This window comes from Secundilactobacillus silagincola, from assembly GCF_002583405.1.
Classification (GTDB): domain Bacteria; phylum Bacillota; class Bacilli; order Lactobacillales; family Lactobacillaceae; genus Secundilactobacillus; species Secundilactobacillus silagincola.
Map to the genome: position 1 here is coordinate 1 of NZ_BCMJ01000005.1, position 115,343 is coordinate 115,343.

109 protein-coding genes, 1 tRNA gene, 1 pseudogene, 1 riboswitch and 1 other annotated feature (1 of these 113 running past the window's edge) are annotated in these 115,343 nt (G+C 43.9%); of the genes and pseudogenes, 35 read left to right on the top strand and 76 right to left on the bottom strand.

The window, feature by feature from the left end; all coding sequences use genetic code 11:
• Nucleotides 1-103 precede the first annotated feature (103 nt).
• Nucleotides 104-250 (top strand): annotated as a pseudogene (locus CES82_RS06975) (SDR family oxidoreductase); the annotation flags it as partial.
• Nucleotides 251-305: 55 nt separating this feature from the next.
• Here the strand turns inward: CES82_RS06975 and recO are convergent.
• From recO to CES82_RS07000, 5 genes are read right to left on the bottom strand one after another with little or no spacing between them, the layout of a single operon-like run.
• On the bottom strand, nucleotides 306-1,085 hold the full coding sequence (recO, locus tag CES82_RS06980; protein ID WP_098824840.1) for a DNA repair protein RecO: 780 nt from the start codon (nucleotides 1,083-1,085) through the stop codon (nucleotides 306-308).
• 14 nt (nucleotides 1,086-1,099) lie between these two features.
• Nucleotides 1,100-2,005 (bottom strand): GTPase Era, encoded by a 906-nt coding sequence (era, locus tag CES82_RS06985; RefSeq protein WP_098824841.1) that lies wholly within the window; start codon nucleotides 2,003-2,005, stop codon nucleotides 1,100-1,102.
• 14 nt (nucleotides 2,006-2,019) lie between these two features.
• Nucleotides 2,020-2,421: a diacylglycerol kinase family protein gene (locus tag CES82_RS06990; RefSeq protein ID WP_098824844.1), complete on the bottom strand. Its 402-nt coding sequence runs from the start codon at nucleotides 2,419-2,421 to the stop codon at nucleotides 2,020-2,022.
• Nucleotides 2,405-2,890, bottom strand: a complete 486-nt coding sequence (gene ybeY, locus CES82_RS06995; RefSeq protein ID WP_098824846.1) for an rRNA maturation RNase YbeY — start codon at nucleotides 2,888-2,890, stop codon at nucleotides 2,405-2,407. Before ybeY ends, CES82_RS06990 begins: the two co-directional genes overlap by 17 nt.
• A 15-nt stretch (nucleotides 2,891-2,905) precedes the next feature.
• The gene (locus tag CES82_RS07000; RefSeq protein WP_098824848.1) at nucleotides 2,906-3,874 is read right to left on the bottom strand and encodes a PhoH family protein; all 969 of its coding nucleotides are present in this window, start codon (nucleotides 3,872-3,874) and stop codon (nucleotides 2,906-2,908) included.
• A 208-nt stretch (nucleotides 3,875-4,082) separates the two neighbouring features.
• On the opposite strand from CES82_RS07000, the gene CES82_RS07005 reads away from it, so the two are divergent.
• Nucleotides 4,083-4,844 (top strand): flavodoxin family protein, encoded by a 762-nt coding sequence (locus CES82_RS07005; RefSeq protein WP_098824850.1) that lies wholly within the window; start codon nucleotides 4,083-4,085, stop codon nucleotides 4,842-4,844.
• Between the two features lie 70 nt (nucleotides 4,845-4,914).
• On the opposite strand, the gene thiE is transcribed toward CES82_RS07005, so the two are convergent.
• On the bottom strand, nucleotides 4,915-5,547 hold the full coding sequence (gene thiE / locus CES82_RS07010; protein ID WP_098824852.1) for a thiamine phosphate synthase: 633 nt from the start codon (nucleotides 5,545-5,547) through the stop codon (nucleotides 4,915-4,917).
• Nucleotides 5,548-5,707: 160 nt separating this feature from the next.
• A riboswitch (TPP riboswitch) is annotated at nucleotides 5,708-5,797 on the top strand.
• A gap of 112 nt (nucleotides 5,798-5,909) precedes the next feature.
• On the opposite strand from thiE, the gene thiS reads away from it, so the two are divergent.
• From thiS to CES82_RS07030, 4 genes are read left to right on the top strand one after another with little or no spacing between them, the layout of a single operon-like run.
• Entirely contained in the window at nucleotides 5,910-6,110 is a 201-nt protein-coding gene (gene thiS, locus CES82_RS07015; RefSeq protein WP_098824854.1) for a sulfur carrier protein ThiS, read from the top strand.
• A gap of 13 nt (nucleotides 6,111-6,123) precedes the next feature.
• A complete protein-coding gene (thiF, locus tag CES82_RS07020) occupies nucleotides 6,124-6,765 on the top strand; it encodes a sulfur carrier protein ThiS adenylyltransferase ThiF (RefSeq protein WP_098824856.1) in 642 nt (213 codons plus the stop codon).
• A 13-nt stretch (nucleotides 6,766-6,778) separates the two neighbouring features.
• Entirely contained in the window at nucleotides 6,779-7,549 is a 771-nt protein-coding gene (locus CES82_RS07025; RefSeq protein ID WP_098824858.1) for a thiazole synthase, read from the top strand.
• The gene (locus CES82_RS07030) at nucleotides 7,546-8,769 is read left to right on the top strand and encodes a M20 family metallo-hydrolase (protein ID WP_098824860.1); all 1,224 of its coding nucleotides are present in this window, start codon (nucleotides 7,546-7,548) and stop codon (nucleotides 8,767-8,769) included. The genes CES82_RS07025 and CES82_RS07030 overlap by 4 nt, the downstream gene beginning before the upstream one ends.
• A gap of 81 nt (nucleotides 8,770-8,850) precedes the next feature.
• Here CES82_RS07030 and CES82_RS07035 read toward each other — a convergent pair whose 3' ends face one another.
• Nucleotides 8,851-9,297, bottom strand: coding sequence for a GatB/YqeY domain-containing protein (locus tag CES82_RS07035; protein ID WP_098824862.1), 447 nt, complete (start codon nucleotides 9,295-9,297; stop codon nucleotides 8,851-8,853).
• A gap of 79 nt (nucleotides 9,298-9,376) precedes the next feature.
• Entirely contained in the window at nucleotides 9,377-9,562 is a 186-nt protein-coding gene (gene rpsU / locus CES82_RS07040; RefSeq protein WP_054655423.1) for a 30S ribosomal protein S21, read from the bottom strand.
• A 207-nt stretch (nucleotides 9,563-9,769) separates the two neighbouring features.
• On the opposite strand from rpsU, the gene CES82_RS07045 reads away from it, so the two are divergent.
• Nucleotides 9,770-10,609 (top strand): pyruvate, water dikinase regulatory protein, encoded by an 840-nt coding sequence (locus tag CES82_RS07045; protein WP_098824864.1) that lies wholly within the window; start codon nucleotides 9,770-9,772, stop codon nucleotides 10,607-10,609.
• 232 nt (nucleotides 10,610-10,841) lie between these two features.
• On the opposite strand, the gene CES82_RS07050 is transcribed toward CES82_RS07045, so the two are convergent.
• The 6 genes from CES82_RS07050 to msrA all read right to left on the bottom strand — a co-directional run bounded on the left by CES82_RS07050 (nucleotide 10,842) and on the right by msrA (nucleotide 16,814).
• Entirely contained in the window at nucleotides 10,842-11,771 is a 930-nt protein-coding gene (locus CES82_RS07050) for a deoxyribonuclease IV (RefSeq protein ID WP_098824866.1), read from the bottom strand.
• Complete coding sequence (locus CES82_RS07055; protein WP_098825198.1) at nucleotides 11,768-12,988, bottom strand: CDP-glycerol glycerophosphotransferase family protein; 1,221 nt, start codon at nucleotides 12,986-12,988, stop codon at nucleotides 11,768-11,770. Before CES82_RS07055 ends, CES82_RS07050 begins: the two co-directional genes overlap by 4 nt.
• A gap of 29 nt (nucleotides 12,989-13,017) precedes the next feature.
• Nucleotides 13,018-13,824 carry an ABC transporter permease gene (locus CES82_RS07060; RefSeq protein WP_098824867.1) on the bottom strand — a complete coding sequence of 269 codons (807 nt, stop codon included), beginning with the start codon at nucleotides 13,822-13,824 and terminating at the stop codon, nucleotides 13,018-13,020.
• A gap of 23 nt (nucleotides 13,825-13,847) precedes the next feature.
• On the bottom strand, nucleotides 13,848-15,002 hold the full coding sequence (locus tag CES82_RS07065; RefSeq protein ID WP_225364867.1) for a CDP-glycerol glycerophosphotransferase family protein: 1,155 nt from the start codon (nucleotides 15,000-15,002) through the stop codon (nucleotides 13,848-13,850).
• Between the two features lie 289 nt (nucleotides 15,003-15,291).
• Nucleotides 15,292-16,167, bottom strand: a complete 876-nt coding sequence (locus CES82_RS07070) for a YitT family protein (RefSeq protein ID WP_098824869.1) — start codon at nucleotides 16,165-16,167, stop codon at nucleotides 15,292-15,294.
• A gap of 98 nt (nucleotides 16,168-16,265) precedes the next feature.
• The gene (msrA, locus tag CES82_RS07075) at nucleotides 16,266-16,814 is read right to left on the bottom strand and encodes a peptide-methionine (S)-S-oxide reductase MsrA (RefSeq protein ID WP_098824871.1); all 549 of its coding nucleotides are present in this window, start codon (nucleotides 16,812-16,814) and stop codon (nucleotides 16,266-16,268) included.
• 158 nt (nucleotides 16,815-16,972) lie between these two features.
• Nucleotides 16,973-17,205, top strand: a binding site (T-box leader).
• Between the two features lie 68 nt (nucleotides 17,206-17,273).
• Here msrA and CES82_RS07080 point away from each other — a divergent pair.
• The 3 genes from CES82_RS07080 to CES82_RS07090 are packed head-to-tail and all read left to right on the top strand — an operon-like array spanning nucleotide 17,274 to nucleotide 20,232.
• Complete coding sequence (locus CES82_RS07080) at nucleotides 17,274-18,017, top strand: isocitrate lyase/phosphoenolpyruvate mutase family protein (RefSeq protein ID WP_098824873.1); 744 nt, start codon at nucleotides 17,274-17,276, stop codon at nucleotides 18,015-18,017.
• Nucleotides 18,004-18,909: an isocitrate lyase/PEP mutase family protein gene (locus CES82_RS07085; RefSeq protein WP_180245691.1), complete on the top strand. Its 906-nt coding sequence runs from the start codon at nucleotides 18,004-18,006 to the stop codon at nucleotides 18,907-18,909. The genes CES82_RS07080 and CES82_RS07085 overlap by 14 nt, the downstream gene beginning before the upstream one ends.
• A 30-nt stretch (nucleotides 18,910-18,939) precedes the next feature.
• Entirely contained in the window at nucleotides 18,940-20,232 is a 1,293-nt protein-coding gene (locus CES82_RS07090) for an MFS transporter (RefSeq protein WP_098824875.1), read from the top strand.
• 71 nt (nucleotides 20,233-20,303) lie between these two features.
• On the opposite strand, the gene aspS is transcribed toward CES82_RS07090, so the two are convergent.
• Both aspS and hisS read right to left on the bottom strand, forming a co-directional pair.
• A complete protein-coding gene (gene aspS / locus CES82_RS07095; RefSeq protein ID WP_098824877.1) occupies nucleotides 20,304-22,103 on the bottom strand; it encodes an aspartate--tRNA ligase in 1,800 nt (599 codons plus the stop codon).
• Nucleotides 22,104-22,115: 12 nt separating this feature from the next.
• Nucleotides 22,116-23,402 carry a histidine--tRNA ligase gene (gene hisS / locus CES82_RS07100; RefSeq protein ID WP_098824879.1) on the bottom strand — a complete coding sequence of 429 codons (1,287 nt, stop codon included), beginning with the start codon at nucleotides 23,400-23,402 and terminating at the stop codon, nucleotides 22,116-22,118.
• 367 nt (nucleotides 23,403-23,769) lie between these two features.
• Here hisS and CES82_RS07105 point away from each other — a divergent pair, with 367 nt between their 5' ends.
• Nucleotides 23,770-24,618 (top strand): N-acetylmuramoyl-L-alanine amidase family protein, encoded by an 849-nt coding sequence (locus CES82_RS07105; protein ID WP_098824881.1) that lies wholly within the window; start codon nucleotides 23,770-23,772, stop codon nucleotides 24,616-24,618.
• Between the two features lie 21 nt (nucleotides 24,619-24,639).
• Nucleotides 24,640-25,473 (top strand): fructosamine kinase family protein, encoded by an 834-nt coding sequence (locus tag CES82_RS07110; protein WP_098824883.1) that lies wholly within the window; start codon nucleotides 24,640-24,642, stop codon nucleotides 25,471-25,473.
• Here CES82_RS07110 and CES82_RS07115 read toward each other — a convergent pair.
• From CES82_RS07115 to CES82_RS07145, 7 genes are all read right to left on the bottom strand, one after another.
• Nucleotides 25,467-26,111: an HAD-IA family hydrolase gene (locus CES82_RS07115; RefSeq protein WP_098824885.1), complete on the bottom strand. Its 645-nt coding sequence runs from the start codon at nucleotides 26,109-26,111 to the stop codon at nucleotides 25,467-25,469. The two genes, CES82_RS07110 and CES82_RS07115, sit on opposite strands and share 7 nt — an antisense overlap.
• 11 nt (nucleotides 26,112-26,122) lie before the next feature.
• The gene (gene dtd / locus CES82_RS07120) at nucleotides 26,123-26,569 is read right to left on the bottom strand and encodes a D-aminoacyl-tRNA deacylase (protein WP_098824887.1); all 447 of its coding nucleotides are present in this window, start codon (nucleotides 26,567-26,569) and stop codon (nucleotides 26,123-26,125) included.
• Nucleotides 26,570-26,712: 143 nt separating this feature from the next.
• Nucleotides 26,713-28,950, bottom strand: a complete 2,238-nt coding sequence (locus tag CES82_RS07125) for a RelA/SpoT family protein (RefSeq protein ID WP_098824889.1) — start codon at nucleotides 28,948-28,950, stop codon at nucleotides 26,713-26,715.
• Nucleotides 28,951-28,954: 4 nt separating this feature from the next.
• Entirely contained in the window at nucleotides 28,955-29,281 is a 327-nt protein-coding gene (locus tag CES82_RS07130; RefSeq protein ID WP_098824891.1) for a hypothetical protein, read from the bottom strand.
• 71 nt (nucleotides 29,282-29,352) lie between these two features.
• A complete protein-coding gene (locus tag CES82_RS07135) occupies nucleotides 29,353-30,087 on the bottom strand; it encodes a 16S rRNA (uracil(1498)-N(3))-methyltransferase (RefSeq protein WP_098824893.1) in 735 nt (244 codons plus the stop codon).
• Nucleotides 30,087-31,046 carry a 50S ribosomal protein L11 methyltransferase gene (gene prmA / locus CES82_RS07140; RefSeq protein WP_098824895.1) on the bottom strand — a complete coding sequence of 320 codons (960 nt, stop codon included), beginning with the start codon at nucleotides 31,044-31,046 and terminating at the stop codon, nucleotides 30,087-30,089. Before prmA ends, CES82_RS07135 begins: the two co-directional genes overlap by 1 nt.
• 55 nt (nucleotides 31,047-31,101) lie before the next feature.
• Nucleotides 31,102-31,434 (bottom strand): hypothetical protein, encoded by a 333-nt coding sequence (locus CES82_RS07145; RefSeq protein WP_098824897.1) that lies wholly within the window; start codon nucleotides 31,432-31,434, stop codon nucleotides 31,102-31,104.
• A 280-nt stretch (nucleotides 31,435-31,714) separates the two neighbouring features.
• Here CES82_RS07145 and CES82_RS07150 point away from each other — a divergent pair, with 280 nt between their 5' ends.
• The 3 genes from CES82_RS07150 to CES82_RS07160 all read left to right on the top strand — a co-directional run bounded on the left by CES82_RS07150 (nucleotide 31,715) and on the right by CES82_RS07160 (nucleotide 33,812).
• Complete coding sequence (locus tag CES82_RS07150) at nucleotides 31,715-32,626, top strand: magnesium transporter CorA family protein (protein WP_098824899.1); 912 nt, start codon at nucleotides 31,715-31,717, stop codon at nucleotides 32,624-32,626.
• 96 nt (nucleotides 32,627-32,722) lie between these two features.
• Nucleotides 32,723-33,604, top strand: coding sequence for a DegV family protein (locus tag CES82_RS07155; RefSeq protein WP_098824901.1), 882 nt, complete (start codon nucleotides 32,723-32,725; stop codon nucleotides 33,602-33,604).
• A 13-nt stretch (nucleotides 33,605-33,617) separates the two neighbouring features.
• On the top strand, nucleotides 33,618-33,812 hold the full coding sequence (locus CES82_RS07160) for a hypothetical protein (RefSeq protein ID WP_098824902.1): 195 nt from the start codon (nucleotides 33,618-33,620) through the stop codon (nucleotides 33,810-33,812).
• 194 nt (nucleotides 33,813-34,006) lie between these two features.
• Here the strand turns inward: CES82_RS07160 and CES82_RS07165 are convergent, their stop codons facing one another.
• Nucleotides 34,007-34,330 carry a thioredoxin family protein gene (locus CES82_RS07165; RefSeq protein WP_180245692.1) on the bottom strand — a complete coding sequence of 108 codons (324 nt, stop codon included), beginning with the start codon at nucleotides 34,328-34,330 and terminating at the stop codon, nucleotides 34,007-34,009.
• 249 nt (nucleotides 34,331-34,579) lie between these two features.
• Here CES82_RS07165 and CES82_RS07170 point away from each other — a divergent pair, with 249 nt between their 5' ends.
• Entirely contained in the window at nucleotides 34,580-35,794 is a 1,215-nt protein-coding gene (locus tag CES82_RS07170) for a DNA/RNA non-specific endonuclease (protein ID WP_098824906.1), read from the top strand.
• Between the two features lie 260 nt (nucleotides 35,795-36,054).
• On the opposite strand, the gene lepA is transcribed toward CES82_RS07170, so the two are convergent.
• The 23 genes from lepA to rpsB all read right to left on the bottom strand — a co-directional run bounded on the left by lepA (nucleotide 36,055) and on the right by rpsB (nucleotide 63,428).
• On the bottom strand, nucleotides 36,055-37,893 hold the full coding sequence (lepA, locus tag CES82_RS07175) for a translation elongation factor 4 (RefSeq protein ID WP_098824908.1): 1,839 nt from the start codon (nucleotides 37,891-37,893) through the stop codon (nucleotides 36,055-36,057).
• A gap of 174 nt (nucleotides 37,894-38,067) precedes the next feature.
• Nucleotides 38,068-39,225, bottom strand: coding sequence for a molecular chaperone DnaJ (gene dnaJ / locus CES82_RS07180; RefSeq protein WP_098824910.1), 1,158 nt, complete (start codon nucleotides 39,223-39,225; stop codon nucleotides 38,068-38,070).
• Between the two features lie 213 nt (nucleotides 39,226-39,438).
• The gene (gene dnaK / locus CES82_RS07185; RefSeq protein WP_098824911.1) at nucleotides 39,439-41,325 is read right to left on the bottom strand and encodes a molecular chaperone DnaK; all 1,887 of its coding nucleotides are present in this window, start codon (nucleotides 41,323-41,325) and stop codon (nucleotides 39,439-39,441) included.
• A 45-nt stretch (nucleotides 41,326-41,370) separates the two neighbouring features.
• The gene (grpE, locus tag CES82_RS07190; protein WP_098824913.1) at nucleotides 41,371-42,012 is read right to left on the bottom strand and encodes a nucleotide exchange factor GrpE; all 642 of its coding nucleotides are present in this window, start codon (nucleotides 42,010-42,012) and stop codon (nucleotides 41,371-41,373) included.
• Nucleotides 42,013-42,027: 15 nt separating this feature from the next.
• Complete coding sequence (hrcA, locus tag CES82_RS07195) at nucleotides 42,028-43,071, bottom strand: heat-inducible transcriptional repressor HrcA (protein ID WP_098824915.1); 1,044 nt, start codon at nucleotides 43,069-43,071, stop codon at nucleotides 42,028-42,030.
• Nucleotides 43,072-43,176: 105 nt separating this feature from the next.
• Nucleotides 43,177-44,142 carry a riboflavin biosynthesis protein RibF gene (ribF, locus tag CES82_RS07200; protein WP_098824917.1) on the bottom strand — a complete coding sequence of 322 codons (966 nt, stop codon included), beginning with the start codon at nucleotides 44,140-44,142 and terminating at the stop codon, nucleotides 43,177-43,179.
• A gap of 17 nt (nucleotides 44,143-44,159) precedes the next feature.
• A complete protein-coding gene (gene truB / locus CES82_RS07205) occupies nucleotides 44,160-45,059 on the bottom strand; it encodes a tRNA pseudouridine(55) synthase TruB (protein ID WP_098824919.1) in 900 nt (299 codons plus the stop codon).
• A gap of 112 nt (nucleotides 45,060-45,171) precedes the next feature.
• The gene (gene rbfA, locus CES82_RS07210; protein ID WP_098824921.1) at nucleotides 45,172-45,531 is read right to left on the bottom strand and encodes a 30S ribosome-binding factor RbfA; all 360 of its coding nucleotides are present in this window, start codon (nucleotides 45,529-45,531) and stop codon (nucleotides 45,172-45,174) included.
• Between the two features lie 23 nt (nucleotides 45,532-45,554).
• Nucleotides 45,555-48,080, bottom strand: a complete 2,526-nt coding sequence (infB, locus tag CES82_RS07215; protein ID WP_098824923.1) for a translation initiation factor IF-2 — start codon at nucleotides 48,078-48,080, stop codon at nucleotides 45,555-45,557.
• Nucleotides 48,081-48,084: 4 nt separating this feature from the next.
• Nucleotides 48,085-48,414 (bottom strand): L7Ae/L30e/S12e/Gadd45 family ribosomal protein, encoded by a 330-nt coding sequence (locus CES82_RS07220; protein WP_225364868.1) that lies wholly within the window; start codon nucleotides 48,412-48,414, stop codon nucleotides 48,085-48,087.
• Nucleotides 48,386-48,688: an RNase P modulator RnpM gene (rnpM, locus tag CES82_RS07225; RefSeq protein WP_089087962.1), complete on the bottom strand. Its 303-nt coding sequence runs from the start codon at nucleotides 48,686-48,688 to the stop codon at nucleotides 48,386-48,388. Before rnpM ends, CES82_RS07220 begins: the two co-directional genes overlap by 29 nt.
• A gap of 13 nt (nucleotides 48,689-48,701) precedes the next feature.
• Nucleotides 48,702-49,928 carry a transcription termination factor NusA gene (gene nusA / locus CES82_RS07230; protein WP_098824927.1) on the bottom strand — a complete coding sequence of 409 codons (1,227 nt, stop codon included), beginning with the start codon at nucleotides 49,926-49,928 and terminating at the stop codon, nucleotides 48,702-48,704.
• Between the two features lie 22 nt (nucleotides 49,929-49,950).
• Nucleotides 49,951-50,424: a ribosome maturation factor RimP gene (gene rimP, locus CES82_RS07235; protein ID WP_098824929.1), complete on the bottom strand. Its 474-nt coding sequence runs from the start codon at nucleotides 50,422-50,424 to the stop codon at nucleotides 49,951-49,953.
• A 149-nt stretch (nucleotides 50,425-50,573) separates the two neighbouring features.
• Nucleotides 50,574-54,902 carry a PolC-type DNA polymerase III gene (locus CES82_RS07240; RefSeq protein ID WP_098824931.1) on the bottom strand — a complete coding sequence of 1,443 codons (4,329 nt, stop codon included), beginning with the start codon at nucleotides 54,900-54,902 and terminating at the stop codon, nucleotides 50,574-50,576.
• Nucleotides 54,903-55,012: 110 nt separating this feature from the next.
• Nucleotides 55,013-56,749, bottom strand: a complete 1,737-nt coding sequence (locus CES82_RS07245; protein WP_098824933.1) for a proline--tRNA ligase — start codon at nucleotides 56,747-56,749, stop codon at nucleotides 55,013-55,015.
• Nucleotides 56,750-56,786: 37 nt separating this feature from the next.
• A complete protein-coding gene (gene rseP, locus CES82_RS07250) occupies nucleotides 56,787-58,061 on the bottom strand; it encodes an RIP metalloprotease RseP (RefSeq protein WP_098824935.1) in 1,275 nt (424 codons plus the stop codon).
• A 38-nt stretch (nucleotides 58,062-58,099) separates the two neighbouring features.
• A complete protein-coding gene (locus CES82_RS07255; RefSeq protein WP_098824937.1) occupies nucleotides 58,100-58,888 on the bottom strand; it encodes a phosphatidate cytidylyltransferase in 789 nt (262 codons plus the stop codon).
• A gap of 23 nt (nucleotides 58,889-58,911) precedes the next feature.
• Nucleotides 58,912-59,688 (bottom strand): undecaprenyl pyrophosphate synthase, encoded by a 777-nt coding sequence (gene uppS / locus CES82_RS07260; protein ID WP_305792669.1) that lies wholly within the window; start codon nucleotides 59,686-59,688, stop codon nucleotides 58,912-58,914.
• Between the two features lie 105 nt (nucleotides 59,689-59,793).
• Nucleotides 59,794-60,204, bottom strand: coding sequence for a hypothetical protein (locus CES82_RS07265; protein ID WP_098824939.1), 411 nt, complete (start codon nucleotides 60,202-60,204; stop codon nucleotides 59,794-59,796).
• A gap of 27 nt (nucleotides 60,205-60,231) precedes the next feature.
• The gene (frr, locus tag CES82_RS07270) at nucleotides 60,232-60,753 is read right to left on the bottom strand and encodes a ribosome recycling factor (RefSeq protein WP_439959055.1); all 522 of its coding nucleotides are present in this window, start codon (nucleotides 60,751-60,753) and stop codon (nucleotides 60,232-60,234) included.
• A gap of 38 nt (nucleotides 60,754-60,791) precedes the next feature.
• The gene (gene pyrH / locus CES82_RS07275; RefSeq protein WP_098824943.1) at nucleotides 60,792-61,514 is read right to left on the bottom strand and encodes a UMP kinase; all 723 of its coding nucleotides are present in this window, start codon (nucleotides 61,512-61,514) and stop codon (nucleotides 60,792-60,794) included.
• A 127-nt stretch (nucleotides 61,515-61,641) separates the two neighbouring features.
• The gene (gene tsf / locus CES82_RS07280; RefSeq protein ID WP_098824945.1) at nucleotides 61,642-62,523 is read right to left on the bottom strand and encodes a translation elongation factor Ts; all 882 of its coding nucleotides are present in this window, start codon (nucleotides 62,521-62,523) and stop codon (nucleotides 61,642-61,644) included.
• 146 nt (nucleotides 62,524-62,669) lie between these two features.
• Complete coding sequence (rpsB, locus tag CES82_RS07285; RefSeq protein ID WP_098824947.1) at nucleotides 62,670-63,428, bottom strand: 30S ribosomal protein S2; 759 nt, start codon at nucleotides 63,426-63,428, stop codon at nucleotides 62,670-62,672.
• A gap of 235 nt (nucleotides 63,429-63,663) precedes the next feature.
• Here rpsB and CES82_RS07290 point away from each other — a divergent pair, with 235 nt between their 5' ends.
• Nucleotides 63,664-64,374: an HAD family hydrolase gene (locus tag CES82_RS07290; protein ID WP_180245693.1), complete on the top strand. Its 711-nt coding sequence runs from the start codon at nucleotides 63,664-63,666 to the stop codon at nucleotides 64,372-64,374.
• A 64-nt stretch (nucleotides 64,375-64,438) separates the two neighbouring features.
• On the opposite strand, the gene CES82_RS12480 is transcribed toward CES82_RS07290, so the two are convergent.
• Nucleotides 64,439-64,600 (bottom strand): hypothetical protein, encoded by a 162-nt coding sequence (locus CES82_RS12480; RefSeq protein ID WP_098824951.1) that lies wholly within the window; start codon nucleotides 64,598-64,600, stop codon nucleotides 64,439-64,441.
• 133 nt (nucleotides 64,601-64,733) lie between these two features.
• Between CES82_RS12480 and CES82_RS07300 the strand changes: the two genes are divergently transcribed.
• On the top strand, nucleotides 64,734-66,272 hold the full coding sequence (locus tag CES82_RS07300) for a multicopper oxidase family protein (RefSeq protein ID WP_439959051.1): 1,539 nt from the start codon (nucleotides 64,734-64,736) through the stop codon (nucleotides 66,270-66,272).
• A 78-nt stretch (nucleotides 66,273-66,350) separates the two neighbouring features.
• Here CES82_RS07300 and CES82_RS07305 read toward each other — a convergent pair whose 3' ends face one another.
• Nucleotides 66,351-66,959, bottom strand: a complete 609-nt coding sequence (locus CES82_RS07305; protein ID WP_098824955.1) for a sugar O-acetyltransferase — start codon at nucleotides 66,957-66,959, stop codon at nucleotides 66,351-66,353.
• 255 nt (nucleotides 66,960-67,214) lie between these two features.
• On the opposite strand from CES82_RS07305, the gene CES82_RS07310 reads away from it, so the two are divergent.
• Nucleotides 67,215-74,642 carry a MucBP domain-containing protein gene (locus tag CES82_RS07310; RefSeq protein WP_143466296.1) on the top strand — a complete coding sequence of 2,476 codons (7,428 nt, stop codon included), beginning with the start codon at nucleotides 67,215-67,217 and terminating at the stop codon, nucleotides 74,640-74,642.
• A 57-nt stretch (nucleotides 74,643-74,699) separates the two neighbouring features.
• On the opposite strand, the gene CES82_RS07315 is transcribed toward CES82_RS07310, so the two are convergent.
• The 8 genes from CES82_RS07315 to sufC form a co-directional block, all read right to left on the bottom strand.
• Nucleotides 74,700-76,916 (bottom strand): amidase family protein, encoded by a 2,217-nt coding sequence (locus CES82_RS07315; protein WP_225364869.1) that lies wholly within the window; start codon nucleotides 76,914-76,916, stop codon nucleotides 74,700-74,702.
• 399 nt (nucleotides 76,917-77,315) lie between these two features.
• Entirely contained in the window at nucleotides 77,316-77,615 is a 300-nt protein-coding gene (locus CES82_RS07320) for a cupin domain-containing protein (protein ID WP_098824959.1), read from the bottom strand.
• 242 nt (nucleotides 77,616-77,857) lie between these two features.
• Complete coding sequence (sufB, locus tag CES82_RS07325; protein WP_098824961.1) at nucleotides 77,858-79,282, bottom strand: Fe-S cluster assembly protein SufB; 1,425 nt, start codon at nucleotides 79,280-79,282, stop codon at nucleotides 77,858-77,860.
• A gap of 153 nt (nucleotides 79,283-79,435) precedes the next feature.
• Nucleotides 79,436-80,614 (bottom strand): RNA-guided endonuclease InsQ/TnpB family protein, encoded by a 1,179-nt coding sequence (locus CES82_RS07330; RefSeq protein ID WP_225364870.1) that lies wholly within the window; start codon nucleotides 80,612-80,614, stop codon nucleotides 79,436-79,438.
• A 242-nt stretch (nucleotides 80,615-80,856) separates the two neighbouring features.
• On the bottom strand, nucleotides 80,857-81,333 hold the full coding sequence (gene sufU / locus CES82_RS07335; RefSeq protein WP_098824963.1) for a Fe-S cluster assembly sulfur transfer protein SufU: 477 nt from the start codon (nucleotides 81,331-81,333) through the stop codon (nucleotides 80,857-80,859).
• Entirely contained in the window at nucleotides 81,311-82,558 is a 1,248-nt protein-coding gene (locus CES82_RS07340; RefSeq protein WP_098824965.1) for a cysteine desulfurase, read from the bottom strand. The genes sufU and CES82_RS07340 overlap by 23 nt, the downstream gene beginning before the upstream one ends.
• Nucleotides 82,539-83,840, bottom strand: a complete 1,302-nt coding sequence (sufD, locus tag CES82_RS07345) for a Fe-S cluster assembly protein SufD (RefSeq protein ID WP_098825209.1) — start codon at nucleotides 83,838-83,840, stop codon at nucleotides 82,539-82,541. Before sufD ends, CES82_RS07340 begins: the two co-directional genes overlap by 20 nt.
• A 15-nt stretch (nucleotides 83,841-83,855) precedes the next feature.
• Nucleotides 83,856-84,650 (bottom strand): Fe-S cluster assembly ATPase SufC, encoded by a 795-nt coding sequence (gene sufC / locus CES82_RS07350; protein WP_098824967.1) that lies wholly within the window; start codon nucleotides 84,648-84,650, stop codon nucleotides 83,856-83,858.
• 257 nt (nucleotides 84,651-84,907) lie between these two features.
• On the opposite strand from sufC, the gene CES82_RS07355 reads away from it, so the two are divergent.
• From CES82_RS07355 to CES82_RS07365, 3 genes are read left to right on the top strand one after another with little or no spacing between them, the layout of a single operon-like run.
• Nucleotides 84,908-85,114, top strand: a complete 207-nt coding sequence (locus CES82_RS07355; protein WP_225364871.1) for a FeoA family protein — start codon at nucleotides 84,908-84,910, stop codon at nucleotides 85,112-85,114.
• Nucleotides 85,111-87,105: a ferrous iron transport protein B gene (gene feoB / locus CES82_RS07360; protein ID WP_098824970.1), complete on the top strand. Its 1,995-nt coding sequence runs from the start codon at nucleotides 85,111-85,113 to the stop codon at nucleotides 87,103-87,105. Before CES82_RS07355 ends, feoB begins: the two co-directional genes overlap by 4 nt.
• Before the next feature lie 16 nt (nucleotides 87,106-87,121).
• On the top strand, nucleotides 87,122-87,286 hold the full coding sequence (locus tag CES82_RS07365) for a FeoB-associated Cys-rich membrane protein (RefSeq protein WP_098824972.1): 165 nt from the start codon (nucleotides 87,122-87,124) through the stop codon (nucleotides 87,284-87,286).
• A 120-nt stretch (nucleotides 87,287-87,406) separates the two neighbouring features.
• On the opposite strand, the gene spxB is transcribed toward CES82_RS07365, so the two are convergent.
• Entirely contained in the window at nucleotides 87,407-89,161 is a 1,755-nt protein-coding gene (spxB, locus tag CES82_RS07370; RefSeq protein WP_098824974.1) for a pyruvate oxidase, read from the bottom strand.
• 284 nt (nucleotides 89,162-89,445) lie between these two features.
• Between spxB and CES82_RS07375 the strand changes: the two genes are divergently transcribed.
• Together CES82_RS07375 and CES82_RS07380 are read left to right on the top strand one after the other, a co-directional pair.
• The gene (locus tag CES82_RS07375) at nucleotides 89,446-89,979 is read left to right on the top strand and encodes a TetR/AcrR family transcriptional regulator (protein WP_098824976.1); all 534 of its coding nucleotides are present in this window, start codon (nucleotides 89,446-89,448) and stop codon (nucleotides 89,977-89,979) included.
• Nucleotides 89,980-90,068: 89 nt separating this feature from the next.
• Entirely contained in the window at nucleotides 90,069-91,097 is a 1,029-nt protein-coding gene (locus CES82_RS07380) for an amidohydrolase family protein (RefSeq protein ID WP_098824978.1), read from the top strand.
• A 64-nt stretch (nucleotides 91,098-91,161) separates the two neighbouring features.
• Here CES82_RS07380 and CES82_RS07385 read toward each other — a convergent pair whose 3' ends face one another.
• From CES82_RS07385 to CES82_RS07395, 3 genes are all read right to left on the bottom strand, one after another.
• On the bottom strand, nucleotides 91,162-92,157 hold the full coding sequence (locus CES82_RS07385) for a D-2-hydroxyacid dehydrogenase (protein WP_098824980.1): 996 nt from the start codon (nucleotides 92,155-92,157) through the stop codon (nucleotides 91,162-91,164).
• A 149-nt stretch (nucleotides 92,158-92,306) separates the two neighbouring features.
• A complete protein-coding gene (locus tag CES82_RS07390; RefSeq protein ID WP_098824982.1) occupies nucleotides 92,307-92,588 on the bottom strand; it encodes a GIY-YIG nuclease family protein in 282 nt (93 codons plus the stop codon).
• Nucleotides 92,581-93,345 carry a tRNA1(Val) (adenine(37)-N6)-methyltransferase gene (locus CES82_RS07395; RefSeq protein ID WP_098824984.1) on the bottom strand — a complete coding sequence of 255 codons (765 nt, stop codon included), beginning with the start codon at nucleotides 93,343-93,345 and terminating at the stop codon, nucleotides 92,581-92,583. The genes CES82_RS07390 and CES82_RS07395 overlap by 8 nt, the downstream gene beginning before the upstream one ends.
• Before the next feature lie 219 nt (nucleotides 93,346-93,564).
• Here CES82_RS07395 and CES82_RS07400 point away from each other — a divergent pair, with 219 nt between their 5' ends.
• Nucleotides 93,565-94,197, top strand: coding sequence for a lysophospholipid acyltransferase family protein (locus CES82_RS07400; protein WP_098824986.1), 633 nt, complete (start codon nucleotides 93,565-93,567; stop codon nucleotides 94,195-94,197).
• A gap of 293 nt (nucleotides 94,198-94,490) precedes the next feature.
• On the opposite strand, the gene CES82_RS07405 is transcribed toward CES82_RS07400, so the two are convergent.
• The 4 genes from CES82_RS07405 to CES82_RS07420 all read right to left on the bottom strand — a co-directional run bounded on the left by CES82_RS07405 (nucleotide 94,491) and on the right by CES82_RS07420 (nucleotide 98,670).
• Entirely contained in the window at nucleotides 94,491-96,287 is a 1,797-nt protein-coding gene (locus tag CES82_RS07405; RefSeq protein WP_098824988.1) for an ABC transporter ATP-binding protein, read from the bottom strand.
• On the bottom strand, nucleotides 96,274-98,031 hold the full coding sequence (locus tag CES82_RS07410; protein WP_098824990.1) for an ABC transporter ATP-binding protein: 1,758 nt from the start codon (nucleotides 98,029-98,031) through the stop codon (nucleotides 96,274-96,276). The genes CES82_RS07405 and CES82_RS07410 overlap by 14 nt, the downstream gene beginning before the upstream one ends.
• Before the next feature lie 75 nt (nucleotides 98,032-98,106).
• On the bottom strand, nucleotides 98,107-98,334 hold the full coding sequence (locus CES82_RS07415; RefSeq protein WP_098824992.1) for a YneF family protein: 228 nt from the start codon (nucleotides 98,332-98,334) through the stop codon (nucleotides 98,107-98,109).
• A gap of 93 nt (nucleotides 98,335-98,427) precedes the next feature.
• Nucleotides 98,428-98,670, bottom strand: coding sequence for a DUF896 domain-containing protein (locus CES82_RS07420; RefSeq protein ID WP_098824994.1), 243 nt, complete (start codon nucleotides 98,668-98,670; stop codon nucleotides 98,428-98,430).
• 218 nt (nucleotides 98,671-98,888) lie between these two features.
• Between CES82_RS07420 and lexA the strand changes: the two genes are divergently transcribed.
• Nucleotides 98,889-99,518 (top strand): transcriptional repressor LexA, encoded by a 630-nt coding sequence (gene lexA, locus CES82_RS07425; RefSeq protein ID WP_098824996.1) that lies wholly within the window; start codon nucleotides 98,889-98,891, stop codon nucleotides 99,516-99,518.
• A 61-nt stretch (nucleotides 99,519-99,579) separates the two neighbouring features.
• Here the strand turns inward: lexA and CES82_RS07430 are convergent, their stop codons facing one another.
• Together CES82_RS07430 and CES82_RS07435 are read right to left on the bottom strand one after the other, a co-directional pair.
• Nucleotides 99,580-100,743, bottom strand: a complete 1,164-nt coding sequence (locus tag CES82_RS07430) for a hydroxymethylglutaryl-CoA synthase (RefSeq protein ID WP_098825211.1) — start codon at nucleotides 100,741-100,743, stop codon at nucleotides 99,580-99,582.
• Between the two features lie 20 nt (nucleotides 100,744-100,763).
• Complete coding sequence (locus tag CES82_RS07435) at nucleotides 100,764-101,153, bottom strand: hypothetical protein (protein WP_098824998.1); 390 nt, start codon at nucleotides 101,151-101,153, stop codon at nucleotides 100,764-100,766.
• 188 nt (nucleotides 101,154-101,341) lie between these two features.
• Between CES82_RS07435 and CES82_RS07440 the strand changes: the two genes are divergently transcribed.
• The 4 genes from CES82_RS07440 (at nucleotide 101,342) to CES82_RS07455 (ending at nucleotide 103,476) form a co-directional block, all read left to right on the top strand.
• On the top strand, nucleotides 101,342-101,608 hold the full coding sequence (locus CES82_RS07440) for an HPr family phosphocarrier protein (RefSeq protein ID WP_098824999.1): 267 nt from the start codon (nucleotides 101,342-101,344) through the stop codon (nucleotides 101,606-101,608).
• An 80-nt stretch (nucleotides 101,609-101,688) separates the two neighbouring features.
• On the top strand, nucleotides 101,689-102,780 hold the full coding sequence (locus CES82_RS07445; RefSeq protein ID WP_098825001.1) for a GH25 family lysozyme: 1,092 nt from the start codon (nucleotides 101,689-101,691) through the stop codon (nucleotides 102,778-102,780).
• A gap of 129 nt (nucleotides 102,781-102,909) precedes the next feature.
• Nucleotides 102,910-103,071: a 50S ribosomal protein L4 gene (locus CES82_RS07450; RefSeq protein ID WP_098825003.1), complete on the top strand. Its 162-nt coding sequence runs from the start codon at nucleotides 102,910-102,912 to the stop codon at nucleotides 103,069-103,071.
• Nucleotides 103,072-103,089: 18 nt separating this feature from the next.
• Nucleotides 103,090-103,476 carry a DUF805 domain-containing protein gene (locus CES82_RS07455; protein WP_098825005.1) on the top strand — a complete coding sequence of 129 codons (387 nt, stop codon included), beginning with the start codon at nucleotides 103,090-103,092 and terminating at the stop codon, nucleotides 103,474-103,476.
• A 55-nt stretch (nucleotides 103,477-103,531) separates the two neighbouring features.
• Here CES82_RS07455 and CES82_RS07460 read toward each other — a convergent pair whose 3' ends face one another.
• Nucleotides 103,532-103,975: a universal stress protein gene (locus CES82_RS07460; RefSeq protein WP_180245694.1), complete on the bottom strand. Its 444-nt coding sequence runs from the start codon at nucleotides 103,973-103,975 to the stop codon at nucleotides 103,532-103,534.
• 117 nt (nucleotides 103,976-104,092) lie between these two features.
• Nucleotides 104,093-104,503: a hypothetical protein gene (locus CES82_RS07465; protein ID WP_098825008.1), complete on the bottom strand. Its 411-nt coding sequence runs from the start codon at nucleotides 104,501-104,503 to the stop codon at nucleotides 104,093-104,095.
• Nucleotides 104,504-104,692: 189 nt separating this feature from the next.
• On the opposite strand from CES82_RS07465, the gene CES82_RS07470 reads away from it, so the two are divergent.
• A complete protein-coding gene (locus tag CES82_RS07470) occupies nucleotides 104,693-105,244 on the top strand; it encodes a GNAT family N-acetyltransferase (protein WP_098825010.1) in 552 nt (183 codons plus the stop codon).
• A 231-nt stretch (nucleotides 105,245-105,475) separates the two neighbouring features.
• Here the strand turns inward: CES82_RS07470 and CES82_RS07475 are convergent, their stop codons facing one another.
• From CES82_RS07475 to CES82_RS07485, 3 genes are all read right to left on the bottom strand, one after another.
• On the bottom strand, nucleotides 105,476-105,817 hold the full coding sequence (locus CES82_RS07475) for an ArsR/SmtB family transcription factor (protein WP_098825012.1): 342 nt from the start codon (nucleotides 105,815-105,817) through the stop codon (nucleotides 105,476-105,478).
• 48 nt (nucleotides 105,818-105,865) lie between these two features.
• Nucleotides 105,866-106,432, bottom strand: a complete 567-nt coding sequence (locus CES82_RS07480) for a cadmium resistance transporter (RefSeq protein WP_098825014.1) — start codon at nucleotides 106,430-106,432, stop codon at nucleotides 105,866-105,868.
• A gap of 126 nt (nucleotides 106,433-106,558) precedes the next feature.
• Entirely contained in the window at nucleotides 106,559-107,743 is a 1,185-nt protein-coding gene (locus CES82_RS07485) for an MFS transporter (protein WP_098825016.1), read from the bottom strand.
• A 214-nt stretch (nucleotides 107,744-107,957) separates the two neighbouring features.
• Here CES82_RS07485 and CES82_RS07490 point away from each other — a divergent pair, with 214 nt between their 5' ends.
• Nucleotides 107,958-108,902 (top strand): aldo/keto reductase, encoded by a 945-nt coding sequence (locus tag CES82_RS07490; RefSeq protein WP_098825018.1) that lies wholly within the window; start codon nucleotides 107,958-107,960, stop codon nucleotides 108,900-108,902.
• A gap of 87 nt (nucleotides 108,903-108,989) precedes the next feature.
• Here the strand turns inward: CES82_RS07490 and CES82_RS07495 are convergent, their stop codons facing one another.
• Nucleotides 108,990-110,027 (bottom strand): zinc-binding dehydrogenase, encoded by a 1,038-nt coding sequence (locus CES82_RS07495; RefSeq protein ID WP_098825020.1) that lies wholly within the window; start codon nucleotides 110,025-110,027, stop codon nucleotides 108,990-108,992.
• Nucleotides 110,028-110,206: 179 nt separating this feature from the next.
• Between CES82_RS07495 and CES82_RS07500 the strand changes: the two genes are divergently transcribed.
• The 3 genes from CES82_RS07500 to CES82_RS07510 all read left to right on the top strand — a co-directional run bounded on the left by CES82_RS07500 (nucleotide 110,207) and on the right by CES82_RS07510 (nucleotide 112,935).
• Nucleotides 110,207-110,941 carry an SDR family oxidoreductase gene (locus CES82_RS07500; RefSeq protein WP_098825022.1) on the top strand — a complete coding sequence of 245 codons (735 nt, stop codon included), beginning with the start codon at nucleotides 110,207-110,209 and terminating at the stop codon, nucleotides 110,939-110,941.
• 722 nt (nucleotides 110,942-111,663) lie between these two features.
• Nucleotides 111,664-112,071, top strand: a complete 408-nt coding sequence (locus CES82_RS07505) for a type II toxin-antitoxin system death-on-curing family toxin (protein ID WP_098825023.1) — start codon at nucleotides 111,664-111,666, stop codon at nucleotides 112,069-112,071.
• Between the two features lie 246 nt (nucleotides 112,072-112,317).
• Complete coding sequence (locus tag CES82_RS07510) at nucleotides 112,318-112,935, top strand: DUF3862 domain-containing protein (RefSeq protein ID WP_098825025.1); 618 nt, start codon at nucleotides 112,318-112,320, stop codon at nucleotides 112,933-112,935.
• Between the two features lie 522 nt (nucleotides 112,936-113,457).
• On the opposite strand, the gene CES82_RS07515 is transcribed toward CES82_RS07510, so the two are convergent.
• The 3 genes from CES82_RS07515 to recJ all read right to left on the bottom strand — a co-directional run.
• Nucleotides 113,458-113,545 (bottom strand) — tRNA-Ser (locus tag CES82_RS07515).
• Between the two features lie 80 nt (nucleotides 113,546-113,625).
• Nucleotides 113,626-114,144, bottom strand: a complete 519-nt coding sequence (locus CES82_RS07520; protein ID WP_098825027.1) for an adenine phosphoribosyltransferase — start codon at nucleotides 114,142-114,144, stop codon at nucleotides 113,626-113,628.
• A gap of 17 nt (nucleotides 114,145-114,161) precedes the next feature.
• Nucleotides 114,162-115,343, bottom strand: the 3' portion of a protein-coding gene (recJ, locus tag CES82_RS07525) for a single-stranded-DNA-specific exonuclease RecJ (protein ID WP_098825213.1). The gene runs 1,149 nt beyond the window's last position; the window shows 1,182 of its 2,331 coding nt (coding positions 1,150-2,331); its start codon lies off the right edge, out of view; the stop codon is at nucleotides 114,162-114,164.

The following is a 115,343-nucleotide window of genomic DNA, read 5'->3' on the forward strand; positions in this document are numbered from 1 at the left end:
AAAAGCTTCCGTAAGTTTAGGGCAAGAGTACTTTATACCTTGCGTATTAAGACTAAAAAAGTCCTAATCACGAAATAGTGATTAGAACTGATTTAATAAATTTACCAACAACAGTTGTCAAAGAGCCCCGATTAAACGGATGGGCCAGCCTAAAGACATTGCTAATCTATTAGTCTACTTAGCAGCTGATGAATCAGAGTTTGCAACCGGGTCTGAATTCGTCATTGATGGCGGCTTTTTAGCCCAATAATTCAAAAGTGACATCAAAAAAACGCCCGCAATCACGTTAATTGCGGGCGTTTACTTTACTCATTTTTTGGTTTATCTAACGGTTGCCACTTCATCATCTGATCCAAGAAGCGTTTGGCCTTGGGATAAACCCCAATAGTATCTGAATAAATCATATCCAGCGCTCGACGTAAGTGCTGCTTCGTTTCTTCGTGGACACTAATGGTTTTGAGTTTGGTTAAATCTACGGCTGAAAACTGCCGCAAATAATAAATGGTTCGCTGATCTAAATCTAACCGGTTAGGGTCTAAATGCCAATGTGCTTGACACAACAGCCCACCATAAGATTCAGAATAATCAAAGGGCAGATCCGTGCGACCACAAATCACGCACTGCCTTAAGTTGGGTTCTACCCCAAACAAACTCATCATTTGGACTTCGAAGATGTTGGTAATGATGGCTTCATCCAGTCCATCATTAATTAAAGACAGACCGTGAAAAAGCCGTTGATACCAGCCACCAAGCGGTTGGTTATCAGGAATTGCCATATCTAATAACGACATCATATACGTGGCATAGGCATTCTTAGAAATATCCTGAGCGATATTAGTGAAGTTCTCGGTATCCTTGGCCGCATTAATAAACGACAGGCCCGGTTCCCGAATATCGCCAGCGTACACGCCGTAAGTAAATGGCAACAAGTCCGCCGTCATCTTAAAGCCACGTTTTTTGGCACCGCGAATGAAGAACATCCGCTTACCAGCTTCTTCAGTAAAAAATTTAATCAGCATATCTCGTTCACGATACGCCTTTTGATACATGACAATGCCATGAAAATTCATGAGTTGTCCGGCCATTGTATCACCACACTCTAATAATCGTCTTTACGGTACCCATATGATTGTAGCGCTGAAGACTTGTCACGCCAGCCCGGAACGACCTTCACCCAAAGCTCAAGGTAAACCTTATCACCCAACAGGTTCTCAATATCCTGGCGAGCCAGTGTCCCAATCTTCTTTAACATGGAGCCGCCCTTACCAATCAAAATGCCCTTTTGCGTTGGCCGGTCAACGATGATGGTTGCCTGAACATGGATTTTCTGTTCGTTTTGGCGACTCATTTTGTCAACGACCACTGCAACTGAATGGGGAATTTCCTGACGGGTCAACTGGAAGATTTTTTCACGGATCAGTTCAGAAACCACGAACCGTTCTGGGTGATCGGTCACCTGATCATCCGGGTAATACTGTGGCCCATGAGGTAACTTGCCAACTAACTCACTCAGCAGTTCTTCAACGTTGTTACCTTCCAAAGCAGAGATCGGCAGTACTTCTTGCCAGTCTAAAGCATCTTTGTACTGATCGATGACGACTAATAAATCGTCCGGGGTAATTTGATCAATCTTATTAACAACTAAATAAACCGGTTTTTTAACGGTTTTCAGACGGTCAATAATAAAGTTATCACCAGCGCCACGACGTTGTTCCGCATTGACCATCATGATTACAGCGTCTACTTCGTTAAGGGAAGACAAGGCTGACTTCATCATATAGTCCCCTAATTCACTCTTAGGTTTGTGAATCCCTGGTGTATCAATAAAAACGATCTGAGCATCATCCGTAGTGTAGATTCCCTGAATCTTGTTACGGGTGGTTTGCGGCTTATCAGACATGATTGCCACTTTTTGACCCACTACTCGGTTAAGCAAGGTTGATTTACCAACGTTTGGTCGACCAACAATGGCTACGAAACCACTTCGATAATTTGGGTTATCCAAAATAATTCTTCCTCCTATAAATGAACGTGAAATTCCTGCAACAGTTCTGGAATAAAAATCAAACAGCCAATCACCACCGCAAAAAAGGCCGCAATCAAAACGCCGCCGGCAGCAACGTCCTTCGCTTTTTTAGCCTCATCATGGTACTTACGACCAACGATTAAATCAACAATTGATTCCACGACGGTATTCAAGACTTCAGCCACGACCACCACGAAAATGGCTAAGGTGATCCAAAGCCACTCATAGGTCGTCAAATGTAACCAAATCCCCATGATAACAGCGATGACAGCAAAGCTAATGTGTTTACGAAAATTGCGCTCCGTGGACACCAGACTGTATATGCCATCCAAAGCGTGAATCAGCGACTGGAAAAAATTGCGATTTTTATTAACTTGTTTATCGTTTAAGCCCATAAGCGTCGAGTATATCCCTTTGCAGTTTAAACATCACTTTTTCGTCTTCCGGCTCCATGTGGTCGTAACCATTAAGATGGAGAAAACCATGAACAACTAAGAAGCCCAGCTCACGTTCGTAAGAGTGTTCCAGGTATTCGGCTTGCTCGCCCACTTTATCGACGGATACAAAAATATCGCCAATGTTTTCTGGAATCTCCTCTTCCAATTCTTCGTCCATCACGATTGGAAATTCATCATCTTCAGCACTGTCTTCAATGGCGAAGCTGATGACGTCCGTTGCCCGATCAACGCCACGATATTCGCGGTTGATTTCTTGAATCCGATCGTTATTCACAAACGTAACCGACATTTCGGTATTTTCTTTAAGCTTAATGTACTTGCCAGCGTATTCCAGCACATCCTTAACTAGCTGAACATGTTCTTCTGGAACACCGTTTTTAGTTTCATCGTAAATTTCTAAATCCATTTTTTATACTCGTCCTTATTTATTTTCAACTGCTTCATAGGCATTAATGATTGCCGCAACTACTGGGTGTCTGACCACATCATCGGCCGTGAATTGTACAAAATCAATATGGTTCACGTGCTTCAAAATACCGGTTGCCTGCACCAGTCCGCTTTGACTGTGGCGTGGTAAATCGATCTGAGTAATGTCACCATTAACGATCATCTTGGAGCCAAAGCCCAACCGGGTCAAGAACATCTTCATCTGCATGTTGGTGGTGTTTTGGGCTTCATCCAAAATCACAAAAGCGCCATCTAAGGTTCGGCCACGCATGTAGGCTAACGGTGCAATCTCAATCACACCGCGTTCCATTAATCGATTGGTATGCTCCGCGCCAAGAATGGCGTACAAAGCATCATAGATTGGCCGCAGATAAGGATCAACCTTATCCTTTAGGTCACCTGGCAAAAAGCCCAGACTCTCACCTGCTTCAACGGCAGGACGGGTCAAAATGATCTTCTCCACGTCGCCGCGCTTCAAAGCAGCAATCGCCATGACCACAGCCAAGTAGGTTTTACCCGTACCGGCAGGACCAACGCCAAAGGTGATATCGTTGTGTTTAATGGCATCAACGTACTGCCGTTGACCGTAGTTCTTAACCCGAACAGCACGGCCCTTAGCATCCTTGATCAAGGTTTCAGTGTACAGATCCAAGAAGTATTCCAAGGTACCCTTATCCGCCATCTTCATCGCACTGACCACATCAGCACTATTCAGCTGAATACCTTGTTGGATCAGCTTATCCATATTTTTCAAAATGTCCATGCCTTTTTGAACCTGAAACGGCTCACCGGCAACTTTAATGGAATTTCCAAATGGATGAATCGTCACGTTTAGCCCCTCTTCTAAGAGCGAAACGAACTGATCCTGCGCACCCAAAATAGCCACTCCCTGCTCCGGATTTGCTAAGATATATTCTTTTTCAGTTTGCGTATTGTCAGCCAAAAAATATTGACTCCTTTACATTAAAATAGATTTCTTAGACTATTATACGACAAAGCAAACAGAAAAGCTCGAACAAGTGTTACATAAGCGATTAGCCCATTGTTTTTAAATTAAAATGCAGTGTTTTATTTATCAGCTTATAACAAAATTACCACTCCAAATATAGCATCTTTGAGTTATGATATTGCTTAGAATAGGAGGGGATATTTTGAAAATACTTGGGATTCTTGGGGCTCACAAGCAAGATGGCTTGACCGCCACCATGCTGAACACCGTTTTAAACAGTGTACCAGCACCCCACGTCACGGAGACCATTTACTTGGAGGATTATGCATTCCACCCTGATCAAGGGGAACACCGCGACCCGGTCTTAGATCAGCTCACTGACAAACTGTTAGAAAGTGACGTCTGGGTACTCGCTGCACCAACATATTGGGGTGGCCTAGCCGGTAAATTGAAAGATTTTCTAGACTGTATGCGCGGTCGACTGGTGCGTTTTGATCACAAAGGGGGCACGCACCCAGACCGATTCAAAAACAAACATTATCTAAGCATCACCAGCTGTTATGCCGGAACAGTTGAAAACTTTGTCTCTGGTATTACAGATAACACTTTTCGTACCATTGATAAAATTATGTCTGCGGCAGGTCTCATTAAGATCAACGAATTAGTCCTGCCAGGCACCCTGTTTATGAAGCAGGTTCCGGCTGCCAAACTAGCAGCGTGCAAACGATTGGGCAGCAAATTAATCACTAAACCGAAACGAGATGACAATACATTGAAACGTTATATTGAACTATTCTGCATGGTTGCTGTTATGGCCTTTTTAACGATGGGTATCCAGTTTTTATTTCACTTGATTTCTGCTAGTGAATTTTGGCTGGTCTACGTCAGTTTCGTGGTGATTTTCTTTGTGTTGCTGGCCAGTATTTTACATTTCTTTACCGTTGTGAAACATCGGCGTCGCTAATAGATATTGTATACAGCAATAGTCAAAATTGTATATTACAAATAGGCACCTATTTTAGTATGGGTGCTTTTTAATTTGTCACTTCAATAACCTTTCGATGGAGTTCTTCAGTTGCCTTTAAAGGATCAGCAGCTTTCATAATTGCTGAGACAACTGCCACACCATCAACGCCAGCTGGTTTTACCGTTTCCACATTCTCGGCATTTAAGCCCCCAATCGCATACACCGGAATATCTACTGCTTGCTTGATAGCCTTCAACGTATCAACACTGGTTCGAACGGTTTCAACATGGGTAGTCGTAGGGAAAATTGCGCCCACTCCCAGATAATCAGCGCCCTGTTCAACCGCTAACTGAGCTTGATTCAGCGTTTTGGTGGTTGCGCCAATGATGGCATCCGGTCCTAATATCTGTCGTGCCACGTCAACGGGTAAATCTTTTTGACCTAGGTGCACCCCTGCCGCTTTCACTGCCTGTGCTATATCTAGGCGGTCATCAATCAACAGTGGAACGTGGTATTTATCCGTAATCTGTTTAACTGCATATGCCCGTTGGAAATACTGTAAACTAGTCAATTCTTTTTCACGTAATTGAACGAGGTCTACCCCACCCTGACATGCAGCGTCGATTCGGTTCAGAAACGCTTCTTCAGAATAATTTAACGCATCGGTAACTAAATACAGTGGTCGCTTACTGATCTTCATAATGGCCTCCAGATTAACCAAACTTTTAATTCTCGCCAACAGTCTACCGAAAATTTTCGCGGTTGTCACGTGAATATTCTTGCTTGACTTCCACAACGTTCTAGCTTATAAATATAACCAATGAGTCGTTTGACTGACTCAAACTAAAAATTAAATAACGTTAGTTCGTCTGGGGTGCCAATTGGCTGAGATTAAACCCATCGAACCTGATGTAGTTTGTACTACCGAAGGAAGACAACTTTTACTGAATTTATCAGTCCAAAGACCTTCCTGCATGAAAGGTCTTTTTTCGTGCAGGTGCGCCTTGATAAATCGACTTGATGTAACCCCTTCCTCGTAGACAAACGGAAAGGGGCTTTTTTATGGTTACTGTAAACGGCGAGCCATTAGCGGAAGCTGCTGGCAAAAACCTACTCACATTTTTACAACAACGTGAAGCACCCATCGACAACATTGTCGTGGAATTAAATGGGACGATCATCCACCGCCCCGAATACGAGCAGACGTTGATCAAACCAAATGACAAACTGGAACTGATTTCGTTTGTCGGCGGCGGACGCTAAAGGGGGATTGCATATGCCAACCATTCAAGAAATGGCCATTCAGGATGTTTACCAAGGAATGAAAGACCGTAACGTGGCCGATTCCACCGACCGTTTAACCGCGGCACACGTTACCATTGCTGGTGCTGGCGGTTTAGGCTCCAACATTGCCATTGCGTTAGCGCGAATCGGTGTCGGTCATTTAACGTTGATTGATTTCGACCAAGTTGAACTGAGTAATTTAAACCGGCAGCAGTTTAAACTCAGCCAAGTAGGTATGGATAAAGTGACCGCGCTCAAACAAAACTTGCAAGAATTCAACCCCTTCGTCACCATCGATACGCTGGTTCAAAAAGTGGACCATGACAACGTAGCTGAACTCTTTGCCGATGCTGACATTATCTGTGAAGCCTTTGATAATCCGAGCGCCAAAGCCATGTTATTAGACGCCGCCAGTGAATTTTTCCCCGATAAGCCCATGGTTATGGCTACCGGGATGGCTGGTACGCACAGTTCTAATTCCATCGTCACCAAACAAGTTCGCCCTAATCTCTACATCGCTGGTGATGGCACGACTGCTGGTGCAGAAGGCCTCATGGCACCGCGAGTCATGATTGCGGCGGGTCACGAAGCAAATATGATTACCCGTTTAATTTTAGGAGAAACCAATATTTAGGAGGAAATTCTTTATGGCAGAAGATGCAGATTTACTCACCATTGGTGGTCACACGTTCACCTCACGTTTTATTCTCGGATCCGGTAAATATTCTTACGATCTGATTGATTCAGCCATCAACCAGGCTAAGGCGCAAATCATCACCATGGCGTTACGCCGGACGGATTCAGCGGAAGAAAACATTCTCAACTACATTCCTGAAGGGATCACCATTTTACCAAACACTTCAGGCTCAACCAACGCTGAAGAAGCCATTCGTACCGCCCGTTTAGCCCGCGAACTTAGTGGCAGTAACTTTATTAAACTGGAAGTTGTTCCGGATAAAAAATACTTGATGCCAGACAACAACGAAACCGTCAAGGCCACGGAAGTACTTGCTAACGAAGGATTCATCGTCATGCCCTACGTTCTGCCCGATCTAAACGTTGCTCGCCAGTTAGTGGATGCCGGAGCTGCTACGGTGATGCCTTTAGCTGCCCCAATCGGCACCAACAAAGGCTTAGCAACCAAAGATCTGATTCAAATCTTGATCGATGAAATTGATGTTCCGGTGATTATTGATGCCGGGATTGGCCGTCCTAGCGAAGCAGCTGAAGCGATGGAAATGGGTGCCGACGCCATCATGGCTAATACGTCTATGGCCACTGCGCAAAACATTCCACTCATGGCAGAAGCCTTTCGTCTCGGTGTGGAAGCTGGCCGAAAAGCTTATCTAGCTGGTCCTGGCCGGATTATTGAACGCGGTGCCGTGGCGTCATCACCCCTCACTGGCTTAAGCAAATGATTCGTGAAACTAATGAGTGGCTGACTTTTGAACGCCGATTTCAGCAAATCATTCAGCTTTCGAATCACACGGTTGGCCAAAATCGTTTGGTCTATTCACCCAACTGGATAGCAGCACAGTCAGCCTTGATACGATTCGGTCAGCAAATTGGTCTCACCGTCATGGTGGATAACTACGGTAACGTTTATTTAGATTTACCTGGTAAAGATGATCAAGTGATTGCGACTGGTTCGCACATGGATACCGTCATTGATGGCGGTAAATACGATGGCTTATACGGCGTGCTCGGCGGTCTTCAAGCCATTAACGCACTGAAAAATCGTCTGGGAACACCGCAGCACACATTGCGCCTCATTTCCTTTAGCGAAGAAGAAGGTAGCCGTTTCAACATCACTTTCAGCGGTTCTAAATACTACGCCCTTCACCAATCAGTGACGGCCTTAACCGATGCTGACGGGATTAGTTTTGAACAAGCTCGCAGCCAAGCTGTCAAGCAACTGCAGTCACTGCCTAACGTTATTGCTAAACGACCAGCGATTCCAGCTAGCTTTACCGAATTGCATATTGAGCAGGGCCCCAGACTGATCACTAGTCACGACCAGATTGGCTTAGTTTCTGGCATCGTTGGTCAGCGTCGTTGGACGGTCACGGTTCAAGGCGAGTCAAATCACGCTGGAACTACCCCGATGAACGAGCGGCACGATGCACTTCAAGCCGCAGTGACTATGATCTCATCCTTAAATCAGCATGCTCACCAATTGAGCGACAATTTAACCTTTACCGTGGGTCAGCTAAACGTTTCCCCTAATACATCAAACGTGATTCCAGGCACCGTAACGTTTACAATCGATGCTCGTCACGCCGATGACCATGTCTTAGATGTATTTGAACAGTCTATCAATACCACCGAACATCAGTTAGCAGATTCACAAATCAAAGTTCACTTCAAACGTTACGTCAAAGATTCACCAGCAACGTTTGATACAACCCTGCTTTCACAAAATGAGTTGATTGCACAGCAATTAGGACTCACGTCACGGGTCATGACTTCCGGTGCTGGTCATGATAGTTACGTCGTGAATCAAGTGTCACCCACGACGATGATTTTTGTTCCCAGTGAAGGCGGGATCAGTCACGCACCCAATGAATTTACCCAGCCAGCTGATTTAAAGGCCGGCATTGCATTACTAATGGCTAGTCTGCAAGCCCAGGCATACTAGCGATTAAAACACTTTCCGATTAATTAAAAAAGGGACTGAGCAGCCGTCTACACAGCTACTCAGTCCCTTTTTGGAGTCAAATTATTTACTTAACAGTGATTTTACAGTCTTGTTAACAAGACTACCATCAGCTTTACCCTTAAGTTTAGGCATGACAGCGCCCATCACTTTACCGAAGTCAGCCATTGAACTGGCACCAACTTCACTAACCGTATCAGTGACGATTTGCTTAACTTCGTCATCGCTCAGTTGCTTTGGTGCATATTTCTCCACCAGCTTGATCTCAGCATCCAAACCGTCAACTAAATCCTGACGGCCTGCATCAGCAAATTCTTGGCGAGATTCCTTCCGTTGCTTAAGTTCACGGGAAAGTACCGTTAACTCCTCGTCATCGCTTAAATCATGGCCCAGCTTAACCCGTTCGTTGGTTAAAGCTGCTTTGATCATCCGAATAACACTCAAAGCAACTTTGTCACGAGCCTTCATAGCTGTTTTTAAATCTTCTGTAAGCGTGTCTGATAATGACATGTCAAAAAACCTCCTAATATTCATTAATTGGTTCAAATCTCAAAAAAAGACTCCTGTTAAACAGGAGCCCCGCTGCAACTTAGAAACGCTTCTTGTTCTTGCGTTTTCTTGCTGCTTCTGATTTTAATTTCTTTTTAACGCTTGGCTTTTCATAAAACTCACGTTTACGGTATTCTTGTAAAGTACCGCTTTTTGAAACGGTTCGTTTGAAGCGCCGAAGAGCATCGTCAAGAGACTCGTTTTTGCGAACGACTGTCTTTGTCATGTAAATCCCTCCCTCCGAGCTCTAATAGTAACCGATTGAAAATGAACAACAAAAGAAGCCCTTTCCAATAGTTCCTTTTAATTATACCTACCTAATGGCCGAACGTCAATCATTTCAATTAAGTTTTATCATAGAAATTCAAATATCATCTGCAAGTTCGCACCTGTGCTAAAATTAGACTAAATCGAAATTAACGGGGGCTTTATTATGGCTGAAAATTCAGATATCGATATCTTCATTATCTCAGATTCATCCGGTGAAACGGCGTTAACTGTTGCTCAAACTGCAGTAGCACAATTTCCCGACATCCAAGTTAAGTATCAGCGCTTTCCTTTCATTCAAACGGAGTCGATTCTAACTGGTATTTTAAAAATGGCTGCGCGTAAAAAAGCCGTCCTTTACTATACACTGGTTACCCCTACCTTAAGTGAACAGATTTCGCACTTTACGGAGGAGAATCACCTGCAAGCCTTTGATTGCCTTCAACCAGCCATCAAAGCTTTAACCGACAGAACCGGTGTTAAGCCTGCATCCATCCCAAGCATTAATCACAGTTTGACGGACACCTACTTTGATCGTATCGGTGCCATGGAATTCGCTGTGGCCTATGATGACGGTAAAGATCCCACAGGTCTGCTGAAAGCCGATATTGTCATTCTCGGCGTTTCGCGGACTTCCAAAACACCATTATCACTTTTCTTGGCAAATCGTGGGATTAAAGTGGCCAACTTACCGCTATCGCCAACCTCACAACTGCCTGACGAATTATGGAAAGTCGATCCTGCTAAGATTATTGGCTTAACTAACAGTCCCAAAGTTTTACGGCGGATTCGCCAGCAACGCATGATCTCGTATGGCTTACCAGCTGAAAGTGCCTATTCAGACACGGAAAAAATTAAGGCAGAGCTTAAATACGCTGACGAAATTTATAAGAAGATTGGTTGCCTAGTGATCAATGTGTCAAATAAGTCCATCGAGGAAACCGCGACGCTTATTCTGGAAAATTTGAATCTTGAACCTGCAGAAGTTGATACCATCAAAGATTAACTATTCTTCAATAAAGAAGTTGTGACATCAGTCTATATTGATAAAAATTTCATTTGGTTTCTTAACTTAAAGACAATTTAAAGTTTGCTTTTGTTCAATACTTTAATCTAGTCTGAACCTGCGCCACAACTCAGATTCCGGCCATTTAACACAAAACGTATTCCGACAAAGTTCGACGGAATACGTTTTTTTGCGTTAAATTCTGGAATCTATCGAGTTGTGTCACACTCTCTTAATCGTCAAAACTAAGACTGGTATCAAACGGTTTTTGAGCCAACACGTCCGCCTCAATATTTGGATTGAAGACCTGTCGCTTTAGCATCTCTACCTCGTAGCCATATGGCGCAAATTTATGCTTCTTGTCAACGGCCACCCATGGTGTTTCCATCACCTTGGGGACGTTTTCCAAGCTTGGGTGATGCGCAACAGCGTTCAAAGCATCAAAGCCAATGGTCCCGTTACCCAATAATTCATGACGGTCTTTGTGACTGCCTTGAGGATTCTTTGAATCATTCAAATGAATGACCTGCAAACGATCCAGGCCGATAACATCGTCAAACTGTTTCAGTACACCATCAAAGTCATTTTTAATGTCATATCCAGCATCACTGGTGTGACAGGTATCGAAACAAACGGAAAGCTTATCATTGTCGGTCACCTGATCGATAATTGACGCTAACTGTTCGAAGGTAATTCCCACTTCAGTCCCCTTGCCAGCCATGGTTTCCAGCGCGATTTTGACCTTTTGATCCGGTTCAATAATTTCGTTTAAGCCCTTGGCAATTTGTGCAATGGCCGCTTCCGGTCCCGCGCCAACGTGGGCACCCGGATGGAGGACAATCTGAGTTGCACCAATGGCTTCTGCCCGTTTAACCTCTTCTCGCAGAAATTGAACGGCAAAGGGATAATTTTCAGGTTTAACCGTGTTCCCTAAATTAACGACGTATGGCGCGTGAACTACGATTTGCTGTAGCCCGTGATCCTTCATAAAGGCGTGACCGGCCTCAATGTTCAGTTCATCAATGGGCTTGCGACGCGTATTTTGCGGTGCTCCGGTATAAACCATGAACACATTTTCACCATAACTTGCCGCTTCTTTGGCTGAACCAAGCAGCATCTCTTTGCCCTTCATACTTACGTGTGAACCAATTAATAACGTCATTTTTTAATTCCCCCTAAAATCACTTCGGCAACTTTCTGCGAAGCTGCCCCATCTTCCCACTCACAATATTTCGCGTTAAAGCCAGCCAATTGGGAACGGTAGTCAGGAAAGTCCCCCTGTTTAGCAAACTGAGCCACGTACGCATCAAAGTCCGCTTCAGTAGTGGCCAATGGTCCGGGAATCTCAGCTTGGTAATTAAAGTAAAACCCTCTCAGCTGATCGCGATAATGCTCTAAATCATAGGCATAAAACAACATTGGCCGGTTGAGGTTGGCGAAATCAAACATGACTGAGGAATAATCGGTAATCATCAAATCGGTAATCAAATAAAGATTAGCAATATCCTCATCCGCAATGATTTTTACCCGATCCTCAAACCCCTTAATATCAATGTGATCCTTCACCAAATAGTGTGGTCTCAACACCAACACAGTATTGTCCTCAACCTGTTCAAAAAAGCGTTGCAGGCTAAACGGCAGTTCAAAGTGATACTGGCCGGTTTGAATGGCATCATCATCCCGCCAAGTCGGTGCGTAAGTAATGACGGTTGCGTTGGCATCACCCACTAATCGCTGCTTCAACTGTTGAATCGCTGCTGGCGTATTTTGACGATACAGCACATCGTTTCTGGGATAACCAATATCCAAAAACTGATTGTGAAACTGAAAGGCCGACCGAAAAATTTGCTTAGAATAGTCATTTGGCGCAATCAGATAGTCCCAACGCGCAGCTTCACGAGTAAACTGACGATAGTAGTCCGCCGTTTTCGTCCCCGGAATCGCAACGTGCTCAATGTCCACACCTAAATGCTTCAATGGTGTACCATGCCAGGTTTGAATGTAAACCGTCCCTTTATTCTTGCACCACCAGTTTGGCAGTCTGGAATTCAAGACCCAAAAACCAGCATGAGCCATGAGCCAAACCCATTTAAACGAAAACCGTTTCACTAACTGAATATCTGGGTACTTCGCGTGCAACTCACGATAGCGACGTGGTTTAACCCCAAAATAAGCGGTCTTTTTTAACTCCGGACGATCAGCAACCAGCTGGTGATAAATTGCTGCCGGATTATCGTTAACATCGTTACCATTAAAACTTTCAAACATGATCAGATCTTTTTTTGCCGGGATACAAATAAACCCATCGTTTAAAACGATGAGTCCATAGCGAATCACGATTTTTAGACCTTTGACGACTTGATTTTTAAGTCCAGCCATTTTCACCGTAATTCCTCCTTGTTTATTTACTAAATTAAGTCAACGAAACGTGAACGGAACTTGTAGTGCAAGTGTGAGCCGACTAATAAGAAGAACAAAACAATTAGCCAGAACTCAATGGTCAACGTCGGCCGCTGCCAGAACCAGCCTTGCCCTAACATGGCTTCCCGGAAACCAGAAACCACGTAGAAGAACGGGTTCAACTGTAAAAGTCGGGTGACAACTGGTGGAAAACTGCCGGTTTCGAAGTTAAACAGCACACCAGAAATATAGAACAACATCCGCATTACTGACTGCAACAACACGTGATAGTCCCGAATCAAGATTGACACTGCTGAGTTAAAAATCCCAAAGGCAATCAAGAACATGATCATGCAGAAGAAGTAGTAGATCCATTCAATCCAGTAAATGCTTGGTCGGATACCGTAAATCAACCCAACCACGATTGACACCACTAACATCGTCCAAAACGAACTTAAATTCGACACGATCTTAATCGATGGCAAGGCAGAAACCGGAAACTTCATCTTAGAAACCATGCTGACACGTTGATAGATACTCTTAGACGCATCCAACGTCGCCCGGTTCATGAAGAACCAAGGAGTGATTCCGATAACCATCCATGGTAAGTAATCAACACCGCTGCTTTGACCGTGCTTAAGGCCAACACCGAACACTAGCCAGTAAATACAGATCTGAATCAGTGGGTATAAGTACTCCCAAACTAAGCCCAAATAATGGCTTTGATAACTGGCACGATCTTCGTATTTTGAAATCCGGAAAATCATACCTAAACTCTCAAATTGTTCCTTAAATAAGGTTACGACCTCTTTCAAAGGTTAACACTCCTTTACGCCACTTATTTTGCTAAATAGTGACAGTAATATTCCACAACCCGTTGGGTCGCATGACCATCATTATAGGTATTCCAATGATGGTTAAACCTGGTAAAATCAGTTTGACTATCAGCTAAAATAGCTGCCTTTAGTTCAGATGGCGTCCGCAAAGGTGCTGACGGTAACCACTTTAAAAAGTGGGGTTGAATGCCAGGGTTTTGCTGGTATTCTTCTAAATCAGACATATAGAAAAGCAGGCTATGAGCGTGTGGCAGCAAACTATAATCGAAAGCAATGGACGAATAGTCAGTGATCAACGTCTCCGTTACCATCAGCAGATCTGTGGTTGACAGCTGCGGATAAAAGCGGACTTGATGCGTCGTCGATTGACTGAAGCGCTGTTCGTACTTTTGCAGCAACGGGTGAAGCTTAATCACTACCACCGCGTTCGGATCTGCCACCAGTGCGTCTTTCAGTTCTGGCGTCAATTCAAACGTCATCGAATCCCGATACGTCGGTGCGTATAAAATCACCCGATGCTTGGTCAGCCCTGGAGCTAACCGGTTGATTCGATTCAGCGCGCCCTGTTGCCACTTAGTTGAAAAGAACCGGTCAGACCGCGGGTAACCCATGAGCTTCATCCGTGACCGCGGCACGCGATAACTGTCCTGAAAAACGGTGCCCATGGCGTCTGACGCCACTACGTAGTCATCAAACTGATCGTACACTCGCTGGAAACGACGCTGATCAGCTTTCGAGCGGTGACTGGTTTTGGGATCGCCCCAGCCAAAACGCTTGATAGCCCCATTAGCATGCCATAGCTGAACGATCTTGGCATGACGCGGATGCAATAACCCGCCTAAAAACGCATAATAATTATCGCAGAAAATCAGCCGTGAAGACATGATCACCGGAATCCCCGTAAAAACAAAATGCAAGTTATCACGAAACGGGATCACTTTCACACCGTAAGCTGCGAGTTGTGTTGCTTCTACCTCAACGTCAGGTCGATAAAACACGACCAACTGCTGATCTTCAGGTAATTTATCAGCCAGAGCTAGTATAAACTTCAAATTATTGCCGAAACTCATCAGGTAAATAACTGAATGAACCCTGCTTCGCTTAAAGAAGTTCAGCACAGATATCAACCGGACCAGCCAAATATAAATGACTTTCACAGCAGACCACCAATTCTATTTTTTCCTGTGTTACGCCACCGAACAACCGGCGTCGCAACGCACAACATGGTATTATACCACATTCATATTTTAAGTAACTGGCTTTTATGAGAATTTAAGAATTTGTCCAAGAACGGGCATGACATCAATCTACTTTGCCGTGATCTGCCACTGATTTCTTAAGTTCAAAACGGTTAAAAACGTAAATAATGCCTATTCCCGCAACGTTCACCGGAATAGGCATTATTCACGTTAGATCCTAGAATTCGCCGAGCTGTGTCACACTCTCTCACAACTTCGGTTCATAAAAATGACCCAAAACTTTATAAATTTCTGAAACACTGACAAAAGCACTAGAATCAGCTTCGTCCATAGCTTCCTCTAAATCGGACATTTCATAACGCGAGATAACGGTGAACAGGATGGTTTTCGTGTCGTGATGATACGCACCTTCCGCATCGTGGACAATCGTGATTCCACGCCGAATATGATTTTGAATAGAATCAATCACCGTTTTCGGCCGGTCCGTAATGATCATGACCTGCATTAACTGCTGACGAGTATACGTCATGTCCATGACTCTGGCGTTGACCACTAACCCAATAGCGGAATAAAACGCGTGAGGCCAGCCATACAGGAACCCGGCCGCTAAAATGATCAGTGAATTAAAGGCAATGTTAATGGTTCCAATAGAACGCCCTGTCTTACGGCGGATTACAATGCCTAAAATATCCAGCCCACCGGTTGAGATCCCGTTTTTCAGAGCTAAACCAGTCCCGAAGCCGTTCACAGCGCCACCAAATAACGCGCAAATAATCGGATCAGTAGTCAAATGAACCGGATGCAGCATTTTAATCATTAAACTGGCCAGAAAGACCGTGATCACCGTGTACATAGTGAAATTATGACTAATTTGCCGCCAAGCTAGCACGAACAATGGCACGTTCAGTAAAAACAGCCCCACTGCCGTGGAAATTACAAACGTCAGGTGCCGTTCGGTTAACGTGGTCACAATTTGGGCTAACCCGGTAATTCCAGAGGAATAAATGTGTCCCGGTGTCCAGAAGAAGTTCATGGCTATTGAAACCAAAATGCCGTATATAAATGCAGTAGAAATTTTCCCAATTGATTGATGGCGTTTGACTAAACGCTGTACATCATCCATAACAAACCCTCTTATCCAATCGTAGGTTACTATCAGTATCTTAGCATAGCATACCTTTTCCTACCGCACAGCATTCTTTTCATTTTCTAAGAACTAGTTCATTTAGTTTCTGATTTTTGCCAATGCTGATTAACAAATTTTTTCCGTCCTCCCGCTTCTTCCATGGCAAAACGTTCAGGATTCTTGCGGTAAAATTCTTGGTGTTCTTCTTCTGCTTCATAGAAAGGTTTCGCGTCCTCAATTTGAGTGACGATTGGGTCGTCAAACTGATTGCTGTCTATCAAAGCTTGACGAGACTTCTCAGCAATCTGCCGTTGATAGTCATCCTTAACAAAAATTACTGGCCGGTAATTATCCCCGCGATCCTGGAACTGCCCCATAGCATCCGTTGGATCAGTCTGCTGCCAATAAATTTGAACCAGTTTCTCGTATGATATCACTTCAGGATCAAAGGTGATTTTAACGGCTTCCGTATGTCCCGTGGTGTGACTTTTAACCTGTTCATACGTGGGATTGGCCACGTGACCGCCAGTATAACCAGAAACCACTTTTTCAATTCCCAGCTGGGTGTCAAATGGCTTCACCATGCACCAGAAACAGCCACCGGCAAAAATTGCGGTCTCAAAATGTTTCGTTTGTTCACTCATTTATTTCACCTCTAAATTTAATGAAACAAGTATAAAGCACTTAGTAGTAGGAAACAAGTAAATCGCACACTATCAAGTTAGCAAGTCCAAATTTAATTTTAAATTGGTACTTTACAAATAATAAAATAACGGGTAAGATACCCTTAAATTAAAAAATGATTAAAGCAATGACGAGCAAGAGTAAACTTTTTCTCATTTTTAGAGAGTCTGCGTTTGGTGCAAGCAGGTAGTGAGACAAGTTGAAAGTAGGCTTTGAGCTGTAGATGCGATGTTTGAGTGTCTACTGGGTGCCCCCGTTATCAAGGCCAGCGAATACGATTTGATCGTGCTCGCTAAGGTTACTTATGTAACGACGACAAGGTGGTACCGCGCATTGTAAAGCGCCCTTCGAAGATTTAACTTCGAAGGGCGCTTTTCTCATTTTATTTTAATTTACTATCTGATCAGGAGGAATGCTATATGACAGCATCTTTGATTCACACACTTACTTCCATGGACCAACCGATTATCCCGGCGGCTGGCGATGGCCAAACCATGACTTTATTAAGCCAATCAAGCTTTCCCGCAATCTTTTTGGATGGGACGTTAACCACCCAGACCCTCTTGGCTGAAAACAATCAGGGGTTATTGACCCTATCGGAATACGCCAAGTTTTGCCGTGACATGCAGCTCAAAAAAACGTCACCGCTCATATACGATCTGCAATCCGGCTTTGGTAGTCCACTGAACACCTACTACGCAGCTCAAGAGTTGGAACGTTCGGGTGCGGATACCATCATCTTAAATGATCAGACTTATCCCTCACATTCACTTAACCGGCCGACCACTACCACCCCCGCTGACTTACTTGGGAAAGCCAAAGCTGCCCAAGATGGTTTAGAAAACGACGCCACCGAGTTATGGATCAAGTTAGAGGGTATCTGGGATTACGGTACCAAGGGCATTTTACAGCGTATCCATTATCTAGCCAACATTGGTGCTGATGCCATTATCATCGACCACTACACTGATGACCAGTTAAATACCATTATCGCCGCAACGCCAGAGTTACCTACCATCGCAACTTGGACACCGAATACCCCGCATAACTCTGGTATCACCGCTTGGCTAGATACTGGCTGCCTGGCACGTCAAGCGCAGCAGGCTCGCCAGCAAGCACTCACTGAATTAAAGAAAGGAGCGATCGCATATGCTGAAAAATGATCGCATGCGTCAACAATTTAAAACCGATGTTATGAGTGGCCACATTGTCCGAATGATGGTTGCGCCAGATGCCCTAGCTGCTAAAATTGCTCAATCTTGTGGCGCCAAAGCCGTCTTTAGCGCTGGTTATGCCACCAGCGCATCAGCCTTAGCCATGCCAGATCGTGGCATCAGCGACTTTGGCTTCGCCCTTGAGCGTTGCCGAGAAATTATTAACGCCGTCGACATTCCCGTTTTCGCCGACGCAGACACCGGCTACGGTGATTTAGATAACGTCAAACGAACCGTGGAATGTTATGAAGCCATTGGTGCTGCCGGCATCTTCATTGAAGATCAAGTTTGGCCAAAACGTTGCGGTCACATGGATGGCAAAAAGGTGGAACCGACTGAAGTACTTGAAGCTAAAATCAAAGCTGCCAAGGCTGCCCGAAAACACGATGATTTCTTGATCATGTCACGGACTGACGCTCGCGCCGTTTACGGGTTAGATGACGCTATTGAACGTAGCAGGCGCTACAAGGCAGCTGGCGCGGACCTGATCTTTATTGAAGCTCCACAAAGCAGTGAGGAATTGGAAAAAATCCACGAAGCCTTTCCTGATACGCCAATGATGGCCAACATGATCGAGGATGGCAAGACCCCGCTGACAAAAACGGAAGATCTGGAACGACTCGGTTTCAACATCGTGGTTCACCCCAACGCTATGACGTACACGCAAACCTACGCCGAAGAGCAACTAGTTAAAACGTTGCAACGGGATGGCACCACTAAAGCTTACAAAGATCACATGATCACTTTCCCCAAATTCAACGAGTTTGTTGGCTTAGATAAAGTCAATGCTAGAGACGCCATGTACGCACCAGAAAAGATGGCGCAATTCATGACTGACTAACAGTATTCATAATAATAGGAGGAACCGCCAATGGAAGCATCTGCAATGAATCTAGAAACCCAACTCAACACAGCAAAAGAAACCCCACTATTCTATAAAGTTTTCGGTTTAGCGGGTGCCGGCATCATGTTAGATGCCGCCGACGTTTATATAGCAGGCGCGATTAACGGCGCCATTACCAGCTCCGGATTTGCGAGTATCCAACAGGGCTCGATGTTTCTCTCAAGCGGCTTTCTGGGTCTCTTCTTAGGATCCCTGCTGGCTGGTTATATCGGCGACTTTTACGGCCGGAAGAAGTCTTATCAATATAACCTCCTCTTATTTGGAGTTTTCACCCTACTTTCAACCTTTGCACCGAACATCATTATCCTGACCATTTTCCGTTTTCTAGCCGCAACTGGTCTGGGTGCAGAAATTGTTACCAGTTACGCCATCGTCAATGAATTCGCCCCGATCAAGCGCCGTGGTCACTGGTCAGGTATGACCGCCATCGTTGCTAACAGTGGTGCCCCCATTACCCTGCTGATTGCCACCTTCATGATTCCAAAGTTTGGCTGGCGCTCGATGTTCTTATTAATCGGTATCCTCGCTTTGATCCTGTGGTTCGCCCGTCGTCATTTCCCCGAATCACCCCGTTGGTTACTTTCTAAAGGTCGCACCGAAGAAGCTAACGCCATCATCAAGCAACTCACCACTCGCGGCTTGTACGAAGAAGGCGAGCTTCAAGATAAAAATGAAATCATTAGCCACATTAGTTTCGCAAAAGGGTTGTTCATTGCCATCATCGCCGTTAGTGCTACCCTACTTTGCCAATACACCTTTACCACTTGGGTACCAACTTTGCTCCTCAAACGAGGCATCAGTATCGTTAGTTCGATTGGCTTCTCAGCCATCATGATGATTGGTGCGCCAATCGGCTCAGCCATCGGTGCAGGTTTAGTTGACCGTGCCGGTCGGAAAAAAGTTATCATTCCTGGTTTCATTGCCGTAGCTCTGTTAGGTATCGCTTACGCTTACGAAACCACCACTTTAGGCATTATCATCAACGGCTTCTTACTCACGGTGACCCTTTACATCCTGGTTGCAACCGTTGTTAGTATCTATACCAACGAATTGTTTGAAACCAGCCACCGGTTCCGTGGTGCCGGTATCGCTAATGGTATCTCAAAATTATTGAACGTTTTGATGCCAACACTGGTTGCTTTCATCATCACCAGTTCATCACCCTCATTCTTGTACTATGGCATTGCAGCAATCGCGATTGTTGCAGCCATCATCATCGCCTTCTTTGGTCCAGAAACGGATCAAAAAGCGATCAAATAATGAGTGATTACATTTAAAAAGCTGCATTCTCGATTGACGGGAATGCAGCTTTTTAAGATTCAGACTAAAATTTACTTATCTTCTTTGCCTTCATCGTCATCCTTAGTTACAAACAGACTCAAATCTTGTAATTGTCTGTCTGAAACCGTGGTCGGTGCTGAAGTCAATGGTTCGATAGCCTTCGAGTTCTTAGGGAAGGCAATCACGTCTCGAATGTTACCGCGCTTAGCTAACAAGCGGGCAAAGCGATCCAAGCCGATAGCCAGACCACCATGAGGCGGAAAACCGTAATCCAAGGCATTTAGCAGATAACCAAATTGGTCTTCTGCCCGTTCTTTAGTAAAGCCTAACGCCTTGAACATCTTCATTTGCAGGTCACGGGTGTGAATACGGATTGAACCGCCACCTAATTCCAGACCGTTTAAGATAATGTCGTAACTTTGAGCATAGGCTTTGTGAGGATCTTCGCCTTCGTCCAAGTAATGTTCATCGCCAGCCTTTGGCATGGTGAATGGATGATGAGCTGGAACCCAACGCTTCAAGTCAACATCGTAGTCAAACAGTGGCCAGTTAACGACCCAGAGGAATGCAAACTTCGATTCGTCGATCAAGCCTAATTCGTTAGCAATGGTCCGACGTAAGTAATCCAAAGTTTGGGCAACTACACGGCTGGAATCACAAGCAAATAACAGCAAGTCGCCAGGTTTGGCACCAGTGCGTTCAGTAATTGCTTTGTATAATTCAGCGTTATCCTTGAAGAACTTGGCGATTGGGCCAGTAAAGTTATCTTCAGTGACCTTCAACCAAGGTAATCCCTTGGCGCCAAAACGGTCGATATGTTCAACGAACTTATCGATATCCTTCCGAGAGTACTTATCAGCACCACCAGGAACGGCAATCGCCTTAACTTGGCCGCCATCTTTGAGGACGTTGTTGAAGACGTTAAAGCCTAGATCATCAACTAAGTCGCCCAAGTCTTTTAATTCCATGCCAAACCGGACATCTGGCTGGTCAGTCCCAAACCGGGCCATTGATTCGTCCCAATCTAAGCGATCAAATGGTAATTTAACGTCAATACCCAAGGTTTCTTTCATAACCTTAGCAATCAAGCCTTCAGTCAGATCCTGAATTTCTTCAGCGTCCAAGAAAGAAGTCTCCATATCGATTTGGGTAAATTCTGGTTGACGGTCACCACGTAAATCTTCGTCACGGAAGCAACGCGCGATTTGGTAGTAACGGTCAAAGCCGGCACCCATCAGCAACTGCTTGAACAATTGTGGTGATTGTGGCAACGCGTAGAAGTGACCTGGGTAAACCCGTGAAGGTACCAGGTAATCCCGTGCGCCTTCTGGTGTTGACTTGGTCAAATCAGGGGTTTCAATGTCGATGAAGCCTTGTGAGTCAAAGTAGCTGTGGACTGATTGGGTGATTCGGTTACGAATCATCAACCCACGCTGCATTTCTGGCCGACGCAAGTCTAAGTAACGGTACTTCAACCGCAGATCATCAGACACGTTGATATTATCTTGAATGTAAAATGGCGGGTTTTTAGCCTTGTTCAACAGGTTGATTTCTGAGACCCGCACTTCAATCTTACCCGTGCGCATCTTGTCGTTAACTTCGTGTTCAGCACGAGGAACCACGTGACCCTTAACTTCAATCACGTATTCGTTCCGTAACTGATCAGCAACAGCCAGGGCATCCTTGTCGAATTCCTCGCTGAATACTAATTGAACGATCCCTTCACGATCCCGTAAATCAATAAAAATCAAACCGCCTAAATCGCGGCGTTTTTGAACCCAGCCCTTTAAGACGACATCTTGATCAAGATATTTTTCGTCCACCAGACCGGCGTATGTTGTTCGCTTCATCTTATTCTCCTCTTAATCAATATTTGAAATTACTTCAGCAAAATGAGTCATCACATCAGCCAATGGCGCTGTCACTTCATTACCAGAAGCCATGTTCTTCACGTGAATCGTTTTAGCAGCTAATTCAGCTTCACCAACGGTCAACGTGTAGGCTGCGCTTAAGCGGTCAGCCGTCTTGAACTGTGCCTTGGGCTTGCGAGCCAAGTAATCGCGATCAGCGGAATAATCCTGTGAACGCAATGCTTGAACCACTTGCAAGGTGGTGGCGTTAGCTTCATCACCAATACCGACCACGTAAGCATCTAAATGATGTTCTTCAGGGAACTGAACGCCTTCAGCTTCCATCAAAAGAATCAACCGTTCCATTCCTAGGCCAAAGCCAACACCAGAAACTTCTGGGCCACCCAATTCTTCAACCAAACCGTTGTAACGGCCACCGGCACAAACCGTGGTGTAACCGTGACCCAGCGCCTTAGAATCAACCATAAATTCAAAAATGGTATGGTTGTAATAATCTAGGCCACGAACCATGGTTGAATCAACCACGTAGTCGATGCCTAAAGCAGTCAAAAGACTTTTCACTTGGTCAAAATGAGCTTGGGCAGCAGGTGTCAGGTAATCCAAAATTGATGGCGCATCCGCCACAAACTTCTTGTCCTTTTCATCCTTACTATCCAATACCCGCAGCGGGTTCTTGTGCAGCCGAACTTGAGAATCCTCGCTAAGTTCATCATAGTGCGGTTCCAGGTAATCGATCAGGGCCTGACGATAACTGTCGCGGGACTCCTTATCACCTAGCGTATTGATGGCTAGCCGTAAATTATCAATGCCAAAGTGCTTAAACAAGTCGCGACCCATGGCAATGACTTCCACGTCTAACGCGGGTTCATCGGAGCCAAATGCTTCCACCCCAATTTGGTGGAATTCCCGTTGCCGGCCGGACTGTGGCCGTTCATAACGATACATCTGACCCATGTAGTATGTCTTAAAAGGCTTTTGAACTTCCGGACCATAGAGCTTGTTTTCCACGAAGGCCCGAACAACACCGGCTGTGCCTTCTGGCCGCAAACTAATGTGCCGGTCACCCTTATCCTTAAAGTCATACATTTCTTTAGTAACGATATCTGAAGTGTCCCCAGAAGTTCTGGAAAATACTTCAAAATTTTCAAATAACGGCGTCCGAATTTCTTCGAACCGATACTTCTTGAATACTTGACGCGCAACTGCCTCAACATACTGCCAGTGCTGACTCTCACCGGGTAAAATGTCCGCAGTGCCTTTTGGTCGCTGATAACGCATAGTATCTTCCTTTCCGATTTTCGTTGAAGTTAAAGGTGTAGAAAAAAATAAAAAACACCCTTGTTTTCACAAGGGTGCTTCGCACGGTACCACCTTAAATTAACTCATCCATAACGTTGGACACGAATAATCGCTTATTCACCTCAAAAGTGTCTTCAACTTCCCGCCTGCTGTATCTTTTCATCAACCAGATACTTTCTGAAAGTCACGGGTTATTTACTCATCTTTTTCATCGGTGTTTCATTTATTTAACTACCAATAAGACTACTCAGTTACCCGCTAAAAGTCAAGGACGATTTGACCGGAGACTGTATCTTTAATCAAAAATATCCTATAATTATAAGAAAAACTAATCGAGGAACTCAATTTGAACTACCTTAAACAACACTGGCAGCAAATCGTTATTTCGCTTGCAATTCTACTAACTCTTGGCATTGCCGTCTTTCAAACCGTCCGTCAAGACCGGTTAACGACACCAATCGCTAACATTAACGTGCGTACGGGTCCTAATATTAACTATCAAACAAAGGCCATTTTGAAAAAGGGACAGGCCGTTTACATCGTTCAGAAAAAGGACAACTGGTACAAGGTGCGCTACAATGATCACCAATTTGGCTGGGTGGCCAGCTGGTTGATCAACCAATCGGGTAAAATTCAAACGGCAACTAACCTTTCTGAAGCTACGATCGTTTTAGACCCTGGTCATGGCGGTAGTGACTCCGGGGCGCTTTCAATCGATCAAAAACACGATGAGAAGACTTATACGCTGCAATTAGCCAAAAAAGTGCGTAACCAACTCACTGCTCGCGGCGCTCACGTAATCATGACACGAACCGGTGACCAAGACGTTTCACTGGGTGCACGACCAGAACTGGCAACGGATAATCACGCTGATGCCTTCATTAGCTTCCATTACGACTCCAGTCCCAGCAACAACCTAGGATCAGGATTTACAACCTACTACTATCATGCAAATACTTCTCTCAAGTTAGCCCGGACGATCAACCAGCACCTCGTTGGTTTACCCATTGAAAATAAAGGTGTCGAAGTGGGTAACTTTGAAGTGATTCGCGACAATCTCCGTCCAGCGCTACTATTAGAGATGGGTTACATTAATACTGACAAAGATTTCAAAGCAATTGAAAGCCCAGCCTATCAAAACAAGGTCGCTAAAGATGTGACAAACGGTTTGAGTGCTTACTTCGAAACCAAATAATTGACGAAAGGATGGATTATTATGGATAATGAATGGCTTGAACAGCTACCGATAAAAGGAATTAAGAGCGTCACACCAGTCTCAGGTGGTGACATCAATCAGGCCTACCGATTAGAAACAGCGACCGACCCCTATTTCTTATTGGTACAGCCAAACCGTGAGCAGTCGTTCTATCAGCACGAAATCGAGGGGCTCAAGTTACTGGGTCAAGCCGCCCTGGTTCCAGAGGTCATCGCTTCTGGTCAAATCAATGGCGATGCCTACCTCATCCTATCATGGCTGGAAACTGGCACCGGTGATCAATATGACTTGGGTCAACTGGTTGCTCACGTCCATCAAATTCATAATGACCAGTTTGGCTTCGACCATGATGTTGACGGTAAATTACCTAAGATCAATACTTGGCAATCTAGCTGGGGTGACTTTTACGTTCATCAACGGTTAGAAGTGCTGGCTAAACGGGCCGCTGAACACGGCCTTTGGAACCAAAAAAGGCAGGACCACCTTCAGCGGCTCTGCCAGATTATTCTAGATTATTATCAAACTCACGAAACAGTGCCCAGTTTATTGCACGGCGATCTTTGGTTTGGCAACGTCATGTTTACTGCTGATGGCAAACCGGCTTTAATCGATCCCGATGTGCTTTACGGTGACCGCGAATTTGATTTAGCCATGACCACGGTTTTCGGTGGCTTTGATGACCGGTTCTACCAAGGCTACAACGATACCTATCCGTTGCAACCTGGTTTCCAGCAGCGATTACCGTGGTATCAGCTTTACTACCTTATGGCCCACCTAAATTTATTTGGCGAAAGCTATGGCGGCTCAGTTGACCGGATTCTCAGCAATTACTGAAGCAGCGCATCCGTTAATCCAATCACATTAGTCACGTTGATTTCAGGATGACTAGGCCCACCGTCAATGAGACGACCTGGGTCAAACAGGGCACCAGCAATACCGGCATTGTGTCCCGCATCAACGTCCAAAGTTCGATCGCCAATCATTATGGCCGACGCTTTCTGGACTTCATTACGTTTAATTAAAGCATTCAACGAAGCCGGATTCGGTTTCCGTGGAAAAGGCTGTTCACTGGTCACTTCATCAGCGAACAGTTTTTTAATCCCTGCAGATTGCAGCAACTGCATGGCACTTTGGTTACGATGAGTCAATAAATAATGTGTGCCACCCTCATCGGCAAGTCGCTGAAGCAAGGCCACCATCCCATCAAAAGGTTTAGCTTGCGCAATCCGTCCACGTTCATTTTGCCGGTAGTCATGTTCTAACTGATCAGCCTTAATACTGAATTCAGCACTAAACTTTTGCAAAGCCGTCCCTAACGAATGCTGCCGCATGGTTTCGTAGATTTCCTGCTCGTCTAGTTCAATTTCAGAAACCTGCTGCTGGGTCAAGGCCGTCATGAAAGCTTGCACCATGATGGGATAAGTATCAAAAATGGTGCCGTCAAAGTCCCAGAAAAAAGCTTGATATTTCATGCATACTCTCCTTATAGATCCGCGCTATCAAAAATGATTGTCACTGGCCCATCGTTGACTAGACTAACCTGCATATCCGCGCCAAATTCACCCGTTTCCACGTGAATACCAGCGTTACGCAGCTTTTGGTTGAACCGTTCGTAAATTTGCTTAGCATGATCCGGAGCACCCGCCTTGGTAAAACTCGGCCGGTTGCCCTTTTTGGTGTCCGCATACAGCGTAAACTGAGAAACGGACAAAATAGCACCGCCAACATCTTGAATCGACAGGTTCATTTTGCCAGCACCATCGGAAAACACCCGTAGTTTAGCAATCTTATGGACATAGTAATCGATTTCGTCTTCGCCGTCTGTGTCCGCTGCCCCAAATAACAACAAGTATCCCTGCTTAATTTGACCAACAACTTGTTCTTCAATGGCAACCTGCGCTGAGGTCACCCGTTGCAATACAATTCGCAAAATAAATTCTCCTTATGGATAACAGGATTCCACAAATTAAGACAAACCATTCTCGTTCTGAAGATTTTGACATCAGAACAAGATGACTTGCCTTAATTAAAATCCTTAATGGCTATCGATTTTTGCCACAGTTTTTTCATTAATTATCTAAATGGCCGTTTAACAACGTAAACATCCTGAACGTTTTTGAGGTTATCCATCAATCGTTCCAACTGTTCAGCGTTGCGGATCCCAAGTGAAATTGAAATGGTCACCATCTTATTATGATCGACCCGACCGTTCACAACGTTAAGCTGTTTGGTCGTCCCATTAACAATACGCAACACATCGTTGAGTAACCCATCACGGTTATATCCCTGAATCTCAAGATCCGCGTTATACATGGTCGTGGTCTCGCTAGGATTATCCCAGTACACTTCCACGATCCGCTCGCCATTAGCCTCAGCGTGAGCCACGTTTGGACAGTCCAAACGGTGAACTGAAACACCGCGTCCTTTGGTAATGTAGCCGACGATTTTATCCCCGGGAACCGGCGCGCAACAGTGACTTAACCGCACAAGCAGGTTATCGACACCTTCAATAATGACCCCTTCAGAGGGCTTTAGCTTCCGTTTCCGCTGTGAATCGGTCTCTGATTCGGTGTTATCGATGGTCTGGTGCTCTTCCAGCAGTTCACGTTCTTCTTGACGCTGGCGCTGTTCCTCACGTTGATGACGAACATCTTCTGTCAACCGGTTAGCAACACCCACTGGCTGAAGGTCTCCAAAACCAACAGCCGCAAATAAATCATCAATGTGCTGATAATGCATTTTATCAACGACTTTTTGCAGCTTATCCTTCGTCATCAGTTCCTTAGGATCAAACTTAAAGTCCCGCAGTTGCTGCTCGATCGTTTGACGACCCGTTTCAATATTTTTCTCCCGGTCTTTTTGACGGAAGAACTGCTTGATCTTATTACGAGCACGCCGGGTCGAAACCAGTTTTAGCCAGTCACGGTTAGGTCCTGCCGAGTTAGAGGAGGTTTTAATATCGACAATATCGCCGTTTTTAACTTCATAATCCAGTGGAACAATCTTGCCGTTGACCGTAGCCCCCGTTGTGTGATTGCCAACCTCGGTATGAATTTGATAAGCCATATCCAGCGGACCCGCACCCTTTGGCAGTTCTAGCACATCACCCTTTGGTGTAAAAGCGTAGACGTGGTCACCAAATAATTCACCCTTAACACTATCCATGAAATCAGACGCGTCATCCGTGTCTTCTTGCAACTCAATGATCTGTTTAAACCAGTTGAGTTTGTTCCCAGTATTAGTGGTCTGAACCTTATCCGTTTTACCTTCTTTATAAGCCCAGTGAGCAGCCACACCAAATTCAGCCACCCGGTGCATCTCTTCAGTCCGAATTTGGACTTCCAGTGGCCGGCCTTCTGGACCAATGACCGTGGTATGTAAAGATTGATACATGTTAGCCTTAGGCATTGCAATGTAGTCTTTAAAGCGGCCAGGCATTGGTTTCCACTTAGTATGAATGGCGCCTAAAACAGCGTAGCAATCACGAATGTTGTCTACGATCACCCGAATGGCTAACAGATCATAAATTTGGCTGAACTGTTTATGCTGATCACGCATTTTCCGGTAAATGGAGTAAATGTGTTTCGGCCGGCCGTAAATCTCGGGATCGATATGCAGATCATCAATCGCATGCTTAATATCTTGAATCGCTTCAGCAATGTAGCTTTCTCGTTGGTCCCGACGAGAATTCATCAGGTGAACGATGCGGTAATACTGCTGGGGATTCAGATAACGTAACGAAATATCTTCCAGTTCCCACTTAATAGCACTAATCCCAAGTCGGTCAGCCAATGGGGCGTAAATCTCCAAGGTTTCATTGGCGATCCGACGCTGCTTATCTGGCCGCAAATGCTGAAGTGTCCGCATGTTATGCAGACGATCAGCTAACTTGACGATCATGACCCGAATGTCCTTAGACATGGCTAACAGTAGTTTCCGGTGATTTTCAGCCAGCCGTTGTTTATTAGACTTATACTTGATTTTACCAAGCTTTGTCACGCCATCAACGATCATGGCAACATCGTCACCAAATAACTCCCGAACGTCATCTAAGGTGACGCCGGTATCCTCAACGATATCATGCAGAAACCCTGAAGCAATAGTTGTTGGATCCATCTTCAGATTAGCTAAAATACCCGCAACTTGTATGGGGTGCATAATGTATGGTTCACCCGATTGACGAATTTGATCCTTATGCGCAATCGCTGCGAACTTATAAGCACGTTCGACGATTGCTACATGATCCTTATTCATATAAGCTGATACGGCATCGATGACACCTTGAGCTGTCCAAGTTTGCTCTCTCGACATCCGATCACATCCCCTCCGTGGCGCTTAGGCCATAAGCTAAATAACTGATACAAAGGTAAACCGGCACGAAATATAACGCGTATTTCGGTCCTGACAATTGAATCCCCAAGGCGAACAAAACGGGCAACACAAAAATCAGCCACCAGCGATCGCCGCGATGTTTCACAAAATGGCCGATCAAGCCTGCTACTACGGAATAAATCAAACCGTATATGACGCCTGAACGCCAGAAGCCACCGATTGAAACGTTGTTTAAAAGAACCGGAACAGCCAGTCCCAAGATAATGCTGAGTACCCAATAAGGCCAGCCAATGCGTTTTATAACTGTCATGTTAACTCACTCTCTTATTTAATGAATGGTTTATATTTTAGCATTATTTTACACCATTGGATAGCATTCGATCATTGTAATTCTAACATGGTCGATACCGCAGCTAAAAAGTATAGCGGTGCGGTTTCAGTTCGCAAAATGCGTGGACCCAACCCCGCTACTGTGGCCTGCTTTTCTTGAAGAAACTGCATTTCCTTTGGTGAAATGCCGCCTTCCGGACCAAAAACAGCGATCAGTCGCTGTCCCAGTTTAATCCGGTTCAATAATTTAACCAACTGCGCCTGCTCACCCTGCTTAGCAGCTTCTTCGTAGGCTACCAGCAAATGATCGTATTCCAGCTCGGCGATAGCCTGTTTCAACGTCTCAAAGTAGCGCACCGTTGGGACATGGGTCCGGTGTGCCTGTTCAGCAGCTCCCTGCGCAATTTTTTGCAAACGGGTCAACTTTTTACTCAATTTGTTCGGCTGCCACTTAGCGACTGACCAATCAGCACCAAAGAAACAGATCGTGTTGGCACCCATTTCCGTGGCCTTTTGAACGATCCATTCAGCTTTATCCTGCTTGGGTAAGCCCGACAGAATCGTCACGTCGACTGGTAGTTCCACGTTCGTTTCCAATGCTTTGACCACGGTTACCGAATGATCTTCGTTGAGCTGGCCTAAATAGAGATTTTCCTGACCATCGACGAATTCTGCCTGATCACCTGGAACACCGCGCATCACCTGCAGCCAATGTTTTGACACGACAGTATCTAATTCAAAGTGAGCATCTGTTTTTAAAATTGGTTTGATAAAATACCGTTGCATTATTCATCGTCCCCTGGCTTTTGAGCAATCACGCCGTACCAATCGCCCATTTTTAGTGTTTGCCGAATTTTGAAGCCCTGCTTACGCTGCGCATCAAGAATTTGGTCAACCTTTTCTGAAATAATACCCGATGTCACAAAGTAACCGTGCACTGGCAGCAACTGCCACGCCTGTGGGATCAACGGAATGATTACTTCGGCTAAAATATTAGCCACGATAATGTCCGCTTCACCAGTAACGCCCTGAAGTAAGTTATTTGCTGCAACGGACACATCCGCTGCAACAGGATTCAGTGCCAGATTCTTTTTAGCGGAATCCACCGCGACTTCATCGAGATCATAAGCCCGAATCTCACCGGCACCTAACTGTTTAGCCGTGATACTCAAAACACCAGAACCCGTCCCCACATCAATCAGCCGTTCGCCACCGTGGATCACCATTTCCAATGCCTGCATGGACAGTTTGGTGGTTGGATGGGTTCCCGTACCAAACGCCATTCCTGGATCAAGCTTAATGATCCGTTCGTCTTGGTTTTGAGGTTGATAATCTTCCCAACTAGGCACCACCGTCAAAAAGCGGGTCACCTGTACGGGATGATAGTATTTCTGCCACTCAGTTGCCCAGTTAGACTCGTCAACTTTATCAGTGGTGACTTTGGCTGGTGCAATAGCTAAACCAAACGTCTTGATTTCATCCACCCGTCGCTTGATTTCCGGCACAATTTCCGGTACATAAATCGTGGCAGGAAAATAGGCCGTTACCTGAGCGCCACTTTGAACGTGAGGAATTTCATCCACGTTTAAGATCTCACCCTTTTGGGCCCAATCCGTTTTTTCAAGTTGCTCATAGTCCTTTTCATCATCAATTTGCACGCCAGAAGCGCCCTGTTCCATTAAAAGGTTACTAACTGCTTCTACTGCTTCATTAGTTGTTGTTACGGTCACTGCAGTCCAATCCATTGTTGTTCCCTCTCTTTTCTAGTCTAGTAAATTCTCCAAAAAAAGAACGCCAAAGTTACTTAGCGTTCTCCTCATCAGTCTGATGTTCCTGTTCTTCTTTTTGTTCCCGTTGCGGTAAGCGAGATTCAAGATAGTCTAATAATTCTTTTTCGGTTCGGAAGATCCGTGGATGCTTTTGTTTATGCAGTCTCAGATCGATTTCATTGATCTTTCGACGACCAGTCCACGTATGACTGTACCGGATGATTACCCGATTATTCAGCGCCTCCCGACCAAACTTAAAGACATAAACACTTTCAGGAGTCATCAGTGGCCGAATATAAGACTTTTCATACTGATAGTTTCGGCTCTTTAAGTACTGTTTGGTTTGATTTAGCACGGTAACCACCTCCCAACGATTTTTTTATAACCCGCTAAGTTACTATTAAGTACATCATATCATATTTCACTTGTAAGCAACAGATAACAGGGTTATTCCGCTCTTTAAAAAGAACATACTACTGGATTTTGGCATAAAAGTCAACTAGGTTATTAAATAATTCTCATAGAATACTCGGGATATTTTCATCATACCGATCCATCCGCTGTTCGTGCTTGCTTTTATGGGTGGAAATAGTATTCTTGAACCATGAACGCTTAAAAGTCAGAATTAAAGGGGAAGTTTATTCATGATTAAACCAACCAAACATTTGAATGGCTTTGATTGGGTTGAAACAACGGCCTTAACAGAAGCCGAACAGCAAACGCTAATGGCCGAGTATGGCATCACCGACGATATCATCACCTATGTCACTGATAAAGACGAAACAGCAAATTACGTCTATGATCCAGCAAATAATCAGCAGCTCATGATTGTTTTGGTCCCCTACCAACTCAAAAATACGCAAATGCCACGCTACATCACGCGGCCAGTCGGCTTCTTAATTCATCAAGGCGTGTTGTTCACCTTTAATGAAAGCCGCTTAAACTTTGTAGAACAAGCTTTTCAAAAATCCGCTGATGACACGGACATTAATACCACTTCCGCTTTTATTTTGGAATCAATGTTCGACTTAGTGGATAGTTACATTCCCATCGTCAAGTTTGTCACGAAACAGCGTAACCAGTTAGATAAAATGCTCAATAAAGATGCCAAAAACTCCAACTTAATGGCACTGTCATACTTAGGTCAAACGCTAACCTTCTTCAACAGCGGCGTTGAATCTAACAACGATTTGTTCGCCCGAATACCACGCACCTACTTTGGTGTGAACAACGATAGCATTGAAAACGATCTGCTTGAGGATGTCTCCATTGAATCCGACCAAGTCCAGCATATGATTGAAAACGAAGAACAGGTGGTCAACCGGATTACGGATACGTTTGATAGTATCATTAATAATAACTTGAATGATACCATGAAGTTCTTAACGATCTGGTCGCTAACCATGGCTGTCCCGACCATTGTTACCGGTTTTTTTGGGATGAACGTTAAGTTGCCATTAGCACACTTTAACGGTGCCTGGCTGATTGTGATCGGCCTGTCAGTAGGTTTCATCGCTTGGCTATTATTGATCTTCAAAATGCACCATCGATTATAGTTTTTTTAAATCATCCCTAATACAATTGATAACTTGACAAGTCTTTGATATGCTCGTAACTAATTAATTGTCTAAAACTTTGAAGGAGTCAACTTTATGAAAATTGCCGTTGTGACTGACTCAGCCAGTTATTTAACACCGGAACAGGTTAAAAACAACGATATTCACGTGGTACCGATCACCGTTATTTTCGGCCACCAGACGTATCTGGATAACGTTGAAATAACAACCAGTGAATTTTATCACCGCTTGAAAACTGACCCGCAGATGCCAACAACCACTCAAGTCACACTGGGGCAAATGCAGACTATGTACGATCAGTTAGCTGATGAAGGTTATGATGCGGTCATTAGTATCCATCTATCATCAGGCATCACGACTTTTTACAGCAACTTGGTTAATTACCTGCCAAACGTGACCAATATCAAGGTCTACCCCTTTGATTCTCGTATTGCATCCGCTGGTGAGGCCGATCTCGTGATGTTGGCGGCCAAATTAATTCGAGCTGGTCGTTCCCCGGAAGAGATTATCCAGGCACTCACTCGTTTACGCGACACCATTGACGCTTATTTCGTGGTAGATGACCTTTCTCACTTAGTACGAACCGGGCGCTTATCCAATGCCTCAAGTTTTGTTGGCGGCTTGCTGCGGATCAAACCGATTTTGACCTTTAACGATCAGGCTCAAATCGTTGCCATTGAAAAAGAGCGCACCATGCGACACGCCTATCAGCGAATCAAGCAAAAATTTCAAAGCGTGTACGAACAGGCTGATTATCCACTACGCCTCACTGTGATCGATGCGAATAATGACGAATTGCAGCAGGAATGGTCAGCTGATTTGAGTCAACAGTTTCCTAACTTAAAAATCGCCCACAGTGAAATTGGCCCCGTTCTCGGCGTCCACGTTGGCGCTGGCACCATGGCCCTATTATGGGATTATGACTGGGAACAGTGGCCAGATTCAGTCACTAAGTAAAGAAGGTTTTAAAATGAATTTTTTCTCTATTGGCAGTAAGGGTGATACGGACTACATGTCCCGACACGATTTTATTGATCATTTAAACCAGGATCTGAATCACCCAGACTTCGACTTTTCACAGCTGCCAACACCCAAAAATCAGGCAGAGTACCAGCAATTATTAGGATTTATTCAAAAACAGATTTTACCGCGTTTAAAACATTAGAGTTGCAAATAAGGGTTCAAAACGGAAATTACCTGAACTTGGGTAATTTGGTTTTGAACCCTTATTTGCAACTCTTTGTTTATTTAAGCAGGTTTTAGCTATAAAAAAATAAATTTTCTTCAATCAAGAAATCAGCCAAAACTTTGATCAATATCGGCTGACGTCACAACTGGTCCATCTTGTTTTATTCTATTTTACAGATGTTTCTTAATCAGTGCTTCAAACTCCGTGACCGACCGCGGTCCAATCACCGCATCCACTATTTGACCGTTCTTTTTCAAAATAATGGTCGGCGTACTTTGAACCCCCAAGGCCCGCGCAATCAGCGGTTGGCGATTAACTGTCAGCGAGATGAATTTGACTTGCCGAGCAAGCTCAGTCTGACTCGCCAGATAAGTTAACGCACGATCCGCTGCCGTACATGGCGGACACCAATCCGAGCGAAAATCAACGAGAACTAAACCATCGTGCGTCTCTTCTGCATACGCGGTATCTTGAATTGGTTTGATTGCTGTCATCCGTACTCGTCCCCTTTTAAACTTCATTATATAACAATTTAATTTGAACATCGTCATTGCCGTTTTCTGTTTTAATCAATCAACTGAATAAGCTTTAAGTTTAAAACACTCAACTTCCAACCACCTTTTTCCACATAATACATAAAATGATATGAGTTTATATTGGTAAAGGCCTCACTTACTTGCTATATTGGAATAGTAATCATTCATTGCTTATTTTAATATATCTAATTTGGGAGGATACCGAATATGTCTTCACTTGGAACCATCATGGTGCTTATCAGCATCATTTTATTTGTGTATTGGGGCGTCCGGCTTTTTAAGCATCAGTCCAGAAAACGGCTGGGCTGGAGCGCCTTGATCTTATTGATCTTGGGCGTAGTCATTGCAAGTCCTACTGACGATCATTCGGCCAGCAAATCGACTAACGAGCAATCAAGCAGTCGGGCTGAATTAAAGTCTTCCAGTTCATCATCCAGCCACGCTACTAAAACCGTTCATCAGGGTACTAAACCTCAGGCGCGCCAATCAGAAACTCACAGTAGCGCAAGTGTCCTAAACAAACTGGTGAGTTACACTAGCAATCAATCAGCTGGACCAACTGGTAACTACTATTGGCACGTTGGCAAAGCACATCTAACGGGCTTCGGTAGCCTAGCAAATGGGCAAGCTCGCTTTACAGCTGATTCACAGCAACGGCCTGCCACGGCTCGTGCTAAACTCACCTATCAGGAATACGCCTCGTCAAAAGGCGGCCGACAAGGTGATCCATTAGAACCTTACGCTTGGCCTAGTCAAAATCCAATCGTGGCGATTTCCTACGCTGCCACTGGACGAACTTATCATGGTTATTTATGGAACCGCAGTCACTCCATTGGCGATAGTTTATTAGGTGCTAAATCATATACTTCCGTCAATAACTTCACTACGGGTACCCGTCCGCAAAACGTGGGTGCGGACCAAGATGGCGGTATGCGTTACGGTGAAGAAACGGTTGAAAATTACTGGTCAAGCCATCCTGGTACTCACCAAATCGTTGAATACCAGACCACACCCATTTATCAGGGCAACGAAAGTCTTCCTCGTGGTTCACTGGTCGATATCAAATCTTCGGATGGTACTATTAACACTGAAATTGCCGTGATCAACGACGCTGAAGGCATCAAGATCAACTATAATACTGGTGCTAATAACGCTAAACCGTATCATCGCGCCAATTCAACGACGTATAGGCAACCGGCTACCACAAGTAAATCAACGCAATCGTCGTCAGCTGCTGGATCACACGCCACTACTTCTGGTAAATGGCACGTGGCTAAATCTGGTTACGTTTTTGTCTCACAGAGTAATAAATACTATACCCGGGTAACCAATCCAGGAAATTATACCTGTGAGCCTAAAGCAAAAGCCCAAAGTGATGGTGCAACTGAAGCTATTCGTGGGAATGAATATGCACAACCTTAACATTAATGTGTGACACAACTTGGTAGATTCCAGAATTTAAGCCAAATAATCCCCGTTCTGATGATGTTTATCAGGGCGGGGATTATTTTTGGCTTAAATGGCCAGAATCTGAGTTGTGGCGCATTATTAGGCCATATCAATACATGAGTAAGAGAAAATTGCTTTGCCGATTCCAGTTAAAGAGATTTGAAACTCTTCTATTTGGAATCAGAAAAAAGCACCCGGACATCATGCCCAGCTGCTCATTTACTGATTCAAAATCACTTCGTATTATTCTCTTCCTCGTCCGTTTGCAATACCGCCATAAAGGCTTCCTGAGGGATATCCACTGTTCCCACGGATTTCATTCTTTCTTTACCACGCTTTTGCTTCTCCAGTAACTTTGCACGCCGGTCAGGATCACCAGTATGAATTCTTGCAGTAACATCCTTACGATAAGCCTTGATCGTCGTTCGAGCGATAATCTTAGCACCGATAGCTGCTTGAATCGGAATTTCGAAGTTTTGCCGAGGAATAATGTTCTTCAGTTTAACTGCAATATCACGGCCACGCTTTTCAGCAAACTGACGGTGAGAAATGAAACTCAGTGCATCCACTTTATCACCGTTCAGTAAGATATCGATCTTAACCAAATCACTTTCACGGTAACCGTCCAGTTCGTAATCCAATGAAGCATAGCCCTTAGTGGAAGATTTCAATTTATCAAAGAAATCGAAGATGATTTCCGAAAGTGGCATCTTATAGATCACATTAACCCGATAATCGTCCAAATATTCCATCGTAACGAACTGGCCACGCTTTCGTTGGCAGAGTTCCATGACTGCCCCAACATAGTCGTTAGGCGTCATAATGGTTGCTTTAACGTAGGGTTCTTCAATGATTTTAATGGCAGCAACATCTGGCATTTCCGAAGGGTTTTCCACTTCCTTGACCGTGCCATCTGTCAAATTAGCGTGGTACGTTACGGAAGGTGCCGTGGTGATTAAATCAAGGTTGAATTCACGTTCTAGCCGTTCCTGAACCACGTCCATGTGCAGCATCCCTAAAAAGCCGCAACGGAAACCAAAGCCCAACGCTTGCGAGGTTTCTGGTTCGAATTCAAGTGCCGCGTCATTTAACTTCAATTTTTCCAGTGCTTCACGCAAATCTTGGTACTTCGCATTGTCAGTTGGGTATAATCCAGCGTACACCATTGGCGCCATTTCCCGGTACCCTGGCAGTGCCTTCTCTGCTGGATTGGCAGCATTAGTCACCGTATCACCAACACGGGTATCCTCAATGTCTTTAATGCTGGCCGTAATATAGCCAACTTCACCGGCAATCAATTGGTCCCGTTTAAGTGGCTTTGGTGAGTTGACCCCCACTTCGGTCACTTCATATTCGGCACCAGAGTTCATTAGCCGAATCTTATCACCAGGCTTAACGGTACCTTCAAATAGGCGAACACTAAGCACAACTCCACGGTAATCATCGTAAATGGAATCAAAAATCAATGCCCGCAGTGGTGCTTCAAGGTCTCCATCTGGAGCTGGAACTTTATGCACGATCTGTTCCAGTAAATCTTCGATCCCAATGCCCTTCTTGGCACTTGCCATCACAGCATCAGAAGCATCAATCCCAATAACATCCTCAATTTCTTTGCGGACTTTTTCCGGTTCTGCTGAAGGTAAATCAATTTTGTTGATTACTGGCAAAATTTCCAAATTATCATCGATTGCCAAATAAACGTTGGCCAGCGTTTGGGCTTCCACACCTTGAGCAGCATCCACCACCAGCACGGCCCCTTCACAGGCAGCCAAACTACGTGACACTTCATATGAAAAGTCCACGTGCCCTGGGGTGTCAATCAAATGAAACTCGTACGTATGACCGTCTTTGGCGTCATACGTGAGTTCAACAGCATTCAACTTAATCGTAATCCCGCGTTCTCGTTCCAGGTCCATATTATCGAGGATTTGGTCTTGCATATCACGCTTGGCAACGGTATCCGTCATTTCCAAAATGCGGTCAGCTAAAGTCGACTTACCGTGATCGATATGAGCGACAATTGAAAAATTCCGGATGTCTCGTTGGTGCGCCTTCATTTGTTCAAGATCCATTTAGCATTTCTCCTACCTTTTAGTTTCAAACATACTAGTTATTATACCAGATACAGGACAATATCACCTGTACCGGTTGAAATTCACACCTAAACAGCAAAAAGTCGCCTGGTCAATGATCAACCATGCGGCTTTTTAATGTCCGTTAGAGTAAATGATCATCACTCCGCTGAACTAATTATCGAATGCATCTTTCATCTTGTCAAAAAAATTACCTTTGCCGTTGCCAACTTTCTCGCCACTGGCTTCAGCATAAGCCTTCAAAGCCACTTTTTGCTTCTTGTTAAGGTTCTTAGGCGTCACAATTTTGACCGTTACTCGTTGATCGCCACTGCCGTTACCACGCAGACGTGGTGCACCTTTACCCTTTAAACGGAAGACTGAACCAGTCTGTGTGCCAGCTGGAATCTTCAGTTTAACATCACCGTGAACGGTTTGAACCTTAATTTCATCACCAAGAGCTGCTTGCGTGAAGCTGATATCCTTGTCTAAGTAAATATCGGCACCATCACGTTTAAAGACCTTACTTGGCGTCACACGGAACAGAATGAACAGATCGCCGTAAGGACCACCGTTCTCACCTGCTTCACCCTGACCTTGAAGTCGCATTTGTTGACCGTCATCCACCCCAGCAGGGACGTTAACTTCAACTTCATGCCGTTCTTCTTCGTGACCTGAACCGCCACAAGTTGGGCACTTTTCCTTAATTTCTTTACCAGTACCATGACATACTGGGCAAACTTGCTGACTGCGCATCCGGCCTAATGGTGTGTTGGTTTCCGTTGTTACATAGCCAGAACCGCCACAGTTGGAACAAGTTTCTGGGCTAGTGCCAGGCTTGGCCCCACTACCGTGACAAGTATGACACTGGGCTTGACGATTATACTTGATCTTCGTCTTCTTACCGAAAATGGCTTCTTCAAACTTCAGCGTCATCTCGTACTGCAGATCACGACCTGGTTGTGGTGCGTTAGGATTACGACGACCGCCACCAGCGCCACCGCCAAAGAATGAATTGAAAATATCTTCGAAGCCGCCACCGCCAAAACCACCAGCGTCGCCGAAACCACCGAAGCCACCAGCTCCGCCAGAACCGCCGCCGAAGCCTTGAGGACCATCAGCTGAACCGTACTGATCATAGTTGGCACGTTTTTGTTCGTCACTTAAAACTTCATAAGCTTCAGTAACTTCCTTGAATTTCTCTTCAGCACCAGGCGCTTTGTTAATATCCGGATGGTACTTCTTTGATAATTGGCGGTAGGCCTTTTTAATTTCAGCTTGAGATGCATCTTTTGAGACCCCAAGCACTTCATAATAATCTTTACCAGCCATGTTAACCTCCTAAAAGTAAGCATTGTGTCCACCGCAATCATCTAATTGCTAGTTTATGACAACACATTTGGCCTATTGAAATGACCATTTTCAAACCATATGATCATTTAAACCAATAATCGTTCACTCAAGTAGAATAGCATATTTCCTACAAAACAAAAAGCCAAAGCCCGCGTTTGAGCCTTGACTTCCTGTCTGCTATCTCGTTAATCATTACTTTTTATCGTCATCATTAACTTCTGAGAAGTCACCGTCAAAGGTCTTACCGTCGCCCTTGCCATCATCAGTTTTACCTGATTGGTCGCCGCTTGCTTGTGCACCGTCAGCATTGGCAGCGCCATCAGCAGCACCCTTTTGGTCTTGAGCTTGTTGATAAAGTTTAACTGAAAGGTCTTGAACGATCTTGTTCAAGTCGTCCTTCTTAGTCTTCATTTCTTCGACGTTGTTATCATCTTGAGCCTTCTTAAGTGCATCACGTGCATCCTTGGCTTTTTGAATTTCGTCGTCTGAAACTTTGCCCTTAACTTCGTCCAAAGTCTTGTCAACTGTGAAGAGTAATTGGTCAACTTCGTTCTTCAAGTCAGCCTCTTCCTTACGCTTCTTGTCGGCTTCTTCGTTTTCTTGAGCTTCCTTCATCATCTTGTCGACTTCTTCGTCTGAAAGACCACCGGAACTCTTGATGGTAATCTTTTGTTCCTTACCAGTACCCTTATCCTTGGCTGAAACGTTAACGATACCGTTCCGGTCAATATCAAAGGTAACTTCGATCTGAGGAACACCACGAGGTGCAGCTGGAATGTCAGTTAATTGGAAATTACCCAAGGTCTTGTTATCTGCAGCCATTGGCCGTTCACCTTGCAGCACGTGAATATCAACGGCTGGTTGGTTATCAGCAGCGGTACTGAAGACTTGTGACTTGCTGGTTGGAATCGTCGTGTTACGGTCGATCAACTTAGTGAAGACACCACCCATGGTTTCAATACCAAGTGAAAGTGGGGTAACATCAAGCAAAACGACGTCTTTAACGTCACCAGTTAAGACACCACCTTGAACAGCGGCACCCAAAGCAACGGCTTCGTCAGGGTTGATGGAGTGGTTAGGTTCCTTACCCGTCCACTTCTTAACGGCTTCTTGAACGGCTGGAATCCGAGTAGAACCACCGTTTAAGATAACAACGTCAAGGTCATCAGCTGATAACTTAGCATCCTTCAAGGCGTTTTCAACGGGGATCCGAGTCTTTTCAACTAAGTCTGAAGTTAATTCGTTGAACTTAGCACGGGTCAAAGTGGTTTCCAAGTGAAGTGGGCCGTTATCGCCAGCAGAGATGAATGGCAGGCTGATTTGAGTTTCAGTCACACCTGACAAGTCCATCTTAGCCTTTTCTGAAGCTTCCTTCAGACGTTGCATTGCCATCTTATCCTTAGAAAGATCGATACCGTTATCAGCCTTGAATTGTTCGATCAACCAGTTCATGATGCGCTTATCGAAGTCGTCACCACCAAGGTGAGTATCACCGTTAGTAGAAAGAACATCGAACACACCGTCACCTAAATCAAGGATGGAAACATCAAAGGTACCACCACCAAGGTCATAAACCAGGATCTTTTCGTCAGCATCCTGCTTGTCAAGACCATAGGCTAATGAAGAAGCGGTTGGTTCATTGATGATCCGCTTAACATCCAAGCCAGCAATCTTACCGGCATCCTTAGTTGCTTGACGCTGAGAATCATTAAAGTAAGCTGGCACAGTGATAACCGCTTGGGTTACCTTGTCGCCAATGTAATCTTCAGCAAAGTCTTTGATGTACTGCAAAATGTAAGCAGAGATTTGTTCTGGTGTGTAGTCCTTACCTTCGATGTTAACTTTGTAGCCGGCTTCACCCATGTGGCTCTTGATTGAAGAAACCGTGTTGGGGTTAGTGATTGCCTGACGCTTAGCAACGGCACCAACGGATGGTTTGCCATCTTTGAACGCTACAACTGAAGGGGTTGTACGACCACCTTCTGGATTAGGAATAATTTTAGGTTCTTTACCTTCAAGAACAGCGACTGCTGAGTTTGTAGTCCCTAAGTCAATACCAATAATTTTATTACTTGCCATGAATAATTTACCCTCTTTGTTTTAAGTTTGATTCAAGTGATTGCATTATTGCGCAACCATGACCATTGCTGGACGAAGGACCCGATCCTTCAAACGGTAGCCCTTTTGCAGAACCTTGGTGACGTGATCTTTTTGATCATCTGACTCTGCTGGAACCGTTTGAACAGCTTGGTGAATATTCGGATCGAACTTCTCACCTTCAGCCTTGATTTCAGTGACACCATTGCTGGTCAACGCATCCATCAAGTGCTTTTGAACCATTTCAATTCCCTTTTTTAAGGATTCAGCCTGCTCACCTTCAACCGGCGTACTCAGTGCACGCTCCAGATTATCCAGTGCCGGCAAAATATCATGTGCCAACTGCTGACCATCATACTTGATCAAAGCTGCTTGATCTTTTTTATTACGATTCTGAATATTTTGAATCTCAGCTTCAGCACGTAAATATTGATCAGAAGTCTTGTCGAGCTGCTTTTGTAAGCTGTCGACTTGTGCCAGCGCCTTTGCTAAAGCATCGTCAGTTGCAGGCTTCTTATCCTTTGCAGAAGCAGCTTTATCTGCTGACTTAGCTGCGTCAGTCTTTGGCTGCTGCTTGTTACCTTTTGCATTACTTTTAGCAGACTGCTGTGTGTCTTTTTGCTCGTCCGCTTTGTTATTTGCTGCTTGGTTTTCCTTATCTTCAGCCACTATAACACCCCTTTACTACTGATCAAAATAGCGATAATAATCAATGAGCCGCTGCGCTAGCTCTTGCCGGAAAGCACCAACTAAACCAATCATCCGTGAATATGGCATCCGTGTTGGTCCCAATAAGGCAATCACACCTTTACCATGATCCCCGGCCTCATAGGTTGCAGTAATTAAACTGTAGTCCTTTAAGATATCGTTGGTCATTTCACTGCCAATCTTCACCTGAATACGATCAGATGGCTTACCTAAGACGTCTGCCATATCATCACTGTGATCCATTAAGGTATACAACGACTTCAATTCATCCACGTCATTACTGTCAGAAAAACTCAACAGGTTGAGACGACCACCGACGTAAAACCGCTCTTGTGCGGCCTGCGTCAAGACATCGCCAAACACCTTTAAGAATCCTTCAGGCTGTTGCAGATAGTTAGCAACCTGCATTGGAATGTCAGACTTCAACGCTTCCAGTACTTCGTCTAACGGCTTGCCAATCAACTGGTCATTGATCAGTCGCACCACGGCTTCAAGCTGGTCACCCGTGATTTTCGGTGTGATGTTGAACGTTTGTGACTCAACATCGCCGTTATCAGTGACTAAAACCGCCATGACCTGCCGCTTGCCCAATGGTACCAGCCTAAACCCACTCAACCGGCTTTGTTTGTGCTCCGGCTTAAGTGAAAAAGCAGTATAGGACGTTAAATTAGATAAAATTTTCGCCGATGTTTCAATAATTTCGTCAATTTTAAGAAATTGACCTTCAAGTGAAGACTTAATGATGTCAATGTCATTGGCTTTGATCGGATCCGGCTGAACCAAATGATCCACGTAGTAACGATACCCCTTCACTGAAGGGATTCGACCGGATGAAGAATGGGTCTTGGCAATCAAGCCCAGTTCTTCCAAAGCGGCCATTTCGTTACGCACCGTTGCTGAGCTGACGTGCATCGGCAACTGTGCTGCTAGCGCCTTGGAACCCACAGGAACACCACTGCTCGTATAATCACGAACAATCGCTTTTAAAATCATATTCTGTCTGTCCGTTAACGTGATCATCACCTCTTTTTAGCACTCAAACAGTTCAAGTGCTAAGACACATATATAATGTATCAAACGCTGTTTTTTAAGTCAAGCATTCAGCTAACATTTTTAGCAATTAATTCATTCGAGTGCTAATTTAGTGACTGGATGTGCCTTAAAATAGTTTTTTGTGTCCTCGGCATCCTGATTTAATTGATGCACTAATCCCTCAACGGAATCAAATTTAATTTCACCACGCAAACGGTAATCCCATTCCACGGTCACAACTTCACCGTAAATGGCTTCGTGAAAATCTAATAGATAGGCTTCAACCGTCACTGGACGTCCTTCACCAAACGTGACGTTTCGACCGATGGACGTCATCGCCGGATGCCATTTACCGTTAACTTTGACACGGGTCACGTAAACGCCGATGCCTGGCAGCCAGTACTTAGCATCATGGCTGACATTGGCGGTTGGGAAACCCAGAGTTCGTCCCCGCGCTTCACCGTGCATCACTGTACCAACGGTCTGATAGCGATAGCCTAATAGACTATTTACCGTTTTAATATCCCCTTGATCCAAATTATGACGGATTCGCGAAGAACCAATCTTTTGAGCCTGTAGTTCCTTTTCACCCACCGTGACGATTTCAAAACGTCCCTTAGCATACTCCGGCAGTTTTGCCATGGTTGCAATCTCTTTTGGCCCGTATGTATGGTCATAACCCGCAACCACAACCTGCGCGTGAAAGGCAATCAAATAGTGGTCCACGAATTCCTGCGGTGTTTGGGCAGCAAATTGACTGGCAAAGTTGATCTGATAAACGATATCGACACCAAGCTGTTCAAACAACGCCATTTTGCGGGCGTTAACCGTCAAATAGCGGTTGCGTTCCGGACTTAATTTTTGATAAACCAATGCCGGGTGATGATCATAAGTCAAAACGGCTAATGCCACGCCCCGTTCATCTGCAATGCTGCGAGCACGGTTGATCACCGCCTGATGGCCAAGATGAACACCATCAAAGAAGCCCATAGCCAAAACAACCGGCTTGTCAATGACGTCAGCCGTTGTTAATGGATGATGAATTTTAATTACTCGCATATTATTGTCCCAACTTTCTACTTAGTACTAAACATTTTTAACGGTTTATAACGGTTTTCAACCCGCTGATATAAGCACTTGATCTGTCCTTGATATTTGAGTGAAATGATGGGTGCGTCAGTATCAACCTCATCTGGTAAAAGCCAGACACCGTTTTTGACAACGGCCCAGGTTTCATCAGAAATTTCAATCGTAGGGTACTGGGTCAGTACCCGGTCAATTGGGTAGAGAAATTCAACTGCATCGCTTGTCACTTGTTCTCTAAGGTCGGCTAATGATACCGTTTCGTCAATGGTAAAGCCGCCACTTTCAACCCGTGTCAGTGACGACATCACGGCTGGTAATCCCAGTTCAGTGCCAATTTGAACGGCTAACGTCCGCACGTAAGTCCCCTTAGAGCAGGTCACTTCAAAATCAAAGCGCTGAGTACCCGCTGCTGCATCAAACTGACTGTCGCTAGTCCGCTTGAATGACTTGATCGTCACGGTTCGTACGGGACGTTCAACACTTTGACCAGAACGGGCATATTCATACAGCTTTCGCCCGTTCACTTTTACGGCTGAATACATGGGTGGCACCTGAGAGAGCTCACCAACCATACCGGCCATAATGCCATCGATTTGTTCATCTGAGACTGGTTCAGTCATAGTCACCCGCTTGACCTCAGCACCATCCAGATCTTCTGTTTCGGTAGCAAAACCCAACGTTACGCTACCACGGTAAACTTTTTTATGCGTCATCAAATAATCGACGACCTTCGTCGCGCTACCCACACAAATCGGTAGAACACCATCCACGTTGGGATCCAGTGTGCCCGAATGACCAACCTTTTTCATGTGGAGAATTTGACGCACGTGATTCACGCAGTCATGACTTGTCATGCCGCGCTCTTTGTATAGTGGAATAATGCCATCCATTACGACCGCTCCGTTTCCTATAAACTGTCTAACTTTGTTATTATATCACGTGAAGAGATGATATCTATACGAAAAAAGTCGCCCGCAGAACTTTCTACGGGCGACTTTTTACTTACAGATTGGAATCTTCTCGATGTAACTTGTTGAGTAATTGATCGATATGACTCCCATATTGGACGGATTCATCTCGTTCGAATGTGAGTTCCGGTACCTTGAAAATATTCAAGCGGGAACTTAATTCACTACGAATCAAACCGGTCGCTTTGGTTAATCCCTGAGCCGCTTTTTCACCATCAGAGGCCTTATCAGACAAGATACTGTAATAAATCGTTGCTTGCTGATAATCACCGGTGACAACAACACCCGTTACGGTGATGTCTTGTACTCGTGGATCGCGAACCCGTTTCAGTAAGATATCATTAACTTCTCGCTGAATTTCCTGTTCAAGCCGTCCTACACGATAATGTGCCATTTATCTAACACCTCGTTAGCTCTCTATTCTATTGGAACTTCCTTCATAACGTAAGCTTCAATAACATCTCCGACTTTAATGTCGTTGTAGTTTTCGATGGTCAATCCTAATTCATGACCCTGCTTAACATCGTTAACGTCATCCTTAAAGCGCTTCAAGCTGCCTAACTTACCTTCGTAGACAACCACTGAATCACGAATCAAGCGGACATCGCTGTCACTTGAAATATGACCATCAGTAACCATCCCGCCGGCAATTGTCCCAACTTTAGATGCTTTGAAGATATCTCTGACTTCAACTTCACCGATGACTTCTTCTTTATAAGTTGGTTCAAGCTTACCCTTCATGGCGTGTTCGATTTCATCGATAGCGTTATAGATAACCCGGTGCAAACGAATATCCACGTTGTCTTGGTCAGCTTGTGACTTGGCTTGTGGTGTTGGCCGAACGTTAAACCCGATAATGATCGCGTTACTTGCTTCAGCCAAGGTAACATCACTTTCGTTGATTGCACCAACGGCGGTATGGATGATGTTAACACGGACACCTTCAACTTCAATCTTCTTGAGACTGTTAGCCAATGCTTCAACGGAACCTTGAACGTCGGCTTTAATAATAACATCGACTTCCTTCATTTCCCCTTCTTTCATAGTATCAAAGAGGTTATCAAGGGTCACTGTGTTCTTAGTACGACGTTCTTCCATCAAGGCGTTCTTAGCCCGTTCTTCACCAGCTGCGCGGGCAGTCTTTTCGTCATCGAAGACAACGAAGCGATCCCCAGCTTCTGGCACGTCACTTAAACCAGTAATTTCAACTGGTGTTGATGGTAATGCCTTCTTGATTTCCTTACCGCGTTCGTTTTCCATTGTCCGAACCCGGCCAAAGGTATTACCAACCACGATTGGGTCACCAGTGTGCATGGTCCCTTGTTGAATCAGCAATGTTGCAACGGAACCCTTACCTTGATCCAACTTGGCTTCGATAACTGAACCAGCAGCGTTTTGCTGTGGGTTAGCTTTCAATTCCATGACTTCAGATTGTAACAGGATCATGTCCAGCAATTCATCAATGTTCTTACCGAACTTAGCTGAAATCTGAACAAAGATCGTGTCGCCACCCCAGTCTTCAGGAATCAAACCGTATTCGGTCAGCTGTTCCATGACGTGGTTCGGGTTAGCACCCGGCTTATCGATCTTGTTAACCGCAACAATAATTGGTGTCTTTGCGGCTTGGGCATGGTGAATCGCTTCAATGGTTTGAGGCATTACACCATCGTCGGCAGCAACCACTAAGACAGTGATATCGGTAATATCAGCACCACGAGCCCGCATTTCAGTGAAGGCCGCGTGTCCAGGGGTATCCAAGAAGGTAATGGTCTTACCTTTATGCTTCAATTGGTAAGCACCAATGGCTTGGGTAATCCCACCAGCTTCACCAGCCGTGATATGAGAATGACGTAAATGGTCCAGCAAGGTGGTCTTACCATGATCAACGTGACCCATGATAGTGACAACTGGTGGCCGAGTTTCAAGGTGATCCGTATTGTTGGATTCTTCTTCAAAGGTTTTATCGATATCAGCAACATCGACTTCGACCTTTTCTTGAGCTTCAATCCCATAATCAGCAGCTAAAATCTCAATGGTATCCTTATCCAATGACTGGTTTTGGTTAGCCATGACGCCAAGCATGAATAACTTCTTGACGATTTCAGATGGTTCACGGTGAAGAATTTTACCCAGATCTTGAGCGTTCATGCCAACTTGGTAAACCAAAGTTTCTGGTAATGCCTTGTTCTTACGTTCAGGTGCACCCTTTTGGTGATTGGTTTCCTTGATCCGCTGATTCTTCTTGCTGTACTTCTTAGTAAAGTTGTTACGGCGACGATTGTTATTCCGGTTGTTACGACTATTCCGGCTATTACTGTTACGGCCGTTACCGTTGTTTAAACTGCCGCCAAAGCGACCTGACCCACCGCGGTTGGCATTGTTGCTGTTACCGTTGCTTTGTGAGTGGTTGCTGCTTTGACTGCGGTTATTATTGTTCGACTGGGAACGGTTATTGTTATTAGACTGTGAACGGTTGTTTGACTGTCCACGGTTAGCTGATTGACTGTGATTAGTCGATTGGCTACGGTTATTCGACTGCGTGTGGTTAGTCGATTGATTATGGTTCGTCGACTGACTGCGGTTACTGGTCGAATGATTTTGACCATTTGAATGGTTGCCGTTGTTCGACTGGCTACGAGTATGCGAACTTTGATTGTTTGATTGCCCGTTACTATGACTATTCTGGGTACTGCTCGTACTTTGATGATGGTCACGGTTTTGAGCGGGTTTTGCAGACTGAGCAGGCTTGGCCTGACTTGATTGACTCTTATTGGTGGTCTTACCTTTGTTTGAGAAGGTTTCTCGCAATTGTCGTTCCTCGTTGCTTCCTAATGTTGACATATGATTTTTAACGTCGTAGCCCTTTTCTTGAGCCTTATCAAGAATGGCTTTACTTGATACGTTGAGTTCTTTAGCTAATTCGTAAATTCGCTTTTTGCCCATATCTTCACTCTCCTTTGGTATTAACTAGTTCATTAAGCTTCCTAGCAAATCCAGGATCTTTAACGCCGTAAGCTGAACGGTTCATGCCCGTCGCTTGGCTTAGTTGTTCCTTTGTAAACGCGGTAATTAAGTCAACGTGGTAAAACGCGGCTTTATCACTTAACTTTTTCATGCTGCTGGGACCAGCATCACTGGCTAAAATCACCACTGAAATGCTCTGGTTCCTAATCGCTTTCAAAACAAATCCTTCGCCAGTCACTAATTGATTAGCCCGACGAACGAGTCCTAAAAGCTGTAAAAATGAGTTAGGCTTTTCCATTTTCAAATAATTCACGACGAGCTTGTTGATGGTCCACGTAAGCCACCAAGTCGTCGTAAAATTGAGAATCGACCTTTGTTTCAAAGACCTTATCAAAAGTGCGTTCTTTTTGAGCTCGCTTAGCAATCTCAACGTTCAATGAAATATAAGCCCCACGGCCTGATTTCTTTCCCGTTGGATCAACGGACACGTTGTTATCCTTATCGCGAACGATACGGACCAAGTCTTTTTTCGGCGCCATTTCACCGGTCACAATGTCTTTTCTCATTGGTACCTTGCGTTTCTTCATGTACGCTTACCTCCTAGTCTTCAGTACCGTCATCCTCAGAAGTTTCTGGGGTCTCTTCAGGTTCTGAATCGGTGGCTGAATCAACCACATCATCCGTGGTTTGATCAACCGTTTCTTCAGCTGCTTCATCACTTGGCGCTTCCACCTGTGACTCTTCACTGTCAGTACTATCGGCATCAGAACTATCAGTCTTGCCAAAAATTGACTCAGCTTCGGTTTCGGACTTGATATCGATCTTATAACCCGTCAACTTAGCTGCCAACCGAGCGTTTTGACCCCGTTTACCAATTGCCAATGATAATTGATAATCAGGCACGATAACGGTACATGCCCGTTCGTTGTTTTCGTCAAAAATGACGTCGATTACTTCGGCTGGATTCAAAGCGTTAGCAATGAACTTAGCTTCGTCATCCGTCCATTCAACGATATCCATGTTTTCGCCATCAAGTTCTGACACGATGGCTTGAACCCGCTGACCACGAGGACCAACAGAAGTCCCAACCGGGTCAACATCCGGATTATTTGAACGAACAGCCACTTTAGCGCGGTCACCCGCTTCACGGGCAATCGACATGATCTCAACGGTACCATCGTAGATTTCCGGAATTTCTTCTTCAAATAACCGTTTCAGCAAGCCCGAATCAGTCCGGCTAACGAACACTTGGGGACCCTTAGCGGCGTTTTCAACTCTGGTGACGTACACCTTGATGCGATCGTGCATCCGGTAAGTTTCGTTAGGCATCTGATCCTGACGACTCATAACGGCTTCCACGTTCCCTAGGTTAACATAAACAAATCGGTTATCTTGGCGTTCAACCTCACCAGTGATAATCTCGTTTTCGTATTGGCTGTATTGATCAAAAATTAATGACCGTTCAGCTTCACGAACTCGTTGCATGATAACCTGCTTAGCCGTTTGCGCTGCAATACGGCCGAAGTTTTTAGGGGTGACTTCAAATTTAATATCGTCGCCTAATTCATACCCTCGACTGACCTGCAAAGCATCGTCTAGGCTAACTTCCAAACGGGAATCATAAACTTGATCAACGACTTTCTTAACTGCATAAACGTGAACGTCGCCCTTTTTTTGGTCAAAATCCACTTCAACGTTTTGTGCTTGGCCGTAGTTCCGCTTATAAGCAGAAGTTAATGCAGCTTCAAGCGCATCGATCACAATTTCTTTTTTGATACCCTTCTCTTTTTCCAGTGTATCAAGGGCACCTACTAATTCTTTACTCATTACGTATAGTCTCCTTTAGCTGTTAAAACTTAATTGCTAATCGTGCTTTGGCAACGTTTTTTCTTGGAATGACCAAATCTTTCATACGACCCTTTAGATTAACCTTTAAGCCTAATTCATCATCATTAACAGAAGTCAATGTTCCTTCGTATGCTTTTTCCCCGTTCACTTTTTGATAGAACGAAAGGTGAACGTAGTGACCAACCGCCCGTTCATAGTCAGCTTCTTTTTTCAGCGGCCGTTCAGCACCCGGTGAGGATACCTCCAAGAAATACGCTTGGGGAATTGGATCGGGATCGATATTATCCAGTTTTTCGCTTAACTCATCACTTACTAATGCGCATTCATCAATCGTAATGCCACCAGGTTTGTCGATGTAAAGCCGTAAATACCAACTTTTACCCTCGCGAACAAACTCAACGTCCACCAGTTCAAAATGATGGGCATCCACAATCGGTTTCGCTAGAGCTGAAACAATGTCTACGACGTTATCCAATCTTTTACCTCCAATACCATTTTTCCAATAAAAAGAGCGAGCATCGCTGCTCACTCCTTTCCGAAATATCTACAACTCATATAATATCACAAAGCCACAGCAATAGCAAACTGAAAGCGCGCTGCTATGCTAACTCTGCCTTGTTTGGCTTACATCATATCAAAGAGACTTAACTGGTTCTCATCTGGCAAGCCATCAAGAACACCGTTATCCGTCATGAATTCAATCAGCGTTTTAGAAACTTTACCACGTTTAGCCAAATCTTCCTTTGAAAGAAACGGCTTATCTTCGCGGGCGGCAACAATTTGCTTAGCCACGTTCAGGCCAAGTCCTGGGGCAGCATCAAATGGTGCAATCAAGGTATCACCATCAATCAACCACTCACTGGCAGCCGACTTGTCGATATCGATCATCTTAAATTTAAACCCACGTTCCAGCATTTCATTGGCAAGTTCCAAAACCGTTAACAAGTTTTTATCCTTGGCTGAAGCATCCATACCCTCATCGTTAATTTCCTTCATTTTGGCTTTAACCGAATCCTTACCACGGGACATCGCAACAACATCAAAGTCGTCAGCCCGTACTGAGAAATATGAGGAATAGTAAACCAATGGGAAATATACCTTGAAGTAAGCCACCCGTAAGGCCATCAAATCGTAAGCAGCCGCGTGGGCACGGGGGAACATGTACTTAATTTTCAGACACGAATCAATGTACCAGTCCGGTACCTCGGCTTCCTTCATCTTGTCTTGCCATTCATCAGGAATCCCACGACCCTTACGAACGTGTTCCATGATTTGAAAGGCAATTTCAGAATCCATCCCCCAGTTGATCAAGTCGGTCATGATGTTATCACGACAACCGATAACGTTAGAAATGGTTGCAGTGCCGTTTTTAATTAACTCTTCAGCATTGCCCAACCACACGTCTGTCCCATGAGACAGTCCAGAAATTTGCAGCAATTCCGAGTAATTCTTAGGATGAGTTTCCTCAAGCATACCGCGAACAAATCGGGTACCAAATTCCGGCACACCCAGTGTCCCCGTTTTGGATTGAATTTGTTCCGGCGTCACATGCAAAGACTCAGTCCCAGAAAACAGCGCCATAACGCCAGGATCATCCATTGGAATGGTTTTTGGATCAATACCACTTAAATCTTGCAACATCCGAATCATGGTTGGATCATCATGACCCAGAATATCGATCTTTAAAATATTGTCATGGATCGAATGGAAATCAAAGTGGGTGGTTTGCCAGGCGGCGTTTTGATCGTCAGCTGGGTATTGAATCGGCGTGAAATCGTAAATGTCCATGTAATCGGGCACAACGATGATTCCGGCCGGATGTTGGCCAGTGGTTCGTTTAACACCAGTAGCGCCCTTAGCTAACCGATCGATTTCAGCGTTTCGGAAATGTTCCTCTTTATCACGCTCGTAAGCTTTGACATAACCATAAGCCGTTTTATCAGCCACGGTGCCAATCGTCCCAGCACGGTAAACGTTCTTTTCACCAAACAAGACCTTGGTGTAGTTATGGGCAATCGGTTGATAGTCACCCGAGAAGTTCAAATCAATATCAGGGACTTTATTCCCAGTAAACCCTAAGAAAGTTTCGAAGGGAATGTTGTGGCCGTCGCCAATCATCAAAGTCCCACATTTTGGACAGTTCTTTTCCGGTAAATCAAAGCCGGAACTGTATTCACCCTTCGTATAGAATTTTGAATACTGGCAGTTGGGGCAACGATAATGCGGTGGCAGCGGATTAACTTCAGTGATTCCCGTCATGGTAGCCACTAAACTAGAACCAACGGACCCACGGGAACCAACTAAGTAACCATCCTTGTTACTCTTAGCTACCAGTCGCTGGGCAATCAGGTAAATCACCGAGAACCCGTTACCAATAATACTTTTCAGCTCACGATCAAGTCGGTGCTGAACTAATTCTGGTAGTGGATCACCATACCACTCATGGGCGGTATTCATGGTCCGCTCGCGGATTTCATCTTCAGCGCCTTCCATCCGTGGTGTGTACAGCTTATCCTTCAAGGGATGAACATCATCAATTTCATCAGCGATAGCATTGGTGTTTGTCACCACGATTTCCTTAGCCTTGTCTTCACCTAAGAAGCTGTAATCGTCTAATAATTCATCGGTTGTACGAAAATGAACATCTGGTAATTCTTGCCGGTTTAAAGGATTAGCTCCCCCCTGCGAATTAATCAAAATTTTCCGGTAAATGGCATCCTCTGGGTTCAAATAGTGCGCATCACCGGTAACCGCAACGGGTTTATCTAATTCTTCACCTAATTTAACCATATTAGTCAAAATTTCTTCTAGGTTCTTCCGGTTTTGAATCAAACCTGAATCGATCAGCGGTTTATACGCTGCTAACGGCTGAACTTCCAAATAATCGTAAAACTTAGCTTTATTTCGCGCTTCCGCATATCCTTTTTGCATCATCGCGGTAAACACTTCGCCGGAATCACATGCGGAACCAATCAGTAAACCGTCTCGTAAAGCCTCAATTTGACTTCTTGGCATCCGCGGCACCCGGTAGAAATAGTCCACGTTAGACTTCGAAACCAATTTGAATAAATTCTTCAATCCATCTTGGGTTTTAGCCAAAATGATGGCGTGTGACGGCCGGGCATGCTTATACGCATCGTTTTCACTCATATGGTCGTTCAATTGGTCATGATACTGAATATTGTAGCGGTCTTCAGCATCCTTCAAAAAGAGGTAGTTCAGGTGCCCAGTTGATTCCGCATCGTAAATCGCCCGGTGATGATGTTCCAAAGAAACGTGGAATTTTTTAGCCAGGGTATTTAACCGGTAACCCTTCAAAGTCGGGTACAGGAATCTCGCCAAAGTCAACGTATCAATGATTGGATTGGTCACTTCAGGCATGTCGTAACGCTGATAACCGGCGTTCATAAACCCGATATCGAAAGTCACGTTATGACCGACAATAATCGCGTCACCGTAAAATTCTCTAAATAACGTAAAAACTTCTTTTTCTGACTTGGAACCGTGAACCATGTCATCCGTGATACTAGTCAAATTAGTGGTTTGGTCTGACAAATGAAAACCCGGATCAATAAACTCTTCAAACTGATCGATGACTTCTTTTCCCTGCATCTTAACGGCTGACAGTTCAATTACCCGGTCATAGATTGCAGAAAGTCCGGTCGTTTCAACGTCAAAAATGACGTAAGTCGCGCCTTCAAGGGCTCGGTGCTCACTGTTATAACCAATTGGCACGCCATCATCAACGAGGTTCGCTTCCACGCCATAAATCATCTTAATGTCGTTTGCAGAAGCTGTACGGTAAGCTTCAGGAAAGCCCTGGACCCCCGCATGATCGGTAATGGCAATGGCCTTGTGTCCCCATTTTTTGGCTTGTTTGATATAGTCAGAAATTGAGTTAGTGGCGTCCATGGTACTCATGTTGGTGTGCAGGTGCAATTCCACCCGCTTCTCACCTTCAGGCGCCTTGTCTTGCCGACTGGGAACAGTTACCTGATTGATATCATACGCATTTAACACTAAATCGCGCATAAAATTATCTTCTTGGACACTGCCACGGACCCTGATCCAGTCGCCTTCGTTCAAGCCTTCAAACTGGGCTTCATCGCTTTCGTCACGAGAAAATTTCTTGACTGCGATGGAAGAACTGTAATCCGTGATTTCAAGAATCATTAACTTACGGCCTGAACGCAAATCACGAATTTCCTTATTAAAGACGTAACCTTGAACGATCACTGATTTTTCTTCGTCTTCAATCGACGCCAACTGAACGGGTTCTTCATCCATCTTGATTTTTCGACCAATCACGGTAGGCCCACTGGCAGCGACAACGCCCTGTTTTTCACGCTTCTGGTTGGCCACTTTAATAGCGGCAACCGCCTTTTGAGCCAGCTCAGCATCTGACTGAGCCTTTTTTTGCTTAAACTCTTGAATTTTAGCTTGCGAAGCCGATTCATCAATCATCGTGTGAATGGCGAACTTTGGAAAGCCCACTGCTTGGTAACCGTCCTCAATTGGGCCTAAAGCTTGCCCCACTAAGAAATTCTTTACGACTTCGTTTTCCGCCATAAAAATAACACGGTCGTCTTCAACCTTTGGCACTTGATCGCGACAAAGCTCTTGGATTAATGGTGAAGTCACACCACTATGCTGAACGACCCAATTCCAATAATCACCGATCAATCGATTATCAAGCCCGGTTTGATCAGTGTGAATCTCAAAATCAACTTTGGCAATGGACTGAAAAGCTTTCTCCAGCTGTCCCTGAAACGTAGTAAACGTCTCAAAGGGTAAAATCGCTGGTAACTTAAAATTAAAGTGCCACCGTTTTGACTTTTCGTGTACCGTCAATTTCTCCAGTGCTGCTCCTTTAAAGAATGGCTGGCCCGCCAAATCTGATAATTGCAGTTGCTGTAATAGTTTTTGAAATAACGCCTGATGATCTAAGGCCACACCAAACTGCCCCCTTCATTTTTTTGCTTAGTGCCACTATTTTAACGTAAAACGGGCTCGAGACAAAACAAAAGTTGTTTTGTTTTCTCGAGCCCGTCCCACACTAATGATTAATTGTTATTAAATTCTGTATTTTCTGTTTCCGTTTCTTTTAATAAAATTGCGACTGTGTTGCCGACTTCATCAGCCTTAACTTCAACTGTTTCGCCGGTTTTACGAATCTTAATCTCCACAATTCCTTCACTGGCTTTCTTACCAACGGTGATTCGGATTGGTAATCCAATCAAATCAGAGTCAGCAAATTTAACGCCAGCACGTTCTTTACGGTCATCGATAAGCACACGATAACCCGCTTCCGTTAAACTATCCGTTAACTGGTTAGCCAGTTCAACTTGAGTGTCATTCTTAACGTTAACCGGAATCACGTGCAGATCATATGGTGCGATGGCGCGTGGCCATACCAATCCATGTTCGTCAGACTGCTGCTCACTGATTGCGGATAACAGGCGACTAACACCAATACCATAAGAACCCATAATAACGGGTACCGAACGGCCATTTTCATCCAGCACTTTGGCATCAAGTGCTTCTGAATAACGCGTGCCTAATTTGAAGATATGACCGATTTCAATCCCACGGGTAAACTTCAGCTTACCAGCGCCATCTGGCGACATGTCGCCTTCCTTAACGGTTCGGATATCGGTGAATTCATCCACGCGGAAATCACGTTCAACGTTAGCATTAACGTAATGGTAACCATCTTCATCGGCACCTACCACAGCGTTGACCATGTCCTGAACGTAACGGTCAGCCACAATCTTCACGTCGTCGCCAACACCCACTGGACCCAAGGCACCAAACGAAGCGCCAAGGTACTTTTCAGCATCATCATTAGTTGCTGGCGCTAAGAAGTCAGCGTGCAAGAAGTTTTTCAACTTAGTTTCGTTCAGCTCATCATCACCGCGAAGCAATGCTAATACAGGCTTCTCATCAGCAATGTATAGCATGCTCTTAATCAGATTATCGGCATTAACATCTAGTTTAGCTGCCACGTCGTCAATGGTCTTAGCATCGCCAGTGGCAACCTTCTCCAAATCCTTTTGAGCAGCATGTGACTTTTTAGGTGTGTATAAGTTGGTGGCCATTTCAAGGTTAGCAGCGTAGTCGGACTCGTCAACATAGACGATGGTATCTTCACCAATTGGCGCAATGGCAGAGAATTCCTTAGAATCTTTACCGCCCATGGCACCAGCATCCCCGATAATTGTCCGGTACTTCAAACCGATCCGATCAAAGACGCGCTTGTAAGCACCTTCCATTTGGCGATAAACCTTATCTAAATCGTCATAGTTGGTGGAAAATGAATAAGCATCCTTCATAATGAACTCCCGGCCACGTAACAAACCGTAGCGAGGACGTTCTTCATCACGGTACTTGGCCTGAATCTGATACAAAGTCAATGGTAATCGCTTGTATGATTTAATGCTGTCTCGAATTAAAGTCGTGAACGTCTCTTCATGAGTTGGTCCGAGAATGAAATCTGTATCGTGACGGTTCTTGAACTTAAACAACGTTGGACCGTATGTATCATACCGACCAGAATCCTTCCAAAGCTGTGCTGGTAAGACGGTTGGTACGACCATTTCAACGGCATCGATCTTAGCCATTTCTTCTCGGATAATTTTTTCAATATTGCTGAGAACTTGAAATGCGAGAGGCAGATAAGCGTACATCCCTGCTGTCACTTGGCGAATGTAGCCGGCCCTAAGCATCATCTGATGACTTAGTGCTTCAGCATCACTCGGCACCTCTTTCAACGTTGGAATCAGTAACTTTGACTGTTTCATACTCAATTGAACTCCTTTTTAACCGATTTTATTTGATTTATCTAATGAAATAGCGTTCGATGTCATTCCACGTGACCAATAACATTAAAACAACTAAGAAAACCACACCTACTAAGGTAATAGCCGTTTCAACGTTCTCTGACAACGGTTTACGTCGAATACCTTCAATCACATTAAGTAATATTTTACCACCATCAAGTGCTGGAATTGGCAATAAATTCACAATTCCCAAGTTCAGTGACAAGAAGGCCAGAAAACTGAGGACACCAAGAATTCCCTCAGAAGCTGCTGTGGATGTCGTCGCAAAGATTGCCACTGGCCCACCTAAATCATTCAGACTAAAATGACCGGAAACCATTGACCAAATTGCTGCTAACAAACGCGCCGTCATTTGCCATGTCTGAGTAAAGCCAGACACCAGCATGGCACCCATATCATGATTATGATACTGAGTAATACCTATGACACCAATGGTTTTGTTATTAGCCTTACTAGCAGCTGGCACCATCTTGACTGTCTTAGTCTGATTACCGCTCTTAACCTTAAACGTGGTTTGTTTATGCGCGCGGTCTTGAATCTGAGCTGCAATCTGATTCCAATCATTGACCTTTTTGCCGTTCACTTCTGTAATGTAATCGCCATTCTTGATACCAGCCGAACGGGCAACCGTAACATCCGAAGTTGTGGGACTAACACGATTACTATTATTGGTGACACCACCAGCCACAAACGTCAGAATCGTATAAACGATAATGGCTAAAATAAAGTTATTCATTGGGCCGGCAAAGTTTGTCATCAAACGATGGCCTAGACTAGCGGACTGAAATTGAACATCTCTCGGTGCAATCCTCACTTCGGTACCATCGTTTTCGATAATGGTGGCATCATGAGCAACATAATAGCGCTTAACCTCACTCTCATCGCCATTTTCATAGCCTTCGATCCAAAGTTCATCCTCCAGATCAGTGGCAGTCACAGCCATGGGAATACCGTTAAACAACGTTGATTTTTTACTCGTATTGATCCGGGTCACCCGATCATTATCACCCACATACAGGCTCACAGGTGTCCCAGGTTTTAATTCGTCCTCATCATCTTCAGCCCCTGCCATCCGAACGTAACCACCAACTGGCAATAGCCGAATCGTGTAGGTCGTATCGGTGGTACGATAATTAAACAGTTTGGGACCCATTCCGATTGAAAATTCACGCACCAGGATTCCCGCCCGCTTGGCGAAGAAAAAGTGACCAAATTCGTGAATAAAAACAATCAGACCAAACACGATGATGAAGGTAATAATGGTCGTAATCACAGACGTCGATCCTTTCGTAATAGACTAATGCAGTCAGTTTAGATAAAGCCTAATAGATGTAAGGCTGGTAATACCAATAAGAGACTGTCAAAACGGTCCAAGATACCACCGTGTCCAGGTAGAATACGGCCGGAATCTTTCACACCATAATAACGTTTAAGTGCTGATTCAACTAAATCACCAATTTGTCCGATAAGCGATAATACAATGGTCAACAGTACGGTCACTAGCCAACTATAATCGCCTTGCGGATAGAAATAAACGTAAATAGCAACCACAATCGTAGCAACTAGGGTCCCACCGATTGAGCCTTCCCAAGTTTTGTTTGGACTGATGTGCGGTGCAAGCTTGTGACGGCCTAATTTTCGACCAATCATGTACGCACCACTATCCGTGATCCAAACTGTAAACAGCGCAAAGAAAATTGTCGTTAAGCTTGCCGCATCCGCCACAATAAAGTAGTGAAAGCCAACCCCAATGTAAATGGCACCGGTAGTCAGTACCGCAGCATCATCGAAAGAAAACCGGTTTTTCGAAAAAACAGTGTACATTAAAAGTAACACGACAACGCAGTAAACGACAAATTTTAAATCTAATTTTCCCGGCAGAATGTTATGCCAGAAATCCGGCAAAATGATCAGTAGCACAGTAATACCAGATAAGACGGCTTCCCAGGAAACCACCAATTTTTTCCGCATTACCAATATTTCAGAAAGTGCAATCAAGCCAAGGACGGAAGCCGCAACATCGACCCAGACACCCCCAGCAATAATAATTGGAATGAAGATAATTAAAGCAATTACCGCTGTAATAACCCTTTGTCTCATTTATAAACTCCTTTTCAACTCACCTATTTCGTTAATCCGCCAAAGCGACGTTTACGGTGCTGATACTCATAAACTGCTTGAGTCAATAATTCGGCTGTAAATTCAGGCCAGTGCGGTGCCATAAAGACAAATTCCGAGTAGGCAATCTGCCACAATAAAAAGTTCGAAATCCGTTCTTCACCCGAGGTTCTGATAACCACGTCAGGGTCTTGATACTGACCTAATGAGGCTGTCATCAAATGTTCACTGATCATTTCCGGTGAAATATCTTCCGGCTTCAGTTCACCCTGTTGAACCGATTGTGCAATTTCTTGCACAGCGGTAGTGATTTCAGCACGACTACCATAGTTCAAAGCAAAGTTTAACACCATGCCATCACAATCCTTAGTGTCCTCGATGGCATCGGCAACAGCCTTTTGCGTCTTCTGTGGTAATTGATCCGTGTATCCCATGACGTTGACCCGCACATTGTTACTAATCAATTCTGGCACAAACGTGTCAAAAAAGTCCACAGGCAATTTCATCAGATAATTGACTTCGTCAGTGGGCCGTTTCCAATTTTCAGTTGAAAAGGCGTAAAGCGTTAGCACTTTAATCCCCAGATCACTAGCAGCTTTAGTGATAGTCTTCACCGTGTTCATACCCTGTTTATGGCCGGCAATCCGTGGTAAATGACGTTTCTGCGCCCATCTGCCATTACCATCCATGATGATGGCAACATGTGCCGGAATATTATTAGGATCCAGTTCTATTTTTTCAGGCATCTCTGACTGATTATTATTATTGAGCCAAGAAAACAAAGTGGCACCTCCAAATTAGCTTTCAAACCATAATCATACCAAAAAACAGAGTTGTCGACTATCCCAACTCTGCTTAAAGCGATTATTTAACAGAATCTAAATAAGCTACTGAAGTAAACGCCATTCACCACGATTAGCGTCAGATAACGTATTAAAATACTGAAGTAAATTGTTAGCATCATCTGGGCTTACTTCACCAAGCATGTTTAATCCTTCACCCGTTGGAATGGGTTCACTCAAATCAGTGATCTCAGACTCATTTTCAATGGTTGCCTTTGAGAACGCAACAATCCAATCTTCTTCGATCAACTGAGTGATTACGAAGAATAAATTAAAATCATCATTTACAAAGGCTGGTTGCGCATAAACGCCCTCATCAATTTGAGTTAACTCGTTACCGTTATAATTGAGAACCGCTAAGTTTTCCTCGGTAACTGCATCATTCAGTTTGAAAACCATTTTGGCAAATTGTGGTGTGCCAGGCGTGATTTCAACTGTTTCGTCGTCATTTGCCATGTTTAATTTCCTTTCGTTCAAGCAAGTCTAGCCAGAAATAATTTCTTGTTCTTTATCTTCCGTCAACTTATCGATTTGTTTAACGGCTTCGTCAGTCACTTTTTGAACTTGTTTTTCAAGATCATGAACATCGTCATCAGTGAAATCACCGTTCTTATGTCCCTTCTTCAAAACATCCATTGCTTCGCGACGAACGTTACGAACAGCAACTTTCCCTTGTTCAGCAACTGCCTTAACCTGTTTAGCCAGTTCCTTACGACGTTCTTCAGTTAATTGAGGGACGACTAACCGTAGTGCCGAACCATCATTAGCTGGCGTAATGCCTAAATCTGATTCCAAAATACCCTTTTCAACGTCTTCTAGTGAAGACTTATCAAAAGGTGTTACCAAAATCACCCGTGGTTCTGGAACGGTGATTGCAGCCACTTGATTAATAGGTGTTTCAACACCGTAATACTGAACGGTTACCCGGCTTAATAAACTTGCGTTAGCCCGACCAGCACGGATTGTACCAAATTCACGGCTTAAGACATCTTCAGCCTTTTTCATCTTATCTCTTGCTTCATCAATAATTGGGTTTGCCAATATTATTTCCCCCTTACCGTTGTTCCGATGTTTTCACCAAGAACAACCTTCTTAATGTTTCCTGGATGATTCAAGTTGAACACTACCAACGGAATATCGTTATCCATTGACAATGTGCTAGCAGTTGAATCCATCACATGAAGACCCTTATTAATAATATCCATGTGGGTCAAATGATCAAATTTAACGGCGTTCTGATCGATATTAGGATCAGCGGAGTAAACGCCATCCACACCATTTTTGGCCATTAAAATGGCATCAGCGTTAATTTCAGCTGCCCGTAAAGCAGCAGTAGTATCAGTTGAGAAATATGGGCTGCCAGTCCCACCGGCAAAAATAACAACGCGGTCTTTCTCTAAATGACGAATTGCTTTTCGCCGAATATAAGGCTCTGCAATAGCGCGCATTTCAATAGAAGTTTGAACCCGTGTAGGCACGCCGATATCTTCAAGGTTATCTTGAAGCGCAAGACCGTTCATAATGGTTGCAAGCATTCCGATATAATCGGCTTGTGCCCGTTCCATGCCCATCTGAGCACCTGATTCGCCTCGCCACATGTTACCGCCACCAACGACGATCCCAATCTGAAGACCCAAATCAAATACTTCCTTAACTTCCTTTGCCACTGTCTTGATAACTGGTGGGTGGATACCAAATCCTTGATCGCCAGCTAAGGCTTCACCGCTCAGCTTCAAAACGATACGCTTATACTTTAAATCCGTCATCATGAGCCTCCTATTAGTTTCCTGTTGTAATTCTATCATAATCCGGTATCGACCAACAGTCGTATCGCGGTTTAATTCTATAAAAAAAGGGGGTACGCTACACGTACACCCCTTTTTTAAAGTCAGTTTAGCCGTTAATTTGACTATTTACTTCATCTTCAAAGTTCTTGGTTTCAACTTCGATACCTTCACCAACTTCATAACGAACAAAGCTCTTCAGCTTGCCGCCCTTTGAAGCAACGTATTGGCTAACAGTTTGGTCAGAATCCATGACAAATTCTTGATCAGCAAGACTGATTTCAGACAAGAATTTACGTAAACGACCTTCAACCATCTTTTCAACGATCTTTTCAGGTTTGCCTTCGTTCAAAGCTTCCTTCTTCAATACTTCACGTTCGTGATCCAAACGATCTGCAGGGATCTCTTCACGAGAAGTAAACTCTGGGTTAACGGCTGCAACGTGCATTGCAACGTTCTTAGCAACACTAGCATCAGCGCCTTCAAGGACAACTAAGGCACCAATTTGGCCACCGTTATGCAGGTAAGCACCAAAGACTTCATTGTCGCTCTTTTCAACAACTTGGAAGCGACGAAGCGTCGTATGTTCTGAAGTGACCTGAGTTTGTTCAATAATCATTTCTTTAATGGTTTGACCATCATCGTTCTTCAAAGCTAAAGCAGCATCCATATCAGCTGGCTTGTTAGCAGCAATCAAATCGGTGATTGTCTTAACCAAGTTCTTGAACCGGTCATTAGAAGCAACGAAATCAGTTTCAGAGTTAACTTCAACGATTGCAGCGACATTGCCATTTTCAGAAATGTGAGCTAAACCGTTAGCAGCAACATTGCTACTCTTCTTTTCAGCCTTAGCAATTCCTTTTTCACGCAAGAAATCAATCGCCTTGTCCATGTCGCCTTCAGTAGCAACAAGGGCCTTCTTTGCGTCCATCATACCAACGCTTGTCTTATCACGAAGTTCTTTAACCATTTTTGCAGTAACGTTTGCCATTTTATGGCCTCCTTAATATTAGTTACAAATAAGTCGCATAACACCAACACAAAAGGCTGGCCCGAAAATAATCAGGCCTCGCGGGTCCACATTTTCAAGCCAGCCTAAGCACTGATGGTCTTTTAACAAATGTTAAATGTTGTAAACTATTCAGCAGCGTTTTCTGAAGCGTCCTTGCTGTCAGCATCTTTAGCTTCTGCTTTAGCAGCTTCGGCTTCGTCTTCACCTTGACGGCCTTCGATAACAGCATCGGCCATCTTGCTTGTGATCAAGCGAACGGCACGAATAGCATCATCGTTAGAAGGAATGATTACGTCAATGTCATCAGGGTCGGTGTTAGTATCAACCATAGCGACGATTGGAATATTCAGCTTTTGAGCTTCCTTAACGGCAATTTGTTCCTTACGAGGATCAACAACAAACATCACGTCAGGCAACTTAGGCATATCTTCGATACCGCCTAAGAAACGTTCCAACTTATCAGTTTGCTTCTTCAGTAAAGAAACTTCCTTCTTTGGCAGACGATCAAAAGTACCATCTTCAGCCATCTTCTTAAGATCCTTCAAACGCTTGATACGAGTTTGAATGGTGTTCCAGTTGGTTAAAGTTCCACCCAACCAACGGTGGTTAACGTAGAATTGACCAGCGCGGGTAGCTTCTTCTTCAATAGAATCTTGGGCTTGTTTCTTAGTACCAACGAAAAGCACTACAGCACCCTTAGATGCTTCATCCTTAACGAAGTTGTAGGCGGTGTCGATTAACTTAACCGTCTTTTGTAAGTCAATAATGTAGATCCCGTTACGTTCAGTGAAGATATAATCCTTCATCTTAGGGTTCCAACGACGAGTTTGGTGACCGAAGTGGACACCTGCTTCAAGTAATTGTTTCATTGTAATAACAGCCATGAAATAGCCTCCATCAAAGTTTTTTTCCTCCCCTGAGGTCATCTATACTAAGAACTCTCGCGAGCACTACTTAATATATTACTCAGAGTGTGAATTGTGGCAATCAGCCGAAAACTAGTATACCCGTTTTGGGTGTTCATAGCAACCCTTAGCCGTCCAAAAGTAAAAAAAATTTGAAATAAATGTTACATTCATGTTACACTACACTTCGCAGAACTTCGAGGAGGAACCGATTATGCTCAAAGCTATCGTTTTTGATCTTGACGATACACTTTATGATCAACAACGACCGTTTCAGCAGGCGTTAGCTTCAGTCTGGAACGACCCCGCGGTTTCCGGTCACGTGTTAACCGACCTTTTCAAGGCCTTTAAGCACATGAATGATCGAGTCGCAAAATTAGAAACATTAACTATGAACCATGTTTTTAACCGCCTTAATGACGTGCTAACGCAACATGATTTACCAACGTTGACGAATTCGGTATGGCTGGCTTTTTGCGACCGTTACCGAACAGAAGCAAAAAAAATCACCCTGTTTTCAGATATTCAAGCACAACTGCCGCTCCTAAATAAGCATTACGAATTAGGTGTGATCACCAATGGCGAAAGTAATACGCAGTCTGAAAAGTTTTCCCATCTTGAACTTGAACAATGGGTAAAGAAAGAAAACGTCGTCATTTCTGATGAAGTGGGTCTGCGAAAACCGGACCCCAGAATTTTCACCCACTTCAACCGACAGATGAATTTACAAGCTAATGAAGTGGTTTACATCGGTGATAATTTTGAAAAGGATATGGTTGGGGCCAAGCAAGCCGGCTGGCACGCCTTCTGGTTTAACCATCGGCATTTAGAGATGCCAAAATCAGACTTTATCCCTGATCAAACGGTTGAATCACCCACCGAACTGGCAGAACTGTTACAGGCGATGTCCGTTACTAATTACTAGTCCACTAACTTGTCTAGTCAACGAAGCAGCTCCTCAAATCTAACTGATTTGGTGAGCTGCTTTTTCATTTGCGGTAAACCGCAATGAGCGAACTAATTGAATCAAGTAACATAATCAACGCCATCATCCACATGGCGGCCATATTGTTCATGCTAAGCAACAAACCAATCAAAATAATATTCAACACCAATAATAGCCACAGGAAACCTTTCGACATATTTTTCATCAAACTCCCCCCTCTTTCATCGTTTATTATTATAATACAAATTATTTAGGTGCTCCTTAAAAATATGACATTTTTTATAATATTCGCGCCTTTTCGCGATATAATAGAGAAGAATATGAGAGGAGAATATATGATGAGTGAAGAAATCTATCACGACTACTTTTTTGATGAACCTGCTTTCAATACTCATGACGGTGGTTACGTTCCGTTGGAAATAGCCGACGCACCCGAAAAACCGTTGGCAATTCCTGCACGTTTAAAACCCGATAAAGAAACCGATACTGATATCTGGTATACAGTAACGGCTCAAGCTGGCGAAACTCCGATTTTGCCAGGTAAAAAGACTAAAACTTGGGGCTATAATGCCAGTATTCTCGGGCAAACTATTGTTTACCCAGTTGGCAAGCACATTCACGTGGCGCTGGAAAACCATTTACCAGAACTGACGACTTTTCACTGGCACGGCCTGATTGTTTCCGGTCCATACGTTGACGGTGGCTGTCACGCACCCGTTTATCCTGGGGAAACGAAACATATTGATTTCACCTTGGATCAACCCGCTGCAACCACTTGGCTTCATGCTCATCCATGCCCATCAACTGCTGAACAAGTTTGGCACGGCCTAGCAACCATGGTGCTGGTGACTGATGATCACATCAATTCTTTACCTTTACCACATCACTATGGCGTGGACGATATTCCGCTGGTTTTGCAAGATCGTCGTTTTCATGAAGATAATCAGCTAGACTACCATGCTGACTACGATCCAGATGGCGTGCAGGGACCGACTGCTCTCATTAACGGAACCGTTAACCCCGTCTTTGACGTTACCACTCAAAAATTACGGTTGCGAATCTTAGACGGTGCTAACCGCAGAGAATGGCGGCTACACTTCTCAGATGACCTGAAGTTCGCTCAAATTGCTGGAGATTCCAGTCTTTTACCCGAACCCGTTTACATGGATCATTTGATGCTGACCTGTGCAGAACGAGCTGAAATCGTGGTTGATTTTGCTGGCTATCACGAAGGTCAGACTGTCACCCTGTTCAGCGATGATGTGCCAATTCTAAAGTTTAGAATTCATCAATTTGCGGCTGATAACACGACGCTGCCGGATCACCTGCTGACTATCAACAAACCAGAAGTTGATCCTAAAACACCCGTTCGTAAAATCGAAATGAGTGGTATGGACGAAGCCGTCATGCTGGATGGTAAAAAGTTTAGTATGCAACGTATCGATGCCACGCAGCCGGTTGGTCAAAGCCAGTATTGGGATATCACCAATACCAACGAAAAAGACTCCGGGATGGTGCATCCCTTCCACGTTCATGGCACTGAATTCTTGGTTATTTCTCGTAATGGTCACGCACCATACCCAAACGAACACGGCTTTAAAGATACCGTTGGGGTTAACCCAGGCGAAACCGTTCGTCTCCTGGTTCGCTTTGATCTGCCCGGTGTATACATGTACCATTGCCACATTATTGAACACGAAGACGGTGGTATGATGGCCCAAATTCAAACCTATGAGCCAGGAAAACCAATGCCAAAGTACAAGTTAATGGATATGGATACTTTAATGAATGCATTCGCCAAAGAACGCGGTATTGAACCAAAAGATTTGTGGATGGCAGGCATGGATTCATATAGTAAATATGGTATGAAGATGTAGCGATTCTTCACTGATAAAATACAAATACTAAAATTAAAAGCGCTCGAATTTTGTTTTCGAACGCTTTTTACTATCCAATTATTTAATTTTAGACCAATCAATCTCTCGCTGCTGATGATAATATTGACGATCATGTTCGTTAATTTCTCGCATCACATGACAAGGTGTTCCTATCGCGACAACATTGGCTGGAATATCCTTGGTCACAACACTGCCAGCACCGATAACTGAATTATCACCGATGGTAACTCCTGGCAAGACGATGACGCCAGCACCTAACCAGCAATTACGCCCTATTTTAATAGGTAGATTATACTGGTATTCTTTTTCCCTCAACTCAGGCAAAACCGGATGAGTTGCTGACGCCAAAGTCACATTAGGACCAAACATGGTGTGATCACCAACGTAAATGTGAGTATCGTCAACTGCGGTTAAATTATAATTAGCATAAATGTGACTGCCAAAGTGCAGGTGCTTACCACCAAAGTTCGAATGCAGTGGCGGTTCAATATAAGTATCCTCACCGATTTCAGCAAACATCTTTTTAAGCAACCGCTGACGCCCCTCGTGATCACCGGGCCGCGTCTGATTAAAATCATAAAGCAGTTCTTGAGCAGCTTCCTGTTCCTTTAAAATCGCTTTATCCATTGGTAAATAAAGGTTACCATTGTGCATATCCTCTGTCATATAACTTTTCCTCCTAATATCTAACAAGTCCATTATAGCAAACATGTAAACGTTTACCAGCCTGTATTTTAATGGTTGTAATGACCGACAAATAACCCGTAGAATAGCAAGCCAATTATACGTCAAAGTCAAGTAAATGTGCTATTATGTCTTTGCTTTAAGAGAGTGTTTGATTTATGAGAGAAAGGACTGATTAGCGTGATAAACTATCATTTGAACCGTTCATTCAAAAGGTTTCCCAGCCATTATTTTTACGTGATTGCATTAGTCTCAACCGGTCTCTTTTGGGGGCATACCACAACCGTTGTGAAAGCCTCAACTTCAGAGGATTCGACGCCTTCAACCGACACCACCAGTTCAGTTGATCAAACTGCTTCCAGCACCGTTCTGCGAACATCCGTCACAACTGAAGCGAGCAGTACAGAACAGAATACTGATGGAATCAATAACAATCAAGTCATAGCTGATTCCTCATCTTCTAATGAAAGCAATCCAGCAAGTGATGTTACTGATGCCGACCCAGTCACCACAACCACTGACGCTGATGATCCTGGTTCAACGGACACCTCAAGTGGCACTTCAACCGGCACTTCAACCGCCAGTGTCACGCTAACACCGCCGGGAGGGACACTGCCGAGTAACGATGGATCACAGGCAGTACCGGATACTGATCAGACTGATGATGATCCGGCTGGCTCTCAAGCCACTGCATCTCCAACTGACATTACAGCCATCACTCCGGATCCGGAAAATACCACGCAGGTTGCACCCGATGCTTTAGGCGTTAAACCGGTCGGCGGCATCAAGCTGAACGTGCCGATTCCCACAACTGGTAAGGATGCAATCACAGCTACGGATGAATATTACTATACGATTGATGGTGATATTAATATTACTGCTCAGCTAGCTAATTATCACCGTAGTTTGTCTGATGTTTCTATCACACCAGGTACCTGGCAAGGTAGTGCTTATGCTGCCGCTATACCAGCCAATGCGGTGGGAATTGACCCTAAAACTGGCAAAAACTATGTCGACGAATGGATGCCCGACGTTTGGTTCCAGTATCTGCTTTGGTTAACGGAATACAACACTCAGTTTCCAACTTGGACTCGTTTTAGAAATTCATTCTCAAAATCAAGTCTAAGCACCCTGACCAATTTCACCGTAACCATGGCCCAGCAGCAAACTAGTGCAACAAACCTTGCCCCCACACAGGTTTACACAGCATTAGTGCAAACTAATAGCTTAGAAGGGCTACAATATGCACAAAATTTGAACACCATTAATTTCACCGTAAATTCTGACGTTTCTGAACAGGTTTATGGTGGCGACATTCAAAGTAAGTTATGGGATATCAGCGCACTGTCAAAAATAAACAGTCTAACTAGTGTTCGTTTTTTATCTACTTCTATTCAAGACGTATCCGCATTAAGGTCGAATGACCATTTAGCAAATATTGAATTAAGCTTTAATCAAATCAGTGACATTAGTGGTTTCCAAAGCGACTGGATAAAATCGCAGCCCGCACCTAATCCTAACGACAATAGGATTGGCAGCTCACGCTACAATGGCATTAGTATGCCATTGCTGGTGCTTAAACCTGGAACTACCAGCGTGGAAGTTAGTTACAACGTCAAAGAATACGATGGGTCATTAGTTCACATGTATCCTTCTGATGGCTCCGATTTTAGTACTGACTATCCAGAAACCTATGAGATGTATAAGGCAAGTACAGCTGATGCAGTCAGCGAAAACGATCAAACCATCGTGTTCTATAACTTCAAGACTCCTCCGGCCGGTGATGTTGGCTGGCTTTCAGCGGGGTACGTCTTTTGGGAGGACGGCTATCCTAAAGATCCGTCCGCTTTTGATGTGTGGGTGTCCATTCCGTACATTATTTCTGATGATTATGGCACGACAAAGGTCAATTATGAGAATTTACTGACTAATGGTCAGCAGGAAGAAGTTGCAACTTCGACGCCATTGAGTGGGTCAGTTGGTGACACTTATGATATTTCGTCCGACTCTAACACGACATATCCGCTGGAGTGGTTGACCGATAAATATGGCAGCAACTATTTAGTTTTGAATGGCACTGGTAATTATTCTGATTATCTTGCCAACAATGGTCTTGCTCAGGCGGTTCCTGGTGCCGGCACTTACACTGCCGACCCGCAGAATCTAACCGTCTTATTTGCACCAACAAGCAGTACGGTAACGGTACAACACGGTTACTATGATGCTGATCATCAATTTGTCCCGCTATCATCAGATACGACTGTTGATCAATCCTCGGACACTAGTTTAAACGTTGCGGATCAAGCAACTCCAATCACCAATTTCCACTACACATCCGCTGAAATTGTTGCAGCTGACGGCACCACAACCCCATTGTCCAACACGACCACCGTCCCCTACCTCACAAATGGCTATCAGCTTCGACTCTTGTACGCGCCAGATCCGGCCACGATTAATTTCACCTATAAGGACGACCTCGGTAATATACTGCCGCAAAGCGGATCCGATACTGGTACAGCTGTCAGCACGTTCTCACCTGACAGCAAACTGGGGCAGATTGACATTCCCGACTACACGTTTGACCACTATGAAACCAGCGATGGCACGCCAATCACCACATCAATGACCTACCCTGAACTACAAGCCGGTTTAACGTTGGTCTACAAAGGGAACACCTTGCCAATCACCGTGAGTTACGTTGATAACCACGGTAATGTCATTCATATAACAGCACAGGCTTCTGGTGCCGTGAACGCAAAGTTAACTAGCGATTGGCTGAGTGATAATCAACTAAGCATACCGGATTATACCTTCGACCACGTTGAGACGACCGCCGACCACCAGACTATTTCAGCCGACGCAACAATTAATACAGTTCGCGAAGGCATCACGTACGTTTATGCGCCAAATTCGATTACTATCCCGATTCATTATCTGAATTCAAACGTCAATCCAGTATCGATTGCCGCCGACGATTCCCTCGATAGCCCAATCAATGAAAATGTGACTACCGAACAGATTACGGCTAAAGAAGTCGCCATCAAATATTACACGTTCAAAGAAGCCCGAGATAACGCCGGTAACCTGGTTACTTTTCCAAGTTCAGCCGCCACCATTCGAGAAGGCATCAATCTCATTTATGATGAAGATCGGGTTTCAGTACCAATCAGCTACGTGGATCCAGATGGTAACCCACTTCTTACGTCTGGTTCAATCGATGGTTTTGCTGCTCATCAATTGACACCGGATCAAATTGCCACAATTAACGGATACACGCGGAAACAACTCATTGATCAGGATAATAATTTGGTGACGCTACCAGTCAACTTTGGCGATTTAGTTGGCAAACAATTAACGGCAGTATATGAGCCAATTCAAGTCTCGGTTCCAGTCGATATTGTTAATTCTGCTGGGACTCATTTAGCCGATTTTCCAGCGATCACTGGCAACTATCTGGATGAACTCACCGCGGACATGCTCAGGGAAATGGCACCTTCAATCAACGGCTACTCGTATTCAACAGTTCAGGATGCCGCCGGTAACGCGCTGACTCTGCCAACACAACTTGGGGCGATCGACCCCAAAGGCATCAAGCTGGTTTACACTGAAAATAATGTGCTCCTCGCCGTGCACTATGTGGATCCTGATGGTAATCCGCTGGGAAAAGATTCATCCATTAATGGCAGTTTTAATCAGGCGCTTTCTCGTAACGACCTGCCGATTTCTGAATTCACGGGTTACACCGCGGACACCATTACAGATAGCTCCGGTAACACGATTACGTTTCCAACGACCTTTGGTGCTGTCAACGGCGACATCCAGGTCACTTACCAGCCAGTTCGAGTCACCATCCCGGTTCAAATCGTGGACGCTACCGATAAACCGATTGGCAAGTTAGACCCGATTCAAATCACGGGAAACTATCTTGATCAGCTTACTGACGCGCAAATCAGAGTAATGGCTCCTTCCATTAACGGCTACACCTATTCGGCAGTCGTAGATTCAACCGGCAGCCCACTAACTCTACCAACGACACTTGGAGCAATCGATCCAGCTGGAATCAAGCTCGTCTACAATGAAAACGACGTGCTGTTGACCGTTCACTATGTGGATCCTGCGGGTAACGCATTGAGTGAAGCTTTACCACTTAACGGAAAGTTTAGTGCGGAATTGAACCTTGAATCACTGCAAACACCAGAGATAACTGGGTATACAGCCGGCCCAATCACCGATGAAACGGGTCATCCAATCACGCTCCCTACTACGTTTAGTACTGTTAACGGCGATATTCTTGTCCACTACCAGCCCGTTCAAGTGACCATTCCGGTTCAGTATGTCGACACCAATAACAACACCATTGCCGAACCACAGCAAGCCGCCGGTAATTACTTGGATACACTGAGCAATTTGAATTTAACCAACGATATTATAGGATATACTTTCAAAGAAATCCAAGATACTCAAGGCAATGTGCTGCCGGCTTCAACCCCATTAGGCGCCATCGATCCGGCTGGCATCAAATTCATTTACACCGAAAACGAAGCAAAATCTTCTATTAAATATATCGATGCAGCTGGCAATGAATTACATTCAGCTGGCACCATCTCCAATCAGCCAAGTCAGCAACTCACTGCTGATGAGATTACCCTACCAGCAATCACTGGCTACACCTTCGACCACTTCGTCGATGGCAACCTCCAACCCATCACCCTACCGCTGAAGTTCGCCGAGATTATCAGTAACGGCATTCAAGCGGTATACGCACCGGTTCAAGTCGCCGTCACCGTGAACTATGTCGATGAAAACGGCAAAAAGCTTGCCGACCCGCAGCAAGCCCGTGGCAACTATTTAGATCAACTCACCGCTGATCAGATTGCTGGTCTGGCAACGCCAATCTCCGGTTACACGTTTGTTGAAGCTCAGTATTCATCCGGTCAGGCACTGAATTTACCTGTCCAGTTTGGCACAATTACGGCCACCGAGATCAACCTCGTGTACCGTGAAAACACGGTTACTGCACCGATTCAATACGTTGATTTGAATGGTGAAGAACTGCTGCCATCAGCAATGATCAACCACCAGCCAAGTGAGCAGCTGTCTGACAATGACATTGCTGTGCCAGCGATCACCGGCTACACGTTTGACCACTTCGCTGACAAAAACAATGCCACGGTTTCGTTGCCAATTGCCATGAGTGACATCGTCGCCAATGGCTTCAAAGTTGTCTACAAGCCGGTTCAAGTCTCAATCCCGGTTCAACTCGTCGATACTACCGGTAAAGTGGTTGGTAATTCACAGCTGCTGACTGGCGACTATCTCGACTCGCTCACCAACGAGATCATCAGTCAGTACACGCCAACAATCGATGGTTATACCTTCACTGAAGTCCAAGATTCAACCGGTGATCCACTGACACTGCCAGCCCAATTTGGCACTATCGACCCTACTGGTATCAAGCTGGTTTACTTCGAAAATCAGGCGGAAGTTACTATTAAATACGTGGATCCACAGGGTACGGAATTACACCAGGCTGGCACCATTTCCCATCAGCCAAGTCAGCAACTGACTGCTGACGACCTTACGCTGCCAACGATTTCCGGCTACACCTTCGACCACTTCGCTGATAACGCACAACAGCCGATCACGTTGCCAATCACCTTCAGCGAGATCATCGACAACGGCATCCAAGTGGTGTATGAACCGATTCAAGTCACCATCCCGGTTCAATACGTGGATGACGAAAATAATCCAATCGCCGAATCCACCCAAATCAGCGCTAACTATCTGGATGAACTCACCCCAGAAAGCATCACCCAGCTGGTAACACCAATCGACGGTTACACTTTTGACACCGTTCGCGATGCCCATGGTAACGTGCTGACCTTACCAATTCAGTTTGGCGCCATTGATCCCGCGGGCATTAAGCTTCTGTACACCGAAGAGATCGAAGGAACCGTCACCACGCCCGTTCCCGTCACTTACGTTGATTTAGCAGGAAACCAACTTCTGCCAGCAATCAACATTGAGATTGAATCTGACCAGCAAATTACCGCCAATCGTGTGCCAATTCCAGACGTACCCGGCTACCAGTTCACTAAGTTGACTGATCACGTGGGCAATACGATCACCTTACCGACCACGCTTGATACCGTAGAAACCGGCCTCCGAGTGGTTTACCAGCCAATTAAAGTGTCTCTGCCAGTGAGTTACGTGGACACAGAAGGTCACGTCATTGCCAACCAACAGCGAACCAGCGGTAACTACCTAGATCAGCTCACCACTGGCACTATCGCTGAGCTTGCAACGCCAATCGACGGTTACACCTTCGTGGAAGCACAGGACGCAACAGGCAAGCCGCTGAGTTTGCCACTAACTCTGGGGACCCTTACCGAGGGTATCAAGCTGGTCTACCGTGTAAACGAAGTGCCAACGGATATCACCGTCACCATCAACTACGTGGATCCAGCTGGCAACCACATCCAGCCGCCAACTAACATTCACGGTGGCCCAGACGACCTTCTCACCGCGGAACAGGTCAACGTTCCTGAACTGCCGGGTTACGTCTTCGACCATTTCGAGGATAACAACGGCAATCCATTTTCGTTGCCAATTAGTTTCAGCGACCTTGAAAATGGTGGCCTGCACGTGGTCTATCAGCCAATTAAAGTGACCGTGCCGGTTTACTACCTGGATGACAGCGGTCAGACTATTGGAATGGCTCAGCAGGTTCCAGGTAATTATCAAGATCCGTTCACTGCGGCTGACCTGACTGGGTTGCAACAAGCCATTCCTGGTTACCAGTTCTCAAATGTGCGTACAGCTAGTGGCGAGACGTTGGCTCTTCCCACCGTCCTCGGTGAATTACAAACTGGTCTTTATCTGATTTACACCGTGGACAACGCCAACGTGGTACCGCCAGAAACACCTGATACTACCCCACCAGCTGGCAACCCCGGTGACATCATTCCGGAGAACGTTCCGGCAAAAGTCATTTATGCTATGAAAGAAATCAGCCTGCATACCACCGCTAACTTTACTAACGATAACATCGTCATGACCTACGTGAAGAAGCCACGGATTTACCGGCCCCGTTTCATGGTGATCGACACGGTTCGTGACAGCCAAAACCGACTGCGCTATCTGGTGCGCGACATCAATTCTAAGAGTGATACCTACGGGTTGATGGGCTACATCACTGCCGATCCCGAAGACGTCCGCAGCGCTTACTACCACATCGTGCCGACCACTATCACGGTGATCAATCCAAAGGGCATCAACGGCTATAAGAACACCGACCTGACGGGTAAAGTCACCCACTACCGTCAAGGGACGGTTCTAAAAGTCGCGCGAATCCTCAAAGATAAAACCGCGACCCGCTTCGTGCTCACCAACGGCCAAATCGTGACCGCAAGCAAGCTTCTCGTCAAGATGGGTACCATTCCGCAGCCGAAGCGTGCAACCAAGCTTAAAGCGCTCAATCGGTACGGTGATCTGGATTTAATAACCAAGCTTGAACACTTCAAGAAAGTGACGCCAAAGTCGTTCGGTATTCTCAATTGGGACTACAGCGATGGCTATAACTACCACGTGAAATCATTGAAGCGTTATCGAATCGATAATGGCTATATTACCGCCTATAGTAAACTGGTAAAGAGCAATTACTAGAAACCAAAAACCGTTGCTACTTTGTTAAAAGTAACAGCGGTTTTTGATGTAACCGGTTTAAGAATTGACCGCAATGATTGTCTTCTTATTTGCGGTGATCCATTTCCCTGAGGTTAACTGAATCTTAGTAATTTGACCACTTTGTTTAATCAATTTAGCAGTTACAATCATACCCTTTTTAAGGTGTGCTTGACGTTGACTGACCTTGAAAGTAGCGTGTGGATACTCGTAAATCCCCTTAGCTGCAATCACTTTAACTCGTTTTGGTAGAGCTTTGTAGTACAAGCCCGCGACAATTTTGGCATTAGCAGAAATGTAGCCATTTTTAACTTTGTAACGTAAGGTGCCATTCTTAGAGTATGCCACGCCTTCAACTTTAAAAGTGACCGCTTTAGTCCGTGGCTGTTTGTCGAAGTGCTGTACTCGTTTAGTTAGATTCACATCCCGATAAACATTGATACCCGTTTTGGCATAGACGAAGCGTGGAAAATTAACCGCCTGTTTAGCTGGTTGACTAGGTTGTTTGACGGGATTATTCGACTGACTAGAGCTGTCTTGACTGCCTTGACTGCCTTGACTGCCTTGACTGCCTTGATTATTTTGACTCGCTTGATTGCTTTGATCAGGCACAGTTGGCGTTGAAGGCTGACTTTCTGAGAAATTATTATTTGACTCATCAGCCTGTTTTTGATTGTCCAACATCTTGAACTGGCCGTTAGATTCAAATAATTTTCCTAAGGCAATCAATGTCTGATCCTGTCCCTTAGCAGCTTGGAACTGAATCCCCAAAGGCATCTTATTGGCACTCACATAGGTTGGCAAACTGATTGCTGGTTCTCCAGTCAGATTAGCCAGCTGGGTAAATGGTGTCTTGGTCAGTCCATGAAGCCAGGCATCATAGATCAGTTGCATTTGCTGAGCGCTGTCTAATGAACCAATGTGTCGTAATTTTTCAACGTATTCTGGTAAGAAAGCTGGATCATCATTGCTTGGCGCCGTGGTTGCGGTCGTCGGCGTCAGATAAATTGGATACTGTTTATGAAAATCGCTCATTTGCTGTCTGGCAGTTGCAATGGTTTGTTGAACCTGAACACCATCGGTAGCCGGGTTAAGTTTCTTGCTTGCTTCATACAAGGCATAAGTCATAATACTGCCGTCATCTGGGCCCAAGTCACGTTTGAACTTACTCCTTGCAAATGAATTGGCTGCAAACCCATCGCTGGTACCTGATTTGTAATAGGCCATCATCAGTGCCTTGCCATCAACTGGACTATCAACCTGCTTAACATTAAAGCCTTGATCTTTAAGAAACGAAACCGCTTGCTGAACAGCATCGACAGCATCCTGGCTGACTGGCGTTCCAACGGGTGACTTAGTTGAATAAGCAATGGTTTCTTTCTTCAGATCACTAGGTGCTGGTACATCTGTCACTTTGCCGCTCAACATATTATTGAATAGCGTTTCAGTGTCCGCCATTGATTTGGTTTCGGCAAAACTAGCCATTGAGCTGGTCGCACTATCACCGGTAATCATACCAGATGTTGGTTTTAGACCAATCAAGCCTGACCATGAAGCTGGAATTCGAATCGAACCACCAGCATCATTGCCGGTTGCAATCGGTACCATATCATCCGCCACACTAGCAGCTGACCCACCCGATGAACCACCGGGATTATCTGCCGTGTTCCAAGGGTTTGAAGCAGTCCCGTACAATTTTGATGTGGTGACATTGATCAACCCCAGTTCGGGATAATTCGTCTGACCGATGACAATGAAACCTAGACTCTGCAGCTTAGCTACAAACGGTCTGGTATAACTTGCAACCCGATCACTAGAGTATGGGAGTCCTTGCGTAGCCGGCTCACCCTTTAATTCTTGTGCTAATCCCTTGATCAAAATTGGCACACCGTAAAATGGCTGACCAGTATCCTTCATTGCATCAGCTTCACTCAAAGCTTTATCTTCTCGTAAAGTCAAAACAGCGTTTAATTGCGGGTTATCCTGCTTGATCTTTTGAACAGCTAACTTGATCAGTTGCTGCTTAGTGACCTTGTTACTACGGACCATTGCAGCTAACTGTGACGCGGTTGAATGCTCGTACTGAGATAGTGTCAGCGTGCTTTGTGGTGCAGTAGCTGTAACAGTTGCCTGAGAACTGGTCTCAGCCCCCTGAACAATCGTCTGACCACCTAAGCCAAACATTCCCAAGGTTACCACTGTTATAAGTAACCCCTTACGTAATTGATGCTGGTTGCGCTTCCCAAACCAACCCATTTATCCATCCCCACTTTCAAATATATATGAAATAGTATTGCTCATTTAGACTACGCCATTTTCATAAAAAATGAAAGCGCTTTTCAAGCCCTATAAATCATAAAATTCTAATGATTATCATAAAATATTAAATATTATTAAAGCGAAATTTATGTAGAACGTGTATGGTATATTATTAATGGCTTCACAATAAAGTATATTGCCAAAATTATCAAGGCGTTTAAACTCGTTATTTCCTAATATATTTCATAAGATAAGCATTAAATATATAAACTAATGTGTTATTTTCAATATCTATTTTTAGAATATTTTTTAATTTCCCTTTTATTTCAATTTGAAATCGTGAAATCAAAAAACTCAGGCAATCAAAAGCATTGCCTGAGTCCTTATTACTTCAAATTATTCTGCCAACACACCATGAACCACCATCACTTGACCAGCTTCATCAGGTGCTTCCAACCAATGAAATTCACCTGGCTGCATCACAACAGCTTTGCCTGGTACCAGCGTGGTCACGTCATCATCAGTATGGAACTGGATTGATCCCTTGATTGCCACGACAGTTACAGTCATTGATGAGCGGTGACGTTTAATAGTAAAACCCTTGGGTAAAACTAACCTAACGATGGACAAATGGTGCTCTACCATCATCCTGTCAGGTCCCTCTGATACCGTTGTATCTGGTGTTAATACTTTCATGATTGCCTCCATTATCATTATGCATGTATGTAAATAGTGGCAGGAAATCTGCTACTATTATTTTTCGATTGAGCGTTTAATTTTTGATTGAGCGTTTTTACTTTGTCGTCTTACTTCTATCTAGCCTAATCGGGCTACTACAGGCAGAGACTTGCACCTAAGCCAATACCAATATAAATCCAAGCCCAGGATTTCTATCGGTATCAGCTTAGGCTCCAGTCTCTAACCGCCTGTCTTCGCACCTAACCTATTGACCCTTCCATCTCAAAACTAATCAACCGGTTCAACTCAACCGCATACTCCATCGGCAGTTGTTTCGTAAATGGTTCCACGAAGCCCATGATAATCATTTCAGTCGCCTTTGATTCCGAGATTCCTCGCGACATCAAATAATACAGCTGTTCCTCTGAAATCTTGGAGACCTTTGCTTCATGTTCCATCGCCACATTGCCGTTATAAATTTCGTTATACGGAATCGTGTTTGACGACGACTGGTCATCCATGATGATCGTGTCACATTCAACGTGGGCCTTTGAACCATCCGACTTCTTTGTGAAGCGAACTGTCCCGCGATAATCGGTGGCACCACCAGTTTTAGCAATTGACTTTGAGACAATTGAACTAGACGTATTCGGTGCATTGTGAATCATCCGCGCACCAGAATCTTGATGAATACCATTAGAAGCAACGGCAATCGAAAGCATCGTCCCACGGGCATTTTCACCATCTAAGTAAACGCTTGGGTACTTCATGGTCACCTTAGATCCTAAGTTACCATCGACCCATTCCATGGTGGCGTTCTCTTGAGCTGCGGCCCGCTTCGTTTCCAAACTATAGACGTTGTCCGACCAGTTTTGAATCGTCGTGTAACGGCAGTAAGCGTCCTTTTCAACGTTCACTTCAACTACCGCAGCGTGCAAACTATCAGACGAATAGTTCGGTGCGGTACAGCCTTCCACGTAGTCCACTCTGGCGCCTTCGTCCACAATGATCAGTGTCCGTTCAAATTGACCAGAATTCTCCGCGTTCAAACGGAAGTACGCTTGAATTGGCGTCTTAGTTTGGACACCCTTTGGCACGTAAATAAACGAACCACCGGACCAAACAGCCCCATTCAGTGCAGCAAACTTATTGTCAGTCGGCTTAACTAACTTGCCAAACCACTTTTTGAACAACTCTGGGTATTCACGCAACGCCGTATCGGTATCGGTAAAGATAATCCCCAGTTTTTCAAAATCGTTTCGCATGTTGTGGTAAACCACTTCAGATTCGTATTGTGCTGATGAACCCGCAAGGTAACTACGTTCAGCTTCTGGCACGCCCAAACGGTCAAAGGTCTTCTTTAGATCATCAGGGACGTCATTCCAGTCCCGGTATTTTTTATCAGTCATCTTTTGATAGTAAAGCATATTCTTTAAATCAAGCTCGCTCAAATCTGGACCATAATCCGGCATGGGCAGCTTTTTGTATGCTTCATACGATTTCAGACGATAGTCTAGCATCCATTTAGGTTCCTTTTTTTCGGCTGAAATCTTCCGAACCGTTTCTTCTGTTAGCCCACGACCTGTTGAATATGCTGGCTTGATATCGTCGTGAAAACCGTATTCATAATCTTTATCGTTAGCAACAATGTCTGGGACATTTTGTGCGCCTGTTCCTTCTGCCATTTGCTACTCCTGCTACTGATAACTTATAAAAAGTTATAGATTATTCTTGCTTCTCCCTATCCTGCCTCGTATAAAACTCACTAATACAGTTGATATGATAGTCCACAAGCGTTAATTCCCGGCTAGCCACCGGTACATCCTTTGAAACCTGTTTTAGTAGGCTAATTCAAAGTTTTCAGTATCCCTGATATTCAGGGCCGCATTAATATCGCGATCTTCGGTATAACTACATTTAGGACATTGATAGGTGCGCTCACTTAGCTTTAAATCAACTTTTTTATAGCCACATTGATGGCATAACTTAGAAGTTGGTTCAAACCGGCCAGTCAGGTGTACCGGAATGCCTATTTGCTGGCATTTAGAAACTAATTTGATTCTAAAACTATAGAATCCTTGGTAACTAACGGCTTTAGCTAAATGCCGATTTTTCATCATACCCTTAACATTCAAGTCTTCTAAGGCTACCCACTGCGGTTTGGTTCTCACCACAGCGGCGATAATCTTATTTTGATAATCTGACTGAATATTGGTTAACCGTTGATATAAGCGTTGCACTTTCCGCTGAGTTTTAGCTAGATTTAAATCAGTAGCAGATTTCCCTTCTTTCTGTCTTCTAGCTTTCAGTGCTTGATACTGACGGGACAACTTTCTTTGCAGGCGTCTAAGGCGTTTTCTGATGCGTCTTACCCGACTACTTTTATTCTGATTGTGATACAGAGTACCATCGTTTAGAACGGCAAACTCTTTTAGACCAAGATCAATGCCAATGGGCTCACCGGTCACTTCTAACTTTGGCAGTTCGGTCTGTTCCACTAAACAAGTCAAGTAATAACGGCCAGCTTTGAATTTGATTCGGCCTTGTTTGATAACAAAGTGTTCTGAGTCTGCAGGAATGTAGCCAAACTCTTTCAAACGTACCCAGCCAAGCTTCGGCAACTTGATTCGGTGACGCTGACAGGCAATGATTTGCGTTTTACCGTTCTCAACAAAGTAATAACTACCCTGACTGCGCTTAAACGATCGCCAGTGAGGAAAACCACTCTGTTTCTTAAAGAACCGCTTCATGGCCGTATCAGCGTCAATAAAGGCCTGTTTGACCGATTTAGCATATAAATCCTTGATCCACATATCATCAGGGTTAGCTTTTAGATACTCATGGTTAAACCACTTACTAAAAGCGTAAGCGTTTAAGTAGCAATAACCCATTTCGTAGCGTTGCTGATTGATATCCAAAAACAGGTTATAGGCCCAACGACTGCCACCAATATGACAATCAATCTGCCAAGCTTGTTTTTCAGTCGGCTTAATTTCGACTTTGTAGGTGAGTAACATCAGATATTCCGCCTTATGGAATTTAATCACCAAGGTGAGGTGTCCCTCATATTATACGGGATGGATTTAGCTCAAAAAGCCTTTTAATGAAATTCATATAAATCACTACATATAAGCTATCAGCTAATACAGAAAATTTAACTTCTAACTTTAACCTTGTTATACCTTTTACCAGGCACAGAATAGTATAGAAACACCACTTTACAAGGATTGATATCCTTTTACAGCAAAACAGTTACTGTTTATTCCTCCTTCTCAGAATCATCCACATTGCCGTCTGGCTGTTTTAACAATGCACGCTGCAATGCCCACCATGAAAGTGTCGCGCACTTAATACGCGCTGGAAACGTCATGATGTTGCTTAAGATTGCGGCGTCTTGAAGTTCATCCAAATCTTTTTGAGGATGTTTTTTACCTATGACCATGTCAGAAAAAGTCTTTGCCATGTTTAAGGCTTCATCCTTGGATTTACCCATAACAGCATCCGTCATCATGCTGGCACTGGATTGACTGATCGTGCAACCATCACCGGTAAAACCGATATCGCTAATTCGATCCTGATCGTCCAGCTGGATATCCAAGTTAATGACATCACCGCAAGTCGGATTCTTCAGTGTAATCTTATGAGTCGCGTCCGGCAGCGCATGTTTGTGATGCGGATGATCCGAGTGATCCAAAATCACTTCTCGATATAAACTATTTAGTTTCTCTAGACCCATGATTGAAGAACTCCTTTGTTTCTTGAAGTGCCACAAGCAAACGATCAGCGTCCGCTTGCGTATTATACAGATACAGACTAGCACGTGCTGTGGCGGTTAGTCCAAGATATTCCATCAGTGGCTGTGCGCAGTGATGTCCGGCACGAACTGCCACACCTTCCATGTCTAAGGCAGTGGCAACATCGTGTGGGTGCAAGTTCTCTAGATTAAACGCAATAACACCCGTATGCTTAGCAGGATCTTGTGGCCCATAAACTTGAACACCATCGATAGCTTCCATCTTAGGTAACAGGTAATTCACTAGTTCCTGTTCGTGCGCACGCACTACTGACATGCCAATACCAGTTAAATAATCAACAGCGGCTCCTAAGCCAACTGCACCGGCGATATTTTGCGTTCCAGCTTCAAATTTATAAGGCAATTCTGCCCAAGTCGATTCCTGCTGGTGAACAAAGCCAATCATTTCGCCACCGTATTGGTAAGGTGGCATTGCTTCTAGTAATTCGCGTTTACCATATAAAATACCGATACCAGTAGGACCCATCATTTTATGCCCAGAAAAAGCGTAGAAATCAACGTCTAAATCCTGAACATCAACCGCCATATGCGGTACGGCTTGCGCACCATCACCAACAAAAACTGCACCATGTTGATGAGCTAGTTTAGCTAACTGTTTGATTGGGTTAACGGTGCCCATAACGTTAGAGGCATGAGCGACCGCGACAATCTTAGTTTTGTCAGTAATTAACTGCTTAGCTTCTTCTAAGTCAAGTTCCCCGTCATCCGTCAAATGAATGTACTTTAACGTAGCACCCTTACGAATGGCTAGTTGCTGCCACGGAATCAGGTTGCTGTGGTGTTCCATGATTGAAATCACAATCTCGTCTCCAGCAGAAACGTTGGCTTCACCATAGGTACTGGCCACTAAGTTCAAGCCATCCGTACAACCTTTAGTGAAAATAACTTCCTCTGGTTCCGGTGCATGAATAAACTTTTGCACTTTACGACGAGCAGCTTCGTAATCAGCAGTTGCTCTTTCTGCCAAGGTGTGGACACCCCGGTGAACATTAGCGTTATCCGTTTGGTAAAAATGTGTTAGCGCTTCAATTACTTGGTTTGGGCGTTGAGCAGTGGCGGCGTTATCTAAATATACTAGACGTTCATCGTTCACTTTTTGATCTAAAATTGGAAAATCCTGTAACAATTTACTCAAAGTGTTGTCCATCTTCAAGCTTCCTTTCAATCATGTCAATCATTTCTTGACGGACTTCCGGTAGTGGAATTTCATCCAAAACAGCACCCAAGAACCCACGAATGACCAACCGTTGAGCTAATTTCTTATCGATTCCTCGACTCATCAGGTAGTACAGCTGATTTTGATCCACTTGGCCAACACTAGCCGCATGCCCGGCAATCACATCATCTTCATCGATTAACAGAATTGGGTTAGCATCACCATGGGCTTGATTAGACATCATGAGTACCCGGTTTTCCTGTTCGGCATTTGCGCCAGACGCACCGTGAATAATGTCACCGATACCGTTAAAGACCAGCTCGGACTTTTCCAGCAGCACACCACGTTGAGAGATATTAGCCGTCGTATGCTTTCCCCGGTTAACCACTCGGTTATTGATCCCGTTACTCTGTTTACCTGTGGTTACCGCAATAACCTTTGATTCAGAATGAGAACCCTCACCAATTAATTCACTGGTGATATCGCCTAGCGTATTCTGGTCGTTAACGATGCCAATTGCCCAGTCAAAACGCGCGTTACGACTAAGGTTGGCTCGTCGATGGAGAAACGAATAGGTCTGTTCACCTAATTCATCCACACTAGAGAAGTGGACGTGACTATTAGCACCACTCATCACTTCAACCATGCAATGTGCGGCATTGGCAACGTCGCCTTCAGTAGTTAAATGTTGAATGAAGGATAACTGACTATCCTCTTCAGCAATAATCAACACGTGTGACACCATGGCTTGTTTTACCGTACTATCCTGAATTAGAAACGCCTCAATTGGCTGTTTGATTACCACACCTTTTGGCACGTATAAAAAGATACCGGAATTTAAAAAGGCTTGTTGGTACGCCGTTAATTTGTTTTCGTTATACTTGGTCACTTTTTCCATAAAGTACTTTTTAGTCAAATCTGAATGTTCACGAAAAGCACTAAAAATATCGGTTAAAATGACCCCTTGAGCTGCCAGTTCATCCGGTAAGTTCACAGCAACGGTGGTCTGACCAACTTGAACAAACCGAATCTGGTTATCAGCCTTAGGTAAATGATCAGCGAGATGCTTGTCACTGTCTCTAAAAGTGAGTGTCATGTTATCCATCAAAGGCCAGCGATGAAAATCATAGCGTTTCATTTCTGGCAATGGCAGATCCTGCATGGCATCGATGGCTGCAAGGCGACGATCCACGAACCACTGAGGCTCGCCGTGCGCGCTGGCAGCAGTTTTCACTGCGGTCTTTACTGCTTCATAATCTTGAACGGCACTTATCAAAACGACCCCTCCTTAACGATTATCGTCAACTAAATCAACATCCAGTCCTAGCTCATCGCGTAGACCAGCATAGCCTTCGCTTTCCAGCTTCTTGGCAAGGTCCGCGTCACCGCTCTTAACGATGCGACCATCCATCATGACGTGCACAACATCAGGCACGATGTAGTTTAATAACCGTTGATAGTGGGTGATGATCAATGAACCGAAGTTATCGCCACGCATCGAGTTAACACCCTTGGAAACAACTTGAAGCGCATCAATATCAAGTCCAGAGTCAATTTCATCCAATAAGGCAAAGGTTGGCTTGATCATCAATAACTGCAAGATTTCATTACGTTTCTTTTCACCACCGGAGAAGCCTTCATTAAGATAGCGCTCCGTCATTTCTTCACTCATATCCAGTAACGATAAATTCTTATCCAGTTCCTTTAAAAAGTCCATAACTGAAATTTGATCGTCTTCTGGTCGACGCGAATTGATCGCCGCGCGCAGGAATTCAGCATTTGTCACACCTTGAATTTCAGCTGGATACTGCATTGCTAAAAACAGGCCCTTACGCGCACGTTCGTCAACTGGCATGCCTAAAATACTTTCACCATTGAGCAAAATATCGCCCTTGGTGACGTGGTAGGCACTATTACCCATAATGGTTTGTGACAGTGTTGATTTACCGGTTCCGTTTGGTCCCATGATGGCGTGAATTTCACCCGTGTTCATCGTGAGATTTACACCCTTTAAGATTTCGCGGGTCTGATCTTTTTCTTCTTTGATCTCAACATGCAGATCCTTCACTTCAAGTGTCGCCATATAAATCATCCTCCATTGATTAGTTATCGCTGGAATATTACCTTGACTGAATTCACCAATTATTCCTACGCGAGTATTGTTCATTACATCTCTAGATTATAGTTGTTTTCTCATATTATTCAAAGTAGGCATTTCCCTTATACCTAAAAAATTCATAAAATGTGATACTATAGAGTGAAAGTTATTCTTTAGCGAATATGAATATTTAACTGATATTCGAATATTATTGATGTCACTTGAAAGGTAGGATGATCATCATGAATCACTTTATGATTAAGCAGTTTAATGGCCTTGATGATGCAACCGCACAACGTCTGCATAGTCTGGGGCTACAAGTGGGCAGCAGCGTGCAGGCCGTACGCTTTTACCCGTTTCATGGACCGGTCATCATTCAAGTGGACCACCAAAAAATCGGTATTCGCTACCGGGTGTTTAAACTGCTCACGGGAGGCAAGCCACTATGACAACTGTCGCTTTACTTGGCAACCCTAACACCGGTAAAACCACCCTTTTCAACGAACTGACGGACAAATACGCGTACGTCGGTAATTGGACTGGCGTGACCGTTGAGAAAAAAGTTGGGCAAATTCGCCATTCACACACTAAAGTCATTGATCTGCCGGGGGTTTATTCCCTAAATCCCATTACTAAAGACGAATCCGTGGTTACCAACTACTTATTAGGTCATTCGCCTGACTTGATTTTAAACGTCACCAACGCCAGCCAATTAAAACGAAACTTGTTATTGTCAGTTGAGGTGTTGGAGTTAGGCGTGCCTGTAATCATCACATTGAACATGATCGATGATTTAAAACGAACAGGCCACTACTACAATTTGAAGACACTCTCAACCGAATTAGGCTGTCCGGTACGAACGACGAATGCACGTAATAAGGAAGGTCTAACCGAATTAAAAGCTGATCTAGTTCGTGACCAAAGTGAAATAAAACCCAATTTACCATTAAAATTAAACTATCCGTTGATGGTTAACCAAGCCATTCGGCAAGCAGCCACTTCATTAACAAAAGATTATAAAGTTGAACCTAAGTTTGCTCATTGGCTTGCAATCCAGTACATCAATAACAATAAAGTGGTGCGAAAATACGCCACAATGCATCAACTGAAACCGCTGCTATCTCAGAAAGCCTATTACGACGCTCAAAAGTTTGATGATCAAATTTTTGAGACGCGGCTGTCCTTCATCGAAAAAACGTTGGCGTCCGCAACCGAACAACTGCAGTCAACGCAACACGTGGCCATTACCTCTAAAATCGATAAGGTGGTCACTCACCCGATTTTTGGTCTCCCCATCTTCGTGGGAATCTTTTACCTTATGTTTAAACTGTCATTTGACTGGATTGGCACACCTCTGTCAGGTTACCTTGATGGCTTCTTGTCGGGACCAATTTCTAGTTGGGCCAACCAATTTTTGACTCAAGCAGGTGCTTTGCCAATGCTACGTTCATTGATTGTGAACGGCCTCATCGCTGGTGTCGGTGGTGTCCTCGTGTTCATCCCACAGATTTTTGTACTATTTGCTTGTATTACCATTCTCGAAGATTCGGGTTATATGTCACGAGCCGCACTGGTTACTGACAGAATCATGGAGATGATTGGCCTCAATGGTAAAGCCTTTATTCCGTTGATCATTGGTTTTGGCTGCAATGTCACTGGCATCATGGCGGCCCGAACGATCGAGCAACCTAAGGAACGACTGATCACAACCTTGATTTCGCCGTTTATGAGCTGTTCCGCTCGGTTACCCATTTATAGTTTATTCGTAGCGGCCCTGTTCCCTCGTCATCAAGCTTTAATTGTGCTGTCACTATATTTTCTGGGAATCGTTGTTGCATTGTTCATGGCTAAGTTTTATCACGTTATTTTCAAAGCTAAAGAACACTCGGTCTTCATCGTGGAATTACCCCAGTATCATATTCCACGTTTGGATATTGTCTGGCACGGTACCTGGGATAAGGGTAAAGGCTTCATTAAAAAAGCGGGTACGATTATTTTTGCCGGTACCGTTCTAATTTGGCTGCTTTCTAACTTTGGTGTTCGTGGCTACGTTACCCAGATCGATCAAAGTTTCGCTGCTAATCTCGGCCAGATTCTCTTACCCGTTTTTAAACCCATTGGCATTTCAACTTGGCAGCCCATCAGTGCCTTGCTCACTGGCGTTCTGGCTAAAGAGGTCATTAGTTCCAGCATGATGGTGCTATTTCATACTAGTAATCAAACTGCGCTAATTGCAATGATTGGAGGCAGTTTTACAGCGATTTCAGCCTATGCTTTACTGGTTTTTATCTTGCTATATATACCCTGTTTCGCTACAATTGGGACAATTAAGTCCGAAACGGGTTCTGCAAAATGGGCAGCCTATTCGGTTATTTCCAGTTTGGCTATCAGTTATACGCTTGCATTCTTAATTTTCCAGATTGGTTCACTATTGATGTGAAAAGAGGTCATGATTCATGGGATTATTCGTTAATATTTTGATTTTGGCTGTTATTTTTGGGTTTGCAGGCTACCAAATTTACCGAGCTGTGAAGCGCTCCAAGCAAGGTAAATGTGCTGCTTGTGACTATGACTGTGAAGCTAAAAAAATGTTAAATCAATCAAAGAAGCGTGCCATGTAATATAAAAAAGTGCTATTTCGATTTTTGTCGGAATAGCACTTTTTTCGTAGCAATTAGCATCAAGGCCTTATTAATTGTACTAATCAAGAGTCCCCTTACACTGACTCTTGCTATATACAATTACCCTACATCATACTGTTTTAAATAGCTACTTAGTGGCACCAGTTTTTGAGCATAGTACCGCTGTTTGAAGGCATTGATGATATCATCATCAAATTTATCAGGATCCAACGTTAATTTTTCAACTGGAATTGGTCGTTCATTTGTCATTCGAACATCGATCAAAACCGGCTTGCCCGACTGAGAAATGCTTAAGGCTTCATCAAAGGCATCCTTCACTTCACTAATTTTGCTTACCGTAATACCTGTTAGTCCTTGTGCTTCAGCTACCTGGGCAAAATCAGTTTTTGGCAGGCTAATCCCAAACCATTCTTGGCCATCGTCTTCCTGTTCGTCTTCAATGTAACCCAGCGCGAGGTTGGTAAAGACCACGTTGATTACCGGAAGACCATAGGTTACCTCTGTAGCTAGGTCCTGCATTACCATGGCAGCGGCACCATCGCCCACGAGATTAAAGACTTGCCGTTGCGGATAGTCCAGCTGAGCCGCGATTGCACCAGGTAACCCGACGCCCATAGTGGCAAATAGTCCGGATGTGATCCAAGGCTGGCGCCCGTTCACTTTTAATAGTCGAACCGCATTCTGGGTAACGTCACCAACGTCAATGGAATAGATAGCATCATCCGTTGAAATTCGGTTAATTTCTTTGAAGGCGGGTTCAAACCTCAAATCTCCGCTATCTCGATTCATCATATCGTCGTTGTATTGGTGCCAGTTAGCGACATTAGCCACATTGGCAGCATACCATGGTGAAGCAGGTGCATCTTCACCCAGAGCGATTAATCTTTGCAACGTCTGTTTAACGTCAGCTAAAATGGCCACATCTGTATGGTGGCGTTTCCCAAGCACTTGCGGATTGGTATCCACTTGCACGAACTTAATATTTGGCTTGAACATTGCTTCAGCAAACGGATAGTTCGATCCCATAAATAAAATCAAATCCGTCTCTGGCAGTGCTTCGTTAGCCGGCTTCGAAGCAACACGGGCGGCTGACCCCAATAGCGCTTCAAAGTCATACGGAATGATTTCTTTCCCTAAAGCAGTTGTAATAATGGGTACCTGAAATTTTTGAGCAAACGTCATCACTTCTGAAGCAGCATTGATTGCCCCCTGACCCACATAGATCAGTGGCTTTTGAGCTTGTTTGAGTAACTCTAATACCTGATTGATCTGGTCATCAGTCGGTGCCGCCAGCCGCGGTCGAGCAAAGTTAGCTGCTGAACTATAGTAACCGTCTGCAGGAATTGGTTTGTTAGCTAAATCATTGGGAATCGTAACAAAGGCTGGTCCATGCTGAGCGAATGCCCGTCGAATCGCTTCGTCGATCACGTGCGGCAAACTGGCAGCGGTGGTGACGGTTCGCGCGTACACCCCTGGATCGTTGAACCATGGATCCTCATCAAATTCCTGAAAGAAATCTTCATTCATTAGTCCCTGAGGATTTTGGCCAATCAAAAATAAGACTGGGACTTTATCCGCCATTGCATCATACGCACCCTGATATAAGTGGGTTGCTCCGGGTCCTGCTGAACCAAAAGCCACCCCAATATGCCCCGTTAACTTCGTATCAGCCACCGCCGCCAAAGCCCCCACTTCTTCATGGCGAACGTGGATGTACTTGATTCGTTCCTGCTCCTTGTCTAACGCATACATCAAATTATTGATTGTCCCACCAGGAATGCCATAGATGTGATCAACGTGCCAACTTTCCAACGTCTTTAGGGCTGCGACACCCGAATTAATGGTCTCTGCCATCGCTGTTTCCTCCTCCAAAGAAAAAATAGTAACATCATTTTTTGCTTAACCTTTTAAGCGCCATTATCATAGAACGTCTGTAAATCAATATCAATTAACTTGACTTGGTAAAGCAAACGGGTCACTATTCATTCAAATATTTATCGTCACTAGACGTTTTAATCCTTTAAGTGTTTATGGTCACAAGTATGTATCGTACTTTTGCCATAAAACCCGATGATTTTATCGAGAACATTTAAGCGCTATAATGATTCCACGAAATCCAATAAACCGAGGTGACTCACGTGGCAAAAATCGATAAACGAGCACTACAAACCAGAAATAAAATTGAAACGACCATGGTGAAACTCTGTCATGACAAAGTTGAGTTTGCCAACTTAACTGGGCCTAAAGTGGCTAAGGCCGCTGGCATCTCGCGCCAAACTTTTTACCGACACTATCTAACACCGAAACAGGTAATCACCACGTTAATTGAACGTCATTTAGCCGAATTTTTGAATTCTTTTCGCCTACAAAATTTAACTGCCCGTACTATGGTACTACAGCTAATGTCGGCTTGGCAGGGTCGATCAACCGTTTTAGAGCTCGTTGAATGGTCAGACTCACGTTACGAGTTCATCCGCGCTCTGGCGCAATTTAACCAGCATATCGCTAGTCAAAATCAGGTGTATTTAATTAATGAACAAACTGTTTGCAACGTTTATGCGGCATCAACCTACATGCTGTTACGTGATTATGTTCTTAACCATCAATGGACTCAGGAACAGGCAACTGATTTACTCCTTCATCTAACCAACAATATGGATAAAATCTTTTAACTTTTGTGACGAAACCCCTTAAATGGTCCATAACTTAGCGTGTTTATCAGTTAAACTAAGTTCATCCAATCCAATAAGGAGTGTTAATCATGAAATTAATTACAGCAGAAGAACATATCAGCACTGACTATGCACACAAGGCCATTAATGATTACTTAAAGTCCGTTCCCAGTGATCCAAAGGCAATGCAGAAGTTTGGTCAATCATTCGCGGAAGGTCTGGTTGCTTATGCTGTGGATCCAGCAGTCATGAGCGATATTGATGAAAAACGACTGAACTACATGGACGAAAATGGGATTGACATGCAGATCTTATCATACGGCGATGCCAGCACAAATCCTGACATGCTGCCAGCAGATCAGGCCATTGCGCTGAGCTCTAAGATCAACGATACGATTGCAGCTGCCGTAAAACGACATCCCGACCGTTACTTAGGCTTTGCAACTCTGCCCGTCTCTGAACCTGAAACCGCCGCCAAAGAACTTAAGCGTGCTGTTGAAGAATTAGGCCTAAAGGGTGCCTTAATATTGGGTACTGATAGAAATAACCAATTCCTAGATGCTCCTAAGTTTATGCCAATTTTTGAAATGGCCGCAAAACTGGATGTACCGCTGTATATCCATCCGTCAATGCCATCAAAAACCATCCGCGATAACTATTACAGTGACATGAATCCGATTGGTTTCAATGCCATCATGTCAACGCCAGGTTGGGGCTGGCACATGGAAGCAGGTTTGCACGTTACCCGTTTGATCCTGTCCGGCCTCTTTGACAAACTGCCAAATCTTAAATTGATTTCTGGACACTGGGGTGAATTTGTTCCTTACTTTCTTGAACGTCTAGATGAAGCCACGACACCAGTAATCGGCAATCCGTTGAAACACCCCGTTTCTTACTACTACAAAAATAACGTTTACGTCACCCCAAGCGGTATGTTCACGTGGCCACAAATGCAATTAGTTCTGACTGAAATGGGTGCCGATCACGTGATTTGGGCACAAGATTATCCTTACGTGACTGGGAACGCTTCTGATTTTCTCAGTGGGACACCAATCAGCGATGAAGATAAAGAAAAGATTGCCCATGGTAACATCGAAAAACTGCTTAAATTAAAATAAGGCTCTGAAATTTTTGCAAAAAAAAACGACCCGTTAAGGTCGTTTTTTTAATGTTCTGTTTGATTTAGAATTTAACTTCGCTATCGTCAGAACCCTTTTCGATTAAGTTAACGTTGCTGTTCAAGGCAAATTGAACCATGTTCTTAGCAGCGGTCTTAGTGTAGAAGGCAATATGTGGTGTAACCAAAACGTTTTCACGCTTGATCAAGTTCTTCAAACGTTCGTCTGGAATAGCATCGAAGCTACCAAAGTCTGTGTTGAAGATACCAACTTCGTCTTCGTAAACATCAAGTGCAGCACCGGCAACCTTGCCTGAGTCTAAGGCACGGATCAATGCGTCAGTGTCGATTAATGCACCACGAGCAGGGTTCAAGATGTAAACGCCATCTTTCATCTTGTTGAAGGCATCGTCATCCAGCATGTGTTCGTTTTCCTTAGTAGCTGGTGAATGCAATGAAATAACGTCAGCTTGGGCGTATAATTCATCCAAGGTATCAACGTAGATACCTTCCTTTTCCAATTCTGGATTGTGGTAAATATCATAGGCAACGATCTTAGCACCGAAACCACGGTAAATGTTGATTGCTTTACGGCCGATACGACCAGTAGCAATAACACCAACAGTCATTTGATCTAATTCATCGGCGATATCTGGAGCCCACCGAAGATCACCATGAGCGATTTTACGATCAAAAGTGTTAGTCCGACGAAGCAAACGCATTAATTGCGTTGCAGTCAATTCAGCGATTGCGTTTGGTGAATATGCAGGTACGTTAGTAACCTTGATACCGTTACGCTTGATAGCGTCTGCATCAATGTTATCAACACCAACGTTACGTAGTGAAAGTGACTTGATACCGAAGCTAGCTAATTTGTCCAAAACTTCAGCGGTGTATGGCTTTTGTTGATAAACAACGGCACCATCATAGCCCTTAGCTTGGTCAACAGTTGATTCATCTAATAAATCAGCAACTGCCTTAACCTCGATACCCTTATCCTTTGACCATTGTTTAAGATAAGGCATTTCATCGTCACGAATACCATATGCAATAATTTTCACAATTGTTTCCTCCATTCACTGATATGAATCTATTTTATCATGTTTTCATCAGCTTGATAAGCCCTTCAGAGAATTGTGAAGAAAAAGATAAACTTAATTGTTTCATTATTGTTTAATTTAGTGGAAGCAGACGGTTTCGCACGTCAATTTTACTTAACGTGGACACCATGGGACAGTAAATAAGCGACTTTGTCTTCCCTTGGTTGGTGTTTAAATGCATATTCCGCTTTTAGAGCGGCTGATTTAGAGTCAAAAGTTTCAAAATAGATCAACTTTAAAGGATGCCTGCTTTTTACGCGTGTATATTTAGCACCCTTTCCTGCTTGATGAACGGCAAAACGTTTATACACATCGGTGGAATAGCCGCCGTATAGACTGTTATCCGCACAGAGTAGGACGTAAAAATAATACTGATTCGTTGTGTTACTCACCGTATAACATCTTCTTTACCGGCGCAGAATATTCACCAGACTCATCATACGTCATCAGAGATGGCAACACCTTTAAGCCACTAGATCGGCCATCTTTAATGGCTTCAACCAGCATAATATTGGCATCCCGCCCCACTTTCGGGTAGACAAACTGAAGACGCTTAACCGCTAACCGATGCTTACTCATCATAGCAGTCATCTCAAGTAGCCGATCAGGTCGGTAAACAAAGAAGGCTTTGCCATTCATTTTCAATAGACCACTCGTCACCTCAATCACCGTTTCTAGAGACGTTGCAATCTCATGCCGTGCAATAGCTAAATACTGATTCGGATTTTTTTTGCTGTCTGGTAGATCTGCGAAGTATGGCGGATTGCAAACCACTGTATCCACAGAATCTTTGCGAATTTGATTAAAAATCGTCGCTAAGTCTTGCTGATACACGGTAATCTGTTCTTCTAGCTGATTTAAGGCTACCGACCGTCTGGCCATATCAGCCAGCCGGGGCTGAATTTCCACCATAGCAATTTTCCCTTTTACCCTTGGTGCCATGAACAGCCCCACTGCTCCATTACCAGCACACAAGTCCACTAATTTTCCAGTCTGTTTGAGTGGCGGTTTAGCAAAGTTAGCCAGTAAAACCGCGTCTAATGAGAAAGAAAAAACTTGCGGACTCTGAATAATTTTAATATCTTGACTATAAAGCTGGTCGATTCGCTCGCCAGGGAGTAACTCTGGAGTTGTCAAATAATCACCCATTTCGTTGATGTTTCGGTTATTTATCCTTATAATAGCCACTGTTATTCACGTGAATCAATGCTTAACTATCTTACTATTTTTAATCAACATATCAAGTCTTCGCCATTATAATTTAAAAACATTCTTTAAATTGACCAATCACCATAACCCAAGACTTTTATTGGTGACTGGTCTATAATAATGGTTACGATTATTATTTTACTTAAGAGAGGTCACACAATGTTTTATTCTTTTATCCGTGTTGTTGTTCGCGTGCTGGTTTACATCATCAACGGCAAACCAAGCTTTGAGCATACTGAAAGACTCCCTAAGGGCAATTATATCTTAGTTGGTCCCCACAGAACTTGGTTCGACCCGATTTACTATGCACTAGCGGGCAGCCCTAAAAAATTCAGCTTTATGGCTAAAATTGAGTTATTTAAGAATCCAATTTTGCGGTGGATACTAAAGCACGCTAACGCCTTCCCAGTTGATCGGCAAAATCCGGGACCCTCCGCTATCAAAACACCGGTTCGTCTCCTTAAAAATAGTGATTTATCCCTGATCATGTTTCCATCAGGCACTCGTCATTCCCAAGATTTAAAGGGTGGCGTGGCCGTGATTGCTAAACTGTCAAAGGTGCCAATCGTACCGACAGTCTATCAAGGGCCGTTAACGTTTAAACAACTTTTTAGTCGTCAAAAAATTACCGTTTCCTTCGGTGATGCTTTCACAGTTGATCCAAAAATGAAGTTAAATGAAGCAGGCTTTAAAGAAATCGAAACTAAGATGCAGGCCGGCTTTGACCAGTTGGATAAAGAGATCGACCCGAATTTCCACTATGTGGATCCCAAAACACATCCGCAAGCCTAATTTTTTACGTTAACTCAGTTTCCAACTATTTAAAACAATAATGAAACTGTGACATAAGTCTATATTGATAAAAATTTCATTTGGTTTCTTGACTTAAAGACAATTTAAAGTTTACTTTTGTTCAATACTTTAATCTAGTCTAAACCTGCGCCACAACTCAGATTCCGGCCATTTAACACAAAAAAGCGTATTCCGACAAAGTTCGACGGAATACGCTTTTTTGTGTTAAATTCTGGAATCTACCGAGTTGCGGCGCACTCTCATTATTTGTATTAAGCGTTTTGTCACACACCCTAGTCAAGGTGTGCTGTATTTTGCAACTGAATCATATCGTAATAAGCCCCTTTTTGAGCCATCAACTCATCATTCGTACCGCGTTCGATAATCTTGCCTTGACGCAAGACTAAGATCAAATCAGCATTTTGAATTGTTGATAATCGGTGGGCAATTGCAATAGTGGTTCTACCAGACTGCAATTTTGCTAAACTCTTTTGAATTTCCTGCTCGGTTTCCGTATCAATGTTAGCGGTGGCTTCATCCAAAATTAAAATCTTAGGATCAGTCACCACGGTCCGTGCGAACGAAATCAACTGTTTTTGGCCACTTGAATAGCCGTTACCACGTTCAATCACTTTTGAATCATAGCCTTTCGGTAGCGATTCGATCATTTCACCAGCATTAACAAACTCGGCAGCTGCCCGAACCTGCTGATCAGAAATAGACTGATCAAACATTCTGATGTTGGAAGCCACCGTTCCATAAAACAGAAATGGCTCTTGGAGCACCAGCCCCATTTTATGACGCAATGTGGCGTAATCATATTCACGAATATCATGGTCATCGATTAACACTTGACCTGACTGAAACTCGTAAAAGCGCATCAACACGTTGATGATCGATGATTTACCACTACCCGTTTCGCCCACTAGTGCAACCGTTTGACCAGGTTCAGCAACAAAGGAAATATCGTCTAAAATTGGCGTTTCACCATCGTATGAAAAACTAACGTGTTTAAATTCAATTCTGCCATTGCTAATATCTCTGCCTGACACGGGTTTTTGCTGCGGTACAGCAGTGTCACTGGCCATCAATTTCATGACCCGAGAACCAGACACGATCCCCTCTTGAAAGTCACTCAAGTTATCCATCATGCTGGTCATTGGATTGAACAGGTTATTCAAATAAGTGACGAAGGCATAAATCATACCAGCCGGCACAAAGCCGTTTAACCCACGAACGCCAAACAGCGTCAGCACAAAAATAACGCCTAAAGAGTAAAAAAGATCAATTAGCGGGCTTAATAGAAGCGAATTAACCCGAATCATTGCCTGCCGAGATTTAAAATAAGCGCTATTAGTATCATCAAACTCGTGGTTCATCCGCTTTTCCTGCCGAAATTGCTGGATAATACTGATACCCGTAATTGCTTCGGATAATCGTGCATTCAGTTCACTGAGTCGCTCACGCATCCGTCGATAAACCTTTGAACTGTAACGTTGGTAATACCAAATGGTGACCACTAATAAGGGCAGTAAAATCAAAAGCCAAATCGCCACTTTCGCATTTAAGAAAAACATGGCGATCACTGATGAAATCACTGAAAACAGTGCCACAATCAGGCTACTAAATAATTGCCAAAAAGTGCTAAACGACATGGTATCGTTAGTAAGCCGTGACAGAATCGAACCACTGGGCACCTGATCATAAAAGCGCATGCCAAAATGGTGTAATTTTTCAAATAGCTGACGGCGAACACTTTCCAGCATATATTCTGCCCCCATGCTGTAGAGGTATGCCTGAAAGAACTGCATTACCGCACGCGTGATCATTGCAAAAAAGTAAAGCGCGGCAAAGAACCACATGATTTTCAAATCAGCCCGGCCGACTTTGAGGTAGTTATCCATATAATCGCTTAAAATCATCGGTAACATAATGTTAACAACACTAACAAGGGCAGCCAGCACAATGGCGACAATAAAGTGGCGCCAATAAGGTTTCGCATAACCGATCAAGCGAGAAACAATGTGCATCTGTTCCTTGATGGGAATACTCTTCGCCCAAGCGGATTCGTGTTCATTATTCTTCACCATCAGCCCCCCTTACGCGCATTTCCAATTCCTGCCGTTCAAACATTTGACGGTACCAGCCATCCTGTGCCATTAGCTGATCGTGATTACCACGTTCCGCAACTGTCCCATGATCCATGACAATGATCTCATCAGCTTGCATCACCGAACTTAGTCTGTGAGCAGCAATGATTGTGGTCTTACCAGCTCGTTCACGGTGCAAGTTGGCTAGAATCTGACTTTCAGTTTCTGCATCCACGGCAGATAACGCATCATCCAAAATCAAGAGTTCCGGCTTGATGAGAAGAACTCGGGCAATTGCTACCCGCTGACGTTGACCACCAGAAAGTGAGACCCCTTCCTCGCCGACTAAAGTGTCATAGCCATTTTCAAAATGTTGAATTTGATCAGATAAATCTGCATCTGCCACAGCAGCTTCAACTTCCTCATCGGAGGCATCAGGTCTAGCAAACGCAATGTTGTCCCTCACTGATTCTGAAAACAGAAAACTGTCCTGTGGTACATAGCCGATTGCGGGCAAATAACCGTCTAATTGATAATCGAGAATATTCGTACCACCATAGCTGATTTGGCCCTGATAGCGTTCAAATTGGCGGAGTAATAAACGCATAATAGTGGTTTTCCCGGCACCCACGCGACCGACGATGCCCAGAGTTTTACCCGCTGGAATTGTAAAGTTCACGTTCTTCAGCGCCACCTGTGGGTCTTCCGGATAATGGAAATCAACCACGTTAAAGGTTAAATCACCGGCTGGTCGCTCACTGCGACCCTGAGTTTGGTCAATGACCTGAGATTTTTCGTTAATCAGGTGCATTACCCGATCATAACTGGCATTCCCACGTTCCATGGTATTAAACAACATCCCCACCGCAAATATCGGCCAGATCATCATGGAAAGGTACGTAATAAATGAAACTAAATTACCAATCGTGATCACATGACTAACAACTAACGAACCACCCATGACAATGGTGACCACATAAGCTAGTGCAATAATCACCGTGGTAATGGGATCAAATAAGGCATCCAACCGATTGACTCGACGGTTGACCTCGATGGTTTGATCGACCTGCTGATTAAAATCCGCAATATCTTCGCGTTCTTGTCCAAGACTCTTAATGACTTTGACGCCGCTAATGCTTTCTTGCGCCTTATTATTTAATCGTGAAAACGCGGCTTGAGAATCACGGAAGGCAACGTTGATTTTTTGACCAAGATAGTAAGCCATTATAGCTAGCAACGGAAATGGCAGCACGGCAATCAGCGTTAATCGCCAGTTAACCAACATCATCATGGCGATCAGTGTGGTACCACCCGTAATAATTGAATCAGCAAACTGAAGAATTCCACCACCAGCCACACGTTGAATAGCTTGAAGATCATTGGTGGCACGAGCCATTAAATCACCTGTTCGATACTTCTGGTAAAAGGTTTGATCCATACCCATATAGTGATTAAATAGTCGCTGTCGCAGTGTTTTTTCCAATTTGGCAGCTGCACCCCAAATCGCCGTACGCCACATATAACGTGCACCGTACTGACCTAGAGCGGCAGCCAGCAAAATCAGCAGATCAGTGATTAATAGTTTCACCGTTAATTGATGACTATGAATCAAATCAACAATGACACCGATCATCCTTGGCGGAATGACAGCTAGCAAAGCCGTTATCAATAGTCCCAATAAGCCAAACAGATACGTTTTCCATTCGGCTTTGAAATACCAGCCTAGTTTTTTAAAAATACTCATGCGGTCACCTCCCTGATTTCCTGACAAAATTAAAAAGACTCGGGATTACCCAAGCCTTCATTTTAAGAATGCGAATTAACGCTTTTCTGATTGCTGTTGTTTCATGCTGTTCATCATTTGACGCAATTTTTTCTCTGAAGGACGTTGTCCCATTTGCATCATCATCATGCGCAATTGGTCTTCGTTGATTGGTGGATTTTCACGAATGTACTTTTCCATATACTTACGTGCAGCGAAGAACCCAATTGCTAAACCGGCTAATAAAGCAACGATTACAATTAGAATCCAAATTCCAGTGCTCAAGTGGATGTGCCTCCTTTTCAGTAGCTTCCAGTTAACAATATTACACAAGTTCAGCCCATTTTAAAAGGGTTTCTGACGGAAAGGGTAAAACGTTTACCGTAAACCCTTCTTTTTTTGAATTTCTTGAACTTTTTTAGGTGTAATTTCCTTACCTGATTTATCAAAGACACGTAGCATTTCAATATCACTCTTAAAGCTTGCACGGAACTGCTTGAGATACTTCTGTCGAAGATCTTTTCGTTCTACCTTCTCAAGTTCAGTTAAACCCTCTGCTTTTGCTTTTCTTGCTAATTCATTAATGCGGGCGATTAAATCTTTCATTTCGGTCTCTGCCATTAAATTCACTCCCTTGTACAAACATGCTTTAATATAATAACGCGAAACCCAAGTTGGTTCAAGGAAGAAAGCCTATTATAGGGTAAGAAAACGAACCAAATTAATTTCGATAATAAGAACGATACCAATTTTAGTCGAAAAAGCGAACACTTGTTTGAAATAGTGTGCCAACTATGCTATGATAACGGTAAATCAAACCGAATGTTAGAGGTGAAACCATGACAAAATCTTCAGATTCGAAACAGCTCGCAATTTTGCGATTTATTTATGACCAGACTCAATCACACGGTTATCCGCCAACAGTTCGTGAAATTGGTGAAAAAGTGGGTCTTAGTTCAACCTCCACTGTGCATGGTCACATTGCTAGGCTTGCTAAAAAAGGCCTTTTAATCAAGGACCCGACTAAACCACGTGCACTGGAAGTCACTGATCTTGGCATCGACGCTTTGGGCATTGTTAAAACGCCAACCAAGATTCCCGTATTAGGTACTGTCGCAGCTGGTGAACCCATTCTAGCAGTTCAGGAAGCAGTTGACTATTTCCCAGTACCCGACCAACTAGTCGATGAAGCCAGTGATTTATTCATGCTTAAGATTCGTGGCGAAAGTATGATCAACGCTGGTATTTTGAACGGCGATAAGGTCATTGTCAAAAAGCAGCATTCAGCCGAAAACGGCGAAATTGTGATTGCTATGACTGAAGAGAACGAAGCGACATGCAAGCGATTCTATAAGGAAGATCATTACTACCGCTTACAGCCAGAAAACGATACCATGGCACCGATTATTTTGAATCAAGTAACTATTTTGGGTAAAGTTATCGGCTTGTATCGTGACGAAATTTTCTAACTTTAACGCGTTAACCAAAAAGAAGTAGGCAAATTGCCTACTTCTTTTTATTACTCAGTTATCATTCACCGCGATCTAAATATTGTCGCTGATCGTGTTTGATGCCGGTCAGCACAAAACGGGCATCATCATGACTCAGATCAAGCAACACATCATGATCTGGTAACTGTTGAGAAAAGAGCCGTTCATATTGCGTCATGGTTAACCGCTGACGGCTGCGGAAAAAGTCAGTAAACCAGCGTCTTGAAGCTTGAACATCAAAGGCATCACTAATTGTACCGCTAAAGAATTCACCCTCTGCCCCAGATCCATAACTGAAAAGACCAATTCTTTGTCTGGGCTTCAAATCAGCATTGTCAAACAGTGATCGTAGGCTTAGATACAGTGAGCCCGTGTAAAGGTTTCCCACCTGCCGATTATATTGACGGCTAGCCTCAAAGTTAGTCATTAACTGTTTTTGCTGATCCTCGCTGGCCTCAGGCAAAATTGCCCGTAAACCCTTTAACCCCATTTTCGTAAACGGCAAATGAAACGCAAATGCAGTAAAGTCGCCAATGGTCAGCTTGGTCTGCTGTTGATAATCCTGCCAAACAGCTTTAAAGAAGTCCACGTAGACGTTCTCTGAAAAACGGCCATCCACCAATGCTTCTGTTCGATAAAGTGGTCGCCAAAAATCCATGATATCTTCTGAACGAAATGCCGTAGCATCATCCAAATTTAAAAGTTTTGGTTCAGCACTGATAGTTAACGCTACCGCACCACCACCCTGTGTCACTTCACCAGGTGTCTTCAAACCATAACGGGCAATGTCGGCACCAATGACTAGGACCTGTTTATCAGGATGCAGCCGGACATAATCATGCGCAAACTGAACCCCGGCTGTAGCACCGTAACAGGCCTGTTTAATTTCCACTGCCCGAATATTATCCGGTAACTTTAATAATCGTTTCAAATAGATGGCTGCTGATTTCGAGTTATCAATACCAGATTCCGTCCCGAATAGCACCATAGCTATTTTATCCCGATTGGTATCGTCAACCACTCTTACCGCGGCATTGGCTGCTAGTGTGACGGCATCCTGTGTCACCGGAATAACTGCCTGTTCCGACTGGCCAATACCGATCCGATATTTATCTGGCTCTTCGCCTCTTGCATGTGCCAAATCGACAAGGTCCAAATAGGTTTTTGGCGTGTAAAACGCTAACTGATCAATTCCAATTTGCATAATGTTCTCCTTATTACTCATTACTTGCCTAAATAGTGATAGTTATAGTCCATACCCTCTTTATAAAGTTGGTATGACGCCTCCGATTCATCCGCAAAAATCACTGAAATTGCAGGTGTACCCCAAGATGAATAGCCCCAAAAGACCGTATCATCATAATCATAACTGTCATTGGGGTGCCGGTAAAATCCCCGTGTTCGGTCCCAGATCGTACCGTGAGTTCTGACCCAGTCTTCGGCAATCCCAGCTTTTACTTCATCCAACCGTTCACTATTATCTAAAATCAACTGCCGTAAACGTTCCCAGTCGATTTGCCAATTATGCTGCTTGGGCCGTGGCTGACCGTCTTGATAAACGGTTGAAGACTCAATGACGTTTAACTGAATCGGTACTAAGTCTTGAAAGCGCATTGAAATTCCCTTCTTCCCCTTCAATTAAATACCACTATTTGTAACGTCTGCTTTTGATTTATCCTCATACCATGCTATCATAGTATTAACCGCTTACCAAGCAGTGTATTCTTAACGATTGGTGTTTTACCATGAACCAAAAAGAAAGTTGAACCAAAAATATTTATACCTAAGATGAGGTGTTGAGATTGGTAAGTACTACTGTAAAAGTAATTGCATCAGAAGGGTTAACTGGGGATAAGGTAAACCAACTGACTAACGAATTAGCTAAATACGATTTTACGATTACGTTAGCGTATAACGGTACCAAGACAAATGCAAACAGTTCACTAGGTGTGATGAGTTTGGGTGTTCCTAGCGGCGCAGAAATTGAAATTGGCGTTGAGGGGACAACTGAACAGTTAGAATCAGCCGTTCAAACCCTAATCGATCACCAAGTGGTTGCTAAACTTTAGTTTCACTCCTTAACCGGTTGCCTTCCAAGCAGCCGGTTAATTTAACAAAAAACGAGAATGCTTTGAGGGGATTTTATATTATGCAATTATCAAAACAACTATTGACCGGACTGGCAACTGCCGGAGCGGTTTTATTAGTGGGCGCTCGTAATGCCAGCGCGACACTTAGTCCTAGCAGTTCCCAGCCAAGAACTGACATGGTTGATTTATCCAGCTGGCAATCCAATCTGGGTGCCAGTGACTATCAAAAGCTTCATGATGCTGGTGTTAAAGCGGTTGCCATCAAAGCAACTGAAGGCACTTCATATACCAGCCCTGTTCTCCAACAACAATCACAGGATGCGGAAAATGCAAGCCTAGCCGTTAACTACTATCACTTTGCTCACTTCACTTCCGTGGCCAGTGCCAAGGCTGAAGCACAAAACTTCATCAATGCCGTCCAGTCAGTGACCAGCTCAAAAAACATGGTCATGGTGGTTGACTTTGAATCCAGCGAACTATCAGGTCTATCTAAGAGTCAAAATGATGCTGATTTAGCCGCCTTTGACGGTGTTTTAAACGCTGCCGGCTATAACAAGACCGACTTATATACCATGTCCAGTTGGGTGGGCAATCACATCGATACCAACACCAACAACAAAGGTTGGATCGCACAATGGCCATCGAATCCAACCGGCACGGAGTATCCATCCGCAAATGCCTGGCAATGGGCCTCTGATTACCGGTTTAGCGGTGAATCGCAAAATCTTGATGTCAGTCAATTAAACAACGAATTTTACGTGAATGGCAGTGCTAGCACAGCAGTTCACACCAGTCCAAGTAGCTCCACACCGAAGACAACGTTGGTTAAGGTGCCTGCACCTGCGCCAACCTCTTCTTCGAACTACTCAGCTGCTCGTTCGAATTCAGTAACACTGGTTTGGCGTGGTTCAATGCATCGTCATGCTTACTGGACACTATCTGGTGCTCGTTATTCGAAGCATTTAGGTATCAAATACGCTGATATGAAGAATTTACCACACACAACTTGGTACACGGATGGTCACGAAAAGCTTTATCGCAAAGCTTCTCACAGCTCAGCCATCTATTACCACGTTCGTAGCGGTAATGGCAAACATTCAGGTTGGATCTGGCGTGGTTACCTTCATGCTGGTGTCAATCCAAATGCTTAAATACTAGATTAAAATGGCGGACAGGTCCTAGATGGATTTATCCGCCATTTTTAGGTCTAACTCTACGGCATCATTAAAGTTATTTTACTTTGATAATGCTATACTAAACAGGTAAAGGGAGTGACACCAATGACCGATAAACCTGAAAAAAAGACGACTACCTTCAAAAAAATTCGCCGTGGCATGCCTGGTAATTGCCCGCAATGTCATCGCGAAATGACCATTTATTACGGGATGAATCATTGTCCTTCTTGTGGCTACCTATTTAAATCTAATTTTATCGTTAAATAATCCTTAAGGAGCAACATCATGATACAAGACTACCTTGACTACTGGTCAAAGCTCACTGTTTTCAATGCCACCGCAACGCGTAAACAATACTGGACGGCATACATTATTAATGCTGTTGTCGTCTGGCTTTATGCGGTTCTGACCCATCAATCCCAATACCTAGTCAGTGGTCACTATGAAATAGCCGCTAATTTGAATTCAATCGTTTTTGGTCTGATTCTCATATTGGTCTGGATCGCTAACTTCACCATTCGAGCCCGTCGTTTACATGATGGAAATCACAGTAATTGGTGGTTATTGATTTCAATCATTCCAGTACTAGGTGTCATTTGGTTGTTCATCTTGTTATTGATGCCAACCGTTGAAAACCAGCGTTGGCCGCTAAACCAGTCACAGGTACAGTGAAAAATATCAGCGTTTTCTCTAAACCAAGGAGAAAGTGCTGATATTTTTTAATGAATTATTTTGTTTGCTCATCTTCTGCGTTAACAACTAACACTTGAACATTCGCTCGCCGAACAACATACGCCGTTGTCGAGCCGATCAACAACCGGTTGATGGCATCTACACCTGATTTGCCGATCACCACCAAGTCAAAGTCCTCTTGGTTGGCAGTTTCCACAATCACTGTCTTCGGTGAGCCGTTCTTAACAATCGTTTTGACATTTATGCCTGCCTCTTCGGCGATCTTTTTACCTTCATCCGTAACCGCTGTAGCGTGCCGTCTTAACTCGCTTTGAATATCCATTGGAATGTTCCCAGCCGCTAGTGTCATTCGCGTCTGATCAATAACAGCCAGCAAAGTGATTGAAGAACCAAAATAACGGCTGATCCTAATGGCAACCTTCAATGCCGACTTCGAATTATCACTACCATCGAGGGGTACTAGAATGTGTGAAAACATCGTCATCACTCCTTCTGCGAGCCCATTTAAGCCCGCGTGGCAACCCGACTTTCAACTATATTTAGTATGAATGATAATTCTAACGAAATCAATTTATATGCCCCTAGGTGGCTAACACTAAACAAAGTGCGGCTGATCTGAAGTTGAGAGACCCCCAGAAAAGTTAACGCGCTGTTGCCCATCATAAACCCGTAAAGAATAGTAACCAGGTTTAGCTTTAACAGCCCTTGTCGTATGCCCGCTAGAAAATGAAACGGTGTCGACACTTTTACCATTTCGATAAAGCCGGTACGTATAAGTATGGTGGCTAATAGCTTGATTTTGATCATAGGCGGTAATCACAAGGTGTAATTGATGGGCCGGTGTTAAAATGACCCTTCTGGTTGAAATTGATGCTTGACTAGTTTGCTGTAATGCTGAGGTTTTCCGGCTTGATGCTGCCGTTGGCTGACTTTGCGTAAACATTAGTCCTGCGGCACCACAAATTAAAAATACCGCTGCAATCAATAGTTTAAATGGTTTCTTCATGTTGGCCTCCTTCATTTCTAATCTCATTGGTATAAGGATAACGAACCCTGATTAATACACAATAACGAGAACGTCACATTTCTGTGACGAATCATTTCAAAAATTGAATTAATTGAAATCTTTTGCTGGTAATTAGCTGTAACTTAGCGTAATCTTGTAAAAGTGATTTTAAGTAAGGAGTTGATATTGATGAAATTAAAAAAAGCAACGTTAGCAGATCTTGATACGATCATCGCTATTTTAAAAGATGGCAGTAACCAATTAGCAGAAAGTGGTGTTGATCAATGGCAAGGTGATTATCCTTCTCGTGATCAGATCACCTATGATATTAACAACGGTTTTGCTTACCTGGCACAGTCAGATGACAGCGAAACCGTTGGTGCGATTGCTATCGTTACCGCACCAGATCCTTCGTATGACACCATGAAGGGTACTTGGCTGAACAACTCGAACGATTACATCGTTCTTCACCGGGTAGCGATTCATTCGCAACACGCCGGTCATGGCTATGCCACCCGCTTATTCGAAGCCGTTATCAGTCACGTGATTTCAGATCATCCTGAGATTACGAGTATCCGTATCGATACCCACGCTGACAACAAACCAATGCAGCACTTGATCGATAAGATGGGCTTCACAAAAGTTGGCGAGATCTACGGTGTTTATCACCCAACCGATCTCAGCTTTGTTTACGAGATGCTGCCTCACGAAGACAACGCGGCAAAACATCAAGCAAGCTAATTCATCTAAAAGAAGCTGTGACAAAACTCGGTAGATTCCAGAATTTAACGCAAATAATGCCTATTCCGCGTCTTTTGCGGAATAGGCATTATTTGCGTTAAATGACCGGAATCTGAGTTTTGTTGCGTAATTAGGCTATATTTCCGTATAGCTCCAAAGTACAGTAAACACTAATTCTGGCTAAAAATTAATTGAGATACTTACCAATATAGACTTATAACACAACCTCTTTTATTTACTCAGCCGTTGTTCTGAATCCTTGTAAGGATGCGGCTCACCCTTTATTTCGTGTGAAACGTGACCTAACATGGCATCTACCATTTCCAGAATATGCGGATCATCGAGACAGTAGTATACGTGCGTCCCCTTTTTATCACGAGTGACTAACTGATAGCGATACAAAATCGCCAGTTGGTGAGAAACCATCGGCTGCGGAAGATCGACGTTCTCCACGATCGTTGAGACATCCGCCTCATTATTCTCAAGAAAATACAGAATTTTGATCCGGTTCGTGTTACTCAATACCTTGTAGATCTTCACGGCTTCTTCCAAGAGCGCATTACTGACCTTCATGCATGATCCCCCCCTTATACCAAATTCGATATCTACATTATGGAACATTTAGTGAAAGAAAGCTATCACGTGACTAATTAAGCCGCTATCCCAAAACACCCAAAGCCCGATTAAAACGTAGCAGGTCTTCATTAACTTTTCGCCGTACTTCTCCATCACACCGGTAACGGCCGAAACGTTCGCAATCACCTTGATCACAAGCACGACTAGCAGCGTCAACGTCCCAATAAAAACGAGGGTCATCAGGAAATGCAACAAATCCTCACCCACTAATACCGGCAGAAAAATGGACAAATTACACCCCGCACACACGGATAAATACGTCAGCATGACACTGACAATCTGCGAGTGATGGTGTTTGTCATCAGCTGAATCATCGTCATCATGAAAAGCAAGGTAAATCGGCAGGATACCCAAAATACCTAACAGCCATTCAGGCAGAAAAACCAGTAACGCTTTTCCGACCGCATAGCTTAAAATCAGTAGGGTCAGATTACCCAGTAAATACCCTATCATGACCTTTGACATCTGATACTTGTTTAATAGGAAAATCAGCATGAAGAAAAAATCCAGGTTCACACTCAAAAAAGTTAACGTTAATAGCCAGTAGTTCAAAACTCAAATCCTCTTTTCTGTTCGTAAATATATTATATGTCACATATGGCATATATAAAAGACCTCTAGCTAATAAAACGCTTTTAGCCTATGTTTTGAAACTCAGAACGCCTTGAACAACTGAAATTACTTGGTTTTGACAATACTGGATTGCTGCTTGATCAACCGGTTTAATCCAATAATCAGAGATAATGAAATTACGGAATAAACGGCCGAGCCAAAGCTAATATCCCTTAACCCAATCACATCAAACATCACCGATGCGGTTGCCGACCCTAGGGTAATGCCAAAATTAAAAAAAATCGAGCTCAGCGACGATGCCAACACTAGGGCTTGGGGATAATCTTGTTCTGCGATATCTAAAAAATAAACCTGCAGTGGCGCGCTTAATAAGGTCACAATCATGGTCAGGATCAAAAGCGCACCGAAACCTACCGCTTCATTATTTAGTGCTTCTGGCAGCAGCATCAAAATGATTAGATCAGCCACATAATATTTGGGCAACCGGTTTAACCCTCCGTGCTTCGCTAGGTGCCCTGACCAGCGATTAGAAGCAATACTCATCAAGCCAATCATAAATAACAGCACGTTTAGATTACTCCGGCTGAAACCGAGTCCACTGGTCAGTAAAGGCCGAATATACGTATAATAGCCGTACATTGTGGCTGCTGTAAATAATGCCAACAAAATGCCAATTTGAATCCGGTGATCTCGCAATAGTTTCATTTGATCTCCAAACGTACCAGCAATTTGCTCAACGTGCTTGGGCAGCAACCAAACCAGGAAACCATAAGCCGTTACCGTCAGTAATGACACCAGTAGAAAAGCATCACGCCAACTGTATTGAACGCTGAGCATCGTCCCAATTGGAACACCGAAAACAGAAGCAATACTATAACCGGCAAAGACCCAGGCAACCAAACTGGCTCGTTTACTTTTAGGTGCAATGACGGCTGTAAACGTCATTAGCAGCGAGATAATCGCTCCAGCTACACTGGCGGCAATTATCCGTGAAAACAACATCCAACCATAATTTGGAGCCATAGCGCTCATGGTATTGCCAACCAAAAATACCCCCATCAGTACCAGTAGCATTTGATATCGATTGTATTTACTGGTAAAAATGGTGATTATCGGTGTACAGATTGCATACACAACAGCAAACACCGTCACAAGATACCCAACTTGTGTCAAGGAAACGTTCAAATGACGGGCAATTTCGGAAAGAATCCCCACCACCATAAATTCGTTACATCCCAGAAGAAAGGTTACTAAAACAAAGACTAGTGCTACCAGTCGATTTTTGCTCATCTTCAATCCTCCTCATGGTTGCCTCCCCTAACCCGTTAACACCCGCTTCATGCACGTTTAATCAATGGCAGTATAGCTCAATTACCTGTCAATGACATGAATGACAACCCCAAATCAGTCTTCAATGATTTAACCAGACAAATCATTTGTATTTACTCACTGGTTTAATCATAATTAGGATTGGATTAAAATTTTGTTTAAAAGAGGGGTTATTATGTTCGATGCAAAAGTTGCAATTGGAACCTGGTCTTGGGGATCAGGTATAAACGGCGGTGATCAAGTCTTTGGCAATCACTTAACTCAAACTGATTTACAAGCCGTAGTTGATTCAGCCATGGCAAATGGTTTAAATCTTTGGGATACAGCCGCAGCATACGGTCAGGGCTCTTCAGAAACGATATTAGGTAACAGTTTGAAGGCTTATAATCGTGATGACTACTTTCTCTCCACAAAGTTCACACCAAGGTTTGCAGGCTCAGGGGAGAATCCAGTGGCCGACATGCTGGCCGAAAGTTTAAAACGGCTGCACACGGATTACGTTGACCTCTACTGGATCCATAACGCAGAAGGTGTTGAAAAATGGACGCCAATGATCATTCCGTTGGTTAAACAAGGCCTCATCAAACACGTTGGGGTTTCCAACCATAACCTCAAACAAATCAAACGAGCTAGAGAAATCTTAAACGCTGGTGGTGTTGAGCTTGAAGCCGTTCAAAACCATTACAGCTTACTCCACCGTCAATCTGAAGATGACGGTATCTTGGACTACTGCCACCAAAACGGCATCACCTTCTTCTCTTACATGGTATTGGAACAAGGTGTCCTCACCGGTAAGCATGACGCTGCACATCCATTTGAAGGTGACAGTAACCGGGCACGGACCTACAACCCGATGTTGCCAAAACTGAACGCGTTATTAGCAAAAATGATTGAACTCGCTGGTAAATATCACGTTGCAGTTGCTGATATTGCAACGGCTTGGGTCATTCAAAAAGGTACGACTCCAATCATTGGTGTCACTAAACAACACTATATTGCGGATACTAAACGCGCAATTTCGCTCAACTTGACCTCCGATGAAATGAAGACATTGGAAACGTTAGCTGATCAAGCACACGTTAACACTCAGGGCAGTTGGGAACACAGTATGAACGAGTAACATAGTAATCATTAAAATAAGGGTCGGCAAACACCTCTGCTGAGATGTTTGCCGACCCTTTAATATATGACTTTAACTTACTTTGAGTTAAACAATTACCAATGACTTGATAGCTTCACGTTTTGCCATTGCTTGATATGCATTATCAATGTCATCCAGTTTGAACGATTTCGTAAAGACTTTACCTGGGTGAATGTCGCCATCCAAAACGGCCTTTAATAAGATTTGCTTATCATAAGTGGTTACTGAAGCTGGACCACCGGCAATGATCGTGTTCTTATAGAAAGAACTAGACATATCCATTTTTGGCTCATGTGGTAAGCCCACACGACCAACGATGGCACCCGGACGGCCTGCTTTCATGGCCGTGTCGTTTGACTGTTCCGTACCGACACATTCCAAAACGGCATCTGCACCAGCGTTATTTGTCAATGCCATCACCTTTTCAACAGCTTCATCGCCACGTTCAGCAATAATATCCGTTGCACCAAATTCGATAGCTAACTTTTGACGATCCTCGTGTCGGCTCATGGCAATAATTCGCTTAGCGCCACGCAATTTAGCCGCAATCACACCGCATAAACCAACGGCACCATCACCAACAACAACGACCGTATCACCCGTTTTGACGTTAGCCACTCGTGCCGCGTGATAACCGGTTGCCATAACATCAGCAAGGCTCAACAGTGAGTTCAACATTTCATCACTGTAATCAGCTGGTTGACCCGGAACTTTGATCAAGGCCCAGTCAGCATGTTGGAACCGGACGTATTCTGATTGAACACCGTTACTAAAATTATCATCATGACTCTGACAATCACCATCAAAACCAGCTAGACAAGCTGCACAGTGTCCGCATCCGTGAGTAAACGGTGCAATGACAAAGTCCCCTGGCTTAACCGTAGTAATTTCACTACCAACTGAATCTACAATACCAATGGCTTCATGGCCTGAATTCTCAGAATGCTCCGCTTTTTCCTCTAATCCTCGGTATGCCCATAAATCAGAACCGCAGACACAAGTTCTAACCACTTTGATAATCGCGTCATCATTTGCTTGAATAGTTGGTTTGTCTACGTTTTCGATGCCAACCTTACCCGCTTTTTCAAAAACAGCTGTTTTCATGCTAAATATCCCCTTTCAAAATACAGATTGAACTAAATATATCAGTTCATCAGCAATTCAGTTTTATTATATCAGTTAGAGTCCAGTGGAAGGCAATAGTTCACAAACAACACTTCCATGAAAACTTTTACATCAAACCATGCTAAAATAAACTCATCAAATGATAAGGAGTTGGTATTTTGACAATTAAAGATAAAGTCGTTGTCATCACCGGTGCTTCCAGTGGCATTGGCCGTGCTACAGCAGAAAAATTAGCTCAGTCTGGGGCTAAAGTCGTCATTGGTGCTCGACGTGCGGACCGATTGAAAGCCGTCGCAGATGAATTCCCCGCAAACACTGTACTGTATCAGCAAACCGATGTCACTGACCGTGATAGTGTCGCTAGTTTAGTAAAATTAGCCATTGACCATTTTCAACGCGTCGATGTGCTCTATAATAATGCAGGACTAATGCCAATTTCTAAAATGGCTGAACTAAAAGTTGACGAGTGGGACCGAATGATCGATGTCAATATCAAGGGTGTCTTATACGGCATCGCCGCTGTACTGCCTATTATGATCCGTCAACAAGGTGGTCAAATTATCACCACCGACTCCGTTGCAGGTCATGTTGTTCACCCTGGAACAGCCGTATACGCTGGTACTAAATACGCAATCCAGGCAATCATGGATGGCCTTCGCCAAGAACAGGTTGCGAACCATATTAAGACAACTATGATTTCACCTGGTGCCGTAAACACGGAGCTCTTCAGTACGATCAGTGATCCTAAGCAACGTGCTCAAACTGAAAAACAGGAAAAAGAAAACGGCTTAAACGCCACAGATGTTGCTAATGCTGTGGCCTATGCTATTGACCAACCAGCAGATGTCGCGATTAACGAAGTGTTAATGCGACCATCCTCACAAACCATCTAATAATAAACACCGATGAACAGATAAAGAGCGATAAGCCCTCCGTTATGGTAGAGTTGCTTATCGCTCTTTTTGTGATGCCGGGTGTAGTGGACCGACATCTGTAGTTGTAGTTGAGAATTGTATTTCGAAAGAAAGTACAATGCTGAGTGTACTAAAAAAAAACGATAAATACAATACTTTTTTGTAAATTTGTTTAAAAATTGGAAAGATTATTCTAAAACTAATTGTGGTAACTGTCTTTATTGTGATTTTTAGTACAATTTTTCTCTGAGTTGAAATCGCTATTTCTTATAAAAATTGTCTGAGTTTGTGATAATAATATTCTAGTTTAAAGTGTTCTTTTCGTTTATATATAAAATAAAATATATTATAAATTTGTAAATAATGAAGTTCCCAATCTCTTGATGGAGGTTCTGTTAAACTAATACCCCCTTATAACTGAAACGCTACGTGTTGAAAATTATCGTAATTAGTTATACGATAGAAGTTAATTTAACAGCAATGAAGACGCTTACTTTGCGGTTATAAATTGCTTTGTTGTTATATTGGTAATATGGTGAAATTAAAGCTGATGTTCGCTATACAGACATAAATAATCAGCTAAATAAAGGAGAGGTCTAAATGGCAGAAAACAATCCTAATAAGGTTAGCAAAGAATTTAAAGAACTACTCGATCAAGTATATGAGGAGAACAAGGACGCAATGGACTTGATGAAAAGCCTATGACAGTAAGATATTTAACTGAAGATGAAGTCATTGCCATTAACCAATATATTATTAAACAGGCTGATGAAGGCTCTGCAGAAGTTGTCGATCCTGATGGTCTAAAGTCGATCATTGAACAACCGCAAATGGTGGCATACGGCCATGAAACCTATCCGACGATTTGGCTCAAAGCGGCATGCCTTTTACAAAAGCTGACTAAAAATCTCGTCTTTAACGAAGGAAATAAAAGAACCGCCTACCTCAGTACCGTGATTTTTTTGAGGCTGAATCACATCAAATTTGAGCTTTCAGGTAGCGATGCTAAAGATTTCATGTGGGATGAGATGTTTGCACCAGATAAGAAAGACCGAATGATTAATGTGGCCCCGATTTTCAAGTTGTACAGTAAGCGCATCGAATCATAGAATTTAATAAGTACTATTCTAATAAAAAGCTGACATTGGTGAATAACTAATGTCAGCTTTTTTGATATTAGCTGATAAGGGCATGTAAGGTACCCGATTATTTAGCTGTAAGAGAATACTTTGGGAATCTTACATCCATCTATTTGACTTAGTCGGAACTTTAATTTAATTAAATTCGTAGTTTAAACATATCGTCCAATCACTAACGACGTAAGAAGCTGACATACCCTTTTGGAGGAAAATATCATGAAAAAAGTTATCACTATCGGCACCACTTTTCTAGTAGCACTTACACTGACTGCTTGTGGAAATTCAAGTTCATCCGATTCATCTTCATCGTCAAAAGATACCAAAAATTCAGTTAAGAAATCAGAGCCAAAGAATGCCATTACAATGATCAAGTATAACTCAATCAGAGTGGGTGACCCGTTGACGGGATCTGGTGGCTCTACTGAAACTACCGTTAAAAACATGTATGGTGAGCCAATGAGTGAAACGAAAACAGCGGTACCTGATGCTAACATGAAGGCCACGAGCTACACCTGGTCCAATGTTGGTTCCTCACTATCTGGTGCTACTATTACCGCCGAATTTCTAAACGGTAAGACAGTGGGTAAAGGATATGCAGCCCTCAGTAAGTCCACTAAGATTACTGATAATGATTATAAGACCATTCAAACAGGCGCCAGTTTTACAACGGTTAAAAAGCAATTTGGTACACCACAGTCTGAATCAATTGTTGGTGGCACTGGTACCACTAGTGCCCAAACATTAACTTACCTGGATACCAGTGGAAGTAAGTCGCTTTCGTTCACTTTCACAAACAACAAACTGATGAGTAAAACTACAAATTCGCTAAATTAAGTGGTGTGTTGCGATAAATTGTAGTATGTGACAAAATTCGGTAGATTTCAGAATTTAACGTAAATTATGCCTATCTCGGCGAATTTTGTCGGGATGGGCATGATTTGCGTTAAATGGTCGGAATCTGATTTTTGGAGTGTTATTAGACTATATTGACGTGTCGGACCCAAGTACACTTACCAATATCGACTTATGTCTCATCCTTCTTTTTTAGACTTAAACATGAACTTAGCGATTGATGCTACTCAGATGTCAAATGGTAAGGTGATGGAAGAACTCAATTAGTGCACATGTGCACCACGCCGTATCCCTTTGATACCAAGTGATTTGAAGCTATTGACGCACAAAACAGCGCGCATTTTTGGGTAGTAAAATGAACAAATTCAGGCCATTTTTACAATTTGCGCACCAAAATGTGCACCAAAGTATCATTTTTAATCGTTTATAATCATTTTAAAAAAAGAAAAACCCCGTCAATTCAACGATTAACGAGGTTCGGAAATGAAACAGGTATTAAATTATAGGAGAGTACAGGATTTGAACCTGCGCGCCGGTATAAGCCGGTTCGCCGGATTTCGAGTCCGGTGCATTACCACTCTGCCAACTCTCCATAACACACTAAACAATTATAACAAACCTGTGGAAACTTTCAACCACAGGATGTCATTATTTAGCGTGATAACGCGATTTTTAATATTCCATCAAGCTAAAGATATCATAGCCTTTAATCTTATCACGGCCATGAAGGTCCTTTAATTCAATAATGAAAGCAGTTCCTACTACGATACCACCTAAATCTTCAACAAGATCGATGGTAGCACCAATAGTACCGCCAGTTGCTAACAGATCATCAGTAACCAAAACTCGCTGCCCTGGCTTGATAGCATCTTTGTGCAAATAGAGGGCAGACTTGCCGTATTCAAGGTCATACGTTGCCTTAACTGTTTCTCGAGGCAACTTACCCTCCTTACGGGCTGGTGCAAACCCAATGCCTAATTCATAGGCAACTGGACACCCGACAATAAAGCCACGTGCTTCAGGTCCAACAACCATGTCAACGTTCTTACTGCGAGCATAGTCAACCAACTGGTCAGTGGCGTAGCGATAAGCTTTACCATCTGACATCAGTGGTGAAATGTCACGAAACATGACGCCGGGCTCGGGATAGTTCGGCACCGTAGCAACGTACTTCTTTAAATCAATCGTCATTTTAAATAGCAACTCCTTTAATCTTGTGCAATTAGCGAGGTCAACAAAGTCTTGACGTCAGCCGTTTCGCTATACAATAGTTGTTTTTCGGTTTCAATCTGCTGCTGTCGTTTTTGGTAACTTGGTGCGTCAGTAATCTGACGATGAGCTGGCTGTTTAACTTCATTCAATTGACCATTGGTAATCGTCACGAAGTCCAGTTCACGAAAAATCTGCAACATCAAGACTAACTGAGTTGGAACGATTTGTAAATACTTCGCCAGCTCATTTAATCGATGTGCGACATCCACATCATGATGCGTTTGAACGAACCTAAACAGTTTAGCATATTGTGCGCGATCTGGCATCCCCAAAAGGTAATGACTTTCCTTTAAATAAAAATAAATGACAATTTGATCAGCCTTAATTGCCTTCAACGCCGCCTGCAAATCGCTAATTTGTACCGGACAGTCCACTAAATACATCGTTGGGGTATGTATCTCACCTAACCGTTTAGCGTCTGCTAATAACCAAGAATTAGCGGTAGCTGGTATCTGTGACTGCAGTTTCTCATAAAGCCGTTGATTAAAGAAAACATAAGTGGCATTGGCATCCTGAAACATTTCTGACCGCAATTTTTGCGTCCGCAAATCACTGATAACCAAACCTTCAACTGCGATATCCTTCACCATTACTTGCATGGAGGTACGTCCCTGCCAAACATTGATATCAATCTGACCCACTACTTGAACTTGATCCGGTGCGCTTTGGAGCACGGGTGCTAACTCACCAGCGCCAAAATCAATAGCGCTTAATTGGTGATTTTGATCACTTAACTGAAATTTTAAATGTTTACCCTCCGCGCCAATGGCCTTCACATTTTGAATAGCACTGGGTTTAAAGACAAACAACGGAACGGGATTATCAGTCCCAAATGGCGCTAATTGGCGTAGCTGCTTGTATAAGTCTTCAGATACGTCGCTAACCTGCATTTCAGATGCCACTGTTAACGGTGTTTTAGGCTGATCAGCTAAATGCTGATCGACAGCAGCCTGGTCGAAACCCGCCTGCAATTGACTTAACTGATCAGCTTTTGCCGTCATTCCCACTGCAGCGGCGTGACCACCGAAGTTGATCAAAAGATCTCGCTGACCATCAAAAGCATCGAATAAATTAAACCCAGCAACACTACGTCCTGAGCCTTTAGCCGTCCCATTTTC

Excerpts from the sequence above, each read along its gene's own strand:
- CES82_RS07395 (WP_098824984.1), bottom strand. The coding sequence starts at position 93,345 with ATGGGTGATTATTTGACAACTCCAGAGTTACTCCCTGGCGAGCGAATC.
- CES82_RS07130 (WP_098824891.1), bottom strand. The coding sequence starts at position 29,281 with ATGACAGTTATAAAACGCATTGGCTGGCCTTATTGGGTACTCAGCATT.
- recO (WP_098824840.1), bottom strand. The coding sequence starts at position 1,085 with ATGGCCGGACAACTCATGAATTTTCATGGCATTGTCATGTATCAAAAG.
- CES82_RS07050 (WP_098824866.1), bottom strand. The coding sequence starts at position 11,771 with ATGACGTTATTAATTGGTTCACACGTAAGTATGAAGGGCAAAGAGATG.
- dnaJ (WP_098824910.1), bottom strand. The coding sequence starts at position 39,225 with ATGGCTGGTAAAGATTATTATGAAGTGCTTGGGGTCTCAAAAGATGCA.
- CES82_RS07160 (WP_098824902.1), top strand. The coding sequence starts at position 33,618 with ATGAATTTTTTCTCTATTGGCAGTAAGGGTGATACGGACTACATGTCC.
- CES82_RS07070 (WP_098824869.1), bottom strand. The coding sequence starts at position 16,167 with ATGGATGATGTACAGCGTTTAGTCAAACGCCATCAATCAATTGGGAAA.
- CES82_RS07470 (WP_098825010.1), top strand. The coding sequence starts at position 104,693 with ATGAAATTAAAAAAAGCAACGTTAGCAGATCTTGATACGATCATCGCT.
- CES82_RS07505 (WP_098825023.1), top strand. The coding sequence starts at position 111,664 with ATGACAGTAAGATATTTAACTGAAGATGAAGTCATTGCCATTAACCAA.
- spxB (WP_098824974.1), bottom strand. The coding sequence starts at position 89,161 with ATGGCAGAGACCATTAATTCGGGTGTCGCAGCCCTAAAGACGTTGGAA.
- rpsU (WP_054655423.1), bottom strand. The coding sequence starts at position 9,562 with ATGACAAAGACAGTCGTTCGCAAAAACGAGTCTCTTGACGATGCTCTT.
- thiS (WP_098824854.1), top strand. The coding sequence starts at position 5,910 with ATGGTTACTGTAAACGGCGAGCCATTAGCGGAAGCTGCTGGCAAAAAC.
- CES82_RS07150 (WP_098824899.1), top strand. The coding sequence starts at position 31,715 with ATGATTAAACCAACCAAACATTTGAATGGCTTTGATTGGGTTGAAACA.
- prmA (WP_098824895.1), bottom strand. The coding sequence starts at position 31,046 with ATGGATTGGACTGCAGTGACCGTAACAACAACTAATGAAGCAGTAGAA.
- CES82_RS12480 (WP_098824951.1), bottom strand. The coding sequence starts at position 64,600 with ATGAAAAATATGTCGAAAGGTTTCCTGTGGCTATTATTGGTGTTGAAT.
- CES82_RS07435 (WP_098824998.1), bottom strand. The coding sequence starts at position 101,153 with ATGCGCTTTCAAGACTTAGTACCGATTCAGTTAAACGTCATTGAGTCT.
- CES82_RS07455 (WP_098825005.1), top strand. The coding sequence starts at position 103,090 with ATGATACAAGACTACCTTGACTACTGGTCAAAGCTCACTGTTTTCAAT.
- CES82_RS07255 (WP_098824937.1), bottom strand. The coding sequence starts at position 58,888 with ATGAGACAAAGGGTTATTACAGCGGTAATTGCTTTAATTATCTTCATT.
- CES82_RS07485 (WP_098825016.1), bottom strand. The coding sequence starts at position 107,743 with ATGAGCAAAAATCGACTGGTAGCACTAGTCTTTGTTTTAGTAACCTTT.
- CES82_RS07110 (WP_098824883.1), top strand. The coding sequence starts at position 24,640 with ATGGATAATGAATGGCTTGAACAGCTACCGATAAAAGGAATTAAGAGC.
- lexA (WP_098824996.1), top strand. The coding sequence starts at position 98,889 with ATGACAAAATCTTCAGATTCGAAACAGCTCGCAATTTTGCGATTTATT.
- msrA (WP_098824871.1), bottom strand. The coding sequence starts at position 16,814 with ATGAGTGAACAAACGAAACATTTTGAGACCGCAATTTTTGCCGGTGGC.
- aspS (WP_098824877.1), bottom strand. The coding sequence starts at position 22,103 with ATGAAGCGAACAACATACGCCGGTCTGGTGGACGAAAAATATCTTGAT.
- hisS (WP_098824879.1), bottom strand. The coding sequence starts at position 23,402 with ATGCGTTATCAGCGACCAAAAGGCACTGCGGACATTTTACCCGGTGAG.
- CES82_RS07315 (WP_225364869.1), bottom strand. The coding sequence starts at position 76,916 with ATGGGTTGGTTTGGGAAGCGCAACCAGCATCAATTACGTAAGGGGTTA.
- lepA (WP_098824908.1), bottom strand. The coding sequence starts at position 37,893 with ATGGATCTTGAACAAATGAAGGCGCACCAACGAGACATCCGGAATTTT.
- CES82_RS07340 (WP_098824965.1), bottom strand. The coding sequence starts at position 82,558 with ATGGACAACACTTTGAGTAAATTGTTACAGGATTTTCCAATTTTAGAT.
- CES82_RS07165 (WP_180245692.1), bottom strand. The coding sequence starts at position 34,330 with ATGACAGCAATCAAACCAATTCAAGATACCGCGTATGCAGAAGAGACG.
- pyrH (WP_098824943.1), bottom strand. The coding sequence starts at position 61,514 with ATGACGGATTTAAAGTATAAGCGTATCGTTTTGAAGCTGAGCGGTGAA.
- CES82_RS07265 (WP_098824939.1), bottom strand. The coding sequence starts at position 60,204 with ATGGCAAATGACGACGAAACAGTTGAAATCACGCCTGGCACACCACAA.
- CES82_RS07320 (WP_098824959.1), bottom strand. The coding sequence starts at position 77,615 with ATGAAAGTATTAACACCAGATACAACGGTATCAGAGGGACCTGACAGG.
- CES82_RS07025 (WP_098824858.1), top strand. The coding sequence starts at position 6,779 with ATGGCAGAAGATGCAGATTTACTCACCATTGGTGGTCACACGTTCACC.
- CES82_RS07035 (WP_098824862.1), bottom strand. The coding sequence starts at position 9,297 with ATGTCATTATCAGACACGCTTACAGAAGATTTAAAAACAGCTATGAAG.
- CES82_RS07380 (WP_098824978.1), top strand. The coding sequence starts at position 90,069 with ATGAAATTAATTACAGCAGAAGAACATATCAGCACTGACTATGCACAC.
- truB (WP_098824919.1), bottom strand. The coding sequence starts at position 45,059 with ATGGATGGCATTATTCCACTATACAAAGAGCGCGGCATGACAAGTCAT.
- CES82_RS07135 (WP_098824893.1), bottom strand. The coding sequence starts at position 30,087 with ATGCAACGGTATTTTATCAAACCAATTTTAAAAACAGATGCTCACTTT.
- frr (WP_439959055.1), bottom strand. The coding sequence starts at position 60,753 with ATGAAAAAGGCTGAAGATGTCTTAAGCCGTGAATTTGGTACAATCCGT.
- CES82_RS07465 (WP_098825008.1), bottom strand. The coding sequence starts at position 104,503 with ATGAAGAAACCATTTAAACTATTGATTGCAGCGGTATTTTTAATTTGT.
- CES82_RS07410 (WP_098824990.1), bottom strand. The coding sequence starts at position 98,031 with ATGAGTATTTTTAAAAAACTAGGCTGGTATTTCAAAGCCGAATGGAAA.
- tsf (WP_098824945.1), bottom strand. The coding sequence starts at position 62,523 with ATGGCAAACGTTACTGCAAAAATGGTTAAAGAACTTCGTGATAAGACA.
- CES82_RS07030 (WP_098824860.1), top strand. The coding sequence starts at position 7,546 with ATGATTCGTGAAACTAATGAGTGGCTGACTTTTGAACGCCGATTTCAG.
- CES82_RS07420 (WP_098824994.1), bottom strand. The coding sequence starts at position 98,670 with ATGGCAGAGACCGAAATGAAAGATTTAATCGCCCGCATTAATGAATTA.
- dnaK (WP_098824911.1), bottom strand. The coding sequence starts at position 41,325 with ATGGCAAGTAATAAAATTATTGGTATTGACTTAGGGACTACAAACTCA.
- CES82_RS07085 (WP_180245691.1), top strand. The coding sequence starts at position 18,004 with ATGCTGAAAAATGATCGCATGCGTCAACAATTTAAAACCGATGTTATG.
- infB (WP_098824923.1), bottom strand. The coding sequence starts at position 48,080 with ATGGGCAAAAAGCGAATTTACGAATTAGCTAAAGAACTCAACGTATCA.
- rnpM (WP_089087962.1), bottom strand. The coding sequence starts at position 48,688 with ATGAAGAAACGCAAGGTACCAATGAGAAAAGACATTGTGACCGGTGAA.
- CES82_RS07300 (WP_439959051.1), top strand. The coding sequence starts at position 64,734 with ATGAGTGAAGAAATCTATCACGACTACTTTTTTGATGAACCTGCTTTC.
- CES82_RS07170 (WP_098824906.1), top strand. The coding sequence starts at position 34,580 with ATGTCTTCACTTGGAACCATCATGGTGCTTATCAGCATCATTTTATTT.
- hrcA (WP_098824915.1), bottom strand. The coding sequence starts at position 43,071 with ATGATCACGTTAACGGACAGACAGAATATGATTTTAAAAGCGATTGTT.
- CES82_RS07445 (WP_098825001.1), top strand. The coding sequence starts at position 101,689 with ATGCAATTATCAAAACAACTATTGACCGGACTGGCAACTGCCGGAGCG.
- CES82_RS07405 (WP_098824988.1), bottom strand. The coding sequence starts at position 96,287 with ATGGTGAAGAATAATGAACACGAATCCGCTTGGGCGAAGAGTATTCCC.
- nusA (WP_098824927.1), bottom strand. The coding sequence starts at position 49,928 with ATGAGTAAAGAATTAGTAGGTGCCCTTGATACACTGGAAAAAGAGAAG.
- sufC (WP_098824967.1), bottom strand. The coding sequence starts at position 84,650 with ATGGCGACACTTGAAGTGAAGGATCTGCATGTTGAGATCAAAGAAGAA.
- CES82_RS07080 (WP_098824873.1), top strand. The coding sequence starts at position 17,274 with ATGACAGCATCTTTGATTCACACACTTACTTCCATGGACCAACCGATT.
- CES82_RS07400 (WP_098824986.1), top strand. The coding sequence starts at position 93,565 with ATGTTTTATTCTTTTATCCGTGTTGTTGTTCGCGTGCTGGTTTACATC.
- CES82_RS07490 (WP_098825018.1), top strand. The coding sequence starts at position 107,958 with ATGTTCGATGCAAAAGTTGCAATTGGAACCTGGTCTTGGGGATCAGGT.
- thiE (WP_098824852.1), bottom strand. The coding sequence starts at position 5,547 with ATGAAGATCAGTAAGCGACCACTGTATTTAGTTACCGATGCGTTAAAT.
- CES82_RS07155 (WP_098824901.1), top strand. The coding sequence starts at position 32,723 with ATGAAAATTGCCGTTGTGACTGACTCAGCCAGTTATTTAACACCGGAA.
- CES82_RS07245 (WP_098824933.1), bottom strand. The coding sequence starts at position 56,749 with ATGAAACAGTCAAAGTTACTGATTCCAACGTTGAAAGAGGTGCCGAGT.
- CES82_RS07460 (WP_180245694.1), bottom strand. The coding sequence starts at position 103,975 with ATGTTTTCACACATTCTAGTACCCCTCGATGGTAGTGATAATTCGAAG.
- feoB (WP_098824970.1), top strand. The coding sequence starts at position 85,111 with ATGACAACTGTCGCTTTACTTGGCAACCCTAACACCGGTAAAACCACC.
- CES82_RS07090 (WP_098824875.1), top strand. The coding sequence starts at position 18,940 with ATGGAAGCATCTGCAATGAATCTAGAAACCCAACTCAACACAGCAAAA.
- CES82_RS07125 (WP_098824889.1), bottom strand. The coding sequence starts at position 28,950 with ATGTCGAGAGAGCAAACTTGGACAGCTCAAGGTGTCATCGATGCCGTA.
- CES82_RS07510 (WP_098825025.1), top strand. The coding sequence starts at position 112,318 with ATGAAAAAAGTTATCACTATCGGCACCACTTTTCTAGTAGCACTTACA.
- rpsB (WP_098824947.1), bottom strand. The coding sequence starts at position 63,428 with ATGGCTGTTATTACAATGAAACAATTACTTGAAGCAGGTGTCCACTTC.
- ribF (WP_098824917.1), bottom strand. The coding sequence starts at position 44,142 with ATGCGAGTAATTAAAATTCATCATCCATTAACAACGGCTGACGTCATT.
- CES82_RS07475 (WP_098825012.1), bottom strand. The coding sequence starts at position 105,817 with ATGAAGGTCAGTAATGCGCTCTTGGAAGAAGCCGTGAAGATCTACAAG.
- CES82_RS06990 (WP_098824844.1), bottom strand. The coding sequence starts at position 2,421 with ATGGGCTTAAACGATAAACAAGTTAATAAAAATCGCAATTTTTTCCAG.
- CES82_RS07330 (WP_225364870.1), bottom strand. The coding sequence starts at position 80,614 with ATGTTACTCACCTACAAAGTCGAAATTAAGCCGACTGAAAAACAAGCT.
- CES82_RS07055 (WP_098825198.1), bottom strand. The coding sequence starts at position 12,988 with ATGGCTGGACTTAAAAATCAAGTCGTCAAAGGTCTAAAAATCGTGATT.
- CES82_RS07495 (WP_098825020.1), bottom strand. The coding sequence starts at position 110,027 with ATGAAAACAGCTGTTTTTGAAAAAGCGGGTAAGGTTGGCATCGAAAAC.
- CES82_RS07305 (WP_098824955.1), bottom strand. The coding sequence starts at position 66,959 with ATGACAGAGGATATGCACAATGGTAACCTTTATTTACCAATGGATAAA.
- rbfA (WP_098824921.1), bottom strand. The coding sequence starts at position 45,531 with ATGGCACATTATCGTGTAGGACGGCTTGAACAGGAAATTCAGCGAGAA.
- sufU (WP_098824963.1), bottom strand. The coding sequence starts at position 81,333 with ATGGGTCTAGAGAAACTAAATAGTTTATATCGAGAAGTGATTTTGGAT.
- CES82_RS07115 (WP_098824885.1), bottom strand. The coding sequence starts at position 26,111 with ATGAAATATCAAGCTTTTTTCTGGGACTTTGACGGCACCATTTTTGAT.
- CES82_RS07430 (WP_098825211.1), bottom strand. The coding sequence starts at position 100,743 with ATGCAAATTGGAATTGATCAGTTAGCGTTTTACACGCCAAAAACCTAT.
- CES82_RS07045 (WP_098824864.1), top strand. The coding sequence starts at position 9,770 with ATGGCTGAAAATTCAGATATCGATATCTTCATTATCTCAGATTCATCC.
- CES82_RS07290 (WP_180245693.1), top strand. The coding sequence starts at position 63,664 with ATGCTCAAAGCTATCGTTTTTGATCTTGACGATACACTTTATGATCAA.
- CES82_RS07520 (WP_098825027.1), bottom strand. The coding sequence starts at position 114,144 with ATGACGATTGATTTAAAGAAGTACGTTGCTACGGTGCCGAACTATCCC.
- ybeY (WP_098824846.1), bottom strand. The coding sequence starts at position 2,890 with ATGGATTTAGAAATTTACGATGAAACTAAAAACGGTGTTCCAGAAGAA.
- CES82_RS07450 (WP_098825003.1), top strand. The coding sequence starts at position 102,910 with ATGACCGATAAACCTGAAAAAAAGACGACTACCTTCAAAAAAATTCGC.
- CES82_RS07355 (WP_225364871.1), top strand. The coding sequence starts at position 84,908 with ATGAATCACTTTATGATTAAGCAGTTTAATGGCCTTGATGATGCAACC.
- thiF (WP_098824856.1), top strand. The coding sequence starts at position 6,124 with ATGCCAACCATTCAAGAAATGGCCATTCAGGATGTTTACCAAGGAATG.
- CES82_RS07365 (WP_098824972.1), top strand. The coding sequence starts at position 87,122 with ATGGGATTATTCGTTAATATTTTGATTTTGGCTGTTATTTTTGGGTTT.
- sufB (WP_098824961.1), bottom strand. The coding sequence starts at position 79,282 with ATGGCAGAAGGAACAGGCGCACAAAATGTCCCAGACATTGTTGCTAAC.